Annotated in this window: 95 protein-coding genes and 2 tRNA genes (2 of these 97 running past the window's edge); 58 read left to right on the top strand and 39 right to left on the bottom strand. The window is 38.8% G+C overall.

Annotation, left to right across the window (positions count from 1 at the left end):
• On the bottom strand, positions 1 to 24 hold the beginning of the coding sequence (locus QL995_RS08810; protein WP_007581042.1) for a M48 family metalloprotease. It extends 1,434 nt beyond the left edge of the window; only the first 24 of its 1,458 coding nucleotides appear in the window; the start codon lies at positions 22 to 24; its stop codon lies off the left edge, out of view.
• A gap of 1 nt (position 25) precedes the next feature.
• Positions 26 to 691: a hypothetical protein gene (locus QL995_RS08805; RefSeq protein WP_007581045.1), complete on the bottom strand. Its 666-nt coding sequence runs from the start codon at positions 689 to 691 to the stop codon at positions 26 to 28.
• Positions 692 to 836: 145 nt separating this feature from the next.
• Between QL995_RS08805 and QL995_RS08800 the strand changes: the two genes are divergently transcribed.
• The 11 genes from QL995_RS08800 (at position 837) to QL995_RS08750 (ending at position 16,302) form a co-directional block, all read left to right on the top strand.
• Positions 837 to 1,055, top strand: a complete 219-nt coding sequence (locus QL995_RS08800) for a sulfurtransferase TusA family protein (protein ID WP_290294002.1) — start codon at positions 837 to 839, stop codon at positions 1,053 to 1,055.
• Positions 1,048 to 2,124, top strand: a complete 1,077-nt coding sequence (locus QL995_RS08795) for an AI-2E family transporter (RefSeq protein ID WP_169060373.1) — start codon at positions 1,048 to 1,050, stop codon at positions 2,122 to 2,124. Before QL995_RS08800 ends, QL995_RS08795 begins: the two co-directional genes overlap by 8 nt.
• Positions 2,125 to 2,259: 135 nt before the next feature.
• Positions 2,260 to 4,515 (top strand): aminotransferase class V-fold PLP-dependent enzyme, encoded by a 2,256-nt coding sequence (locus QL995_RS08790; protein ID WP_290294001.1) that lies wholly within the window; start codon positions 2,260 to 2,262, stop codon positions 4,513 to 4,515.
• Between the two features lie 401 nt (positions 4,516 to 4,916).
• The gene (gene pgi, locus QL995_RS08785) at positions 4,917 to 6,563 is read left to right on the top strand and encodes a glucose-6-phosphate isomerase (RefSeq protein ID WP_024591002.1); all 1,647 of its coding nucleotides are present in this window, start codon (positions 4,917 to 4,919) and stop codon (positions 6,561 to 6,563) included.
• A 268-nt stretch (positions 6,564 to 6,831) separates the two neighbouring features.
• Entirely contained in the window at positions 6,832 to 8,304 is a 1,473-nt protein-coding gene (zwf, locus tag QL995_RS08780) for a glucose-6-phosphate dehydrogenase (RefSeq protein ID WP_007581057.1), read from the top strand.
• A gap of 2 nt (positions 8,305 to 8,306) precedes the next feature.
• Entirely contained in the window at positions 8,307 to 9,017 is a 711-nt protein-coding gene (gene pgl / locus QL995_RS08775) for a 6-phosphogluconolactonase (RefSeq protein ID WP_007581060.1), read from the top strand.
• Positions 9,018 to 9,353: 336 nt separating this feature from the next.
• On the top strand, positions 9,354 to 10,058 hold the full coding sequence (locus QL995_RS08770; RefSeq protein ID WP_002961447.1) for a SapC family protein: 705 nt from the start codon (positions 9,354 to 9,356) through the stop codon (positions 10,056 to 10,058).
• Between the two features lie 290 nt (positions 10,059 to 10,348).
• Entirely contained in the window at positions 10,349 to 11,380 is a 1,032-nt protein-coding gene (locus QL995_RS08765) for an isoaspartyl peptidase/L-asparaginase (RefSeq protein WP_101217415.1), read from the top strand.
• Between the two features lie 272 nt (positions 11,381 to 11,652).
• Positions 11,653 to 15,540 (top strand): ATP-dependent RNA helicase HrpA, encoded by a 3,888-nt coding sequence (gene hrpA / locus QL995_RS08760; RefSeq protein WP_290294000.1) that lies wholly within the window; start codon positions 11,653 to 11,655, stop codon positions 15,538 to 15,540.
• 75 nt (positions 15,541 to 15,615) lie between these two features.
• Complete coding sequence (locus QL995_RS08755; RefSeq protein ID WP_007581064.1) at positions 15,616 to 15,996, top strand: response regulator; 381 nt, start codon at positions 15,616 to 15,618, stop codon at positions 15,994 to 15,996.
• A 9-nt stretch (positions 15,997 to 16,005) separates the two neighbouring features.
• Positions 16,006 to 16,302, top strand: a complete 297-nt coding sequence (locus QL995_RS08750) for a PilZ domain-containing protein (RefSeq protein WP_007581065.1) — start codon at positions 16,006 to 16,008, stop codon at positions 16,300 to 16,302.
• 30 nt (positions 16,303 to 16,332) lie between these two features.
• Here QL995_RS08750 and QL995_RS08745 read toward each other — a convergent pair whose 3' ends face one another.
• Entirely contained in the window at positions 16,333 to 17,523 is a 1,191-nt protein-coding gene (locus QL995_RS08745) for a class I SAM-dependent methyltransferase (RefSeq protein WP_007581068.1), read from the bottom strand.
• Between the two features lie 139 nt (positions 17,524 to 17,662).
• Here QL995_RS08745 and QL995_RS08740 point away from each other — a divergent pair, with 139 nt between their 5' ends.
• Together QL995_RS08740 and QL995_RS08735 are read left to right on the top strand one after the other, a co-directional pair.
• Positions 17,663 to 18,319 carry an HD domain-containing protein gene (locus tag QL995_RS08740; protein ID WP_010555081.1) on the top strand — a complete coding sequence of 219 codons (657 nt, stop codon included), beginning with the start codon at positions 17,663 to 17,665 and terminating at the stop codon, positions 18,317 to 18,319.
• Position 18,320: 1 nt separating this feature from the next.
• The gene (locus QL995_RS08735) at positions 18,321 to 18,761 is read left to right on the top strand and encodes a VOC family protein (RefSeq protein ID WP_290293998.1); all 441 of its coding nucleotides are present in this window, start codon (positions 18,321 to 18,323) and stop codon (positions 18,759 to 18,761) included.
• Here QL995_RS08735 and QL995_RS08730 read toward each other — a convergent pair.
• The gene (locus tag QL995_RS08730) at positions 18,758 to 19,750 is read right to left on the bottom strand and encodes a two-component system response regulator (protein ID WP_007581075.1); all 993 of its coding nucleotides are present in this window, start codon (positions 19,748 to 19,750) and stop codon (positions 18,758 to 18,760) included. The two genes, QL995_RS08735 and QL995_RS08730, sit on opposite strands and share 4 nt — an antisense overlap.
• 3 nt (positions 19,751 to 19,753) lie before the next feature.
• Complete coding sequence (locus QL995_RS08725; protein WP_290293997.1) at positions 19,754 to 23,086, bottom strand: MHYT domain-containing protein; 3,333 nt, start codon at positions 23,084 to 23,086, stop codon at positions 19,754 to 19,756.
• A gap of 290 nt (positions 23,087 to 23,376) precedes the next feature.
• On the opposite strand from QL995_RS08725, the gene QL995_RS08720 reads away from it, so the two are divergent.
• The gene (locus tag QL995_RS08720) at positions 23,377 to 24,063 is read left to right on the top strand and encodes a SprT family zinc-dependent metalloprotease (RefSeq protein WP_290293996.1); all 687 of its coding nucleotides are present in this window, start codon (positions 23,377 to 23,379) and stop codon (positions 24,061 to 24,063) included.
• Positions 24,064 to 24,204: 141 nt separating this feature from the next.
• Here QL995_RS08720 and QL995_RS08715 read toward each other — a convergent pair.
• Both QL995_RS08715 and QL995_RS08710 read right to left on the bottom strand, forming a co-directional pair.
• A tRNA-Tyr gene (locus QL995_RS08715) sits at positions 24,205 to 24,289 on the bottom strand.
• A gap of 49 nt (positions 24,290 to 24,338) precedes the next feature.
• Positions 24,339 to 24,423 (bottom strand) — tRNA-Tyr (locus tag QL995_RS08710).
• A 112-nt stretch (positions 24,424 to 24,535) separates the two neighbouring features.
• On the opposite strand from QL995_RS08710, the gene QL995_RS08705 reads away from it, so the two are divergent.
• From QL995_RS08705 to QL995_RS08695, 3 genes are all read left to right on the top strand, one after another.
• Positions 24,536 to 25,063 (top strand): VC2046/SO_2500 family protein, encoded by a 528-nt coding sequence (locus QL995_RS08705; protein WP_290293995.1) that lies wholly within the window; start codon positions 24,536 to 24,538, stop codon positions 25,061 to 25,063.
• Positions 25,064 to 25,242: 179 nt separating this feature from the next.
• A complete protein-coding gene (locus tag QL995_RS08700) occupies positions 25,243 to 25,545 on the top strand; it encodes a DUF6172 family protein (protein WP_002961433.1) in 303 nt (100 codons plus the stop codon).
• A gap of 193 nt (positions 25,546 to 25,738) precedes the next feature.
• Entirely contained in the window at positions 25,739 to 26,656 is a 918-nt protein-coding gene (locus QL995_RS08695; protein ID WP_290293994.1) for a diguanylate cyclase, read from the top strand.
• A 74-nt stretch (positions 26,657 to 26,730) separates the two neighbouring features.
• Here QL995_RS08695 and QL995_RS08690 read toward each other — a convergent pair whose 3' ends face one another.
• The 3 genes from QL995_RS08690 to QL995_RS08680 form a co-directional block, all read right to left on the bottom strand.
• Positions 26,731 to 27,210 (bottom strand): YchJ family protein, encoded by a 480-nt coding sequence (locus QL995_RS08690; RefSeq protein ID WP_290293993.1) that lies wholly within the window; start codon positions 27,208 to 27,210, stop codon positions 26,731 to 26,733.
• Between the two features lie 38 nt (positions 27,211 to 27,248).
• Complete coding sequence (locus tag QL995_RS08685) at positions 27,249 to 27,683, bottom strand: SulA-like leucine-rich domain-containing protein (protein ID WP_007583705.1); 435 nt, start codon at positions 27,681 to 27,683, stop codon at positions 27,249 to 27,251.
• 297 nt (positions 27,684 to 27,980) lie between these two features.
• Positions 27,981 to 28,445, bottom strand: coding sequence for an SEL1-like repeat protein (locus tag QL995_RS08680; protein WP_007583707.1), 465 nt, complete (start codon positions 28,443 to 28,445; stop codon positions 27,981 to 27,983).
• Positions 28,446 to 28,563: 118 nt separating this feature from the next.
• On the opposite strand from QL995_RS08680, the gene QL995_RS08675 reads away from it, so the two are divergent.
• Positions 28,564 to 29,856, top strand: a complete 1,293-nt coding sequence (locus QL995_RS08675) for an NCS2 family permease (RefSeq protein WP_007583709.1) — start codon at positions 28,564 to 28,566, stop codon at positions 29,854 to 29,856.
• A 40-nt stretch (positions 29,857 to 29,896) separates the two neighbouring features.
• Here the strand turns inward: QL995_RS08675 and QL995_RS08670 are convergent.
• Positions 29,897 to 31,137, bottom strand: a protein-coding gene (locus tag QL995_RS08670) for an IS3 family transposase (RefSeq protein WP_139016255.1) whose coding sequence is annotated in 2 segments (ribosomal slippage) — positions 29,897 to 30,774 and positions 30,774 to 31,137 — 1,242 coding nt in all. Because the reading frame shifts where the segments join, the coding sequence is not laid out codon by codon here.
• 106 nt (positions 31,138 to 31,243) lie between these two features.
• Entirely contained in the window at positions 31,244 to 32,002 is a 759-nt protein-coding gene (locus tag QL995_RS08665; protein ID WP_024590993.1) for a hypothetical protein, read from the bottom strand.
• Positions 32,003 to 32,326: 324 nt separating this feature from the next.
• Between QL995_RS08665 and cysB the strand changes: the two genes are divergently transcribed.
• The gene (gene cysB, locus QL995_RS08660) at positions 32,327 to 33,304 is read left to right on the top strand and encodes an HTH-type transcriptional regulator CysB (RefSeq protein WP_002961670.1); all 978 of its coding nucleotides are present in this window, start codon (positions 32,327 to 32,329) and stop codon (positions 33,302 to 33,304) included.
• Between the two features lie 77 nt (positions 33,305 to 33,381).
• Here the strand turns inward: cysB and QL995_RS08655 are convergent, their stop codons facing one another.
• The 3 genes from QL995_RS08655 to pabB all read right to left on the bottom strand — a co-directional run bounded on the left by QL995_RS08655 (position 33,382) and on the right by pabB (position 36,802).
• Positions 33,382 to 34,758 (bottom strand): L-serine ammonia-lyase, encoded by a 1,377-nt coding sequence (locus QL995_RS08655; protein ID WP_010555091.1) that lies wholly within the window; start codon positions 34,756 to 34,758, stop codon positions 33,382 to 33,384.
• Between the two features lie 103 nt (positions 34,759 to 34,861).
• Positions 34,862 to 35,437 carry a CoA pyrophosphatase gene (locus QL995_RS08650; RefSeq protein WP_033026841.1) on the bottom strand — a complete coding sequence of 192 codons (576 nt, stop codon included), beginning with the start codon at positions 35,435 to 35,437 and terminating at the stop codon, positions 34,862 to 34,864.
• Positions 35,438 to 35,443: 6 nt separating this feature from the next.
• Positions 35,444 to 36,802 carry an aminodeoxychorismate synthase component I gene (gene pabB / locus QL995_RS08645; RefSeq protein WP_290293992.1) on the bottom strand — a complete coding sequence of 453 codons (1,359 nt, stop codon included), beginning with the start codon at positions 36,800 to 36,802 and terminating at the stop codon, positions 35,444 to 35,446.
• Between the two features lie 155 nt (positions 36,803 to 36,957).
• Here pabB and QL995_RS08640 point away from each other — a divergent pair, with 155 nt between their 5' ends.
• The 5 genes from QL995_RS08640 to QL995_RS08620 all read left to right on the top strand — a co-directional run bounded on the left by QL995_RS08640 (position 36,958) and on the right by QL995_RS08620 (position 45,061).
• Positions 36,958 to 38,484: a fumarate hydratase gene (locus tag QL995_RS08640; RefSeq protein ID WP_007583843.1), complete on the top strand. Its 1,527-nt coding sequence runs from the start codon at positions 36,958 to 36,960 to the stop codon at positions 38,482 to 38,484.
• Between the two features lie 427 nt (positions 38,485 to 38,911).
• The gene (locus QL995_RS08635) at positions 38,912 to 39,952 is read left to right on the top strand and encodes a Glu/Leu/Phe/Val dehydrogenase (RefSeq protein ID WP_222714745.1); all 1,041 of its coding nucleotides are present in this window, start codon (positions 38,912 to 38,914) and stop codon (positions 39,950 to 39,952) included.
• Positions 39,953 to 40,137: 185 nt separating this feature from the next.
• Entirely contained in the window at positions 40,138 to 40,776 is a 639-nt protein-coding gene (locus QL995_RS08630; RefSeq protein WP_290294024.1) for a chloramphenicol acetyltransferase, read from the top strand.
• Between the two features lie 175 nt (positions 40,777 to 40,951).
• Complete coding sequence (locus QL995_RS08625; protein WP_002961680.1) at positions 40,952 to 41,776, top strand: M90 family metallopeptidase; 825 nt, start codon at positions 40,952 to 40,954, stop codon at positions 41,774 to 41,776.
• A gap of 105 nt (positions 41,777 to 41,881) precedes the next feature.
• On the top strand, positions 41,882 to 45,061 hold the full coding sequence (locus QL995_RS08620) for an amidohydrolase family protein (RefSeq protein WP_290293991.1): 3,180 nt from the start codon (positions 41,882 to 41,884) through the stop codon (positions 45,059 to 45,061).
• A 198-nt stretch (positions 45,062 to 45,259) separates the two neighbouring features.
• On the opposite strand, the gene QL995_RS08615 is transcribed toward QL995_RS08620, so the two are convergent.
• Positions 45,260 to 45,601: a hypothetical protein gene (locus tag QL995_RS08615; protein ID WP_002961684.1), complete on the bottom strand. Its 342-nt coding sequence runs from the start codon at positions 45,599 to 45,601 to the stop codon at positions 45,260 to 45,262.
• Positions 45,602 to 45,751: 150 nt separating this feature from the next.
• Here QL995_RS08615 and QL995_RS08610 point away from each other — a divergent pair, with 150 nt between their 5' ends.
• Positions 45,752 to 46,504, top strand: a complete 753-nt coding sequence (locus QL995_RS08610; RefSeq protein ID WP_282114920.1) for a Nif3-like dinuclear metal center hexameric protein — start codon at positions 45,752 to 45,754, stop codon at positions 46,502 to 46,504.
• Between the two features lie 80 nt (positions 46,505 to 46,584).
• Here QL995_RS08610 and QL995_RS08605 read toward each other — a convergent pair whose 3' ends face one another.
• The 3 genes from QL995_RS08605 to QL995_RS08595 form a co-directional block, all read right to left on the bottom strand.
• Positions 46,585 to 47,349 carry an ElyC/SanA/YdcF family protein gene (locus QL995_RS08605; protein WP_290293990.1) on the bottom strand — a complete coding sequence of 255 codons (765 nt, stop codon included), beginning with the start codon at positions 47,347 to 47,349 and terminating at the stop codon, positions 46,585 to 46,587.
• Positions 47,350 to 47,403: 54 nt separating this feature from the next.
• Entirely contained in the window at positions 47,404 to 48,291 is an 888-nt protein-coding gene (locus QL995_RS08600) for a LysR family transcriptional regulator (RefSeq protein WP_002961689.1), read from the bottom strand.
• A 408-nt stretch (positions 48,292 to 48,699) separates the two neighbouring features.
• Positions 48,700 to 51,069 (bottom strand): GGDEF domain-containing protein, encoded by a 2,370-nt coding sequence (locus QL995_RS08595; protein WP_282114921.1) that lies wholly within the window; start codon positions 51,067 to 51,069, stop codon positions 48,700 to 48,702.
• Between the two features lie 290 nt (positions 51,070 to 51,359).
• On the opposite strand from QL995_RS08595, the gene pyrC reads away from it, so the two are divergent.
• The 9 genes from pyrC (at position 51,360) to QL995_RS08550 (ending at position 60,225) form a co-directional block, all read left to right on the top strand.
• A complete protein-coding gene (gene pyrC / locus QL995_RS08590) occupies positions 51,360 to 52,412 on the top strand; it encodes a dihydroorotase (RefSeq protein ID WP_165740288.1) in 1,053 nt (350 codons plus the stop codon).
• Between the two features lie 440 nt (positions 52,413 to 52,852).
• Positions 52,853 to 53,056: a cold-shock protein gene (locus tag QL995_RS08585; RefSeq protein ID WP_002961702.1), complete on the top strand. Its 204-nt coding sequence runs from the start codon at positions 52,853 to 52,855 to the stop codon at positions 53,054 to 53,056.
• Between the two features lie 1,091 nt (positions 53,057 to 54,147).
• Entirely contained in the window at positions 54,148 to 54,918 is a 771-nt protein-coding gene (locus QL995_RS08580; RefSeq protein ID WP_010553386.1) for a DUF3450 domain-containing protein, read from the top strand.
• A 6-nt stretch (positions 54,919 to 54,924) separates the two neighbouring features.
• A complete protein-coding gene (locus QL995_RS08575; protein WP_007583865.1) occupies positions 54,925 to 56,289 on the top strand; it encodes a MotA/TolQ/ExbB proton channel family protein in 1,365 nt (454 codons plus the stop codon).
• Positions 56,289 to 56,813, top strand: a complete 525-nt coding sequence (locus tag QL995_RS08570) for a MotA/TolQ/ExbB proton channel family protein (protein ID WP_002961709.1) — start codon at positions 56,289 to 56,291, stop codon at positions 56,811 to 56,813. The genes QL995_RS08575 and QL995_RS08570 overlap by 1 nt, the downstream gene beginning before the upstream one ends.
• A 14-nt stretch (positions 56,814 to 56,827) precedes the next feature.
• Positions 56,828 to 57,232, top strand: coding sequence for a biopolymer transporter ExbD (locus QL995_RS08565; RefSeq protein WP_007583867.1), 405 nt, complete (start codon positions 56,828 to 56,830; stop codon positions 57,230 to 57,232).
• The gene (locus tag QL995_RS08560; protein ID WP_197111512.1) at positions 57,232 to 57,849 is read left to right on the top strand and encodes an energy transducer TonB; all 618 of its coding nucleotides are present in this window, start codon (positions 57,232 to 57,234) and stop codon (positions 57,847 to 57,849) included. Before QL995_RS08565 ends, QL995_RS08560 begins: the two co-directional genes overlap by 1 nt.
• A gap of 11 nt (positions 57,850 to 57,860) precedes the next feature.
• Positions 57,861 to 59,120, top strand: coding sequence for a tetratricopeptide repeat protein (locus QL995_RS08555; protein WP_165725919.1), 1,260 nt, complete (start codon positions 57,861 to 57,863; stop codon positions 59,118 to 59,120).
• A 61-nt stretch (positions 59,121 to 59,181) separates the two neighbouring features.
• Positions 59,182 to 60,225, top strand: coding sequence for a hypothetical protein (locus QL995_RS08550; RefSeq protein WP_290293988.1), 1,044 nt, complete (start codon positions 59,182 to 59,184; stop codon positions 60,223 to 60,225).
• A 16-nt stretch (positions 60,226 to 60,241) separates the two neighbouring features.
• On the opposite strand, the gene QL995_RS08545 is transcribed toward QL995_RS08550, so the two are convergent.
• Entirely contained in the window at positions 60,242 to 60,568 is a 327-nt protein-coding gene (locus tag QL995_RS08545; RefSeq protein ID WP_024590816.1) for a TraR/DksA C4-type zinc finger protein, read from the bottom strand.
• Positions 60,569 to 60,629: 61 nt separating this feature from the next.
• On the bottom strand, positions 60,630 to 61,610 hold the full coding sequence (locus QL995_RS08540; protein WP_007583877.1) for a tRNA-dihydrouridine synthase: 981 nt from the start codon (positions 61,608 to 61,610) through the stop codon (positions 60,630 to 60,632).
• Between the two features lie 225 nt (positions 61,611 to 61,835).
• On the opposite strand from QL995_RS08540, the gene QL995_RS08535 reads away from it, so the two are divergent.
• The 12 genes from QL995_RS08535 (at position 61,836) to adk (ending at position 74,320) form a co-directional block, all read left to right on the top strand.
• Entirely contained in the window at positions 61,836 to 62,369 is a 534-nt protein-coding gene (locus QL995_RS08535) for a hypothetical protein (RefSeq protein ID WP_010553389.1), read from the top strand.
• 67 nt (positions 62,370 to 62,436) lie between these two features.
• Entirely contained in the window at positions 62,437 to 63,294 is an 858-nt protein-coding gene (locus QL995_RS08530) for a DUF692 domain-containing protein (protein WP_290293987.1), read from the top strand.
• 36 nt (positions 63,295 to 63,330) lie between these two features.
• Positions 63,331 to 64,083 carry a putative DNA-binding domain-containing protein gene (locus QL995_RS08525; protein WP_290293986.1) on the top strand — a complete coding sequence of 251 codons (753 nt, stop codon included), beginning with the start codon at positions 63,331 to 63,333 and terminating at the stop codon, positions 64,081 to 64,083.
• A gap of 72 nt (positions 64,084 to 64,155) precedes the next feature.
• Positions 64,156 to 64,278: a hypothetical protein gene (locus QL995_RS08520; RefSeq protein WP_002962301.1), complete on the top strand. Its 123-nt coding sequence runs from the start codon at positions 64,156 to 64,158 to the stop codon at positions 64,276 to 64,278.
• A gap of 171 nt (positions 64,279 to 64,449) precedes the next feature.
• Entirely contained in the window at positions 64,450 to 64,995 is a 546-nt protein-coding gene (apt, locus tag QL995_RS08515; protein WP_007584093.1) for an adenine phosphoribosyltransferase, read from the top strand.
• Positions 64,996 to 64,998: 3 nt separating this feature from the next.
• On the top strand, positions 64,999 to 67,524 hold the full coding sequence (gene dnaX, locus QL995_RS08510) for a DNA polymerase III subunit gamma/tau (protein WP_290293985.1): 2,526 nt from the start codon (positions 64,999 to 65,001) through the stop codon (positions 67,522 to 67,524).
• A gap of 60 nt (positions 67,525 to 67,584) precedes the next feature.
• Positions 67,585 to 67,911 carry a YbaB/EbfC family nucleoid-associated protein gene (locus QL995_RS08505; protein WP_002962306.1) on the top strand — a complete coding sequence of 109 codons (327 nt, stop codon included), beginning with the start codon at positions 67,585 to 67,587 and terminating at the stop codon, positions 67,909 to 67,911.
• 7 nt (positions 67,912 to 67,918) lie between these two features.
• The gene (gene recR, locus QL995_RS08500; protein WP_008165968.1) at positions 67,919 to 68,527 is read left to right on the top strand and encodes a recombination mediator RecR; all 609 of its coding nucleotides are present in this window, start codon (positions 67,919 to 67,921) and stop codon (positions 68,525 to 68,527) included.
• Positions 68,528 to 68,823: 296 nt separating this feature from the next.
• On the top strand, positions 68,824 to 70,725 hold the full coding sequence (locus tag QL995_RS08495; protein ID WP_290293984.1) for an MFS transporter: 1,902 nt from the start codon (positions 68,824 to 68,826) through the stop codon (positions 70,723 to 70,725).
• Between the two features lie 4 nt (positions 70,726 to 70,729).
• A complete protein-coding gene (locus QL995_RS08490; RefSeq protein WP_290293983.1) occupies positions 70,730 to 71,455 on the top strand; it encodes an RluA family pseudouridine synthase in 726 nt (241 codons plus the stop codon).
• Positions 71,456 to 71,573: 118 nt separating this feature from the next.
• Positions 71,574 to 73,487: a molecular chaperone HtpG gene (gene htpG, locus QL995_RS08485; RefSeq protein WP_007584077.1), complete on the top strand. Its 1,914-nt coding sequence runs from the start codon at positions 71,574 to 71,576 to the stop codon at positions 73,485 to 73,487.
• 188 nt (positions 73,488 to 73,675) lie between these two features.
• On the top strand, positions 73,676 to 74,320 hold the full coding sequence (gene adk, locus QL995_RS08480) for an adenylate kinase (RefSeq protein WP_010553395.1): 645 nt from the start codon (positions 73,676 to 73,678) through the stop codon (positions 74,318 to 74,320).
• An 88-nt stretch (positions 74,321 to 74,408) separates the two neighbouring features.
• Here the strand turns inward: adk and tpx are convergent, their stop codons facing one another.
• A complete protein-coding gene (tpx, locus tag QL995_RS08475; RefSeq protein WP_007584075.1) occupies positions 74,409 to 74,990 on the bottom strand; it encodes a thiol peroxidase in 582 nt (193 codons plus the stop codon).
• Between the two features lie 233 nt (positions 74,991 to 75,223).
• Here tpx and QL995_RS08470 point away from each other — a divergent pair, with 233 nt between their 5' ends.
• Positions 75,224 to 76,228 (top strand): response regulator, encoded by a 1,005-nt coding sequence (locus QL995_RS08470; RefSeq protein ID WP_007584074.1) that lies wholly within the window; start codon positions 75,224 to 75,226, stop codon positions 76,226 to 76,228.
• Between the two features lie 3 nt (positions 76,229 to 76,231).
• Positions 76,232 to 77,203, top strand: a complete 972-nt coding sequence (locus QL995_RS08465; protein WP_024592692.1) for a diguanylate cyclase — start codon at positions 76,232 to 76,234, stop codon at positions 77,201 to 77,203.
• A 98-nt stretch (positions 77,204 to 77,301) separates the two neighbouring features.
• Here QL995_RS08465 and QL995_RS08460 read toward each other — a convergent pair whose 3' ends face one another.
• From QL995_RS08460 to QL995_RS08445, 4 genes are all read right to left on the bottom strand, one after another.
• Positions 77,302 to 78,816, bottom strand: a complete 1,515-nt coding sequence (locus tag QL995_RS08460) for a SpoVR family protein (RefSeq protein WP_290293981.1) — start codon at positions 78,814 to 78,816, stop codon at positions 77,302 to 77,304.
• A gap of 19 nt (positions 78,817 to 78,835) precedes the next feature.
• Positions 78,836 to 80,119, bottom strand: a complete 1,284-nt coding sequence (locus QL995_RS08455) for a YeaH/YhbH family protein (protein ID WP_290293980.1) — start codon at positions 80,117 to 80,119, stop codon at positions 78,836 to 78,838.
• Between the two features lie 31 nt (positions 80,120 to 80,150).
• Positions 80,151 to 82,073: a PrkA family serine protein kinase gene (locus QL995_RS08450; protein WP_290293979.1), complete on the bottom strand. Its 1,923-nt coding sequence runs from the start codon at positions 82,071 to 82,073 to the stop codon at positions 80,151 to 80,153.
• 210 nt (positions 82,074 to 82,283) lie between these two features.
• Positions 82,284 to 82,865 carry a Fe-Mn family superoxide dismutase gene (locus QL995_RS08445; protein ID WP_002960323.1) on the bottom strand — a complete coding sequence of 194 codons (582 nt, stop codon included), beginning with the start codon at positions 82,863 to 82,865 and terminating at the stop codon, positions 82,284 to 82,286.
• 266 nt (positions 82,866 to 83,131) lie between these two features.
• Between QL995_RS08445 and QL995_RS08440 the strand changes: the two genes are divergently transcribed.
• Positions 83,132 to 83,470 (top strand): Grx4 family monothiol glutaredoxin, encoded by a 339-nt coding sequence (locus QL995_RS08440; RefSeq protein ID WP_004335359.1) that lies wholly within the window; start codon positions 83,132 to 83,134, stop codon positions 83,468 to 83,470.
• A gap of 89 nt (positions 83,471 to 83,559) precedes the next feature.
• On the opposite strand, the gene QL995_RS08435 is transcribed toward QL995_RS08440, so the two are convergent.
• The 6 genes from QL995_RS08435 to QL995_RS08410 all read right to left on the bottom strand — a co-directional run bounded on the left by QL995_RS08435 (position 83,560) and on the right by QL995_RS08410 (position 90,869).
• A complete protein-coding gene (locus QL995_RS08435; RefSeq protein WP_007584583.1) occupies positions 83,560 to 84,873 on the bottom strand; it encodes an ATP-binding protein in 1,314 nt (437 codons plus the stop codon).
• Positions 84,873 to 86,204 (bottom strand): sigma-54 dependent transcriptional regulator, encoded by a 1,332-nt coding sequence (locus QL995_RS08430; protein ID WP_290293977.1) that lies wholly within the window; start codon positions 86,202 to 86,204, stop codon positions 84,873 to 84,875. Before QL995_RS08430 ends, QL995_RS08435 begins: the two co-directional genes overlap by 1 nt.
• Before the next feature lie 121 nt (positions 86,205 to 86,325).
• A complete protein-coding gene (locus QL995_RS08425) occupies positions 86,326 to 87,534 on the bottom strand; it encodes an FtsX-like permease family protein (RefSeq protein WP_165740305.1) in 1,209 nt (402 codons plus the stop codon).
• An 11-nt stretch (positions 87,535 to 87,545) separates the two neighbouring features.
• Entirely contained in the window at positions 87,546 to 88,859 is a 1,314-nt protein-coding gene (locus QL995_RS08420) for an ABC transporter permease (RefSeq protein WP_290293974.1), read from the bottom strand.
• A gap of 3 nt (positions 88,860 to 88,862) precedes the next feature.
• The gene (locus QL995_RS08415) at positions 88,863 to 89,573 is read right to left on the bottom strand and encodes an ABC transporter ATP-binding protein (protein ID WP_004335374.1); all 711 of its coding nucleotides are present in this window, start codon (positions 89,571 to 89,573) and stop codon (positions 88,863 to 88,865) included.
• 42 nt (positions 89,574 to 89,615) lie between these two features.
• The gene (locus QL995_RS08410) at positions 89,616 to 90,869 is read right to left on the bottom strand and encodes an efflux RND transporter periplasmic adaptor subunit (protein WP_290293973.1); all 1,254 of its coding nucleotides are present in this window, start codon (positions 90,867 to 90,869) and stop codon (positions 89,616 to 89,618) included.
• Between the two features lie 698 nt (positions 90,870 to 91,567).
• On the opposite strand from QL995_RS08410, the gene gltB reads away from it, so the two are divergent.
• From gltB to QL995_RS08395, 3 genes are all read left to right on the top strand, one after another.
• A complete protein-coding gene (gene gltB, locus QL995_RS08405) occupies positions 91,568 to 96,025 on the top strand; it encodes a glutamate synthase large subunit (RefSeq protein WP_010553406.1) in 4,458 nt (1,485 codons plus the stop codon).
• 9 nt (positions 96,026 to 96,034) lie between these two features.
• Positions 96,035 to 97,450, top strand: a complete 1,416-nt coding sequence (locus QL995_RS08400; protein ID WP_007375839.1) for an FAD-dependent oxidoreductase — start codon at positions 96,035 to 96,037, stop codon at positions 97,448 to 97,450.
• Positions 97,451 to 98,373: 923 nt separating this feature from the next.
• Positions 98,374 to 99,396, top strand: a complete 1,023-nt coding sequence (locus QL995_RS08395; RefSeq protein ID WP_356947983.1) for a GGDEF domain-containing protein — start codon at positions 98,374 to 98,376, stop codon at positions 99,394 to 99,396.
• Between the two features lie 371 nt (positions 99,397 to 99,767).
• On the opposite strand, the gene recN is transcribed toward QL995_RS08395, so the two are convergent.
• From recN to nadK, 3 genes are all read right to left on the bottom strand, one after another.
• Positions 99,768 to 101,441, bottom strand: a complete 1,674-nt coding sequence (gene recN / locus QL995_RS08390; RefSeq protein WP_007584560.1) for a DNA repair protein RecN — start codon at positions 101,439 to 101,441, stop codon at positions 99,768 to 99,770.
• 75 nt (positions 101,442 to 101,516) lie between these two features.
• Positions 101,517 to 102,074, bottom strand: coding sequence for a hypothetical protein (locus QL995_RS08385; RefSeq protein ID WP_290293971.1), 558 nt, complete (start codon positions 102,072 to 102,074; stop codon positions 101,517 to 101,519).
• A 77-nt stretch (positions 102,075 to 102,151) separates the two neighbouring features.
• Positions 102,152 to 103,036 carry an NAD(+) kinase gene (nadK, locus tag QL995_RS08380; RefSeq protein WP_004335384.1) on the bottom strand — a complete coding sequence of 295 codons (885 nt, stop codon included), beginning with the start codon at positions 103,034 to 103,036 and terminating at the stop codon, positions 102,152 to 102,154.
• Between the two features lie 154 nt (positions 103,037 to 103,190).
• Between nadK and QL995_RS08375 the strand changes: the two genes are divergently transcribed.
• On the top strand, positions 103,191 to 104,156 hold the full coding sequence (locus QL995_RS08375) for an HrcA family transcriptional regulator (protein WP_024590838.1): 966 nt from the start codon (positions 103,191 to 103,193) through the stop codon (positions 104,154 to 104,156).
• A 58-nt stretch (positions 104,157 to 104,214) separates the two neighbouring features.
• Positions 104,215 to 104,826 (top strand): nucleotide exchange factor GrpE, encoded by a 612-nt coding sequence (gene grpE / locus QL995_RS08370; protein WP_197118867.1) that lies wholly within the window; start codon positions 104,215 to 104,217, stop codon positions 104,824 to 104,826.
• 34 nt (positions 104,827 to 104,860) lie between these two features.
• Here the strand turns inward: grpE and QL995_RS08365 are convergent, their stop codons facing one another.
• The gene (locus QL995_RS08365) at positions 104,861 to 106,063 is read right to left on the bottom strand and encodes a Bcr/CflA family efflux MFS transporter (protein ID WP_010553412.1); all 1,203 of its coding nucleotides are present in this window, start codon (positions 106,061 to 106,063) and stop codon (positions 104,861 to 104,863) included.
• 197 nt (positions 106,064 to 106,260) lie between these two features.
• Between QL995_RS08365 and QL995_RS08360 the strand changes: the two genes are divergently transcribed.
• Complete coding sequence (locus QL995_RS08360) at positions 106,261 to 107,058, top strand: M48 family metallopeptidase (RefSeq protein WP_010553413.1); 798 nt, start codon at positions 106,261 to 106,263, stop codon at positions 107,056 to 107,058.
• A gap of 72 nt (positions 107,059 to 107,130) precedes the next feature.
• Here QL995_RS08360 and QL995_RS08355 read toward each other — a convergent pair whose 3' ends face one another.
• From QL995_RS08355 to QL995_RS08345, 3 genes are all read right to left on the bottom strand, one after another.
• Entirely contained in the window at positions 107,131 to 108,147 is a 1,017-nt protein-coding gene (locus tag QL995_RS08355; protein ID WP_290293970.1) for an alpha/beta hydrolase, read from the bottom strand.
• 161 nt (positions 108,148 to 108,308) lie between these two features.
• Positions 108,309 to 109,097 (bottom strand): nucleoside-binding protein, encoded by a 789-nt coding sequence (locus tag QL995_RS08350; RefSeq protein ID WP_290293969.1) that lies wholly within the window; start codon positions 109,095 to 109,097, stop codon positions 108,309 to 108,311.
• Between the two features lie 132 nt (positions 109,098 to 109,229).
• On the bottom strand, positions 109,230 to 110,543 hold the full coding sequence (locus QL995_RS08345) for a Na+/H+ antiporter NhaC family protein (protein WP_024590843.1): 1,314 nt from the start codon (positions 110,541 to 110,543) through the stop codon (positions 109,230 to 109,232).
• Between the two features lie 372 nt (positions 110,544 to 110,915).
• Here QL995_RS08345 and dapB point away from each other — a divergent pair, with 372 nt between their 5' ends.
• The 3 genes from dapB to carB all read left to right on the top strand — a co-directional run.
• On the top strand, positions 110,916 to 111,719 hold the full coding sequence (gene dapB, locus QL995_RS08340; protein ID WP_024592675.1) for a 4-hydroxy-tetrahydrodipicolinate reductase: 804 nt from the start codon (positions 110,916 to 110,918) through the stop codon (positions 111,717 to 111,719).
• 362 nt (positions 111,720 to 112,081) lie between these two features.
• Complete coding sequence (gene carA / locus QL995_RS08335) at positions 112,082 to 113,218, top strand: glutamine-hydrolyzing carbamoyl-phosphate synthase small subunit (protein ID WP_007375827.1); 1,137 nt, start codon at positions 112,082 to 112,084, stop codon at positions 113,216 to 113,218.
• Positions 113,219 to 113,234: 16 nt separating this feature from the next.
• Positions 113,235 to 115,343: the 5' portion of a carbamoyl-phosphate synthase large subunit gene (gene carB, locus QL995_RS08330; protein ID WP_121955296.1), read on the top strand. 1,110 nt of this gene lie beyond the right edge of the window; the window shows 2,109 of its 3,219 coding nt (coding positions 1-2,109); the start codon lies at positions 113,235 to 113,237; its stop codon lies off the right edge, out of view.

Here is a 115,343-nt window from a genome sequence, read left to right as displayed (position 1 = left end):
GATAAATGCTGATTTTAGCTGCATTTTATTCCTTGTTAATTTGTTCGCCAATTGCAATTTTGGCTATGTCTATTTCGTCACTGCTTGCACGGCTGTCTTTTTCGCACAATTGGTATAGTTCTTTTATTGTGACTCCATCAAGCTTTACAACGTTCAATTCTCGCTGCAAAAAAGTAATAATTTTATGTACTACTTTATGTGCATGTAAAATAATGGCTTTATCTGCTTTGTCGCCCCGTTCAAAATAAAAGCCAATAAACTTATGTAACTGACTTATTCTGATCAGGTTTTTCATTGAATGTGGATCCCACACTCTAAACTCCATAAAGCGATTATTTTTTATGTATTGGTCAACAATAACATCTTTAGCATAAGGCTGTGCCCATAGCTCAAAGCCTCTGTCGGTAAAAACTTGGTGCAGCGCAATACGTGGCTTATGTTTAGTGTGTATTACACCAAGGCTGTCTTCATGGCCTTCTAATAAATCTAAGTTCCAATTGCGTTTATCTATAAGTTGTTTAACTGCATTATCGAATCCATGATCTAAAATCCCTTCTGATTCGCTTATTGATGAGGCAACAAGGTGATAAAAAGGAGGTAGTTCGCCCCAGTTAATTTGCTTTTTAAACCAATTAATCTCTTTGAGTGTTGGATTACTTGGTAGTTGCGCTTTATTATGCGTGCCAGGCATTAACTTATCCTTACTGCTAGTTATGTTATAAGGATAAACTATTGCAGGTATTGTTTTAACAAAAAGTTACAACGGTTTGGGTATATAAGTATATTGACCGTAAATATGCGACTTATTATTCATTTACTATACGGATAAAGTAGTTATGGTAGAGCGCGATTTAAAAGAGTTTAAATGCCCTCAGCAATTTGTGCAGTTTAAACTTGCGCTACGAAGTGCGCAATCTTCAAAACAACGTATCACTTTTAGTCTTGATAAAGGTGAAAGTGCGAACGATATTGAACGTTTTTTGCAAAAAAATGCTTATAGTTACAATTTTGATAAACAACGTGGGTTGTTATTAGTGGAGCCATTACATGTTTGAATACGTAAAAACATGGTACGAAAGGAAGTTCTCGGATCCTCATTCGTCTACCTTATTATTTTTATTATTAGCCTCAGTGGCCTTACTTTACTTTTTTGGCTCGTTAATTGTTCCTGTGCTTGTAGCATTGGTTATTGCTTATTTACTTGATTGGCCGGTTGTTCATTTAGAGCGCGTTGGCTTAAAACGTTTTACTGCAACGATTATTGTAATGTTGATATTTATTAGCATTATGCTCACCCTTATTTTGGTTATTGGCCCAGTGCTTTGGAAGCAAACCAGTAACTTAGTGCAAGAAACTCCGCATATGTTAGAGCAAGGGAAGTCTTATTTAATGGCTTTACCTGAACAATACCCAAGTTTAATTAACATAGAACAAGTACAAGCTATTGTTGCAACGGTAGAAGCTAAAATCATTGAGTTTGGTCAAACTGTATTGTCGTTTTCACTTACGTCATTAAAAGATGTTGTTGCGTGGCTTATATATTTAGTACTTGTGCCGTTACTGGTGTTTTTTATGCTTAAAGATAAGCTGGAGCTAACGGGGAGTATTGCTAAACTGATCCCGCAGCAACGACGCTTAATTTTGCAAGTGTGGCACGAAATGAATCAACAAATTATGAATTACATTCGCGGTAAAGTGTTTGAAATTTTAATTGTTGGTGGTGTGTCTTTTATTGCATTTACTGTTTTAGATTTACGCTACGCCGCATTACTTGGTGTGCTTGTTGGCTTGTCGGTATTAATTCCATTTATTGGCGCGGCACTCGTCACTATTCCGGTAGCGGCAGTTGCGCTGTTTCAGTTTGGATTAGAAACACAGTTTTGGACCATTTTAATTATTTACGGAATTATTCAGGCGCTTGATGGCAACGTGCTTGTGCCACTATTATTTTCTGAGGCGGTTGATTTAAATCCGGTATTTATAATTGTCGCGGTATTATTTTTTGGTGGCTTGTGGGGATTTTGGGGCGTATTTTTTGCCATCCCGTTGGCTTCATTAGTAAAAGCGCTAATAACAGCTTGGTCGTCAACGCATGAAGAGATAAGTAAAGAGGTCAGTGAATAATTAAGTAAACAGACTTTTAGTCTAAAAAAGAATAGTAAACGCACCTCTAGTGCTAATTGATTATTACTCATTACCTGTAAATTTATGTACTATTGGTAATAAGATATATTTTTTAGTAATAAGGTGCGTTTTTTAATGTCTGAGTTTTTATTGCACGATGAGCCAGTAAAACAAGTTTACCTTGATGCAAACGCAACGACCCCTGTGTTGCCTTGTATTGCTGATGTTGTTTCTCATACCATGCAAATATGTTTTGGTAATCCTTCAAGCCCGCACATTACAGGTATTCAAGCCAAGCATTTATTAGAACAAACACGTCAAAAAGCACACACAGTTATTGGCGCAAGTAATGGCGATATTTTATTTACCTCTGGCGCAACAGAAGGCATTCAAACTGCGGTGGTTTCTACGTTAATTGATGCTAAAAAACACCCGATTAAAAACCCCGTATTGTTATATGGCGCTACTGAGCACAAAGCGGTGCCAAATACACTTAAGCACTGGAATAGCGTACTTGACGTTAATGCTGAAGTGCTTGCTATTCCGGTTGATAGTAACGGTATTTTAGATTTAGATTTTATAGCAGAGCATATTAATAATGCTTTGATGATTTGCACCATGGCCGTTAATAACGAAACCGGTGTATATCAAGATTTACCCGCTATTGAGCAGGTAATTCGTAGCCGTAATAAAAGTGTATCGTGGATGGTGGATTGCGTGCAGGCGCTCGGTAAACAAGCGCTCGCACTAAGTGACACTACAATAGATTACGCACCTTTTTCGGGGCATAAGCTTTATGCACCTAAAGGTATTGGCTTTTTATATATTCGTAGTGGCAGTGCGTACACACCTTTTATAGCGGGTGGCGGTCAAGAAAGTGGGATGCGCTCAGGCACCGAAAATCTACCCGGTATTGCAGGGTTAAATAAGCTATTTAGTATGTTGCTTGATAAATCAGACAACACGTTTAAGTCTGTTAGCGTACTTAATTCTTATCGAAGCCAGTTACAAAGCGCGATAAAAGACACCTTTGGCGATATTACATTCAATCATGATTTTGCTTATAGCGTGCCTACCACACTTAACTTTGCTGTTAACGATTTAACGAGCAAAGAAGTGATTGATTTATTTGACGCTGCGGGCATTCGCGTAAGTGGAGGCTCGGCTTGTAGTACAGGCGCATCAACAAGTTTTGTTTTAGATGCAATGGGTGCAAGTAAGTGGCAAAGCGAAAACGCGATTAGGCTATCGTTTGGACCTGCTGCAACACAACACGATATTGATGATGCTTGTGTGCGTATTCGCGCTCTTAAAGCAATACTACAGGCAAACTGTTTAATCGTATCTGACAGCACCACACCACAACAAGAAGTATGCGCACTGGGCCTTACTCAATTTAGGCACCAAGGTGCATGTAGTTGGCTTTATGTGAGCGATGATAAACACGCTGTAATTATCGATCCTATTATTGAGCTTATTCCGCGCTTTGAAAAAATAGCTAATACACAAAACTTAACTATATCGGCGGTGCTTAATACTCATCTGCATCAAGAGCGAGAGTCAGCGACTAATTTACTAACCAGCGTTCTTGACTCAAGAGTTATAAAAGGTGAGGTTGATTTGCTAGGTTGGCCACTAAATACAGCAAGTATTAACTTGGCAAACGACGTACTTGAAAAAGTAGCTACACCTGGGCACAGCAAAGATAGCGTAAGTTATTTATTAAAAAACAGTAATGGCGAAACGCGTTACTGTTTTTGTGGTGACTTAATACTGCCTGCAGGGCTTGGCAATACATCGCTTATAGGTGGGGATGCAAAAGCAATGGCACGCTCTATTTTAGCAATGAGCGAGCAACTTAATAGCACCAGCATTATTTGCTCAGGGCACGACTACCAACAATGTTTTGCCATGAACTGGGCTGTACAGCAAAACCAAACGCCATTACTTGATGCGTTAGTGAGCGGCAGTATTTCAGTTGATGAATTTGCAATACAAAAACAGCAGTACGACGCTTCAAAACAAGTAGATAACACGCAATTGTGTGGTTATGTAAATGCGTTACCTGAGGTTGATACACAGCAATTAAATTTTGATGACGCTAAAGTAATGTTAAACACCAGCGATACATATTTAATAGATACTCGGGAGCCGTATGAGCATGGAGCAAATAATGTTGCTCAGTTATTTAATACGCTAGATGAAAAAACATTAAATATACCACTTAGCAGAATGGCAAATGCGGTATTTGAAGGGCAATTAAACAAAAATAACAAGTACATTTTATTATGCCGTAGTGGTAACCGCTCAAAAATTGCTGCAACTAATTTAATGCAACTAGGATACAAAACGGTTTATAACCTAAGTGGCGGGTTAGCGCTTAGTAATTAAACAAAGATTGTAACTTATACAAAATCGGCTTTAGGGCCGATTTTTTTGTTTTTAAGGTTTATTTGCTCGCAAGGTAAACAAGCCCTAGTAATTAGTGAATAACTATAAAAAGTAATTATTGTGCTGATAAAAATTCATTAATATTTCATTTTGATTGATTAAGCTATCCCGTTGCCTTTAAAATTGCGGGTAAATTAATTTATAAAATTTTTATGATACCGGTGTCAAAAGCTAAAAATTGCGTTATCATCGGCATCTAAAATTATAAAAACAGCACTTTTTTTGCATTTTTAGTTATACTATCGGCGCTTTATTTTAGTGTAAATAAGCAGTGTTAAGAGTTTTGCTTTTATAAAAAACATTTTTAAATCAATTGATTGAAAAAACTAGAGGATATTTCCATGTCTAACCGAACGCAACTAGCAAGTTGGCAAGCACTAGAACTAAGTGCAGCTAAGATGAAACAAACACATCTAAAAACGTTATTTGCACAAGATGACACGCGCTTTTCTCAGTTTTCGACTCAAGTACCTGGCGTATTATTCGACTATTCTAAGCAACTTATTGATAACGATGTTTTTGCAAACTTAATGTCGCTTGCTAAAGAATGCGATATTGCATCGTGGCGCGATAAAATGTTTAGCGGTGAAAAAATCAATATCACCGAGGATCGCTCAGTACTACATACGGCACTTCGTAATCGTGCTCACACTCCATTAATAGTGGATGGCGAAAACGTAACACAAGCCGTAGACAACGAATTAGCTAAAATTAAAGTGTTTGTAGAAAAAGTTCGTAGCGGTAAATGGTTAGGCTATACCGGTAAAGCGGTAAAAGATGTTGTAAGTATTGGTGTAGGTGGTTCTAACCTTGGCCCACAAATGGCAACCGAGGCATTAAAAGCACTTGCTGATGATACGTTAAATGTTCATTACGTATCTAATGCTGACGGTGTACAAATTTCGTCTATATTAAAAGCCATTGACCCTGAAACAACATTATTTGTTATTTCGTCAAAAACATTTACTACGTCAGAAACTATGACAAACGCTAAAACAGCGGTTGACTGGTTTTTACAAACAACAAAAGATGAAAGTACAATTGCAAAACACTTTGTTGCAGTAAGTACAAATTTAGAAAAAACGGCAGCCTTTGGTATCAGCGACGAAAACGTATTCACTATGTGGGATTGGGTTGGCGGTCGCTTTTCACTTTGGAGTGCGATAGGCTTACCAATTGCTTTATATTTAGGCTACGACGCCTTTGAGGCAATTTTAGAAGGCGCGTTTGAAATAGACGAGCACTTTAAATCTGCGCCGTTTGAGCAAAATATACCATTAATTATGGCATTGCTTAGTGTGTGGAATACGAGCTTTTTGGGCTACACAGCGCAAGCTATATTACCGTACGACCAAGCACTGCATATGTTGCCTGCGTATTTACAGCAAGGCGAAATGGAAAGTAATGGTAAACACGTTAACTTTGCAGGCGAAACGGTACCTTATACTACAGTTCCAATTATTTGGGGCATGACGGGTATTAATGGTCAGCACGCATTTTATCAGTGTTTACACCAAGGTAATGTAATTGTACCTGCAGATTTTATTGCATCAGTTAAACCACAAGTGAATGTTGATAAGCATCACGATATTTTATTATCAAACTTCTTTGCACAAACAGAAGCGATGATGAGTGGTGTAGATGCAGCGCAAGTTACTGCTGATTTAACCGCTAAGGGTAAATCGCAAGCAGAGATTGATGAGTTATTAAATCATAAAATTCATCAAGGCAATCGTCCTACAACGTCTATGCTATTAGATACAGTAGATGCTAAAACAGTGGGCCGTTTAATTGCACTGTATGAGCATAAGATATTTTGCCAAGGCATTATTTTAGAAATATGTTCGTTTGACCAATGGGGTGTAGAACTGGGTAAAGGTTTAGCATCTAAAATTGAGAGTGAACTCACTGATGAAAGCGTTAAACATGCTCATGATAGTTCTACAAACGGCTTAATGGCGTACTACAAACAAAACCGTACGCAGTAAAAAATTCGCTTACGCAAGTAAGTAAACCGAGTACCTTTGAACGGGTAGCGCTGGAGTGCTTAGGGTCTGTATTTTTGTGAGAGGAGATACAGGGCCCCTAAGGCTCATTTAATAAGCGCAATGATAAAAATAATAATAAATCATCGATACAGAACAATTCAGCAGGCTTTTATTTAAATACAGCTATAAAAGCCATCTAATCTAGCAATAAATAGGCATACCCGCGCATTTATAAAGTGTACTGGGTATCACAACGTAGAGAGTAACTATGCTTAATCCTTTTGATATTATAATTTTTGGGGGCGGTGGTGATCTTGCGTTACGCAAATTGCTACCTGCAATGTACAGAGCATATCAAGAAGGTAACTTACCTGAAGGCTCACGTATCCTACCAACAGTACGCGAAGAATCGAAACGTGCTGAATACATAGAAACAGCGCATAAAGCATTACAAGAATTTTTAAGCAAAGGCGAGTTTAACGCTAAAGATTGGAAAGCGTTTTCTACTTTTTTAGTGCCAGTGGTAAGTAATGTTACAGAAGCAGACGACAACTGGGATGTGCTAAAAGGCATTTTAGATGAGCACGAAAGTACTAAGTCTCGTGTGTTTTATTTATCGCTTCCGCCTGCTGTTTACGGCACATGTTGTGAAATATTATCGACTAAAGGTTTAATTACACCTACATCACGCGTTGTTGTTGAAAAGCCTATTGGTTATTGCGGTGATTCTGCTGAAGCAATTAATGGAAAAATTGCAGAATTTTTTAATGAAGAGCAAATTTTCCGTATTGACCATTACTTAGGTAAAGAAACAGTACAAAACTTGATGGCGCTACGTTTTTCAAACTCATTGTTTGAAAATATGTGGGATGCTAAATCTATTGATAACATCCAAATTAGCTTATCAGAAACTGTTGGTCTTGAAAGCCGTGCTGGTTTTTACGATAAAGCCGGTGCACTTCGTGACATGGTTCAAAACCATTTATTACAACTACTTTGTTTAGTTGCAATGGAGTCGCCTAATAAGCTTAACGCTAACAGCATTCGTAACGAAAAACTAAAAGTATTAGAAGCACTTCGCCCGCTTGTAGATGGCGATGTTGATGAAAATATTGTTCGTGGTCAATACGTACCAGGTGACTTAAACGGTAAAATTGTACCGGGTTACTTAGAAGAGCTAAATGAAGGTTCTAGTAAAACAGAAACGTTTGTAGCTATTCGCGCGCATATTGATAACTGGCGCTGGGCGGGTGTTCCATTTTACCTTCGTACGGGTAAACGTATGGCTAAGCGCTGTGCAGAAATTGTGGTTGAATACAAAAAAGTATCCCACAATATTTACGAAGATAACGTGGGTAATATCGAGCCAAATCGTCTTGTTATTCGTTTGCAACCAGAGGAAACAATTCAACTAACGCTTATGTCTAAGCGTCTTGATAACCTTCAAATGCAACTTGAACCAGTAACAATGAATATTGAGCTTTCACAAGCTTACAGCAATGGCTTCCATTCAGATGCGTACAAGCGTTTAATGCTTGATGCCGCTGCAAATAACCCATCATTATTTATTCACCGTGATGAAGTTCGTCAAGCGTGGAAATGGATTGATCCAATCATTGACCGTTGGCAAGACAAAGGCAAGCCTGCACTTTACCGTGCTGGTAGCTGGGGTCCTGAGGATGCTGATGAACTATTGGCAGAAAAAAGCCACGTGTGGTTTAACACAGGCGATAAGGTATAAGCATGGCAACACTAGTTGAAAAGTTTTTTGACGATAAAGATGCGTTAACAGCTGAGCTTTCTGCAACGCTTGAGCAATCATTACGTGATGGCATTAAAAACGATGGCCGTGCTGTATTAATGGTGTCGGGTGGCTCGTCTCCTGCGCCCGCTTATAAGCATTTATCAACACTTGATTTAGATTGGCAACATGTTGATGTTGCTATGGTTGATGAACGCTGGGTAGACCCAAGCCATGAAAAAAGTAACGAAGCATTTATTAAAAGCACGTTATTACAAAATTTTGGCAGTGCTGCAAACTTTATAACCATGAAAAACGATGCTGCAACCGCGCAGCAAGGCAGTGAAGTGTGTGAAGCCGCTTACAGTGCTTTAAAAGCGCCATACGATGTAACTATTCTAGGCATGGGCCCAGATGGCCATACAGCGTCGTTATTCCCAAATGCAGAAGGTTTAGAGCACGGTTTAACAACTGAGCAAACAGTATGTGCAATTAATGCGATACAAAGTGATGTGACGGGTAGTATTACTGAGCGAATGACGCTTACGTTAAATGCCATTGCGCAATCTAAAGTGGTTAAGCTTTTAATTAGCGGTGAAGAAAAACTCGCTGTTTATAAGCAAGCAAAAGCGGGCGGCGATGTTAATGACATGCCACTTCGCGCTGTGCTTAATCACCCAAGTATAAATATTGAAGTATATTGGGCGCCTTAATTTGGGGGCTAATTTAACTTTTAAAGGCCGCTTATATAAGCGGCCTTTTTTATTTGCTCAAATTTAAGCCTAAACACTGCAAAAAAACAGTCCTGAACTGTTAACCAATGTTAATGAATAACTTTGGTTTGTATTAAAATCAACCATGAAGTGTGTTGTTTTTGAACAAAATTTATGAGTTTGAGCTGTATGTTTTTTAGCAACGTTCAGATTTAGTTAAATTTTATTTTTTCATGGTCGTTGTCATAAAAGTTTCCCTTCCTTTTTTAGCTCAAAAGCATTAGCCTAAAGGTATTAACAATGAAACATATAAATTAAAATAAACGGAGCAGTAACATGGCGGAGCAACAAGTACAGCCTTTACACAACGAAAAACATGCCAACACTAAAATTCAAAACGGCATCAATGTAGAATTCATGAAAACTCAACATTTAGTGCCAGTAGTTGCACATGAGTTTGCACGCGTAGCAAACGAGTTTCCAATGTCATTCGTTAAAAACAACGAAAGCGGCACTTTTCAAGCTGTTGCTATGTTTGGCTTAGAGCCAGGCGAAAACCTTTTTGTAGAAGATGGTAAATGGACTGCAGCATTTGCACCTATGGCATCTACTCGTTACCCACTGGGCTTAGTTAAACACCCAGATCAAGATCAATACGGTATCGTAATTGACGAAGCAAGTGCGCTTGTTGGTGAAGACGAAGGTAATGCATTATTTGAAAACGGCGAAGAAACAGATTACCTAAAACGTCGTAAAGAAGCGCTTGTATCTTTTATTGAGTTTTCTCAAGTAACTGAAGCGTTCACTAAATTCCTTGCTGATAAAGAGCTACTAATTGCGCAAACGCTTACAGTAGACATTAAAGGCGAGAAAAAAGACATCAACGGTATTTACCTTATCGATGAGAAAAAGCTAAACGAGTTAAGCGATGCTGATTTCTTAGAGCTTCGTAAACGTGGTTACTTAGCACCAATTTATTCTTTCTTAACGTCTACTCATCAAGTAGCACGTTTAGCGCGTTTAAAAGCTAAACAAGCTTAATTATACCAATTGCATTAAATTAGTGATCTATTATAGCGATAAGAAAATGGCTCAATAACAAGGCTAAAATTATGATACATAGTTGTTCTATATAAATAATTTTCAACGTAGTTAGTGAGCTATTTAATACGCTAGAATGACCATGTTTTTAATAAAATTGGTATTACAAACACGTAAAATTTTAAAAAGCGCCTTAAGGCGCTTTTTTTATGCCATTAAACTCACTTTAGTTGAAATTAAGCCCGCAACCATTCACATTAGTTTATAACTTTCCCATAAAAGAGCTCATTATGAAAACACCCTTATTAGCAATTCTTGCGAGCAGCCTTTTTGCTTTAAGTAATAGCGTATTCGCTGCAGAGACTCCTTTTGCCATTGCGATTCATGGTGGGGCAGGGACAATAGAAAAAGCACGATTTACACCCGCTCAAGAAAAGCAGTACCGCGCTAAATTAACAGAGGCCGTAGAGACAGGTTATAAAGTATTGCACCAAGGCGGTGAAAGTTTAGATGCGGTAACTGCGGCAATTACAGTATTAGAGCAATCGCCTTATTTTAATGCAGGGCGTGGAGCGGTATACACTTACGATGGCGGGCATGAGCTTGATGCATCCATAATGGATGGTCGAAACCGTGAAGCAGGCGCAGTTGCGGGTGTAAAGCATATTGAGAGCCCGATTAAATTAGCGCGTTTGGTCATGGATAACTCTGTACACGTAATGCTTAGTGGGCAAGGCGCTGAGGAGTTTGCTAAAGAGCAAGGTGTTGAACTTGTCGAAAATAACTTATTTGATACCGAGCCTCGTTACAAAGCGCTTTTAAAAGCAAAACAAAAATTAGATAAAGCCAAAGCAACCAGTAAAGAGTACCAAGCTGCACACAAAGCATTGCCTAACTCTTACAAAATGGGCACGGTTGGCGCAGTGGCGCTTGATAAAAACGGTAATTTAGCGGCAGGTACATCTACAGGTGGTATGACGGCAAAACGTTATGGCCGTGTAGGTGACGCGCCGGTAATTGGTGCTGGGACATTTGCTGAAAACGAATCGTGCGCAGTATCGGCAACAGGGCACGGTGAATACTTTATTCGCTATAACGTAGCGAGCGATATATGTGCGCGCGTTAAGTATCAAGGTAAAACCATAGCTGAAGCTGGAGATGAAGTTATAAACGGTGTGCTTAAGCCAATTGGTGGCACTGGCGGCGTTATTATTATTGATACTAAGGGGAATATTAGCTTGCCGTTTAATACCTCTGGCATGTATCGGGCAAGTAAATCGAATACGCAAGCGACCTACGTGGGCATTTTTAACGACGAATAAGCCAAAGCAATTTAATTAACCTCAACTCTGGTTAAGAGATTTACTAACATATTGAACCACAATGATATTTTAATTCATTTATTGCTAGCCAGTTATTTTCAGTGCAGTTAGCGCTGAAAATAACTGCTTGAGATAGATTTATTATTCGCAGTTTAGGTGAATCGCAGCGTTTATATAACAAACAACCCCGTGTTATGCATTTTGTAGGATTAACCCCGGCCGTTTAATTTGATACAATTATGGCTCTTTAACTAATTTTATAAGGTATGCGGGTGGTAAACCTAGGTCAGTTGTTTGGCGAGCTAAAAACGTGCTTGAAAAAAGATCAATTCATTTTCAAAAAACGCTTACATGGTGTAAAAAAAATAACGGATGAAAACAAGCATGCCAACGCGCTTGAAAAAATAGCGGCTGATATAACCCGTAGCCAAGAATTACGTGATAAACGCTTAGCGGGCCTTCCTAAAGTGACTTACCCTGAGCAATTGCCAGTAAGTCAAAAAAAGGAAACAATTAAAGACGCCATTGCAAATAACCAAGTGGTTATTATTGCAGGTGAGACGGGCTCAGGTAAAACAACTCAAATACCTAAAATGTGTTTAGAGCTTGGCCGTGGTGTTGATGGCTTAATAGGCCATACTCAACCACGCCGATTAGCAGCGCGAACGGTGGCTAACCGTATTGCTGAAGAAATGAAGTGCGAACTTGGTCAGCAAGTCGGTTTTAAAATTCGTTTTAGCGATCAGGTTTCTAATAATACGTACGTTAAATTAATGACTGACGGTATTTTACTGGCAGAAATTCAGCAAGATCGATTTTTAAACCAATACGACACCATAATTATAGATGAAGCGCACGAGCGTAGTTTAAACATCGACTTTATTTTAGGTTACTTAAAAAACCTACTTCCAAAACGTCCCGATCTAAAAATAATAATTACGTCTGCAACCATCGATCCTGAGCGCTTTTCAAAGCATTTTGATGATGCGCCCATTATAGAAGTATCGGGTCGTACTTTCCCTGTTGATGTACGTTACAACCCAACGGCCGATATTAATAAAGAAGATATGGAAGCCGAGGGCGATCAGCTACAAGGTATTTTTGATGCTGTTGACGAGCTGTGCGCGGAAGGTCCTGGCGACATACTGATATTTTTAAACGGTGAGCGTGAAATACGCGATACCGCTGATGCACTTAGCAAGCGTAATTTAAAACACACTGATGTATTACCACTTTACTCGCGCTTATCTAACGCAGAGCAAAACCGTATATTTGCGCCACATTCTCGTCGTCATATTATTTTATCGACCAACGTAGCCGAAACGTCACTAACCGTGCCGGGTATTCGTTATGTCATAGATCCAGGTACTGCGCGTATAAGCCGCTACAGTTATCGTACAAAAGTTCAGCGCCTGCCAATAGAACCTATATCGCAAGCAAGTGCTAATCAGCGTATGGGTCGTTGTGGACGTGTTGAAGCGGGTATTTGTATTCGCTTGTACTCTGAGGATGATTTTTTATCGCGCCCAGAGTTTACCGACCCTGAAATACTGCGTACTAATCTTGCCTCAGTTATTTTACAAATGTTGGCACTCGGGCTTGGTGATATGGCGCAATTTCCGTTTGTGCAAGCACCAGATAGCCGTAATATAAGTGATGGTTTATCGTTATTAGAAGAACTACAAGCAGTAAAACCAGACAAACGTGATAGTAAAACGAGTTTAACCGCTTCAGGTAGAGAACTCAGCCGATTACCCGTTGACCCACGTTTAGCCAAAATGGTGCTCACCGCTCACAAACTTGGCGCATTGCGAGAAGTGATTGTTATTGTGGCAGCACTGTCGATTCAAGATCCACGCGAACGCCCGCAAGAAAAACGTGCTGCAGCCAATGAAAAACACAGTCGCTTTGACGACCCAGATTCAGACTTTATCGCTTTTTTGAACTTATGGAATTACCTAGAAGAGCAGCAAAGCGAGCTGACTAATGGCCAGTTTAGAAAGCTGTGTCAAAAAGATTTCCTAGCCTATATGCGCCTGCGTGAGTGGCAAGATATTGTTTATCAAATAAGTACTGTGTGTAACGAAATGGGTATGAAGGCAACCAGCCAAGCGGCTGATGGCGAACTCGTTCACAAAGCGTTATTAAGCGGAATGCTGAGCCATATTGGCTTTAAAGATGAGAAGCAAATATACAAAGGCGCACGTAATAGTCAGTTTCATATTTTTCCGGGTTCAGGTTTATTTAAAAAGAGCCCTAAATGGATCATGTCAGCGGAGCTGGTAGAAACCAGTAAATTATATGCCCGCACAAATGCAAAAATAGACATTAACTGGGTAGAACCATTAGCACAGCATTTAGTGAAACGCAGCTATACAGAGCCACACTGGGAGAAAAAGCCAGGTGCGGTAATCGCGTTTGAGCAGCAAACTTTGTATGGCTTACTTGTTGTAAATAAACGCCGCTGTGTTTATAGCAATATTGACCCTAAAGTGAGCCGAGAGCTTTTTGTGCGCACTGCATTAGTTGAGCAAGAGCTGGGCTTAAACGAGGGCTTTTTAGCATTTAACAGTGAGCTTATTGAAGATATTCAAGTACTGGAAAATAAGTCTCGTCGTCGTGATATTTTAGTTGATGAGCAAACGTTATTTGAGTTTTACGATAAAAAAATACCCAAAGAAATTAATAACCGCGCTGCATTTTTAAAATGGTATAAAACACAAAAACAACAAAATAAACATTACTTACACATGACCCGTGAAGAGCTAATGCAGCATGGTGCAAGTAATATCACTGAGTTTGACTACCCTGACACATGGCAGCAAGACAATATTATATTACCGCTTGCTTATCATTTTGACCCAGGACAAGCGGTTGATGGTGTTGCGGTGCAAATACCGGTAGCACTGTTGAATCAAGTACAAGAGAGTGGTTTTGACTGGCATATACCTGCATTTAGACATGAGCTAATAAGTGGGCTTATAAAGTCATTGCCTAAATCGCTTCGCCGTAATTTTGTGCCAGCACCAAATTACGCAGATGCAGTACTTGCAGCTATTGAGCCAATGCAAGGTAGCTTAATTGATGCTTTAGCTACGCGTTTATTAAGAATGACAGGTGTGAGAGTTGATATGGAGGCGTGGGATTTAACCGCGCTTGCACCGCATTTACGATTGCAGTTTGAAGTACGTGATGAACACGATAAGTTACTTGCTCGTGGACTTGATTTAGCCAAACTTAAAGCAGAGCTGCAAGGTGAAGTAACCGAAACACTGTCTAAAGTAGCCGATAAAGGCATTGAAAAATCAGACCTAACACAATGGGATTTTGGTGAGCTGCCAGCGTCATATGTTAAAAAACAAGGTCAATACGAAATAAAAGCATACCCTGCGCTGGTGGATAAAAAATCAGCCGCTGCAGTGGAGCTTTTTGATAGTGAAGCAAAAGCGCAGCAAGCGCATCAACAAGGTTTGCGCCGTTTAGTATTGTTAAATGTGCCGTCGCCAATTAAGTACTTACAACAAAACTTACCGAATAAGGCAAAGCTGGGTTTGTACTTTAACCCATTTGGTAAAATAGCTGATTTAATTGATGACTGTATCGCCGCAGGTGTTGATAGCTTATTAGTTAAACACGGCGATATACGCGATGAAAAAGCATTTGAAACAGTAAAAGAGCAAATACGAGGTGAGCTCGGTGATGCCGTTGTATCTATTGCAACGCAAGTTGAGCAAGTATTAAGTATTGCGCACGCACTGCATAAAAAAATGAAAGGGCGCGTTGATTTAACCATGATAACCGCGCATGGCGATATAAAATCACAGCTTGAGTCACTTATATTTAAAGGTTTTGTGAGCGCGCATGGCGCAGATAAAATAACGGATTTAATTCGTTATTTAAAAGCGATTCAAAAACGTTTAGAGAAGCTGCCTGTGGATCCAAATCGTGATAGGTTATGCGTACTAGAGCTGGATAAAGTTGCTCAAGAGTACAAAAAAGTAGTTAATAAAACGCCTAAAGGCTTGCCTATTCCACAAGAAGTAACCGCTATTTTTTGGATGCAACAAGAGCTTAGAGTGTCGCTATTTGCTCAAACGCTTGGAACTCCTTACCCAATTTCGGCTAAGCGAGTACTTAATGCGATAAAAGAGATAGAATAAAACTTGCATTTTCTATTAAGCTTAGTACCTTAATAGGAGGATTTATTTTTGTTTTGAAAAGGAAGTGACATAGTTATGTCCTCATCGATTGAACATAAAACAAAGCGACTTTTAGTGGTAGACGACGAGTATTTTAATTTTGAAATGCTCAAAGCAGCACTCGCGTCGAAATTTGATGTTAGTTATGCAGATTCAGGACAAAGCTGTCTTGCATCGGCAATTGCGAGTCCGCCAGATATAATTTTGCTTGATGTTTGTATGCCTGGTCTTGATGGTTATGATACATGCCGAATGCTAAAACACACACCTGAAACAAAAAATATTCCTGTTGTTATGGTATCGGGCCTAGAGTCTCCATCTGAAAAACAAGCGGGGTTTGACGCTGGTTGTAACGCATATGTTGTAAAGCCATTTTCAGTGGGTGCTTTGTTGGAAGAAATTAACACGGTTTTTTAGAGGTAACGTATGTTTACTGATGATAAGCGAAATTTTAGACGCATGCAGATCAATACACCTGCAAATTTAACAACGATAGAACCAATAGCGGGTTTAAGTTTTGCCGCAGAGTGCGTGGATTTAAGTGCAACAGGTTTATCAATTCATTTAGATGAATTACTTGAACCTAATACATTACTGACGGTGAACATTGATTCGACTCACCCAAGTATTGCGCCTTTAAATGCAACAGCAAAAGTAATACGTGCCAGCAAAGAAGATGATGGCACGGTAACAGCAGGTCTTGAAATCATTCAGTTTAACTAACTTGAATCCAGTTAAACTCAATAGTAGATATTAAAAAACCTTACAGATTAAGCCTTTTAAATAAAAGCCTTCAGGGTAGCTGCCAGCAATTGGGTGATCAGCTGCCTGGTTTAATCGCTCCATTATAAGTAGGTCTTTACCTGCATCAAGTGCTGCATCGGCTACTACTTTTTGAAATAAGTTTTGTTCCATTAAACCAGAGCATGAGAACGTTAGTAATGTTCCACCTGGTTTTAGTATTTGCATGGCAATCATGTTGATATCTTTGTAACCACGACACGCGCCGGTTAGCTGCGCTTTATTATCAGCAAACTTTGGTGGGTCCATTACGATGGTATCAAACTGTCTACCTTCGTCGCGGTATTGGCGTAGTAACTTAAATACATCCTGCTTAACAAAACTTACTTTATTTAAATCTAAGTTATTATGCTCAACATTACGTTTTGCTGTATCTAAAGCGGGTTGAGATACATCTACGTTAGTTACATGCTCACATCCACCACGCAGGGCGTACAACGAAAATGTACCTGTATAACTAAAACAGTTAAGTACCGTTTTACCCTTTGAAAAACGCTCAAGTGCGGCGCGGCTATCGCGCTGGTCTAAATAAAAGCCCGTTTTATGTCCATCAATTATATCGACTTCAATTTTAAAACCGTTTTCCTCAATAAGTACCGGCTGTGTTGGTTCGTTACCCCAAAGAGCGCCTTTTATTGGCTCTAAGCCTTCTTTAGTGCGTACTTCTACGTCTGAGCGCTCGTATATGCTAGAGCCTGGGAAAATAGACATCAACGCGCCAACAATCTCGCCTTTATGACGCTCAGCACCGGCACTTAATAGCTGACACACTAACACGTTATCAAACTTATCGATTGTAACGCCTGGTAAGTAATCAGACTCCGCAGCACATAATCGAAACCCTGTTAATCCGCCTTCTTCTATTACTTGGCTACGTGCTTCTAATGAGCGGCGTAAACGGCGTTCAAAAAAGTTTTGATCGATTACTTCTTTTTCGTCAAAGCTCCAAACACGTGCGCGAATTTGTGAGTGAGGGCTGTAAGCAGCAGTTGCTAAAAACTTACCTTCGCTATCGTGAATCGTTACTGTGTCGCCTAATCCAGGTTTACCTTTAATTTTTTTGATGGCTTTTGAAAATAACCAAGGGTGTTTTCTTTTTAATGATTTATCGCGACCAGCTTGTAGGTAAACGGCAGATGACATAAGGCTTCTCAGTAGTAATAAATAAGCGCTGTATTTTAGTCAAGCAAGGAGCAACATACAATGAATGTTTTGCAAGGTGGGCATAAAGCACGGTAAAGTACGGATAATTTATCGATTCATTAGCTTTTGGAACCTAATAGTGCCTGACGCCGTTTTAAGCCCCGATTTAAAAATACTTAATTCACAATGTAGAGAATTTATAACCTCTTTAGTGCATGCCGATGTTGCTCACGATATTACCCATATAGAACGCGTGGTGCGCGTTGCAATACAGTTATGTAATGCGGAGCAGGCAAACATGTCAGTTGTATTACCTGCTGCGTGGATGCACGACTGTGTGGCGGTGGCTAAAAACCACCCTGATCGTGCAAAAGCCTCTACTATGGCAGCCGATAAGGCATTGGAATTTTTAAAATCTATTAATTATGACGAGTCACTTTTTGATGAGATTCATCATGCAATTGCCGCTCATAGTTTCAGCGCAAATATAAAAATTAAAACAGTTGAAGCGCAAATAGTACAAGATGCTGACAGAATGGATGCATTGGGCGCTATTGGAGTGAGTCGATGCATGAAAGTAGGCGGATCAATTTCTCGGTTATTGTATAACCCAGAAGACCCTTTTTGTATTGAACGCGAGGCTGATGATAAAACATACACGCTTGATCACTTTTTTATAAAGTTATTACATATTGCCGATAGTATGAATACGCCATCTGCTAAAGCAGAAGCGAATAGACGTACAAGGTATATGCATGACTTTTTAGAGCAATTAAAGTCAGAAATAGGTGAGTAACGTGAATAATACAAGCATACCTAAATTATCTGGGATTGATCATTGCCATTTAAATGTTGATAACTTGGTTGATGCCGTTAAGTGGTATGAGCGTGTTTTAGGTTTTAGTGTAGTACCCGAGCTTGCCTTTTGGGATGAGGACGGACGCGGCCCTTTAACACTTGAAGATACTAGTTCAACAACTCGTTTAGCACTTTTTGAAGGTGAGGGGCGTAGTAAAGGGATTGCATTTTTGGCCTCAGGGGATCAATTTATTCAATGGCGTAATCATCTTGAGGGTTTAAATATAAAAGTAGTTTTAGCAGATCATGGTGTAATGTTTTCTATGTACTTTAAAGATGAAAGCGGTAATAGCCATGAAATTACGTCACATGACTATCGTTATATAAAGTCTTACTATCCAAATGTTGAGCTTGGCTCTCACAGCGCTAAAAAGAATTAGCTTTCTTGATTTGAATTTTTTATAGCAAGAATATCGTCTAATTTTTTCACGAATAGTTCGATTAGAGCGGGATCAAAATGAGCTCCTGCTTGCTCTTGCATATGCAAAACTGTTTTCTCTACACTCCATGCCTCTTTATAAGGGCGTTTTGAAGTCAGAGCATCAAAAACGTCAGCAACGGCAACAATTCTACCTTCAATTGATATTTCTTCGCCTTTGATCCCGTTAGGATAGCCTGAACCATCCCATTTTTCGTGGTGTTCAATAGCAAGTTTATGAGCGAGTTGTAATAATGGCGATGAAGAATTTGCTAATATTTGTGCACCAATTATGGCGTGTTTCTTCATATGTTCAAACTCTTCAGAAGTTAACTTTCCTGGCTTGAGTAAGATAGCATCAGGGATACCTATTTTCCCAACATCGTGCATTGGGGCGGCTTGGCGTAAAAGCTCTGCACTTTGCTCATCCATACCTAGCGCTAATGCTAATACTTTGCTGTATTGGCTCATACGCACTATATGTTCGCCAGTGTCAGTATCTTTATATTCAGCAGCACGGCCTAGACGTTGTACTAAATCTACATGTGCTTGTTTTAATTGCTCAGCTTGCACTAGCGATAAGTGAGTTTTAACTCTAGCTCTTACAATAGCAGGGCTTATTGGCTTAGTAATATAATCTACGGCACCAAGTTCAAAACCTTTAAATTCATCATTTTCGTCCCCCAAAGCTGTCACAAAAATAATGGGGATATGAGACGTTTTAGGATTGTTTTTTACCCGCTGGCAGACTTCAAACCCATTCATATCTGGCATCATTATGTCGAGCAAAATTAGCTTTGGTAGTTCTTTTTCAAGTAGTGCCAATGCGGCATCACCCGATTTAGCAAACGACATACGATATTGATTACCTAACACTTCGCGCATTACTTTTAGATTTGCAGGCTCATCGTCAACAATTAATACTCGTGGCCTATCTGTTGTAAAATCCATTAATTAATACTCATTGTTTGTTAGTTTTTCAAGTAAGGTTTCTAGTATTACGTGTGCTTTATCAAAATCAAATTCATCAAAGGCCTCGGCTATATCATCAACTTCATTTTTATAGATTGAAGGTATGCCGCGTTGCAGTTTTGCTAGTAGCTCATCATTTAATTCTGCATTTTGTGCATCTTGATTAAGCGTCTTACACAGTGACTTAATTTCATCAATTGATAGCGTGTCAGAACTATTATCTTCAGGCTTACTACTTGGCTTATCGCAAGTATTAGATGACAGCAGTTGTGAGATGACAAGTAGCTCGTTTTTTATATCGTCTAAAGTACTAATAACTTTAGCGTCACTTTGTTTTTGCTCTAAATCGGTTAATAACTTCATTAATGTTATTAGGCCTAAGTTACCAGCAACACCTTTAAGTGTGTGAATGGTGCTATCGACATCTTTTATGTTTGATAATTTATCACTGAATAATGTTTCGAACCGTTTATTACTGTCACTAATAAATTTAGTAATCTCTGTAAGTTGCTTACATTTAGAACCCCAAAGGGCTAACCCTTTTTCAAAATCTATATGCTGCGCTTTAGGATCGCTTTGCGATATAACCATTTCTTTTGCAATACCAAGACCAAGCACTTGTGCTATTTCTTGGTTTAGCTGATTTATATCGACGGGTTTATTTGCAAAGCCATTCATGCCTGCTTTTTTAGCCGTAAGCTTATCTTGTTGTAATACACTGGCTGTGAGCGCGATAATTGGCGTGTATTTAATTTGTCTTTGATTTTCTATTGCTCTTATTTTTTGTGTTGCCTCTATGCCATCACACAATGGCATATGTATATCCATTAAAATGACATCAAAGTCTTGTTCTTCAAATACTTTAATCGCTTCAAGTCCGTTAGATGCCTTGGTAACTGCATGTTGATCGCGTGACAGGAGTAAAGAAAGTAGCTCTGTATTTTGCTCGATATCGTCAACTACTAACACCCTAAGTGCAGGCAGTTGTGTGTGTAGACCATCAAAATGATCTATTTTAGTTTCGTCACCTAAAGTAAGCGGCAATGAAAAGTAAAAGCAGGTACCTTTACCTAGTTCACTTACTAAGTTTATTGTTCCGCCCATAAGCTCTACAAGTTGTTTGCTTATGGTAGTACCAAGACCTGTACCACCAAAACGGCGAGTAGTAGTACCATCGGCTTGTTCGAAAGGTTGAAACACTGCTTGAATACGATCTTTTGCAATACCAATACCGGTATCTTGCACTTCAAAAAACAGATGCTGATTTTGTGTTATAGCAACAGTTACTGTAACAGAGCCTTTTTCGGTAAACTTAATAGCATTACCAATTAAATTAGTAAGTACTTGCCTGAGTCGATCTGGGTCGCCGTAGTACGTCGTACTTACTGATTCTTTAATATGAAGTTTAAGTTCTAAATCTTTCTTTTTAGCTTCTAACCAAAAAGTAGAAATAATACTGTCTATTACTGGCTTTAAACTAAAGTGTATTGGCTCAATAGTGAGCTTACCGCGCTCTAGTTTTGCGGAATCGAGAATTTCATTTAACAATCTAAGCAATGAACGCGCTGCATTATTTACGGTAACCAAATGCTTTTGTTGTTCTTGATCAAGTGGGGTATCCATTAACAAGTCACTAAAACCTATTATAGAATTCATTGGGGTGCGTATTTCATGGCTCATATTAGCCATAAAAGATTGCTTTGCATAAGCAGCTTCTTCAGCTTTAAATTTAGCTTGCTCTAGTTTTTCTTCATATTCTTTGCGTTCTGTAATATCAACTAAAACACCATCAATCCACTTTGCTTGGCCTTGGGTATCAAAGTCGATGCTGCCTTTATCTAAAAGCCATAAGATTTTACCGCTTCTGTGGCGAATTCTGTATTCGATTGAATACTGACGTTTTTCTTCTACGGCTTTTGTGACGGCATCTACAATAGGTTGCTGGTCTGATTTTAAAACTAGATCATTAAATTCAATGCAATGTTCAGTAAATTCATTAGGGTTATAACCCGTTAACTCGTTGATGCTCGGGCTGATAAAAAGCATGGTCCAGTTATCATCAAATTTACACCTAAAAGCCACACCTGGCATGTTATCCATTAAAGAGCGATACTTTTGCTCTTTTTCTTCAAGGCTTTTTTGTAAAGCTCGTTGCTCTGATAAGTCTGTTATGAAGCCTACGTATAGAGGATTTTGCCCTGGCTGATTAACTTCTCCAATCCCCAAACGAATCGGGAATAAGTGGCCATTTTTATGCTTTGCAAAAATTTCACGGTTAACACCGATTACTTTACCTAAATCAATATTTTTAGCTTTAGAAAGGTAGCTATCGTGATGCATCGCGATAGCATCATCCATTAGCATTTTAATATTATGATTTTGTACTTCATTTTCGTGCCAGCCAAAAATTTTACTGGCTGATTCGTTAAAGCTCAAAATAATGCCGGTGTGATCAATCGTTACGATTCCATCAATGGCTGTGCCTAAAATTGCGTTTAAGCGAGACTCGTCGGCTGACTTTTCTTCAAGTAACATTTTATATCTGACCATGCCATTAAGTACCGCTACTACGCTTGTAATGGCAATCGTTGCAGTTGCAACCGCGATGGCTACAAAAGTGAGCCCAGCAGAAGCATTTGCGTCGTCATATAAAAGAGGGGATGTTGCAACAAAGCGTGTAGATGCCATGCCCATATAATGCATAGCAGCAACAGCAAAGCCTAATATAATAGCGCTGATGGCTCTATTTTGTAGGTATGATAATTTTGGAAAAAATTTTTCAAGATTAAAGCGGCTATATAACGCTATAAACGAAAGAGCGACGGCAACTAAAATTGAAAGGCCAAAGGTCAGTGGGTCATAGCGCAACATTGGGGAAAGCTCCATTGCAGCCATACCGCTGTAATGCATTGTACCAATACCAGCCCCAAGTAAGATGGAGCAAATGCTGAGCACTCTAAAGTTTCCATCACTATTTACAAGTATTGATACCGCATACTGACATGCTAATAAAGCAGGAAGAAAAGAGAGTAGTGTGATTGTTGGATCGTAGCTTATATTAGTACATAGCGAAAAAGCTAACATACCTATAAAGTGCATACTCCAAATACCAGAAGAAAATACAGTTGCTGCAGTTATATTTGCTAAACGTTGATAACGAGGGAATTTAGTCTCTTTTGCTAAATCAATGAGCTTAGTAGTAAAAAAAGCAGCAAAAATGGCTATTAATACAGACATTGAGACTAGAAGAGGGTCGTAAACCCCATTAAGTATTAGGCTTGGATCTTGGTCTGTAATGAAGAAAGCTGATAGCATAACGGCTCGAAATATAATCTTTATTTTACAAGTTTAATCTAATTTACTAATAAATGAACCGTTATTTCTAATCGCGCTATAAAGTGACGAATTTTAAGCAAATTTATTTATTGTTTTGTTATTGAAGTAAATAAAGTGATTTAACTTTCAATTCAAAGAAAACAGACGGCTCAATCTCTAGCTTATTATAATAAAGCGGATTAGGAGTTAAGTGCGACTTTATGCTTAAGAGTTTAAAATTGATGGTAATATGGATTATATAAACGGATGCTATATTTAGAGTTTAAGTCGTGTTTGAATATCAACTAAAAAAGAGTACTAGACGCAAAACAGTCGCAATAAAAGTGCATAGTCAAAAGGTAACTGTGTATGCGCCACATTTTGTCGCAAAAAAACACATTGATACTTGGTTAGTTGACAAACAAGAGTGGGTTGCAGAACAATTAAAAAAACAATTGTCAATTGATGACACTAAGCAGTACCCTTTTGAATCTAAAAAAATAAGTGTTTTTTCAGAAACTATTTATTTGAAATTGGACTCAGGCCAAGATTCCAAAGTAACCCCGTATGATGACCACTTACTTATTACAATATCTCCTCGAGTTAAAAACACTAATCAAAAGTATCGACAGCTATTAGAGACTTATTTAAAAGAGCAGCTTATTGCTTACATAGAAATGCGTTTAGCGTATTTCTGTACTCAAATGGGTGAAGAGTTGCCAAATGATTTAAAAATAGGTGTTTATAAACGAAAGTGGGGGAGTTGTAATAGCAAGCGAGAACTCACTTTTAATTTACATCTTATAGGTGCTCCTTACCACGCTATAGATTATGTGATTGTTCATGAGCTTGCCCATTTAAAGTATTTAAATCATAGCAAAGCTTTTTGGCAGCGAGTAGAGGCGTTTTTCCCCGATTACAAAACATCATCTAATTGGTTAAAACAAAATGGTATGAGTTTACAGTGGGTGTTTTGATGTTACTGAATATAGGAATATAGGAATATAGGAATATAGGAATATAGGAATATAGGAATATAGGAATATAGGAATATAGGAATATAGGAATATAGGAATATAGGAATATAGGAATATAGGAATATAGGAATAGTAGAGAAGTGGTGGAGGGAGCTGGATTCGAACCAGCGAAGGCTGAGCCGTCAGATTTACAGTCTGATCCCTTTGGCCGCTCGGGAACCCCTCCACACTAATTTTATTGCATTTGGCCCCACTTAACTTAGCGGTAAGAAAAGTGGTGGAGGGAGCTGGATTCGAACCAGCGAAGGCTGAGCCGTCAGATTTACAGTCTGATCCCTTTGGCCGCTCGGGAACCCCTCCAATGCAACGGCGCTGATAATAGCAAATTGCGTATTTAAGTAAAGAAAAAAGCTAAAGAAAATTGAAATAAAGCCGATAAATATCTATCAGTTACCACAATCGGCTAAAGACTATGCAAATAGATGATTTGTTAATCACAGAGAGTCAGTTAAACAGTAGACTCAATAATAGTGTGCATGAAAATCGCCGTGGCGAATTTGCACTATTATTAGCGATGCTGTCACATGACGCACTCGACTTTAGTCAATTTCATTTACCAAAAACTGAAATAGATAATTTAGTTATAGAAGAAGAGGCGTTAAGAAAGCAATTTGGCGCAGGTCCAAAGCAACTTTTAGCCCCTGATGAATATAATATGTTGGTTGGACAATTTAATGCATCATTAATATCTCAAGAAGGAGCGCGCTGCGGTATGACAAGTATTAAGTTAAGACAATGCTTAAGCCCTGAACCACTTGCGATTAGAAATGATGATAAGCATATTCCACTTAATATAATAGATAACTGTGAGCTTGTTGTCAGAAGAAGAATTAAAAGCGAACAAACACAACTTGCTAATCCTCCTATAGATGCAGCAGCTTTTTACGACAGCCTTAATAATGATGCACTACATCAACCACTTCAGCTTATTGCAGTGTGATATATCATTGTAATAATCAACAGTTAATATATGCTTTATAACGGGTATGCTTTATATATTTGCTAATAATTGATTTAATGAAAAAAAAGCATCCAAAAATTAAATGCAGTTGCTATAATGGCGTCAAATGGTATGACATGAAATGCCATTATCATTAAACCAAGGTAATTAGGAACGTAATGAAGAAAACATTCACGCTAAATCACGAGAAAATCAAATACCCTCGTATGGTTGATGCTGCAAAGCACGAAGTGAAAAAATATTTGAAAAGAGAGCGTAATAAAACGCTACCTGAAGATGCTGACTATTGGGCATTTGACTGTAAGTTTGGTAACACAGCTGAAGATGCGCAAGTTGTGCACGTTGCTGAATTAAGTAACCAAATTGGCGAAATTGAAAAGCAAGGTTTGACCTCTTTCTATGTAGAGATTTTAGCTCGACCTGCTCAACGTCAACAGTTAGATTTAGATGATGACGAATAACACTTAATTTAATTAAGTGTTCGAAGTTTTAAAATGAGCCCAAGTGGCTCATTTTTTGTTTTTATGCATTAAAGATTCACCATAAATCATTTTTATTAGTAACTAATAAGTATAATTTTAATTTATTAACATTTGCATAATAAAATATAGTGATATAGGGTGTGTTTAATTAAAAAAACAAAACAGTTGTACCATGCCTATAAATTACTCTGACCACCAATTGAAATTAAGCTTAAAGAGCTCTAAGGTACTTGTCGTTGACGATCAGCTATTAAGCTTAATTGTATTAAAAAAAATATTATCAGAGCATTTTAATGTGACAACTGCTGGAAGTGGTGAAGAGGCGATAGAAATTTGTAATGTTGATTTACCTGATATTATCCTACTCGATATTAATATGGGTGGGATGAGCGGAATTGAAACATGCTTAAAATTAAAAAATAATACTGAAACACAAGATATCCCCGTTATTTTTGTTACATCCTTTGAAAATCAAGAAGAAGAGTGCTGGGAAGCCGGAGCTGTCGATTTTATTAAAAAGCCGATTAAAAAAGAAACATTATTTAGAAGAGTTCGTGCGCATATAACGTTAAAATTACAACATGACTTACTCAATCAAAAAGTATTTCTAGATGATTTAACAAAGGTATTCAATCGTCGTTATTTTGATGCGCATTTTTCTAAAATGGAACGAAGTGCCTTACGAGAAAAAGTCGACTATGCACTATTACTCATCGATATAGATTACTTTAAGCAATACAACGATCTTTATGGTCATGTGCAAGGCGATACGGTTTTAAACCTTGTTGCACAAACTATTACTAATAGTTTGCAAAGGCCAACCGATTTTGTTGCGCGTTACGGCGGCGAAGAGTTTGTAGTTGTTCTACCGCATACAAGCACTGAAGGTGCGATTTGTGTTGCTGATAAAATTAAACAAAATGTGGTCGATTTAGGAATATTACACAGATATTCAGAATATGACTTTGTGACTATTAGTATTGGCGGTGCAACCCTAAAACCGTATGTAAATAACAAAAACACCTTGCAGATCGCAGATGAAAAAATGTATGAGTCCAAAATGCAAGGTCGTAACCAAGTGTGTTTTTAAGTTTAGCTAGCTAATAAATCACTTTGCCACTTAAAAACACCTTGTAGGTGATAAATATTAAATAAGATTATTTATTACACGCTATGACATTTTTTGTACTTTTTATTGCTACCACATGGGCAGTCATCATTTCTGCCCACTTTAATATCTTCAACAGGATATATAGTGCCATCTAAATAACGCCATTGAGTGTTTTCTTTAATAAACTGCGATTTTTCGTGAAGCTCACAAAATAAGTTTTGATAAAAATATTGGGCTTTAAATTCTACAGTACCGGTATCGCCATCATGGCTTGACCCAATTACATCAAGATTTATAAATCGACAGCTGTTAGCAAAATCATTGATTTCTTTAACCGGATTTTCAGCTTGTTTTTCTTTTGCGTAGGTTTGATAAATATATTCTGCATTTTTAATAACATAAGCACTGAATCGTGAGCGCATAAGTTGTTCAGGAGAGTCAGCTTGCTTAACAGATAAGTGAAGCGGCTCGCAGCAATCGGCATAATTGTGCCCACTGCTGCAAAAACATAATGTGGTATTGAGTGAAGTCATAATAATAATACAAAGTCTAAAACATTAGTTTAACAAGCTTATTGGGCGAGTGATATCTCTGTTGTTTGAGACTTTTTAGTAAAACAGTATAGTTTTGTATTCGTTTTACTTAAATCGAACGATAGATTCGTAAGTAGTTGGTTATTAACTATATCGGTCCAGGTAATTACCGCTGCAAAGTTTCCGTTATGTAATGCAGAATTTAATACATACTCTAAATTTACTAGGTGCTTCTGTCTAATAACAAGTAATTTACTTGTATCAATAGAGCATGAGTCAAGTAAAGCTTTGCTAGGTACGTGATCTGGAGCAATTAGTAACGTCCATGCATTAGAGCTATTGTATTGGTGTAATACTTTTAAAAGCTCAAAGGTCGCTGAAATTTCATCTTCAATTTGAATCAAATTCACGCAATCGCTTTGCTCATCTTGTTGGTAACTTTTAACTGTTCTTACGGTAATAGGCTGTAACATAATTTCACTCACTGGGTTTTTATACAGTATTCATATACAGTAGTTTATACAGTGCTTTCGTGCAAGCCTTTTATGCTATTTATTTGTACAGTTATTCAGCTTTTGATCATTGTTTTTATTTTTTTAATTTATAATTCTTTATTAATCAGATTGTTATGGAATTATTTTTGAGAAGGTATTCTAAAAATAAATTTTTGAGCAGTGTCTTCATTTTGGGGTTTTATACTGTATAGGATTATCTTTGTAACCATATACAGTATTTTTAACACTGCATACAGTACTTCTGCCATAGCTAGCTTATGTGTTTTCACTCGTGCGAGGGATCATATGAGAAAACTGGAGTTGGTGAATTTGTTCGTACAAACTTGCCGCATAACATTGAGCATCTTTAAATCGCTTAGTTTCGATATGTTTGCGTATATCTGTAACCGCTGCAGTGGCAGGGGCGTACCCTTGGCTACTTGCTAAGCTTAACCAAGCTACAGCATGAAATACACTTTGTGGCACGCCTTCACCTTTCACAAAAAATAAACCTAAATAAAACTGTGCTCTATGGTTTCCCGCCATTGCAGCAAGTCGCATCCATTTTGCAGCCAATGGAGCTTGATTATTTTTTAAATAATATAGGGCTTTATTTAACGTACTTTGCTCATCTTTTTTATTATCAACGGGCACAGAGGTATTTTCGGGTTGAGTAACAAAACCTAAAATATTATCTAGCTGTTGCTCTAAGTCTTGCTCACAAGGTGTTGTTTTAAGCATATCGGTTCATTTATTATTTTAACTACTTTAACAGTTTAGTATATAGCAAGGTAAAATGTCCTGTAAAAGATAATTTTTATGTTAAAATCTCGCCACTTTTTACTATCACAAGTTTATTATGTTCGAAGCCTTATTTAAACTGAGCGAAAATAATTCAACAGTTAAACGCGAATGCGTTGCTGGCCTAACTACCTTTATAACTATGGTATACATTGTATTTGTAAACCCGGCTATGCTCGCAGAGGCTGGGATGGATCAAGGGGCTGCATTTGTAGCGACATGTATAGCAGCTGCGATAGGCTGTTTTATAATGGGTTTATGGGCTAATTATCCATTAGCATTAGCGCCTGGTATGGGACTAAATGCCTTTTTTACGTATGGTGTCGTATTAGGAATGGGTTATACCTGGCAAGCCGCGTTAGGGGCTGTATTTATGTCGGGTTGTATATTTTTGTTTTTAAGCTTATTTAAAGTCAGAGAGTGGATTATTAATGCCATACCTCTGGTGCTCAAGCGAGCAATCGCAACGGGTATAGGTGCTTTTTTAGCATTAATTGCCCTTAAAAATGCAGGCATTATTGTCTCAAGCCCGGCAACATTAGTACAGTTGGGCGACATTACTTCTCCGGGTCCGTTATTGGCTATATTAAGCTTTTTTGTAATTGCAGCGCTTTTATATCGCGACTTTAAAAGTGGCGTGCTTATTAGTATTTTATTAGTGACTGGCATTGCTCTAAGTTTTGGGCTTGTTGAATATCACGGTGTTATGGCTATGCCACCATCAATAATGCCTACTTTTATGCAGCTAGATTTTGCAGCCGCTTTTGATATATCAATGATGAGTGTTATTTTTGCTTTCTTGTTTGTCGATCTTTTTGATACTTCGGGTACATTAGTTGCGGTAACTCAAAAAGCAGGTTTAGCTGATGAAAAAGGTAACATGCCTCGTTTAGGGCGCGCATTAAGTGCTGACAGCTCAGCAACAATTGCAGGTGCGATGCTAGGTACGTCTACGACTACATCGTATATAGAATCGGTTGCTGGTGTATCTGTTGGCGGACGTACTGGCTTAACAGCTGTAGTTGTAGGCATTTGCTTTTTACTAATGATGTTTTTTGCACCGCTTGCACAAATGGTACCGGCTTATGCTACGGCAGGCGCTATTTTATATGTCGCTGTTCTGATGCTGCAAAATTTAAAGTTTGTAAACTGGGATGATATGACCGATGCAATTCCTGTTACTGTGGTATTACTAATGACACCATTAACGTTTTCGATTGCGCACGGTATTGCACTTGGTTTTATATCTTATACGGCGGTTAAAGTCTTGTGCGGTAAGCAAGATCAAGTCAGTATTAGTGTTTGGATATTAACAGCCTTGTTTGTTTTCAAGTTTGCATTTTTGTCTTAATAGCTAACAAAATGTCCCGTCCTAAAATACGTTGACGGTTTTAATTGAAGGCCAGTAGCTTTTGCTCCTGGCTTTTTTTGTGCACTTGGTTTGGTGTTTTCATTCCTAAACTCAAATGCGGCCTCATTTCATTGTATATTAATATTGATTCTTCGACGAGTTCACGTAGCTCTTTTAGATTTTGGCATTTATAGAGTAAGAACTCCTGTTTCAATATGCCGTTAATACGCTCCGCCAGTGCATTTTGATAGCAGTCATAGCCATCGGTCATTGATGGAATAATGCCATTTTCATTAAGCTTTACTTGATATACCTGCGAGCAATACTGCAACCCTCTATCTGAATGATGAATCGTACTACATTGATACTGACGATTATTGATTGTCATATCTAATGCCTTAACAACATCTGTCGCCTTCATTTCATCACTGAGTTCATAACCCATAATTTTGCGACTATACGCATCAGTTACTAGCGATAGATAGTGAACACCTTGCTCTGATTGAACATAGGTTATATCGCTTACAAAAACCTCTTCTGGCCGCGATGGCTGCACATCTTTTAGCAAGTTAGGATGCTTTTTCATCCAATGTTTACTAAACGTAGTTTTAGTGTAACTACGCTTAGGTTTAACCAATAAACGTTCATTTTTCAAATAACTAAAAAAAGCGTCTCGACCTAAACTTATGCCTCGCTCTATGAATTTTGGTTTAAGTAAAAAATACAACTTTCTTCCACCTAAGCGCGGCATAAAACGTCGTATTTCCAATACCATCGCTTTAACTGGTGCTAGTTCAATAGCACGCAGTTTAGCTCTGCTCTCTCGTTGATATATCGCTTGTCTCGTTATACCAAGCAGCATGCAAGCACGTTCTAAGCTAACTATTTTTTGCTTTTGAAGGCTTCTTGCTCCTTGGCAATATACTTTTTTCGAAGGCTTGTTCCATGCTCAGCGTCAAGAATATTAACCACTTCATTGAGTAACAGGTTACGTAAGTGCTCATCTTCAAGCTCTCGCTCGAGGCGTTTTATTTTTTGAGCGGGACTTTCTTTGGCTTTAGGTGATGTAGGCATAGTTATCTTAGGTGATTGAGTCCAATCCATCTTACCGTGTTTTCTTAACCAAGTAAGCACGGTAGAACGACCTTGTATGCCATAAATTTTTTGGGCTTGTTTATAAGTCATATCGCCTTTTTCTACAGCGTCCACAACTTGTAATTTAAAGCCTAATGAATAATCTCGTTGTGTTCGTTTGATCGGTGTATTATTTGACTTGGTCATAATAAATCCTAAATGTGTAAACACATTTCAGGACGAGACAAAAAATACAAAAAAGCCTGCACAAATTTTAATTTGTGCAGGCTTTTTTAATGCTTTTATAAAAGCACTACCATTTCTTTTTAGGAGCAAACAGTATATCTAAGTCGTCTTGCTCTTCTTCTGTTTTCTTTTTAAGTGCGCTTGCATTAGAAGCTCTAAGTTCAACACTAATTGCCTCTAAGTAACCCTCAACTTCTAGCCGTTTTGTTGTTACATATTCATCAGAGTAGGTAACTGCGCTGAGTGTTGCCTGCGCTTTTTCAAAGTACTGTCTTGCAGAGCCAACCATACTGGCTGAGCGGGCAGACAAGCCACGTTTTATTTGGCTTTCAATATTAATACGCAGTTGTAGTTTTTCGAGACGTTTATCTTCTAAAACAAAAACTTGGCTATCAATACGACCTTTGCTGTGTTCAGAGCGTAAAATTGAGCGTAATTTTTTAATGCCCTGAATTAGGCCTACAAGTTGTTTGTCATTACTCGGTAGCGTTAAAGCTTCATTGCTATTATCTTGAACTGGATTAGATAAGTGCGTTTTTGCTTCACTTAAGCGGCTTTTAAGTGCTTTAGATGTTTGCGAGTTAGTAACCATTGTATTTAAGGCTTCGTAAATACGGCGCTGTAATGTACGAATTAGATTTTCAGAAAGGGGGATGTTAGCACTATTCATTAGTGCCTCTTCTGTTTCTTCTATTATAGCTTTTTGTTTTGTAAGCTCTTTACGGCGTTCTGCCTCTTGTTTTTCTTTGTGTTGTTGTACAGCACTTACCCAAAGTGCAATCACAATCAATGCAACTATAAGCACTATTATAATAGAAACGATCATGGTGTAATTCTCGGATATATAACCTAATTATTTAATCTTACATTAAATATACGTTAACAGGGTAGCTTTGCGCCGATTAACTTAAAAAATATACCAAAAAATTGATAGGTTGAGCTCTTTATAAACTGCAGTAAGCCTAAGGGCTTATAAACTAAAGCTGAATAATCATCGCTACCTGAAGCATATTTATTATGCTAGCCTTGAGCTCTAATCAGATAATTGCACACCTAAAGACCTAAAGTGCTATTTTACGTAAATAACACTTGGTTTTAAGCGGTATTGCCTTTATAAATAATATGAATAATAACGTTAAAATTTGCAGCCATGAAATTACAACAACTCAGATACATCGTAGAAGTACAAAATCATAAATTAAATGTTTCAGCGACTGCTGAGAGTTTATTTACCTCGCAGCCAGGAATTTCTAAACAAGTACGCATGTTAGAAGATGAGTTGGGTGTGCAAATTTTTGGTCGCAGTGGTAAGCATTTAACGCATGTAACCGGTGCCGGCGAAGATATTATTAATATTTCTCGTGAAATACTCTCTAAAGTAGAAGGTATTAAAGCCGTTGCTAATGAGCATACGCTACCTGATCAAGGTAAGTTAAATATTGCTACAACACATACCCAAGCTCGTTATGCTTTGCCTAACGTAATTCAAGGGTTTATGAAAAAATACCCTGCGGTATCGCTTCATATGCACCAAGGTACTCCACAGCAAATATCGGATGCTGCAGCACGCGGTGATGCCGATTTTGCTATTGCAACAGAAGCACTGCATTTGTATTCAGATTTAGTTATGCTGCCTTGCTACCATTGGAATCGCAGTATTGTTGTCGCTAAAGACCATCCGTTGGCTAAAAAGGCAAATAGTTTAACCGTTGCTGATATTGCTCAATATCCACTCATTACATATGTATTTGGTTTTACGGGCCGCTCAGAGTTAGATAAAGCGTTTAGCGCACACGGGCTTGAACCACACATTGTATTTACCGCAACCGATGCTGATGTTATAAAAACATACGTACGACTGGGTTTAGGAGTTGGTGTTGTTGCTTCAATGGCGATAGATCAAGTAAGCGATACCGATTTAGTGTGTATTGATGCAAGCCACTTATTTGAAGCTAGTACGACCAAGATTGGTTTTAGAAAGGGCAGCTTTTTACGTACTTATATGTATGATTTTATCGAACGTTTTGCACCGCACTTAACTAAAGAGCGAGTAGAGCGAGCAAGCTTATTACGTAACCAAGATGACGTAGATAAGTTATTTGCAGATATAGAGTTACCCGTTAAATAATGTCACTACATTAAATGAATAATAAAAAAGCCGCCTATTTTAAAAATAGGCGGCTTTTTCTTTTTATAGCGAGCTGATTAACATTCGATAATATTAACAGCCAATCCACCGCGAGCGGTTTCTTTATATTTAGTTTTCATATCGTTACCAGTTTCAAGCATGGTTTTAATCACTTTATCAAGTGATACCTTTTGCTCGCCACTGCCACGTATAGCTAAACGTGAAGCGTTAATTGCTTTAATAGCGCCCATTGCATTACGTTCAATACACGGTACTTGTACTAAGCCACCAACAGGGTCGCACGTTAGGCCTAAATTATGTTCCATACCAATTTCTGCCGCGTTTTCTACTTGCACAACATTGCCACCAACAATTTCTGTTAATGCGCCTGCAGCCATAGAGCACGCAACGCCGACTTCACCTTGGCAACCTACTTCGGCACCCGATATAGAGGCATTCTTTTTATATAAAATACCAATAGCAGCAGCGGTTAATAAATAACGCGTGGCTATATCGCGGTCTACTTCTTTCACAAATGTGTGATAGTACATAAGCACAGCCGGTAAAATACCCGCAGCACCATTAGTTGGTGCGGTAACTACACGGCCACCTGCAGCGTTTTCTTCGTTTACGGCAAGGGCAAATAAATCAACCCAGTCCATTGCACGAAGCGGGTCGTTACTGACCTCTATATTTAGTTTTAAGTATAAGCTGGGCGCACGGCGTTTTACTTTTAAGCCGCCAGGTAAAATACCTTCGGTGCGCATACCACGGTCAATACAAGCCATCATTACTTTCCAAATATGGAACAATGTGTCTTTTACTTCGTCTTCAGTGCGCAGTGTTTTTTCGTTTTTCATCATCAAGGTAGAAACACTAAACCCAGACTCTTTACACATCTCTAGTAGTTCTTTTGCGCTACCAAATGGGAAGGGGGCTGGATTTTCTTCTCTAATATCGAGGGCTGCCTGTTTTTCGTTTTCAAACTCTTCGTCGGTAACAATGAAGCCACCGCCAATAGAGTAATATACTTTGCTGTAAACTTTTTCGCCGTTGTTTGAAGCGATAATTTCCATTGCATTAGAATGCTTAGGCAGTGTTTTACGACGATGAAAAACAATAGCACCTTGTTTTGGAAACTTAGCTTTGTGTGTTTTGTTTAGATAAATAACCTGATCTTTTTCGATGGTTGCTAAAATGTCGTCGACTAAATCGGCATCAATTGTTTCAGGATCGTAACCGGCTAAACCAAGAATTACGGCTTTACCCGAGCCATGGCCAACACCTGTTTGACCAAGAGAGCCATAAAGCTCTACTTTAATATCGGTAACATTTGCTAATAATTGTTGTTCTTGTAGGTCATTAACAAATAAGCGTGATGCGCGCATTGGGCCAACGGTGTGTGATGACGAAGGGCCAATACCAATGCTAAACATATCAAATGCACTGATCATAATGTGTGTGTCTCTACTTTGTTTTATCAGCACGAAGCTGCTCTTTGAACGGTCGAGCATGATAACGTGGAATTGTGATTGTGTAACTACTAATAACGAAGATTTAAACTGGTAAGGCGAGTTGTTTTGTAAAGTTTTTTATAATGCTTGCAGTCGCACCCCAAAGTAAACCATGCGGCGTTTTAAAACCTTGCAAAATAACCGTTTTCCCAAATCGTTGAAAAGGTAAGGGTTGCCAGTTAGCTTCGTTATTTAACTCAGTGACAGAGAGCAAAAAGCTCGCTTGTACTTCATTATAGTCATTTTCCCAGGTGGTGTCTTTTTTGAGTAAACCTACATAGGGGCTAATACTAAAACCCGTTAAGGTTGAATACTCAGGTAAGTGACCTAATACATTAACGTTGCTTTGGGCAATATTTAGCTCTTCTTTTAGTTCGCGAAGGGCTGTGGTGCGAAGGGTAATGTCGCTTACTTCAAACTTACCTCCGGGCAAACAAATCTCCCCAGGGTGATGGTGTAAATAAGTAGGGCGTTTACACAGTAAAATATGTGCATGGTTATCTATATCAATAATTGGCAGCATAACAGCGCTAGCGCGTTTTTTACGTGTGTCTTTTAATTGATTTGGCGCAGCTGTAGGACTTAACAGAAAACGCGCCATAATGTGCTCACTATTCAAAGCGACCTACTGTTTTAGTAAAGGAAGAATTTTATTTACTTTATCGTATGTTTCTTGATATTCCAATTCGACTTTAGAATCAGCGACTATTCCGCCACCTGCCCAGCAGTAAATTTGCGCTTTGTGGCACACCAAGGTGCGAATAGTGATACTCGTATCCATATTTCCACATGCACTTAAATAACCAATTGAACCACAATAAATGCTGCGGCGATGCGGTTCTAATTCTTCAATTATTTCCATCGCTCTAATTTTGGGCGCACCGGTGATTGAGCCACCCGGGAAAGCCGCTTTTAGCTGATCGACCGCTGTTTTACCTTCATCAAGTTCTGAGGTTACCGTGCTTACTAAATGATGCACTGCCGGAAAGCTTTCAATAGCAAAAAGGGAAGGGACGTGAACGCTGCCTGGTTTTGCTACTTTGCCTAAGTCGTTACGCAGTAAATCGACAATCATTACATTTTCAGCGCGATCTTTAGCTGATGCTGCGAGTATTTGCGCTTGGCGTTGATCCTCTAGTGCATCTGCTTTTCGCGGCAGTGTGCCTTTAATTGGCTTGGTTTCTACAACGTTATTGTTTACAGATATAAAGCGCTCAGGAGAAATTGATAAAATAGCCCCTTGAGGGTGATTTATAAAGCTCGAAAATGGCGCTTTATTTGCTTCACGCAGTTTAATGTAAGCTGCCCAAGGAGAGCCTTCAAACTGAGCGTTAAAGCGCTGCGCTAAATTGATTTGGTAACAATCGCCACTTTTTAAATACTCCTCAATTTGGGCAAACTTTGCAGCGTACTCCGTTTCGCTCATATTTGATTGCCAGTCGCTGTTTAGGGCATAGGACTGCGTATTAACTTGGGAGTTAGCGTGTGTATTTAAGTATTGCTCATAAAGCGCTAATCGATTGGTGTTTGGCTGCGATACATAAAACCAGCTTTGTTGCTGCTTGTCGTAAATAAGGGCATCTAAGTAAAGGCCAATAGCCATTTGGGGAAGATTAATATCTTCAATAGCACGAGTGGGGATATTTTCAATTGTACGGCCTAGGTCGTAGCCAAAGTAGCCAAGCCAGCCGCCGTTAAAGGGTAAATCGTAACCGGCTTTTGTTTTATCAAGATGCGAAAGCTCATTATTCATAATTTCAAAGCAGTTATCACTACTTTCTATATTATTTAAAAAGCTTTTATTATTTTTTACTTCAAGGGTACTTTGCGGCTCAATGGCAATAATATCAAAACGGCTGTTTATATGATTACTATTTGCAGAATCTAATAGAATTGCATAAGGCAAATGTGAAAAATGCGCAAAAACGTCAATGCAGTTTTGTGTTATGCCTAATTTAATACAATTTTTTTTATTGTTTAGCATTTACTGCCCCTTTAAGAACTGGCTCGAAACGGGCTGGGAGGGTATCATAAGTCAAATTTTTTGGCAGCACTAAGCTGTAAAAAACAGTGCAAACCACCGTCACCGGTTTGATTTAGATTACGCGACAACGCGTAACGGTAACTTAAGGAACCACTATGAGTACAATTTGTCAGCAAGACTTTATTGATAGCATTGAAGATGCATTGCAATATATTTCGTTCTATCACCCACTTGATTTTGTTCAAGCTCTCGAAAAAGCTTACAACAAAGAACAAAGTAAAGCGGCTAAAGACGCCATTGCACAAATTTTAATTAACTCACGCATGTCGGCTGAAGGCAAGCGTCCACTTTGCCAAGATACCGGTATTATTACCTGTTTTGTTAAAGTAGGTATGGATGTTAAGTGGGATAAAACAGATTTAACCGTTCAACAAATGGTTGATGAAGGTACTCGTCGTGCATATTTGAATCCAGATAACCCTTTACGTGCATCTATTGTTGCAGACCCTGCTGGCACGCGTAAAAACACGAAAGATAATACGCCTTCGGTTGTGCATATTGATTTAGTAGCGGGTGGTAAAGTAGAAGTAATGGTTGCGGCTAAAGGCGGCGGCTCTGAAAACAAAAGTAAAATGGTTATGTTAAACCCGTCAGATGATGTTGCTGAATGGGTAGAAAAAACACTACCAACAATGGGTGCTGGTTGGTGTCCGCCAGGCATGCTAGGAATAGGTATTGGTGGTACGGCTGAAAAAGCGGCAGTAATGGCTAAAGAGTCGTTAATGGACCCGGTTGATATCCATGAACTAATGGAACGCGGTGCAGAAACAACAGAAGAAAAACTACGTTTAGAAATTTTTGACCGTGCTAATAAATTAGGTATTGGTGCACAAGGGTTAGGCGGTTTAACAACGGTTGTTGATGTTAAAATTAAAACAGCACCAACGCATGCGGCTTCAAAACCTGTAGTAATGATCCCTAACTGTGCGGCAACTCGCCATGTACATTTTACACTTGACGGTTCTGGCCCTGCTAATTTAAAAGCACCTAAGCTAGAAGATTGGCCACAAGTAACATTTGAAGTGGGCGAAGGCACACGTCGCGTTGACTTAAATACACTGACTAAAAAAGATGTTCAAGAATGGAAAATGGGCGAAACTGTTTTACTTTCGGGCACTATTTTAACAGGTCGTGATGCAGCGCATAAACGTCTGCAAGATATGATCAATTCAGGTGAAGGTTTACCAAAAGGCGTAGACTTTGATAATAAATTTATTTATTACGTAGGCCCTGTGGATGCGGTACGTGATGAAGCAGTAGGTCCTGCAGGCCCTACAACGGCAACTCGCATGGATAAATTTACCGATATGATGCTAGAAAAAACAGGCATTGTAGGCATGATTGGTAAAGCTGAACGTGGACCTGCAACTGTTGAGTCTATTAAAGAGCATAAATCTGTTTATTTAATGGCTGTAGGCGGCGCAGCTTACTTAGTATCTAAAGCGATTAAAAAAGCACGCGTAGTTGCTTTTGAAGATTTAGGTATGGAAGCTATTTACGAATTTGAAGTAGAAGATATGCCAGTGACCGTTGCAGTAGACAGTGAAGGCGCTAATGCGCATACACAAGGTCCTGCAATCTGGAAAGCTAAAATAGAAGAGCTTGATAGTAAACTAAAATAACGTAAGTTATGCTTTTAAAAGCGAGCCTAGTGCTCGCTTTTTTGTTTTTTTAAATAGAGTCATTACCAAGTTTACAGCTCTGACCAGTTTGCGAAAAAGCTCACTTTTTACTGAAAACCTATAGGCAGCAGTACGTGGCGGGCAAGCAGCACTTGTATATTAAACTTTACACGCAATAGTTGTGTTACGTTCACGTAAACGTAAGTTGGTGTGGTTGTTCTATTTATAGTTTTTAAAACTTACAAATGACGATTTTGTGAATTTTTTATCTATACAATAGTTTTAATTCGGTTATTTAATTTAAGCTTGATGTTTTCATTGGTTTTATCTTCTGCGAGTATAGCGAACTCGAATATGAAGTGATAAAGTCTCGGCAATTTCCAGCGCGCATACCCTCTCACGGGTTAACTATTTCGGAGTATTTTAAGTGGCTGTGTTTAATCGAGTTGAATTTGATAACCATGAACAAGTGGTTTTTTGTTCTGATGAAGAGTCGGGTTTAAAAGCAATTATTGCTGTACATAATACCAACCTAGGTCCTGCTGTTGGCGGATGTAGAATGTGGGATTATGCGAACGACGAAGATGCTGTTTACGACGTGCTACGTTTATCAAAGGGCATGACTTATAAAAATGCAGTTGCGCGCTTACCATTTGGTGGTGGTAAATCTGTAATTATAGGTAACGCGAAAGAAATTAAATCTGAGCAATTATTCCGTGCATTTGGCCGCCAGTTAGAGCGATTAAATGGCAGCTATTACTCAGCAGAAGATGTAAACATTACATGTGCTGATGTAGCTATTATGAATAAAGAAACTAATTACGTACTGGGTCTTGAAGGTAAAAGTGGTAACCCATCGCCATTTACAGCATATGGTACGTTTTTAGGAATTAAAGCAGCGCTACAGCATCAACGTGGTCATCAAGATTTTGCAGGTGTGAAAGTGGCTGTTCAAGGTTTAGGTGCTGTTGCATATGGTTTATGTAAGCATTTAGCCGATGCGGGCGCTGAGTTGTTTGTAACTGACATTAACCAAGCTGCAATTGATCGCGTAGTTAATGATTTTGGCGCGACTGCGGTTGGCATTGATGAAATTTACGACTTAGATGTTGATGTTTATGCACCTTGTGCATTAGGTGCAACTATTAACGATTTAACGATACCGCGTTTAAAAGCGACTATTATTGCAGGCTGTGCTAATAATCAGCTGGCAGAGTCTCGCCACGGTGAAGTTATTCGTGAAAAAGGCATTTTATATGCACCAGATTACGTAATTAACGCTGGTGGTATTATTAATGTTTATTACGAAACAGCGCCAGAAGGTTACAGTGCAGCAGCGTCTAATAAACATGTTGAAGGTATTTTTAATACGTTAACTGAAATCTTTGCCCGTAGCGAAAAAGAGCAAAAATCAACGCATTTAATTGCTGACGAATTAGCGCAAGAGATCATTAAAAACGGTCTGTGATCTAAGTTCTAATTTATATAAGGGTGTGCAATTGCACACCTTTTGTTTATCTGTAAGTTAAGGGGTGTTGATCTTTGCGGATTTAACCTTGAAAGATCAACAGACCCTAATGCAATTATTACTGAACAGCGGTACACTTTGTTTTTAATTTTGTGCGGCAAATTATGACTCCCTCAACCTCTCTCATGCAGCCTATCGATTTAGATAATTGGCCTAGAAAGCAACACTTTGAATTATTTAAACACTTTTCTCAGCCTTATTTTAATGTGTGTGTGCGTTTAGATGCTCAAGCACTTTACGACTATTGCAAAACCAATCAATTTTCTTTTTTTCAAGCGTATGTATATTGCACCTTAAAAGCGTGCCATGAGTACGATTCAATAATGCTACGTATAATAGATAATCAACCATGGTTACTTAATAGTGTTCGCGCAAGTGTGGTTGAGTTGTCTGAAAACGATACGTTTGTTTTTAGTTATTTTAACAGCACAGGCGAGTTTAAAGAGTTTGCAAATCATGCAAGTGACGTAAGCAAAAAAGCGAAACAACAGCCGTTATTTTCTGATGCATTTGCCCAAACAGAAGGGCAGGCCGACTTAATTCATATATCTGTTTTGCCGTGGCTGAATTTTAGTGCGTTTTCGCATGCATTTAGTGAAGGGGAGAGTTTAGGCATTCCTAAATTTGTATTTGGTCAGTTTGATAAACACACAGGTACAATGCCTTTAGCTATCGATGTACACCACTCATTAATGGATGGTTTGCACGTAGCGAAATTTATAAACACATTGCAGGGTACATTTGACTCCTTTTGCAAAGGTTAACTCTAAACACATCATCTACCGGCAGTGCAAAGTAGTAATTAACCTGAACTCTGGATAATAAATCTATAAGCAATACGATGTGAATTATTTTATATTCAAATACATAACCTTGTATGCTTGAAAAGCACGTGTGCTGGACATATTTATATACCATACCTTAGCTCAGGAAATCCCCATGATAAATGGACTGTTAATTGTTGTTTTAATTCTTTTTGTGGTGATTTTCTGGCGTTGGCCATCAATTCAAAACCGATTATGGCGCAGTAAATATAAAGACTTTGCTTTAAATTCGCAGCAAAAAGATATTTTACTGCGTTGCATGCCCATCTATAAAAAAATGACCGACGCCGACAGAGAAAAATTAGAGCGACATATTACGTGGTTTTTAAACGAAAAACGCTTTGTCGGTTGTGATGGCTTAAGACTAACGTCTGCAATGAAGTTAATTGTTGCCGCCGATGCGTGTGTATTAGTACTCAATAAACCGTGGCCGTTATATAGAAATGTAAAAGAAATTTTATTATACCCAAGTGCTTATTATGCTCCGCAATCAACTCGCGATAGTGCAGGACTTGTGAGTTACCATAATACGGTAAGACTAGGCGAGTCATGGCCTGGCGGCACACTCGTTTTAAGCTGGCATGATGTACTTGAGGGTAATCGTTTACCAAGTGATGGACATAACCTGGTATTTCATGAGTTTGCGCATCAACTCGATCAAGAAACAGGTAAAACAACGGGCACACCCATTTTAAAAAGCTCAGCAGATTACAAAGAGTGGGGCAGGGTATTTAGCCGCGCCTTCACTCAGTTAAAAAGCCATGTTGCCTATAGCATGCCGCATGTTATTCACAGTTATGGTGCGACTAACGAAGCTGAGTTTTTTGCTGTACTCACCGAAACCTTCCTCGAAAAACCCGCAGAGCTTCGCCGATACGATCCTGAAATTTATAGTATGCTAGTTAATTACTATCAATTTGACCCTATTGTTTGGCATTAAACCTACATAAACCGCGCTTTATCATATAACGCTGGCAAGTTGCGTTTGTTTTTGTTGCAATCATGTGAAATAGTTTTTACTGCAACAATAACAAGCGAGAAACGCATGAAAAAAATGCTTCATACAGTATTGGCGCTGTCGGTGTCATTAGCGATAGGGCAGGTAAATGCCGCTGAAAAAGACGAACAAAAATGGCAAGTAGATTCACCTAAGGGGCAATTTGTTGACGCTGCAATTAGCGTTGAGCAGGGCACATGGATGAATATAGATATTAGCCCTGATGGTAAAACCGTGGTGTTTGACTTACTTGGCGATATTTACACTATGCCAATGAGTGGTGGTACAGCTACAAAGCTCACCTCTGATATTGCATGGCAAATGCAACCACGTTTTAGTCCTAACGGCAAAAGTATTGCGTTTACCTCCGACCAAGGTGGTGGCGATAACATTTGGATAATGGACTTAAATGGTGAAAATCAACACGCTGTTACCGATGAAACCTTTAGATTACTAAATAGTCCTGCATGGAGTCCTGATGGCGACTACTTAGTTGCGCGTAAACACTTTACAGCTAGCCGCTCATTGGGAGCAGGTGAAGTGTGGTTGTATCACAAAGCGGGTGGCAAGGGCGTACAGCTTACAAAACGCGAGAACGATCAAAAAGATTTAGGTGAGCCAATGTTTTCACCTGATGGTCGTTATGTATACTTTTCGCATGATGCAACACCCGGTAAAACCTTTCATTATTCAAAGGATTCTGTAGCGGGCATTTATAAAATTAAGCGCTACGACCGTGAAACGGGTGAAATTGAAACTGTAATCGATACGATGGGCGGTGCTATTAGGCCTACACCATCACCAGATGGTAAAAAGCTTGCTTATATAAAGCGTGATGACTTTCAAACTAGCTTGTATTTATATGACTTAACTAGCGGTGAGCACACTAAGCTTTACGATAAGCTTGAGCGAGATATGCAAGAAACATGGGCTATTCATGGTGTATACCCAACCATTGCATGGACCCCCGATAACGAAGAGTTAGTATTTTGGGCTGGTGGTACAATTCACAAGCTAGATGTTGCAGACAAATCCGTTAAAACCATTCCTTTTAAAGTGCAAACTACTAAAAAAATTCAAAAAGCGGTGCGCTTTACACAAAACTTAGATACTGATGAGTTTGATGTAAAAATGCTGCGTAATGTGCAAGTAAGCCCAGATGGCGAAACGGCAATTTTTGAAGCGCTTGGGCATATTTATAAACGTAATTTAGAGTCGGGTAAAATTAAGCGTTTAACAAAGCAAACTGATCATTACGAATTATTTCCACAGTACTCTCGCGATGGTAAAAAAATAGTTTACACCACATGGGATGATAACAAACAAGGGTCTGTAAGAGTGGTTTCTGCGCGCAGTGGTCGTGGCGATACAATTACTAAAGAGCCCGGGAAATATGTAGAGCCTGCGTTTAGTCCAGATGGGAAAACGGTTGTTTATCGAAAAGCCACGGGGGGCAGTATTTTAAACCCTAAATGGTCACTTAACCCTGGTATATATAGCGTAAGCGCAAAAGGCGGTAAAAGTGAGCTTATTTCAAAAAGTGGTTATCAACCACAATTTGGAGATGCAAACGATCGCGTTTTTATAATGAGTCCTTGGCCAAAACCAACGCTAAGTGTAGTTGAGCTTGAAAGTAAAAAAGTTCGTAAACTGTACGAGTCAGAACATGCGACAGAATTTAGAGTATCACCAGATGGGCAATATCTCGCTTTTGCTGAGCGATTTAAAGTATTTGTAACACCGTTTGTTCAAAGTGGTAAAACAATTAATATTGGGCCTAAAGACAGTCAATTTCCAATAGAGCAGTTATCGGTACGTGCTGGTGAAAACATTAGCTGGAGTGCTAAGAGCAACAAACTTTATTGGACATTAGGGCCTGAGCTTTATCATGCAAGCCTTGTGGGGATGTTTGCTATTAACAAAGCCGAAGATGCCGACTTTAAAGTGAAAAGTGGCGATAATATCGGTTTCAGTAAAAAAATGGCAGAGCCTAAAGGTATGATTGCGCTCACTGGTGCAAAAATTATAACTATGGACGGCGAAAAGGTTATTGAAAATGGTGTAATTATCACTGATGGCAAGCATATTAAAGCAATTGGTACAGCCAGCGATATAAGCATTCCTAAAAGTGCTGAGGTTATTGATGTAACAGGTAAAACTATTATGCCTGGTATTGTTGATGCTCATGCACATGGCTCGCAAGCAAGTGACGAAATTATACCTGAGCAAAACTGGAAAAACTTTGCAGGTTTAGCGCTAGGTGTTACTACAATTCACGATCCATCAAACGATACCTCTGAAATATTTACCGCAAGCGAAATGCAAAAGGCAGGCATGATTGTTGGCCCGCGTATTTTCTCAACCGGTACTATTTTATATGGCGCAAATATGCCAGGTTATACGTCGCATATTGACTCGTTAGACGATGCTAAATTTCATTTAGAGCGCCTTAAAAAAGTAGGGGCGTTTAGTGTTAAATCGTATAACCAGCCACGCCGAGAGCAGCGCCAACAAGTTATTGAAGCAGGCCGGATGCTTGAAATGATGGTTGTCCCTGAAGGTGGCTCATTATTACAACATAACTTAAGTATGATTGTAGATGGACACACAGGTATTGAGCATTCAATCCCTGTAGAGCATATATACGACGATATAAAGCAGTTATGGTCGCAAAGTGATGTAGGTTACACACCTACGCTTGTAGTGGCTTATGGTGGCATTTGGGGTGAGAACTACTGGTACGATAAAACTGATGTGTGGAATCACCCGCGTTTAAGTAAATTTGTGCCAAAAAATCAATTATTACCACGCTCTATGCGCCGCATTAAAGCGCCCGATCATCACTATAATCACTTCAATAACGCACGCGTTGCTGCTGAGCTACAAGACCTAGGTGTATTAGTTAACTTAGGTGCTCACGGTCAGCGTGAAGGCTTAGGTGCACACTGGGAGATGTGGATGTTTGCACAAGGCGGAATGACATCACTTGAAGCTATACGTGCATCAACACTCGATCCGGCTAAGTATTTAGGGCTTGATAAAAACGTAGGCTCCCTTGAAGTGGGCAAACTGGCAGATTTAATGGTTATAGATGGCGATCCGCTTAAAAATATTCGAGATTCGGATAAAGTAGATTACACCATGATCAATGGTCGATTATTCAATGCCGAAACAATGAATGAAGTGGGTAAAAAAGAGCGCGAACCACTTTACTTCGAAAAGTTATAATTTATTTTGATCTTTTGAAAGCGGCTACATAGCCGCTTTTTTTAGTCTTACTCAACTTATAAGGCTCTATTTTTTTGATTAAATGGTGCAATTAAGGTTGGAAGACGATAATTAATATAATTTTTAGATATTTTTTAGCAAATAACGCACATAAAAAAACCGCTTAACGCGGTTTCTTTTAAAAATCATAAATGTTGATTAAACAACACCGCGCGGTAAGCGACAGTCATGATCTTTACGAGCTAAAATTACAATCCAAAGTTCTTCCGCTGTGTAACCTTCTTCGTTTTCGGTAACAACAGTGAATGGCGCTTTTTTCTGTGCTTTAACAGGCGCAGCTGCTTTTGGTTTTTTCGTTTTAGTTGTTTTACCAGAGTTTAACTTTTTAGTAAGCTCTGCTACGTCAGCTAGGCGTAAATTTTTACCGCCATCAATGCTGTACCAACCAGGTTTAGTTGTGATTTCAGGTTTTTTACCATTGGCAGTTTCGTACGCTGCTTCAAAGGCAGATAACACTTCTGTTTTGTCTAGTTTGCTCATCAGAGACCCTATACGTTGTGAACACAGATAAAGAAGAGGTATTTATACCTATTTTAAAACAGTTTTTCAATTTTTTGCGATTTTCCTTCCATTTTAGGGCTATAAACGCCAAAATTTGCACAAAATTCAGTGCTAAGTAAGGTAAGTTATATGCAACGTAGAGAATTTAACCAACTCCTAAATGACATTTTAAAACCTCATTTAATTAAAGATTTTTGCCCAAATGGCTTACAAGTTGAAGGTAAAAACGAAATTAAAAAAATTGTGACGGGTGTAACCGCAAGTCAAGCTTTAATAGATGCTGCCATTGAGCAACAAGCAGATGCTATTTTGGTTCACCATGGATTTTTTTGGAAAGGGGAATCCCAACCAATAACGGGAATGAAAAAGCGTCGTATAGGTGCGTTATTAGCACACGATATTAATTTATTTGGCTATCACTTACCACTCGATATTCATCCAGCAGTTGGCAATAACGCGCAACTTGCAAAGTTATTGGATATTGAAATTGAAACAGGGCTAGAGCCAACTTCAAATAGCGTAGCAATGAAAGGGCGTTTAAAAACACCATTAAGTGGTGAAGATTTTGCAGATAAAATTGCAAAAGTGCTAAATCGAACCCCACTCACAAGTTTAGTACGTTCAGCTAAAATTGAAACCATTGCACTGTGTACTGGTGGTGGGCAAGGGTATATTGATTTAGCTGCAGAGCAAGGTATTGATGCTTATTTAACGGGTGAGGCATCGGAGCAAACAATTCATAGTTCTCGTGAGCAAAACATTGATTTTTTTGCCGCAGGGCATCATGCAACAGAGCGCTATGGTGTAAAAGCTCTGGGTGAGTTACTTGCTCAAGAGCATGGTTTTGATGTGACATTTATAGACATAGATAACCCAGTTTAACTAGGCTATCTATTAGTTAACCTGAACGCTACTTGAGATAGATTTATTATCTAGAGTTCAGGTTAGTTAGACGAAATGAGCTACAGTGCCTCTGGATCTATCCAGCGGCGCAAACTTATCCATGTGTTTCCTACTACTTCGTGACTGTATTGCGTAACCACTAGTAAGGCATGAGCATTGGGAATAAACTGTTTGCTCCATGGAAGTGCAGCAAAATTATGATAATCAGTGGCTGCGGTTATGACTTCAATACCTTGAGCATTAAATAAGTCTTTTGCGCGTGGCATGTGCAGTACAGATGTTACTAGTGCAACTTTAAAGTCGACTAATTTTGATGCCAGTAACTTAGCTTCTTCACCTGTATCCATTGCTTTTGGGTTTTGGAATATACGACTCTTATTAACACCTAAACTAATTGCCGTTTGATACATAAGCCCGCTATTAGTGGTATTTTGATAACCCCCGCCTGACACTATAAGCTCTGCATTAGGGTAGTGCTTTGCTAGCTTTACACCTTCTACTAAGCGCGTTAGTGCACAATTACCTAATTGATTATTAGCACTGAGTGCAGGGTTTGGGTTTATATCGCAACCTAGTACAACTATTTTGTCTATTTTTGGATGCTTTAGGGTATTAAATGCAAGCGACGCAGGTTCATTATTTTGGATAATTAAATTGGCGACAAAGGGCGTGCTCAATGCAAGTAATACAATTAAGCTTAAAGTAGATAAGAAGAGAGCTGATTTGCGGCCTTTAAATGCGAGTAGGAGCATCAGGCACGCAAATAAACCAAATAGAGGCAGTGGCATAAGTAAGCCACCAATCATTTTTTTAATAACAAACATAAGAGTTAAACGCTGTAGAGTTAATTACAGCGATATTACTCATTATATTGATGATTATCGACCGTTATTTAGCTTACACGTATTTAAAAAGTGACGATAAACAGGATTATCTTTCATGTCTTTTTTCATCGCTAAATACATAGGACGAGTAAGGCCAAGAGCGCCCAAAGGAATTGATTTAATTAAGCCTTGGCTTTCATAAGGTGTAACTAGCCAATCAGGTAAAGCGGCAACACCCATGCCGGCACTTACTAGTTGAAAAATAAGTAATCCTTGGTCAACCGTTTTTAACGTACCGTCAAAACGAGCATTTTGAATGAAATGCTTAAATATATCTTGGCGTTCACGCGGGATAGGGTATGAAATAATAGTTTCGTTTTTTAAATCAAGCGCTGTTACATACGCTTTTTTAGCAAGTTCATGATCCGGTGCCACAATAAGCTTCAATTTAAAATCAAATAAGTGCGCGTATTCTAATGTGTCGGGTTCACGTATGTCAGATGTTAAAACTAAATCGAGCTCATCGCTTAGTAAGTCAGGAATAGCGTCGTAACTAAAGCCGCGCTCGTAATCAATTTTTATATCAGGCCAAAAGTTATTAAATTCTTTAATAGTAGGCAATAACCAATGAAAACATGCATGGCATTCCACACTTAAACGCAGTTGAGAAATAGGCTGATTTAGGCTTTCTTTCAAACGGCATTTAGTCGCTTCCATTTTTGGTAATATTTCGTGAGCCAACTCAAGTAATAGCATTCCCTGAGGGGTAAAGCGGACTGGTTGAGTTTTACGCTCAAATAATTGGCAATCTAATTTATTCTCTAAATCTTTGATTTGATGAGATAAAGCAGACTGTGTCAAAAATAACTCTCGTGCTGTATTAACCAAAGATCCTGTTTCTTTTAGGGTTGCTATGGTTTTTAAATGTTTAATACCAATCATCTTTAAAAATTCTCATGGGAAAAGTGAGTTCAGCTCAGATTAACCACATACTACGCCTATACAAAAAACGTTTCAACGTCTAGATGGCTAAAAGTTTGCGATTTATTGTGGTTTATTGCAGTTTGTTGCTATGAATCGCGAAAATATTAGAATTAGTAACGATAAAAGTCATTCGAAAACTGGTTTGATGAGTTTTAGATGAGTTTGCTTCATGTTGTATTTTAAGTATATCGATTGCGGTGTGCTTCACCTCAGTGTGAATTTTGACTATATAAATAACTGTGTGGGGTGGGGAATGGTTACTTTAGGTTGTGGTTTAAAAACTAAAGTCATTTTGCTTTTTAGCTTTAGTTTAATGGATGAGTATATACGTAATACCTAAGCCAGCGACCAACTCGCTGGCTCTTTTTATAAAGGCTTATTAATAAGTAATATGGCTTCTTTGGCTGTGACCGGTTTTGACTTTAAAAAACCTTGGCCATAGTCGCACGCGGTGGATTGTAAAATGGCTAATTGTTCAAGTGTTTCTATCCCTTCAGCAACAACCTCAAGTTTTAATGATTGCGCAAGTGATAAAATGGCTTCAACAAGTGGGTTGGTGGAATCTTGTAGGTGGTCAATAAAGCTTTTATCTATTTTTAAAATATGAATAGGCAGTTGGTGCAAGTAGCCCAGTGCTGAATAACCCGTTCCAAAATCGTCAAGGCACAATTTTACTTTTAAAGGTGAAAGACCTTCTATTATTTGAGTGGCGAGTTCTAGATTTTCTATTAAGCCTGATTCGGTAATTTCTAAACATAAAGAACCCAGAGGTAATTGGTATTTATTATAAATAGAATGTATTTGCGCTACAAAATCGAGGCTTGCAAAATGTCGTGACGATACATTAACCGTTACTTTCAAAAAGCGATGACCTTGCTGGTGCCAATTAGAAATCTGCTGAGCGGCTAAATCAAGTAAATGTAAATCAAGATTTATAATTTGCCCTGTAGTTTCAGCTATCGGTATAAAGTCATTAGGTGGTACAAATCCTTTTTTTGGATGATGCCAGCGCACAAGTGCTTCAAATCCGACAACTTCACTTGTGGTAATTGTAAAAATTGGCTGAAAATAGAGTTCAAATTCGTTGTGTTCTATACCGTGTTGCAAGTCGTTTTCGATATCGGCATGGGTTTTAAGTTTTTTACGCATCGTGTTATTAAAAAACTTAACTTGTCCACGCCCGGTGGATTTTGCTTCATACATAGCAGCATCAGCTTGTTGCAGTAATATATAAGCTTTATCGTTTATGTTGTCGGTATAGGCAATACCAATACTAGTAGAAGCTTGAAGTAAGTGGCTATCTACATTTAGAGGTTTTGATAATGCGCTTTTAATTCTGTTTAAAGCTTCATTAACTTGGTTTTTATGTGTGATATTTTCCATAAATATAGCAAATTCATCACCGCCTAAACGAGCAAATGTATCCGTGCTTCGTACTGTACTTTTAATTAAGTCGCATATTTTTATAAGAAAATGGTCTCCGACTTCATGCCCTAGCGAATCATTTATACTTTTAAAACGATCAAAATCTAGATACAGCAGGGCATGGCTAGTACTTTTTTTAGCGCGCGTTAAACGTAAAATAGCATGCTTTATTCTCTCAATGAGTAATGAGCGGTTAGCAAGGCCGGTAAGCTCGTCATGCAATGCTTTATGCTCGAGCTCTTGTCGGGCTAGTTGTCTATCAATTGCCATACTTATTTGACGACTTACGTAAGTTAGAAGAGCGCTGTCGTGTTCGTTGTATTGCAGTGTTTTATCGTAGCTTTGTACAACAATAACACCGCTTATACGATCACTTGTTTTAAATGGAACACCCAACCAAGACTCTGATTGTCTACCTACCATTTTAAAATCACCGTTATCAATATGACTTTGAAAGGCATCTTTATTGAGTAATAAGGTTTGCTCAGTTTGCAGTAGGTAATATGAAGCAGTGTCTTTTAGCTGTTCTTTAGATATTTTTTGATGTGTTTTAGTGTTTATGCCTTCTTCGACTATATAAACAAGGTCAAGTATATCTACTTTTTTGTCATATAAAGCGATAAAAAAGTTATCAGCACGAAGTAAGTTATTGATAATTGAATGCAAGGCTTCAAAGAAGGTATCTAAGTCGTTAGCTTTGTAGGTTAGGTTAGCTATTTGTAATAAGCTATTTTCTAATTTTTGTGCGTTGTTAAGTTGCTCAACTGTTTTTTGTAAGTTATTTACCGTATTTACCTGGTTAATTTTAGCACTGAGTAAGTGGGCAACTGTTGTAAGAATTTCAAGGTGTGCGTTTGTAAAGTAGCCTTTAATAGGGTGCTCACAATCAATAACACCTAAAACTTGTTCTTTATATATAAGAGGGACGCATAGTTCTGATTGGGCAGGGCGCTCATCTGCGATATAACGGCTATCTTTTGTTACATCATCGATAACTACTGCTTTACCAGTAGTTGCAACAGCCCCAGTAATTCCTTCACTAAAACGTATTACTTTACGTTCGGCTTGATATTTGTCTCGGGCGTGAGCAATACCCATCGATGCAACTTGATTTAATGTATAAGCATTGTTATCGGCAAGGTAAATAACGCAATCAACAAATCCTAAACGGTTAACAACGTGCGTTGTAACATACTCAAATAGCTCGTCTAGTGTGTCTAGTTGCAATAAGCTTGATGAAAATTGATTAATAATACTCAGTTGATCAGTTTTTATCTCAAGTGCTCTTGAGGCATTATTTTTGTAAGACATAGGCAATTTATATTATTCTTTTTATTTTTAAATACGTAGCTAAGTTAACCTAATCTTGGATTTTGTACAAAATAAAGCGATGAGTGGTTTTAATTGGCTGTAAATTATTATGACGAATGACTTTAATTAATTGTAAGTAATAACAATGGCTAATCTCAATTGAATTGGAGTATTAAGCTTTAATTACACAACTCGGTAATGTCATCAACATATGCATTATTTTTAATAAAATCTTTACTCGAAAACATCATATGCCTATGATCGGATAAATTCAGCCTTGGAACAAAGTAATGACAAGCAATAATACAAACTCTGTAACAACCCTTACTATCACTCGCCCAGATGACTGGCATGTACATTTACGTGATGGCGACCAGCTAAAGGATACTGTACGAGACATTAGCAGATACATGGGTCGCGCTATTATTATGCCAAACCTTGTTCCGCCGGCAACATGTACTGATACCGCTCTTTCTTATCGAGAACGTATTATGGCAGCAGGCCCACAAGGTGCCTTTGAGCCTTTAATGGTACTTTACCTTACTGATAAAACGACACCAGATGAAATAAAGAAAGCAAAAGCAACGGGTAAAATAGTAGCTGCAAAGCTGTATCCTGCTGGCGCTACAACCAATTCTGATTCGGGTGTTACATCAGTCAAAAATATTTACCCGGTTTTAAAAGCAATGCAAGAAGTAGGTATGTTGCTGTTAGTACACGGAGAAGTTACTGATTCATCAATTGATATTTTTGACCGTGAAAAAGTATTTTTAGAGACGATTTTAGGGGATGTGGTAAGTGACTTTCCTGAACTTAAAATTGTACTAGAGCATATTACAACTAAAGATGCAGTAGAGTTTGTAGTTAATGCACCTAGCAATGTAGCAGCAACAATTACAGCTCATCATTTACTTTATAATCGTAATCATATGTTAGCGGGTGGAATTCGCCCACATTATTACTGTTTGCCAATCCTCAAACGTAACATTCACCAGCAAGCATTAATGGCCGCAGCTATAAGTGGAAATAAAAAGTTTTTCTTAGGAACTGATTCTGCACCACATTATAAAGATAAAAAAGAAGCTGCTTGTGGTTGTGCTGGTGCATATACGGCTCATGCCGCTATTGAGTTATACGCTGAAGCATTCGAAGACGCAGGAGCTTTGGACATGCTTGAAGGATTTGCAAGCCACTTTGGTCCTGACTTTTATGAGTTGCCGCGTAATGCCGATACAATAACATTACAAAGAAAACCATGGGACGTACCTGCAAGTTATACCCTAGGCGACTCTGAAGTTGTTCCTATAAAAGCAGAAGATACTATTGATTGGTCTGTTAAATAGTTAATATTCTATATTTAAACCAAAAGCCGCTTAATTTTTAAAGCGGCTTTTTTGTTTGTATTTTTGATGTTATTGAAGCGTTGTTTGACAGTATTGCTGTTGTAGAGGGCTTTTATACGCGTTTATAGCAATATATATTACAATAATACTTTATAGTTTTTGCTTGGAAATTAGTCAGTTAAAGGCGATTTGAAACAAATTTATATTTTTAATAAATAATTCCCAATTAATAGAGCGAAAAAAAATATAATGTGTTAATCTTACCTTGCTTTGAGTTTTTATGTATTGAATTTACGGATATTGTGCTGCGTTTAAGGTTACCGGTTAGGTTATTACTTGTTCCTGTACTGTACCTCCATATTTTTGAGCATTGACTCAGGGAGGATATTGCCATAATAATATGGCTGAATTTTAATTATTGACTTACAGGAAAATTTAGTATGTCGGTTACTGGTAAAGTAAAGTTTTTCAACGAAGCTAAAGGCTTTGGTTTCATTGAACAAGAAAATGGTCCTGACGTGTTTGTACATTTCAGCGCAATCACTGGTTCTGGTTTTCGCACTCTTAGCGAAGGTCAAGCAGTGACATTCAGCATCAAACAAGGTCAAAAAGGCCCTGAAGCTGAGAACGTAGAAGCAGCATAATTTATTATGTGAACTCTAGTTCATCTTGGTGAAGCAGGTCTCTGTTTCACCATAATTCCTCTCTATGTACATAATTAATAAAATCCTTCTTTTTAAATCCTTGAACGCAAATTTCATATATTCTTAAATCTTCTATTTTAATACAAACCCAAAATTCAATTATCTGAAATACAATCGAACCACTTTCTATCGCATTTAAAACATCCCTTACAATTTATCCGACTGATCTGATACTTATATACATAAAAATGATGCCAAATAACAATCTGTGTAAATTTTAGTGTAAGTCTTGCTAGTGCAATCAGGTTGAAGTTTTGTACTTTAACTATAAATGGGCAAGGGAACCTCTATAGGCCTCTGATAGTTTATTACGGAAGCGTTAGGCATCATTTATAGTCCATTATTATTAAAGTTGAGCAGCTTTTTGTGATTAACTTTGTTACTAAATAAATTTAACTGTCAAATAGTATTAATGAGCACTCTAAAGCGGTAAATGTAACTCGTCTAATTATCGAAAGCTATTTGGCTATTTCAGGCCTTGCTAAAAGAAACTTATTATTACTATTTATGGGAAACACGTTTTATAAATGGCTTTAGGCATTGCGTGCATAAAGCAAGGTGGGCGGTATTGTAGATTACCCAGTGTTGTTTTTTTGTGCGACAAATGGTTTGTTTTTTCAGATGAAGTGTTATTGGGGAGATAAAATTTGCTGAAATCGTTTAAAAAATAACTTTTGTTATATCTATCTATATTTTTTTTTGTTTTTTTTCAGTGCGAATTCAGCTTTGGCTAAATGTTGCAATAATGTTGTTTTATGTCAGTACAATGCGAATAAATACACCCCTCAAAAGGCTTTAATCGAAATATTAAGCAAAAGCTTAGTTGCAATAATGTTAACAGTTGTGTGCTAGTACTTTTGTTTAAGCATTAACTTAGCTATTTATTTGCAGAGATTAGTAAACATCAAGTTGACAGCGCTAATTGCATTTAGCATTATTGGAAGGTTGATATCTATTAAAAGATATCAGGGTTGTTCTCTTCGGAGGATAATTAAATTATAAAAGTAACATTACTTAATTGGTTGGGAACTATGTCTGTTAAAATCAGAAAGAGTCTTGTAGCAACTGCGTTGGTTGGCGCATTTGCATTTGCAAGCAGCAATGTGATTGCAGATCCTTTGAATGACGTGCAAAAAGCAGGTCAACAAATTCAAAAGGCTGCGGTTAAGTCTCAAACTAAAATTGACAATGTATATGGTCAAACTCAGGAGCTAATCGCTGAGTACCGTAGCGTTGTTGATGAGACTGAACTTATGAAAGTGTATAACGATCACGTGTCGCGCTTGGTTGATAGCCAAAACGCGTCTATTGAATCGTTTGATCGTCAAATCGCTACGATTGATAACACGAAACAAAACGTTGTGCCTTTGATGTATCGCATGATCGATACGCTTGAGCAATTCATCAAAGCGGACGTTCCATTTAATCTAGAGACGCGTTTAGGACGTGTTGAAAGACTACGTGAAATCATGGTTTCTGCGTCTGTAACGACGTCTGAAAAATTCCGTCAAGTACTTGAAGCTTACACTATTGAAACAGCATACAGCTCACTTGTATCTGCTTCACAAGGTACACTAGAAGTTGATGGCAAAAGTATTAACGTTGATATCGGTCAGTTAGGTCGTATTACTTACGTTGCTCAGTCTTTTGACTTGAAACATGCTTGGGTGTGGGATAACAACACTAAACAGTGGAAAAAATTAGGTGAAGAATACCTAAAACCTGTTAAAGAAGTTATTCGTATGGCGCGTAAGCAAGCGACATTAGAACTTGTTAAACTACCTATCTTTGGCGCGGAGTAATCAATAATGAAGAAACTATTTAAAGGTTTTGCTGTTGCCGCAGTACTAACTGTTTCTGCAGGTACCGCGTTAAATGCACATGCAAATACTGGAGCTCTAGATAAAATACTTGAGCAAGTAAAGCAAGAGCGTATCTCTGAAGGTAAAATCGATAAGAAACGTGAACAAGAGTTCTTATCAGATCGTGCTGACAAGCAATCTTTACTTAATAAAGCTAAAAGCCAACTTGCTTCTGAGAAGTCTCGTGGTGAAAGCTTAACTAAGCAATATGCACAAAATGAAAACACGTTAGCTGAAAAAGAAGCAGCTCTTCAAAGTGCTCAAGGTACTTTGGGTGAGATGTTTGGTGTTGTACGTCGTGCAGCTCAAGACGCTATCGGTTCTATCGAAGCATCACTAGTTAGTGCTGAGAAACCTGGCCGTGCTGAAATCTTACGTTCATTAGCTGCTGCTAAAGAACTTCCTACAGTTCGCGAACTTGAAGAACTTTGGATTTCACTTCAAACAGAAATGACTGAATCAGCTAAAGTTTCAACTTTTGAAACTGAAGTTGCTGGTCTTGACGGTAACCCGTCAATGAAGAAAGTAACGCGTATCGGTAACTTTAACTTAGTTACAGACGATGGTTACTTAATTTATTCACCAGAAACTAAGTCTATTCAGCCTCTAGGTAAACAGCCTGATAGCTATATTTTAGACGGTATCACCGATCTTGAAAATACATCACCAGATAACTACGCTGGTGTTTATATCGATCCGACTCGTGGTGCTATCTTACGTATCAACACTCAAAAAGCGACACTTATGGAATACTTCCATCAAGGTGGCGTAGTTGGTTATATCATTACAGCTTTACTAGCTTTAGGTATGCTAATTACTTTAATTCGCTTTGTTGACCTTACACTTACTACTAGTAAGATTAAGAGCCAGCTTAAAAATGTTGCTACACCGAATACAAATAACCCACTGGGTCGTATTCTTAAAGTGTACCATGACAACAAGAACCAAGATGTTGAAAACCTTGAGCTTAAACTTGATGAAGCGATTCTACGTGAAACGCCACGCATCGAAGCTGGTATCAACATAATTAAGATTCTTGCTGCAATCGCACCGTTACTAGGTCTACTAGGTACAGTAATCGGTATGATCTTAACGTTCCAAACAATCACATTGTTCGGTACGGGTGATCCGAAGATCATGGCAGGTAACATCTCTCTAGCACTTGTAACTACAGCGCTAGGTCTAATTGCTGCATTACCACTAATTCTACTTCATGCTCTTGTAGCTGGTCGTAGTAAGTCGGTATTACACATCCTTGATGAGCAAAGCGCGGGTATCGTTGCTACTCACGCGGAGAAGGAGAAAGCCTAATGCTAGTCCTGATGGAGATATGGGAATCTATCAGGGATTTTGTTGGCACAGGCGGCCAGGTTTTATACGTGGTCGCGATAGCACTCTTTCTGATGTGGGTTTTAATGATTGAGCGCTATTGGTTCCTACTTGCAGAATTTCCTCGCACAGCGAAAGAAATTGTAGCAAAGTGGGATGCCCGCCAAGACACTACGTCTTGGTACGCACACAGAATCCGTGAAGCATGGATTTCTGAAGCGTCTGAAAAATTAGATCAGCGTATGTTGTTGATTAAGACATTAGTAGCTGTTTGTCCTTTAATAGGCTTACTTGGTACTGTTACTGGTATGATCTCGGTTTTTGAAACCATGGCCAACCAGGGTACGGGTAATGCACGCTTAATGGCATCAGGTATTTCAATGGCAACAATCCCAACAATGGCTGGAATGGTTGCGGCACTATCTGGAGTATTTTTTAGCTCACGTCTTGAGACAAAAGCTAAAATGGTGAAAGCCAAACTTATTGATAGTATGCCTCATCACTAGAGAGAGAATTAAATATGGCACGTAAACAACGTTTTCGTGAAGAAGAAGAAGCAGCGGTTGATATGACGCCAATGCTTGACATCGTATTTATCATGCTTATTTTCTTTATCGTAACTACATCGTTCGTTAAAGAGGCTGGTATCGAGGTCAATAAACCAAAAGCTGCCCAAGCTACTAAGCAAAAAAATGCTAACATTTTTATTGCTATTCGTAGTAACGGCGAAATCTGGGTTGATAAACAACAAATTGATGTTGAACGTATTTCAGCAAAAATCGAAAGTTTATTAGCAGAACAACCTACTGAAGTTGTGATTATACAAGCTGATAAAGAAGCTAAACACGGCACAGTGGTTAAAGTTATGGACCAGATTAAAGCGACGGGTGACAACCTTAGAATTTCAATAGCTGGAGATCAGTAATGATTCGTTTTCTGTTTTCACTGATTGCAGGTGGGGCAGTTACTTTCGGCTTGTTCTACTTCATGGCCTTCCTCATCTCTGGTGGGGCTGACCGTAATACGGAACAAAAAGAGCAGATCATAGTCGAAATAATGACGAATCCGCCTGAATCTAAGGTGCAGGAGAGGAAGCGTGTACCGCCTCCTCCTCCACCACCGCCAAAGCAGCCGCCTAAACCGCAGCCGCCACAGCCGGAAAATAATAACCCTAATCCTGGTGCTATGTCATTTAATATGGGTAGTATCGATATAGGTAGTTCAGCTGGTGGATTAAGTGGTCCTGGTGCATTTGGACGAGATGGTGATGCGACACCTATCGTTCGTATAGAACCAAAATATCCAACGCAAGCAGCACGTGATGGCAAAGAAGGTTGGGTACAACTTTCATTCACAATTGATGAGTTAGGTGGAGTGATTGACGTTGAAGTAATTGACGCAGATCCGAAACGTATCTTTGACCGTGAAGCTAAACGCGCATTGCGTAAATGGAAGTACCGTCCAAAGATCATTGACGGAAAACCACAGAAACAACCAGGTTTACAAGTTCAATTAGACTTTAAACTTAACCAAGGCAACTAAGGAGGCGAGTAATGAGAAATTTTTCTAAAGTAACTGCTCTTGCGATTCTTATGTCTGTGACTGGTGCTACTTTAAGTGCATCTGTTTTAGCAGCGCCAGATTACGCAAAAATTGAAGAGCGTAAAAAAGCAAAAACTAAAATCATGGGCGAGCGTACTGGTAAAAAGGTAATTAAAGCATTTGACTTGTACAATGAAGAAAAAGTTGATGAAGCAATTGTGTTGCTTAGAGAGATTGATGCTTCGAATGACTTTGATAAAGCGACTGTAAATCGTTACTTAGGTAGCATGTACGCGCAAAAAGAAAAGTATGACGAAGCGATTAAGTACTCTAAACAAGCAGTTGCCCCTGATGTTTTAAACTTTGCTGATCAAGAACAAACTCTAAAACTGTTAGGCGATTTATACGCCGGTACTGAAAAGTATCAAGAAGCCAAAAAAGCTTATGTAGCTTGGATGGACTTCACTGGCCAAGAAGACCCTACGGTTTACACACGTATTGCCCAAGCTAATTTCCAGTTAGAGCAGTTTCGTGATGTTTTTGAACCAGCAGATAAGGCAATTAAACTTCAAAAAGAGCCAAATAAAGGCCCTTTCCAACTAAAACTAGCTGCATACTTTGAACTTAAAGATTATGCAAGTATGGTTAAAGTTGGCGAAGAGATTGTTCGTGTATGGCCTGATGATAAAAAAGCTTGGATTGGTTTAGGTAAATATTACCTACAAACTGAGGATTATTCTAAAGGTTTAGCAACGATGGAAGTTGCTTACAAGAACGGTTACTTTGAAAATGAAGTTGATTATAAAGTCTTATCTAACTTTTACTCTCTAAACGAGATCCCTTTTAGAGCAGCTGTAACGCTAGAAAAGGCCATTAAGAGTGAAAAAGTAAAACGTACAAAGCAGAATATTAACGCGATTGCTAGTAATTATCATCGCTCTAAAGATCTAGAAAAAGCTGCTAAGTACTACGAAGAAGCTGCTAAATTTGATGACGACGCTGAACTTTATCGTAAAGCTGGTTCATTACTTTTACAATCTGAAAAATTCAGTGCTGCTGTTGTTCGTTTGAACAAAGCATTAGAGCTTGGCTCTGATAAAAAAGGTACTATTTATTCAGATTTAGCTGAAGCGTATTACTATCAAGGTAAGTATAAGCAAGCATATGCTGCAATTACTAAAGCTATGGATGACCCTCGCACACGTAAGTTTGCAAAAGGTTGGTCTACATATATTAAAGATAAAGCCGCTCGCAACGGTGTTAAAATTTAATTTTAATTAGCTAAAGCAACTTATAAAAAGCCCCTCTGGGGCTTTTTTTATTGGAACTACTATGTATAAAAAGCTCTCTTTTTCATTACTACTGTGCTTATTTTTAGCTGCATGTTCAAAGCAGCCTCAACCTTATGAGTCATTTGAAGACGCACAAGTTGCTTTAAAAACTTTAAACATGGCACTTGTACAACCAGACGCTAAAAAAATCGATAGGATTACTAAAGAGCAATTGGTATTTTCTGATGCGTATTTAGTTAAACGTCATACTATTTATCAGAACCTAATGGGTATGGAGCTTAATCTCAATCAAATTGCACAAGTAAACTACTTGGTTATTGCAGAGCGCTTTCCTGAGCGCTATTTTAATTGGCCGGCTCAAGTAGACGTATTAAAAAACATGCTTGCTTTTGAGGGGTCAAAAAGTACGCCGGATAATATTATTACTTGGCTTAAGTTAACCCAAGATACGCTAGACAGTGCTAAACAAAGCAATTTAAAGCTGAATAAAATTGAGCTCACACTACTACAAAGCTATGTATTGAGTGCGATAGGTAGTAATGACGCTCAACCAGCGCTTAAGAGTCATATAAGAGCTTTTAGCGATTATTTAACTAGTTATAAGCCTAGAGGTAGTGTTGGTCTGAGAGGCCTACCAAATGGGTCACAGTGGTATCAGAGCAAACTTAATTACTTCAGTGGCGAAGTACATTCACCGCTAGAGTGGGTTACTATTTTAAATGAAAATATAAAAGTATTAGATCGTGTTGCATTCGACAGTAAATTGTCTATTTCTCATAAAAAATCGTTTTTAGTGCAGTATCTATCGGATGAAAAATTAATTGAAGGGCTTGATTGGCAGGCTGATTATCAAGACTTACCTGCAATGGCGAGCAATATGAACATGTCTGATAAAGATAAAACATTGATGCTTGTAATGATGGAATCAGATATTGGCATTCATTACCATGCGTGGACTTTGCCACAGGCGAAGGTAAACCTTATGAAACGCTTAGAAATCACCCAAGAAGAGGCTCAATATTTAGTTGAAGATATCATACTCTACCCAGGGCAATCATTTAGCTTTATACAACAAATTATATAATGATTTGAAAGTGCGCTTATTGTGCGCACTTTGTACACCGTTGAGTTGCGGGGTCTAGTTCAAGTGATTTGGCTGGTATTTTTTCTTCACAGTCGCAGCAGTAGCCATATTGCCCAATTTCTATTTGGCTGACCGCCGCTTCTAATTTAGTCATGCGACTGATCAAAAACGCATACTCAGGACCTAGCTTCTCTGCTGCACAGTCTAACCATTCATTGTTTGCTGTATTATCTAAAATTTGTATTAAATGCTGATGTGTAGGGTAGGCTGATTTAGAAAGCATAGTTAATATATTTAATTTAATTTGTGCTATTTCATCGTTTAGTCTTTTTTGATGATGCATTATCAGTACAACCTTATTAAATTGGCTTCACGTTATACTGATATTATCTAGAGGCTTTAGGTTAGCCGTTATGATTTGAATCAAGTTGCGGTGCTTTGGCGTATTTATTTAATACGCTTGCCACATCTTCTTTACTTTTTAAACGCCTGATTTCATCAAATAAATCGATCGCTTGCGGGTATTGGCGTTTAAGGTAACCTAGCCATTGCTTTGTACGAGAAGCAAAATACTTTTCATCTTTTGCAGGGTCTTGATGAATAGCAGAGTGGATTAAGTGATAAATAATATGCTCCCATTGAAGGCCATCATATTGTTCATTATTTACATGAGCTTTAATTTTTTTTGCTAAATCAGGGTGCGAAAGGGCGCCACGACCAAGCATCAAATCAGTACATCCACTTCGTTTTTGGCAAAGCATTGCGTCCTCAACTTGCCAAATTTCACCATTGGCAACAACGGCAATATTTTTATCTTTTATTATTGGTGGAATTTTTTCCCAATAAGCTGGCGGGTTATAACCATCACGTTTGGTTCTGGCGTGTATAGCTACACTATTTGCGCCTGCGCTTACCACAGCATCAACAATTTCTTGGCTGTTACTGTCATCATCAAAGCCTAAGCGAATTTTTGCACTTACTTCATGTTTGTCATCTACAGCATCTCGGACTGCTTTAATAATCGTATACATGTGGTCAGGATCTTTAAGCAGTACAGCACCCCCTCGACTACGATTAACGGTTTTTGCTGGGCAACCAAAGTTAAGGTCGACCCCATGAGATCCTAAAGCAATTGCTCTTACTGCATTTTCGGCTAACGGATTTGCTTCTTGGCCGAGTAATTGAACACGCACAGGAGTACCTGCTCGCGTAAATCCATTATTATGTAGTTCAGGGCAAAATCGATGAAAAACTTTATCAGGTAAGCATGTTTCAACCACTCTTACAAACTCGGTAACGCACAAATCGAACCCACCAATGTCTGTGAGTAATTGGCGCATTTTAAAATCAACGACACCTTCCATAGGTGCTAAAACAAGTTTCATAAAGTGATTAATTTTGATAAAAAACTGGACGCATAGTTTACCTGTAAATCACACATTGATAAATCTGTAATTACCAACCATATTTAATGTAGAAACCGCAAAAGTAAATATTATGAAAATAAATGAAAGTTTTTATTCTCGTACAGGTCTACTTAAGCATACAAGCAATTTAAAATACATTTTTATTGCTGAGATTTACAATACTTGATTAAAGAGAGTCACAAAATGAATACAGTTAAAAAAAATACAATCGCGTTAACTTTAGGTGCAGTAGTTGTTGGCTCTGCAAGCTTTGTATCTGCAGATGTACAAGCCAACCCATTTGAGTTTCAACAATTAGTGACAGGTTACCAACTAGACGCTAAAGAAGGTAAGTGTGGTGAAGGTAAATGTGGCGGCGATGCTAAAGATGCAAAAGCTAAAACAGAAGGTAAGTGCGGCGAAGGTAAATGTGGCGGCGATGCAAAAGATGCAAAAGCTAAAACAGAAGGTAAGTGCGGCGAAGGTAAATGTGGCGGCGATGCAAAAGATGCAAAAGCTAAAACAGAAGGCAAATGTGGTGAAGGTAAATGTGGCGGCGATGCAAAAGATGCAAAAGCTAAAACAGAAGGCAAGTGTGGTGAAGGTAAATGTGGCGGCGACGCAAAAGATGCAAAAGCTAAAACAGAAGGCAAATGTGGTGAAGGTAAATGCGGCGGCGATGCTAAAAAAACTAAAAAAGAAGGTAAGTGCGGCGAAGGTAAATGTGGCGGTCGTTAATATCTTATTCTAAATAAGTTATGCTAAAAGGGCCTTAAGGCCCTTTTTTGATAAGTTAGAGGTAGTTATGACACAAATCCAGAGTACAGATTTCGGGATGGTGGGCCTTGGCCTACGACGAGAAATGCTTGATGAACTGCTTGAACACGTACCTAATCAAGTAGATTTTTTGGAAGTTGCGCCAGAGAACTGGTTAAAACTAGGTGGACGCTTTAAAAAGCAATTTAGAACATTAACAGATGCAAATAATTTTGTGTGTCATGGATTATCACTGTCTATCGGTTCACCCGAACCACTGGATGTTGAATTTGTTAAATCTTTAAAAGTTTTTTTTGAAGAGCACAATATAAAAATTTTCAGTGAGCACTTAAGTTACTGCTCTGGTAAAGGCCATATGTATGACTTAATGCCTATTCCGTTTACACAAGATGCTATAGCACATGTTGTCCCTCGTATTAAACAAGTACAAGACATACTTGAGCAGCAAATTGCGATAGAAAATGTTTCCTATTATGGCGCTCCTGGACAGCAATTATCAGAGCTCGAATTTACAAATACCATTTTAGAGCAGGCAGACTGCAAGCTTTTACTGGATGTGAATAACATTTATGTGAATTCGATTAATCATGGCTATAACGCACAATCGTTTTTAACTGGGCTGCCTTCTAATCGTATTGCCTATGGGCACGTTGCAGGCCATTATAATGAGGCTGATGACTTAATAGTTGATACACATGGTGCTGATGTCATTGATCCTGTGTGGGAGCTACTGGATAAAGCATATGAAGTGCATGGCGTATTTCCAACCTTGCTTGAGCGCGATTTTAATATCCCTACCATGAATATTTTAACCAAAGAGTTAGATATAATTCATGAGCTACAAGCTAAACACATTACTTCAACGGTTTCAAAACAACGAGCTTAATATAAGCCTTTATAAATATTAAAAGAGTGCCTGGTTATGAGCTTTATTGAAATACAAAACGAATTTATGGCGCATATTCGCGAGCCTAAAAAAAATAAAAAGCCCAGCGGTATCGAAGACAGGCGTATGGCCATTTATCGCGACCTATTTTTTAATAACATTGAAGGTTTTATATCATCAGGCTTTCCGGTATTAAAAACCTTATATACAGACAAGCAATGGCTGGTTCTTGTACGCCAGTTTTTTAGCGAATATGATTGTCATTCGCCGTACTTTTTAGATATAGCAGGGGAGTTTATTAATTACTTATCAAGTGATTATAAAATGAAAAGATACGATCCCGTGTTTATGCTAGAACTAGCGCATTATGAATGGGTAGAGCTAGATGTATCAATTGCACACGAAGACGAGCAAGAGCAAAAATTACAAGCAACGGCGCTTACTAGCTCAGCTTTGTACTTGTCAAAAGTAGCGAGAAATTTAAGTTATCAGTTCCCAGTGCAAAATATAAGCAAGCGGTTTAAGCCAACAGAGCCATCACCTCAACTTAATTATTTTGTTGTGTATAGAGATGAAGACGATGACGTCCAATTTTTGGCAACAAATGCGATGACTGCTTTGTTATTGTCAATTGTTGAGGCGAGTGAGGGCGCGACGTTTGACGACGTTTGCCAACAAGTACTCGCTCATGCACCACAATTTAATGCACAGCAAATTGCTCAAGGCGCATTGGTTACCCTTAATGCAATGGTTGAGCGCGGTGTTATTGTGACAAAAAATCAAGATTAAGGTCTTTATTGATGATTTTACATCGTCTATTATGGCAGCCTTATTTGTCGTGCTTAATAAAAGGTTGTACCAATGTCAGATGATAAAGACTTTAAAGATCCGTTCAACGCTACTTATTTTCTTGCTTTTTTAGCTGTATTTGCAGGAATTGGGTGTTTAAATGCAATATTAGGCTGGATCACTAGCTTAACTTAAAATGCATAGCGTTTATTAAGGCTGTTGCTTACTTCAGCCTTGAATATCTTTATTTTTAATTACACTCCCACACTTAATACTTCTTTTATAATAACGCCAAACTCGCAATTAAAGGTTAGTTAAGGTTATAATCACCTGCTTTGTAATATAAACAATTGAGCAGTTAAAATTATGACTCAAGTAACACCAGCAATTATCAAAAACAGCATAACTACAATTGCTGATTATCCAAAGCCGGGCATCATGTTTCGCGATGTAACCACTTTAATGGCAAATCCAGAAGCCTTTAAAGCAACTATTGACGCGTTTATCGCAGAATATAAAGATCAGGGTTTTACTAAAATAATTGGCACAGAATCACGTGGCTTTATTTTTGGTGCGCCACTGTCTTACGCATTAGGCATTCCGTTTATTCCAGTTCGTAAACCAGGTAAGTTACCACGCGAAGTTATTCGTCAAGATTACTTACTTGAGTACGGTGAAGACACGCTAGAGCTGCATGTTGATGCAATTGTACCTGGCGATAAAGTATTATTAGTTGATGACTTATTAGCAACTGGCGGCACAATTGAAGCCACAGCTAAATTAGTTCATAAACTAGGTGGCGAAGCCACAGATGCTGCATTTGTTGTATCACTACCAGAACTTGGTGGCGAGCAGCGCATCAAAAAAATGGGTATTAAAATCCTAAAATTGGTTGAATTCGAAGGCGAGTAATCGATGAGTTATCAGGTTCTAGCGAGAAAATGGCGTCCTCAAACCTTTCATGAATTGGTTGGGCAGTCTCATGTTAAGCAAGCGCTTGTAAATGCGCTTACACAAAATAGACTGCATCACGCTTATTTATTCACTGGAACCCGCGGTGTAGGTAAAACTACTATTGCGCGTATTTTTGCTAAAAGCTTAAATTGCGACGAAGGTATATCTGCAAATCCGTGTGGCCAATGTAGCAGCTGTTTAGATATAGAAGCAGGGCGCTACATTGACTTACTCGAAATAGATGCGGCTTCTCGTACAAAAGTAGAAGACACCCGCGAAATACTCGATAACGTTCAATATGCACCAACACGTGGACGTTATAAAGTATACCTAATCGATGAAGTTCACATGCTTTCTAAGCACAGCTTTAATGCGCTTTTGAAAACGCTTGAAGAGCCACCAGAGCATGTGAAATTTTTATTGGCGACGACCGATCCTCAAAAACTACCAGTTACTATTTTATCTCGCTGTTTGCAATTTAACTTAAATGCGTTATCGCAAAGTGAAATTAAAACACAGCTTGAACACGTACTTACTCAAGAGCAGCTTAGCTTTGATACCGATGCACTTAGCATTATTTCAAAAGCCGCTGATGGCAGTATGCGTGATGCGCTTAGCTTAACCGACCAAGCTATCGCACAAACAAATGGTGATATTAATAATCAAGCAGTACAAACTATGCTTGGTTTAATGGATACTCATTATAGCCAAAGCTTGCTTGCAGCATTACTTGCACAAGATGGCGCTGCGCTAATGGATGAGATTGCGCAGGTGGCAAGTCGTAATCCTAATTATGTGGCATTACTTGATGATTTAATTGCACTTACGCATTTGACTCAACTAACCCAGTTAGTGCCAGAAGCGGCAGGGCTAGATGAAAAAAATGTAGATTATATTGCTCATGTTGCACAGCATACGAGCCCACAACAAATTCAAGTTTATTATCAGTTACTGTTAAATGGTAAAAAAGATTTACAATGGGCACCAGAACCTCGCTTAGGTTTTGAAATGATAATGCTAAGATTATTAGCATTTAAGCCTACAGACACTCAACAAACTGTACACACAGTAAACGAAGAGCCGGCCCCAAATAAACAAGGCCGCGCAAATGCACTGCGAGATATATTAAATAAAAATAAAACATCGCAAAACACTGTAGCTAGCCAAAGTAGTGTCCCTGTAAATAATACTAAGCCAGTTAGCAATACAGAGCAGCCTAAATCCCTTGAGATAGAGCCTTTACCAAATGTTGCCGCTCAGACATTGAATAATGATGTCGTACAAAGTAATAATGAGCCTGCCCAAGTTGCAGTAGAGCAACCGGTTCAACAAAGTGAAAACGCTATTGAACAACAGGCTTCAGCTAATGAGCAACCACAAACCAATGTTGTTTCGGATGCTCAAGCCCAGCGCCAAAGTGAAGATGAAGCTTACATGCAACATAGTGATGCTGAGCAAACGTTAGCTTCGCAGTTTGACGATATAATGAGTAGCGCTGTAGATCAGGGTTTTAAACCTGCACCTACTGCAAACTCAGAGTCTTCACCAGAGCCCTTAACAAATCACAATGCAAGTACGCCAATAGCTGAACAAGAAGCGCAGGCGCAATCTGCCATTGCTCGTATTTTACGTGACAGAAACATATCGGGTGCGGGTAGGTTATCAGGCAAGAGTACAAGTACATCTGCAAATAATGTAGCAGTGCAGCCAAGCCAAGCGCCTGCTAAAAAGCCAGAACAGCATCCAAGAATGCCTAAAGCCCAAAGTGTTCATCAAGGTAGTGCAGATACAAGTTCAAGTGAGCTTAATAGCCCTTCAAGTACAGGGTCTGGCGATATCCCTCCTTGGGCAACTGATAGCGAAGGTGAGAGTGAAAAAAAGCATGAGCTCCCAGTAACAGGGGGCCAAACCCAGGCACATAATCACTCCCACATAAAGCCAGCTAGTAAGATTGATTTTAAAGCAAAGCACCAAACAATTACTGAAAATCTTGCGCCAGAATTACTTGAGCAAATAAACCCTCAAAAAGCGCCTGAAATAGTGCCAGAGGAAGTAAGTATTCCTGCCCCTGATGATTTTCAAAGCCCAATTAGTGAAATTAGATTTGCACATCAACAAGATGAATGGGCTTATTTAATTAAACGTATGGGACTGGGTGGTCGTATGCGCCAATTTGCATTGCATTCAATATTTACCAAGCAAGGCAACAGTTTACATATAGACGTTGATGAATCACAAAAGCATTTAGATACACCGATGCTTCGCCAAAGATTAGATGCCGCATTGTCGAGTATTTATGAGCATAACGTGTCGTTAAGTATTAATTTTGCTAAGGGAGTTATTGACTCTCCTTATCTTATTCAGCAAAAAATTGATGCAGGTCGTCATCAACAAGCAATCGATGTGATCACATCTGATGAAAACATAGTACAATTTCAGCAAGTATTTAGCGCCGAAATTGACGAAAACAGTATTCAGGCATTGTAATTACTTACAATCGCCCTTATGTTCATGTTAATTAATGTATTAAAAGAAAGAGAGAAAGTTATGTTTAAAGGTGGAATGGGCAACATGATGAAGCAAGCGCAGCAAATGCAAGATCGCATGCAAAAAGCCCAAGACGAAATCGCAACATTAGAAGTTGTTGGCGAAGCCGGTGCCGGTTTAGTTAAAGTAACCATGCTTGGTAACCACAATGTACGTCGTGTTCAGCTTGATGAAAGCCTTATGGAAGACGACAAAGACATGATTGAAGATTTACTTGCAGCAGCATGTAACGATGCTGTACGCCGTGTTGCAGAAGAAACACAAGAGCGCATGGGTAAAGTAACTGGCGGTATGCAATTACCACCAGGTATGAAAATGCCGTTTTAAGTAAATAATGCAACTTTCAGATAGTTTAAATCAGCTTATAGAAGCACTGCGCTGTCAACCGGGCATTGGTCCAAAGTCAGCGCAACGTATTGCTTTTCACTTGCTTGAGCGCGACCGAAAAGGAGGCACTCAGCTTGGCAATGCATTGACTAAAGCAATGACAGCCATAGGGCATTGTCAGTCTTGTCGTACTTTTTGCGAACAAGCTCAGTGCGATATTTGTTTAAGTACAAAACGCCAAGACAGCGGCATATTATGTGTTGTTGAATCGCCTACTGATGTGCTTGCCATTGAGCAAACAGGTCAGTATTTAGGGCTATACTTTGTTTTAATGGGTCATTTATCGCCAATTGACGGTATCGGCCCTAAAGAAATTGGCTTAGACGTTTTAGAGCAAAAACTTGCTCAAGGCGGTATTAATGAGGTTATTTTAGCGACTAACCCTACCGTTGAAGGCGATACTACAGCTCATTATATTGCTCAGCTTTGTCATAAATATAAAGTAGGTGCTTCGCGTATCGCTCACGGTATTCCTGTGGGGGGCGAGCTTGATTTAGTAGATGGTAGAACGCTTATGCATGCTTTTAGCGGCAGGCGTTTAGTTACACAAGACTAACTCTAAGTTACTATTTGAAAAGATATTATAAAAGCCTACATGATTAAATTATGTAGGCTTTTTTGTTTTTAAGGTAAGCTTAGAAGCAATCTAATACCAATCCGCAATAATACTTAATCATTTTGCGGGGCTAAACGTGTCGCTACCTGCGTTAAAAAATTCTCATTTAGAACAACTAAATAGCGAGTTTTTTGCCTAACTATCAACACGTTTTCCCGCCCTCAAAATAGATCATTTAATTAAACGAATTGGTATAATATATTTTTGGGCTATGTCTCTAATTAGTAAGGAATACAATGAAAGATAATCACCCCTACCAAGGTACATTACTGGGTAGTAAGCGTTTTTTACCGCTTTTTATTACGCAGTTTTTCTCAGCGATAAACGATAACGTGTATAAGCAATCAGTGCTTATTTTATTGATATTCCAGGCTGCAACGCTTGCTGATGGCGCACTTTATTCAAATATTGCTGCTGGGTTATTTATCCTACCTTTCTTTTTATTTTCAGGGATGGCGGGGCAGCTAGCTGAAAAAACAGAAAAATCCAAACTAATCAGAATCGTAAAGCTATGTGAAATCCCTATTATGGTTGTAGGGGCAGTCTCTATTTTAACGCAGTATCTTTGGCTGATGTTAGCCACCGTATTTTTAATGGGCGTACAAAGTACGTTTTTTGGTCCATTAAAATACTCTATTTTACCGCAGCACGTAGCCCCTAACGAATTAACAAAAGCGAATGGCTTGGTTGAATCAGGCACGTTTGTAGCAATATTAATTGGTACAATTTTTGGCACCTATTATATTACTCAATCAGTAGGGCCTACGCTTATAAGTATTGCCGTATTAGTACTGGCTGTTATGGGTTATGTGAGCAGTCGCTTTATACCCATTAGTGAGGCAAACGAGCCTAACTTAAAATTTACCTATAATATATTTTCATCCACGAAAAACGTATTTTCAGCACTTAATTCGCAAACAGAATCGGTTGGTAAGTCAGTGCTTGGGATTAGTTGGTTTTGGTTAATTGGCGCAATTATTTTAACGTCCCTACCAAATTATGTAAAACACACAATGGGCGGCGATGAACTGGTTGTAACTAGCGCGCTTGTTGTGTTTTCACTAAGTATTGCTATTGGTTCATTACTGTGTGAAAAGCTTTCTCGCTCTCGAATAGAATTAGGAATTGTGCCTTTTGGCGCTATTTTAATTACCTTGTTTTTATACTTACTGAGCCAAGAGAGCGCTATTAGCTCTTATTTACCTCAAAACCTTGAATTATTGACGCTTGATCAGTTATTAAAAACAGGCGACATGTTGTGGCATTTTGTATGGATGGCAGGCATTGGTATTGGCTCTGGTTTTTATACTGTACCTCTGTATGCGCTTATTCAACAGCGTACTGAAGAGTCGAGTCGCTCACGAGTTATAGCGGCTAACAATGTATTAAATGCACTGTTTATGGTGGGCAGTGCTGTTTTAAGTATTGTAACGCTGTCTGTTTTTCAGTGGAGTATTTCAGAGTTGCTACTGTTACTTGCTGGGCTAAACTTGCTTATATCTGTTTATATTTATACCAAAGTACCAGAGTTCTTTTTACGATTTATTATATATATTTTAGCTATTTGTATGTACAGAGTGCGTACAAAAGGTGAAAGTAATATTCCAGATGAAGGCGCTGCCGTTATAGTGTGTAATCACGTGAGCTTTGTCGATTGGATGTTTATTTTAGCAGCATCACCAAGGCCTATCCGATTTATGGTATTTGCCCCTATTTATTATTCGCCAGCCCTACATTGGTTATTTAAAATGGCCAAAGCTATTCCCATTAACAGTGAAAAAACCAATCCGGAAGCGTTTAAAAAAGCGTTTGGCGAAGTGGCTGCTGCGCTTAATAAAGGCGAACTTGTTGGTATTTTCCCTGAAGGAAAACTAACCAGTGACGGCTCTATCGATATTTTTCGCCGTGGAATCGAGCGCATTATTGAGCGCTCACCTGTGCCCGTTATCCCTGTGCATTTAGGGGGCCTGTGGGGAAGTATGTTTAGCCGAAAAGCTAAGTGGCAACTACCACGATTAAAATGGTCTTTGGTGTCGGTTGCAGTAGGTACCCCGATTGCCGCTGACAAAGTAGTAGCAGACGATTTACGTGAGCAAGTATTGGCTTTAAAAGCGCTTCATTCAAAAGATATTGACTAATTTAATGGCTAACTCAACATCGCAAACACCTTCAGCACCACACATGATTGTTGATGACTTTGTAGCGCCTAAGTGCGACGGGTTTATTGAAATATTATATCAAGATGACGATATTTTACTGATCAATAAACCCAGTGGGTTATTAAGTTTGTCTGGTAAGAATCCGCTTAACTGGGACTCAGTACATTACCGTTTAGTACATGGTCAAAAAGGGTTAACAGCCGCATTTGCTGAGGCTAAGTTACCGCATCGGTTAGATTTGGGTACATCGGGCATTATGATTGTTGGATTAAACGCCAAAGCATCAAAGCATCTTAATAAACAGTTTCAGGCGCGTACTATCCAAAAGCGTTATGTAGCCATGTTAGAGGGTAGCTTAGCTGTTGATGAGGGGGAAATTACTGCACCAATAGCAAAAGATAAACTGCTTTTTCCGCGAGTTAAAATTTGCCAAACGACGGGCAAAGTAGCGGTGAGTGAATACAGTGTGCTTGAGCGGCTTAAACAACCGTGCAGAACCTCAGTGCAATTTACGCCCGTTACCGGACGTACCCATCAATTACGAATACACAGCCAGTTTATAGGGCACCCAATTTTAGGCTGTGATTTATATAAAAGTGCGCAAAGTGAGTACATGGCAGGACGCTTACAATTACATGCCAGCGATTTATATTTTGAACATCCAACAACAGGTGAAAAGATTCATATTAATTGTCCGCACCCATTTTAGATAAACGAGATATTCTATTTTTTCGTTTCACCTTTTTTTGATTTTTCCCTTGAAGTTCTAACACCTCACCCCATATTAAGTGCATAACGCAGACACTTTGCAAATTGGAGATATATAAATGACTGCAGCACAAAAAGAAACATTAGGCTTTCAAACAGAAGTAAAACAATTATTAAACTTAATGATTCATTCTCTTTATTCTAATAAAGAAATATTTTTACGCGAACTTGTGTCAAACGCATCAGATGCGGCAGACAAGTTACGCTTTTTAGCGCTATCTCAAGGCGACCTTTACCAAGGTGATGCCGATTTACGTGTTCGTATTAGCGCAGATAAAGAAGCAAATACAATTACCATTTCTGATAATGGTATTGGTATGACACGTGATGAAGTAATAAGCTCATTGGGTACTATTGCAAAGTCGGGTACTGCTGAGTTTTTTAAAAACTTAACGGGTGATCAAAGTAAAGATTCACAATTAATTGGTCAATTTGGTGTTGGTTTTTACTCAGCATTTATTGTTGCCGATTTAGTAACTGTTCGTACACGTAAAGCCGGTGAAACAACCGCTTACGAGTGGGAATCTCAAGGTGAAGGCGAATACACGCTTCAAGAAATTGAAAAAGAAGGCCGTGGTACCGACATTATTTTACATCTTCGTGATGAAGAAAAAGAATTTGCTGACGATTACCGCCTGCGCGGCATTGTTACTAAATACTCAGACCATATTTCAACACCGGTACAAATGTTTAAAGCAGAAGTACCAGAGTCTGAAGGCGAAGACGGCGAAAAAATTCCAGCAGTACCAGGTGAGTGGGAAAGTATTAACCGCGCAACTGCATTGTGGACGCGTGATAAGTCAGAGCTTTCTGATGAAGAATACAAAGAGTTTTATAAGCACGTAAGCCACGACTGGGAAGATCCACTTAGCTGGGCACATAATAAGGTTGAAGGTAAAACTGAATACACGAGCCTTTTATACATCCCTAAAAAAGCACCTTTCGATTTATGGAACCGTGAACGTCAAAGTGGCTTAAAGCTTTACGTACAACGTGTATTTGTAATGGATGATGCTGAGCAGTTCATGCCAAGCTACCTTCGTTTTGTGAAAGGTTTACTAGATTCAAACGATTTACCTCTAAACGTATCTCGCGAAATTCTACAAGACAACAAAGTAACGCAAGCTATTCGTAAAGGGTGTACATCGCGCATTATTAAAATGCTTGAGCGTATGGCTAAAAACAAAGCTGACGATTACCAAGTATTTTGGAATGAGTTTGGCCAAGTAATGAAAGAAGGCCCAGCTGAAGATGCGGCAAATAAAGAAGCCGTATGTAAGCTACTACGTTTTTCGTCTACTCATACTGATTCAGAAACGCAAGATGTGTCGCTTGAGCAATATGTTGAGCGTATGAACGAAGGCCAAGACAAAATTTACTATGTAGTAGCTGATACATTTACTTCTGCGAAAAATTCCCCTCATTTAGAGATTTTCCGCAAAAAAGGGATTGAAGTATTGTTACTAAGTGACCGTGTTGACGAATGGATGATGAGCCACTTAACTGAATTTGCTGATAAGCAACTACAGTCAATCACACGTGGTGATTTAGATTTAGGTAAGCTGGACGACGAAGAGACTAAAAAAGCGCAAGAAGAGTCTGAAAAAGAGATGGCTGGCCTTGTTGAGCGTATTAAAACAGCACTAGGTGATGACGTTAAAGAAGTACGCTTTACGCACCGCTTAACAGATTCTCCAGCATGTGTTGTAAGTGACGACAACGACATGAGCTCACAAATGCAAAAGCTAATGGAATCTGTTGGTCAAGCAGCACCAGAAGCAAAACCTGTGTTTGAGCTAAACCCAGAGCATCAACTTGTTAAGCATTTGAATGACGAACAAGATGAAGATAAATTTTCACAGTGGTCACATGTTTTATTAGACCAAGCATTACTTGCAGAGCGCGGTACACTTAAAGATCCAACAGGATTTGTTACTCGCCTAAACAAACTAATGCTTGAACTAAGCAAGTAGTCAGTTAACTATTTAGTTAATAAAAGTATAAATTATATACTTTAAATAAAAGGGAACGTATGTTCCCTTTTTTAATGCGCTGTAAATACATCAACAACTCATCAATTAGTATAAGTTGCTTGAGTATCGGCGGCGCTTGTGGAAGAATTCAGGCTTTAAAATAAATATCCATACTAGGGGACAATAATATGCGCATTATTCTTTTGGGCGCGCCGGGTGCAGGTAAAGGTACTCAAGCTCAGTTTTTAATGGACAAATACGGTATTCCACAAATTTCTACTGGCGACATGTTACGTGCAGCAATTAAAGAGGGCACGCCATTAGGCTTAGAAGCAAAAAAAGTAATGGATGCTGGTCAACTAATTTCTGACGATATTATTATTGGTTTAGTAAAAGAGCGTATTACTAAAGCTGATTGTGAGAAAGGTTTTTTACTTGATGGCTTCCCACGCACAATTCCTCAAGCTGATGCGATGAAAGAAAATGGCGTAGTGGTTGATCACGTTATTGAATTTGACGTGGCTGACGAAGTGATTGTTGAACGTATGGGCGGACGTCGCGTTCATCCTGGTTCTGGTCGTGTTTACCATATTGTATATAATCCACCAAAAGTGGAAGGTAAAGACAACGAAACTGGGGAAGACTTAATTGTTCGCGCTGATGATACTGAAGAAACAGTACGTAAACGTTTAGGTATTTATCACGAGCAAACTATGCCATTAGTTGATTACTACCAAGCAGAAGCTGCTGCTGGTAATACTCAATACCACAAACTAGATGGTACACAAGCTGTTGAAGCTGTAAGTTCACAACTTGGTGAGCTTTTAGGTTAATTATAAAAGCACATTAAAAAACCGCCAATTGGCGGTTTTTTGTTTTAAGGTTGTTTAGCATTGCTTAATCAGTGCTATTTAATCGGCTTTAAAGCGTTTTAAGTTTCTCAATTACGCTGTTGTATTCTGGTTCAGTTGAAAGGCTACTAACTAATTGTTTATAAATGACGTTATGTCTTTCATCTAAAATAAATACCGTTCGCGTTAATAAGCCCATATCTTTAATAATCAATCCGTATTTTTGGCCAAAATCGCGCCAAACAGAATCTGATAACGTAGTGATTTTATCGATATTTTCAGCTTTGCAAAAACGCTTTTGAGCAAATGGTAAATCAGCACTAATTGTTAGCATTACAACACTTGGAAATTGCGAGGCTACTTTTTCATTGAAATGCTTAGTTTGCAGGCTACAAATACCTGTATCAAGACTTGGCACTACACTTATCAATACAGCTTGGCCTTTGTAATCCTCAAGCGTTACAGGGATGAAGTTGTCATCAACTACTTTGAAATTTGGCGCGCTATCTCCAACAGAGATCCCTTTGCCTAATAAAGTGACTGGTTTGCCTTGTGCAGATACTTTTCCTATGTCTAGCGTGTTTTCTGGGTAATCGGCTGCAATAGCCACAGAGCAAAATGCGCTCAAAGCAAAGGTAAGTGAACGTAACATAAGGTATTTCCTTTTAAATTAACGCAATGGGCGTCAGTGTATTATACTGCGCTATAGTAACCAAGAGATTATACCGCCCTAATGAAGTTGGGATTAGTTCTGCAATATAAAAATTGTAACTATGCTAAACTTTGATTAACATGAAGTTACAAAATATATCTTCAATAATAAAAATAAAAACCATCATAAAATGATTTTAATGCTCATTACTGGTTTAGAAACAGAGAGATAATATGTCAACATCGGTACTAATATGTGATGACTCAAAATTAGCTAGGCGTCAGCTAGCTCGTTCATTACCTGAAGATTGGGATATTAAAGTTGAATTTGCACTCGACGGCGTTGATTGCATAAAGCAAATAAAGTTAATTGAACCAGAAATACTTTTTCTCGATTTAAATATGCCTGAAATGGATGGGTATGAAGTATTAATCGCTATGAAAGAACAGGGGCTAAACATACTCACTGTTGTTGTCTCTGGTGATATACAGCCAAGTGCACATCAAAGAGTGCTTGAACTGGGTGCTATCGATTTCATTCAAAAACCATGTTCCCCCGAAAAACTAGCCAGCATAATTGAACACCATGGGATTAAAGATAAAGCCATGCGTGAGCGTCTCTCTCATTCGCTTGGAGAGCAGGTCGACCCTGATGTTCGGGATATATACCAAGAACTCACTAACGTTGCTATGGGACAGGCTGGGGATTTACTTGCACGTCTTCTTAATGTGTTTGTAGAGCTACCAATTCCTAATGTGAATATTTTGGAAGTTAATGAACTCGATATGGCGCTGCAGTCTATAGATAATAATGCAGCTACATCGGGTGTGTGCCAGGGCTTTATTGGCGGTGGCATTTCGGGCGAGGCGCTATTACTTTTAAATGATTCAAGCTTTAAAGAAATAGCTTCTTTAATGAATTATGACGGCGAGTTAAACGATAAAATTGAACTTGAGCTGCTTATGGATATTAGTAATATTTTGATAGGCGCTATTTTAACGGGTCTTTCAAAACAGCTCGATATGTCATTTAGCCAAGGGCACCCAATAGTACTTGGCCAACACCGAGATGTGTCTGAGCTGGTTAAATCAAACAAGTCACGTTGGCAACGCACCCTTGCTATAGAGATTAGTTACGGTATTGAAAACCATGATATAAATTGCGACCTCATGCTGTTATTTACTGAAGATTCACTTAAAACTTTGAAGTATAAAGTTGCTTACCTATTAGAAGATTAAGTTATGGCTGCAGATTTAGAAATGAATGAGATCCATTGGCTTATGGATATGTTTAATACCGTTGATGTAGGCCTTGTAGTACTTGATAGAGATTATAAGGTGTGTGTATGGAATGGTTTTATGGAAAACCATTCAGGGCTTCTACCAAGCGCAGTAAAAGATAAAGACCTATTTGATTTATTTCCAGCAATAGACGAAAAATGGTTTAGAAGTAAATCAGAATCGGTTTTTGTTTTAAAAAACCGCTCTTTTACGATTTGGGAGCAGCAGCCATACATTTTTAGGTTTAAAAATTATCGACCTATTACTGGTAAAGCTGATTATATGTATCAAAATGCGACATTTATCCCTCTTACAAATACGATGGGCGAAGTTAGCCATATTTGTATTATTTTGTATGATGTAACAGATGTCGCGGTAAATAAAAAAGAGCTTGAAGAGTTAAACAAAAAATTAGAACAAGTAAGTCAAACAGATAGCTTAACGCAGCTTGCAAACCGTGGACACTGGGAAGGTACGCTACGCCAAGAGTTTTTGAGAGTTAAGCGAAGTGGTGGCTGTAGTACATTATTAATGTTTGATATTGACCACTTTAAAAAAATAAATGATGAATATGGCCATAGCTGTGGTGATGAATCGCTTCGTCATTTATCTAACTTACTACGTACGACGCTGCGCGAAACTGATGTTGCAGGGCGCTATGGCGGTGAAGAGTTTGCAGTAACATTACTTGATACAGATAAAGAAGGCGCTTTTGTATTTGCTGAGCGTTTAAGGGTATTGATTGAAACTAACCCTGTTAAGTATAAACACTTTGAAATAACAATGACGGTAAGTATAGGGCTGGCTGGTAGCAGTAATGATTTTAAAAATCATGAGCGCTGGATAGAGGCTGCAGATAAAGCACTGTACCAATCTAAAAATACAGGGCGAAATAAAGTAATAGCCTACGAAGATATAAAAAATGACGCTTAAGCGTCATTTTTTATATCCAGAATTTAGGGTTAATAATAGGGTGTTTTTTACAATCTGCTGAGCAAACCCAATCAGTATGAAAATTTTATTGCCCTTCATTATTGTGTTGTGTGTCGAGAGTCATCTATTGGGCATTGACCAATCATTGAAACCTCACCAGAATTTGACTCTTGCTCTAGTTTTACTTTAAAGCCCCATAATCTGTAAAGATGCTTAAGTACTTCCTCGTGCGAGTTTGCTAAAGGAATGTTGTTATGAGGTACATAGCGTAGGGTTAGTGAACGGTCACCTCTAATATCAACGTCATATACTTGAATGTTGGGCTCATGATTACTCAAGTTGTACTGCGCTGAGAGCGCTTCTCTTACAGCTTTATAACCATTGTCGTTATGTATTGCGCCAATTTCTAAATGGGGATTATTAGTATGATCAATAATAGTAAATAATTTAAAATCACGAATTAACTTAGGCGATAAAAACTGGCTAATAAAACTCTCATCTTTAAAGTTTTCCATTGCAAAATGCAGTGTATCTAGCCAATTACTGCCTGCATATTCAGGAAACCAGCGTTTATCTTCTTCAGTTGGGTGCTCACATATTCTGCGAATATCAACCATCATATTAAAGCCTAAAGCATATGGGTTAATGCCTGAATAATACTTACTGTTATAAGGTGGCTGATAAACTACGTTGGTGTGGCTTTGTAAAAATTCTAACATAAACGAGTCGGTGATTTTTCCCTCATCATATAAGTGATTAAGGATGGTGTAATGCCAAAAAGTTGCCCAACCTTCATTCATTACTTGAGTTTGTTTTTGTGGGTAAAAGTATTGCGAAATTTTACGAACAATACGTATCACTTCACGTTGCCAAGAGTCGAGTAATGGGGCATTTTTTTCAATAAAATACAAAATATTTTCTTGTGGTTCAGAAGGAAAGTGACGTACTTTCTTTTTGGTTTCTTGCTGTTGCTCAGGAATAGTTCGCCATAATTCGTTTACTTGCGATTGAAGGTAGTCTTCACGCTCTTGTTGGCGTTTTTGCTCTTCAAATAGCGATATTTGTTGTGGACGTTTGTAGCGATCGACTCCGTAATTCATTAATGCATGACATGAGTCGAGTAGGGCTTCTACTTGTGTAATACCGTGCTTTTCTTCACAGCGACTTATGTAGTTTTTAGCAAATACCAAGTAATCAATAATTGAGCCAGCATCGGTCCAGGTTTTAAATAAGTAGTTACCTTTAAAAAATGAGTTATGTCCGTAACATGCATGTGCCATAACAAGCGCTTGCATAGGTAGGGTATTTTCTTCCATTAAGTACGCAATACAAGGGTCTGAATTTATCACTATTTCGTAAGCGAGACCCATTTGTCCGCGCTTATAATTTTGCTCTGTTTGAATGAACTTTTTACCGTACGACCAATGACTGTAGCCAATAGGCATACCAACGCTTGAATAAGCATCCATCATTTGCTCTGCGGTTATCACTTCAATTTGATTAGGGTAGGTGTCTAACCTGTAGTGAGCTGCAACACGGGCAATTTCACCTTGATACTCATCTAATAAATCAAAGGTCCAATCTGGGCCATCACTCAATCGTTTATCATTCATAATGCTACCTCGCTTTTGGCTATGCAGAGTTTTGCTGTTGACGACCTTTTTTAAATAGCTCCCTAAAAATTGGGTAAATATCTTCAACGCTTTGAATATGCTGTATGGCGAAATTATTATGGCTGTGTGTTATAGATTCATATTCGCGCCATAGGCTTTGATGAGCACGAGTGGTTATTTCAATATAAGCAAAATAGCGTACTGCGCTTAAGAGCTTATTACGTAAAATTTCACCACACTGCGGGGTGTCGTCCGCCCAGTTATCGCCATCAGAGGCTTGTGCGGCGTATACATTCCACTCGTTTGCGTGATAACGCTCTTTTATTATTTCGTTCATTAATTTAAGTGCGCTTGAAACAATAGTGCCGCCAGTTTCTTGGGAATAAAAAAACTCTTGCTCGTCTACTTCTTTTGCTTGTGTGTGGTGGCGAATATAAACAACGTCTATGTCTTTATAGCTGCGTGTTAAAAATTGATAGAGCAAAATATAAAAGCGCTTTGCCATGTCTTTTGTTGGCTGATCCATTGAGCCTGACACATCCATAATACAAAACATTACCGCTTTGCTGGTGGGGTGAGGGCGCTTTTCGTAATTACGAAAACGTAAATCGTAGTTATCAATAAACGGGACCGATTTAATTTGTAGTTTTAATGCTGCAATTTCTTTTTGTAATAAAGCAATTGCCGCTTTATCGTTATGTGGACCAGCAAGCAGCAGAGCAAGTTGTTCTTCGAGCTCTTTTAAACGGCGTTTTTTACCTGCACTCATGGCAACACGCCGTGCAAGCGAGCCTTGTAATGAGCGGACAATATCAATATTACTTGGCATGCCGTCGCTACAAAAACCTGCGCGATGGGTTTTCATTTGCACTAACTTATCAAGCTGGTTCTCTTGTAAGTTAGGAAGTTCTAAATCTTCAAACAGTAAATCAAGGTATTCATCTTTTGATATCGAAAATACAAACTCATCTTGCCCTTCGCCCGAATCGCTGGCGTCACCTTCACCGGCACCGCCGCTTTGTCCGCCTTTAGGGCGTTCAATTTTATCACCAGTAGAAAACTGATCGTTGCCTGGGTGAATTTGTTCTCTATTCCCGCCTTGCCCTTGATGAAATGTAGGTTCGCTGATATCGCGTTGTGGAATAGAAATACTCTCACCAGAGCTTGAATCTGTAACGCTGCGTTTGTTAATCGCATCTGAAACCGCTTCTTTAATTTGTTTTTTATAGCGCCTAATAAAGCGCTGGCGATTAAGCGTACTTTTATTTTTTCCGTTTAAACGCCTATCTATAAAATGCGCCATATTGACCTCCTATATACTACGACTATGAAGGTTATTGCGATTTTCTAACCCGTAAATACCACTCAGAAAGCAAGCGAACTTGTTTTTGTGTATAGCCTTTTTCGACCATACGGTTCACAAAGTCTTCGTGCTTTTGCTGATCCTCTGCAGACGTTTTAGTATTAAACGAAATAACAGGGAGCAAATCTTCGGTATTAGAGAACATTTTTTTCTCAATCACCGTGCGTAGTTTTTCGTAGCTTGTCCATAGTGGGTTTTTACCGTTGTTATGCGCACGGGCACGCAATACAAAGTTCACTATTTCATTACGGAAATCTTTAGGGTTAGAAATACCTGCTGGCTTTTCTATTTTTTCAAGTTCGGCGTTAAGCGCGGCTCGGTCAAATAGTTGTCCCGTATCAGGGTCGCGATATTCTTGGTCTTGTATCCAAAAGTCTGCATAAATAACATAACGGTCAAAAATGTTTTGTCCGTATTCTGAATACGATTCTAAATAGGCGGTTTGCAGTTCTTTACCTATAAACTCTACATATTGCGGAATTAAATAGCCTTTTAAAAAGCTTAAATAACGCTCTTCTATTTCGCTTGAAAATTGTTCGCGCTCTATTTGTTGCTCAAGTACATAAAATAAGTGCACCGGATTTGCAGCAACCTCAGTGGTATCAAAGTTAAACACGCGGGATAAAATTTTAAACGCAAAGCGAGTAGAGAGCCCCGTCATGCCTTCATCAACACCTGCGTAATCACGATACTCTTGATACGATTTTGCTTTAGGGTCGGTGTCTTTTAGAGTCTCGCCATCGTATACCCGCATTTTTGAATAGATACTTGAATTTTCTGGATCTTTTAAACGTGATAGCGTCGTAAATTGCGCCAATGTTTTAAGTGTACCTGGTGCGCATGGTGCGTTGTATAGCTCGCTGTGCTCAAGTAATTTGTCGTAAATTTTAATTTCTTCGGTTACACGTAAGCAATAAGGTACTTTTACAATATAAACACGGTCTAAAAATGCTTCGTTGTTTTTATTGTTTTTAAAAGTTTGCCACTCAGATTCATTAGAGTGAGCGAGGATCATGCCATTAAAAGGCAGGGCACTAATGCCTTCTGTGCCGTTGTAGTTACCTTCTTGGGTTGCGGTAAGTAAAGGGTGCAGCACTTTAATAGGCGCTTTAAACATTTCTACAAATTCCATCAGCCCTTGGTTAGCTAAACATAAAGAGCCCGAGTAGGCGTATGCATCAGGATCGTTTTGGGCAAAGTGCTCAAGCTGGCGAATATCGACCTTACCCACTAGCGCCGAAATATCTTGGTTGTTTTCATCTCCTGGTTCGGTTTTGGCAATGCCTATTTGGTTTAAAATAGAAGGGTAGCGTTTAACCACTCTAAACTGGCTAATATCACCATTGAACTCTTTTAAGCGTTTGCCAGCCCAAGGCGACATAATGGTTTTTAAGTAGCGCGGTTTAATACCGTATTCTTGCTTAAGTACGTCGGCGTCCTCTATTGGGTCAAATAATGCAAGAGGATGGTCGTTTACCGGAGAACCTTTAATTGAATAAATAGGCACTTGTTGCATTAAATATTTTAGTTTTTCAGCAATGGATGATTTACCCCCACCAACAGGTCCAAGTAAATAAAGCACTTGTTTGCATTCTTCAAGCCCTTGGGCTGCGTGTTTTAAATAAGAGACTATTTGCTCAATGGCGTCTTCCATACCATAAAAATCAGCAAAGGCAGGGTAGCGTGCAACTACTCTATTAGAAAATAACCGGCTTAGTCGTGCATCCGTTGCGGTATCTACCATGTTTGGTTCGCCAATTGCCATGAGTAGGCGTTCTGGTGCGCTGGCGTAGGCAGACTTATCGGTTTTACAAATCTCAAGAAATTCAGCGATACTGTATTCTTCTTCCTGTGCCGCTTCGTATCGTGCTTGGTAATGCTCAAAAATCGTCATAATAACCTCCGAAACCCGCTGTAAAAAGGTGCTTACCTTTTAAAGTCTAGTCACGAATCTGTATTTTTGTGCAATAAAATTAAAAATTTAAGTGAAAAAAGATCATGTTACTAAAAGTGTTTTATTAAATGATGAGGCGCTTGGGTGTGATAAACAAGAAACAAAAAAAGACGCCTAAGCGTCTTTTTTACATTAGCGTTTAAAGGCTAATTAAGCGAAGTTAGCGTTCGCGAATTCCCAGTTAACAAGCGACCAAAAACCTTTAAGGTAATCTGGACGAACGTTACGGTAATCAATGTAGTAAGCGTGTTCCCATAAATCCACTGTAAGGATTGGAGTAACGCCATCATCAGTTAATGGTGTAGCAGCGTTAGATGTATTAACGATGTCTAGTGAACCATCAGCAAGCTTAACTAACCACGTCCAGCTTGAACCAAAGTTATTTACTGCTTTGTCATTTAATGCATCTTTAAACGCATCAAAAGAACCCCATTTAGCGTTGATTGCATCAGCAACTGCGCCAGTAGGCTCGCCGCCGCCGTTTGGAGATAAGCTGTTCCAGTAAAAAGTATGGTTCCAGATTTGTGCTGCGTTGTTAAATACGCCGCCTTCTGATGAACATACGATCTCTTCTAGAGATTTGTTTTCAAACTCAGTACCAGGGATTAAACCATTAAGCTTAACCACGTAAGTGTTGTGGTGTTTGCCATGGTGAAACTCTAGTGTTTCTTTTGAAATATGTGGCTCAAGTGCGTCGATTGCATATGGTAGTGACGGTAGTTCAAATGCCATTTTTTTATCTCCATCTTCTTTGGTTGATAGTCCATTTGGTAATACGTAATGCCTGTTGAAACAGACCAGTTACCTATACCAAGCGGTAATATAGTGTTACTATAATTGTTGAGTATTTTACTCAAGTTTAAGCAAACAGCAATGCTATTGCGAAAGACTATTTCAATTGCGGCTTTATTTGCCCATTTTAAGTTATATATTTGTGGTCACGATGAGTTATTTTCAAGACCTAAATATATTTAGCTATCGTTACTTTGAGGTTGTAGATGGAAACCATTGATAAAATTAAACAGCAAATTTCAGAAAACCCAATAATCCTTTTTATGAAAGGGTCACCAAAATTACCAAATTGTGGTTTTTCTTCACAAGCATCGCAAGCGTTAATGTCATGTGGTGAACCATTTGCATACGTTGATATTTTACTTAATCCAGACATTCGTGCTGAGCTTCCAGCATACGCAAATTGGCCAACATTCCCGCAATTATGGGTAGATGGCGAATTAGTTGGTGGTTGTGACATTATTATCGAAATGTTTCAACGCGGTGAATTACAGCCGTTAATTACAGAAACTGCTGCTAAATATAAAGAAGCTGACGCAGAGTAATTTATTACTCAACCTGCTATCAGGTTATTAAGCTCTTTAAACACAAAGCCACTTTTTAAGTGGCTTTGTTGTTTTTAATTTTTGTGAATTTACGAATAAGGAAGGCTCACTTGTACGTTTAAGCCGCCCTCTATTTTGTTATGTAAACTTATATGCCCCTGGTGCGCTTCTGCTATTTCTCTGCATAAGGCTAGCCCTAAACCACTCCCCGTACTTTTTGTAGAATAAAAGGGCACTAAAGCATTTGCCATTACTTGCTCGCTCATTCCTTTGCCGCAGTCGCTCACATTTATAACACAAGCTTGGGGTACAAATTCGACCTGAATATGTATTTCATTGGCGTTGGAGCCTGACTCGTGTGAATTTTTTAATAGGTTTATGAGCAGCTGCTCGAGTTGGGCTTGATCAGCTTGTAATTCATTGTGTGAATTTTTTATTTCGTAGCTAAATTGCCAGTGATTTTTTAAATTATTGAGTGTGTTTTGCCAGTTAATCCGTGTTTTTTGTGGCTGAGGTAATTTAGCAAACTTGCCATAGCCTTGTACAAATTCAGTTAAATGACTAATTCGCTCATCAATAGTTGCAAATACACGGGCAAGGCGGGGCTCATCAACTTTATTTGCGAGCAATTGTGCGCTGTGTAACATGGACGACATAGGGCCGAGTGAATTATTCAATTCGTGGCTGATAATGCGTATTACCTTTTTCCACACGGCAACTTCTTGGCGACTAAGCTCACGGGTTAACTGTTTAAATATATATAAATGATGCTTTTGGTTATTGAGTAAAAACTCCCCGGTGGCTAAATGCCAAGTTTGCGAGTCTTGATTCTCTATTTCTATATTAAAGAGGCCATCAACACCGTGCTCTATAGCTGCTATTAATTGCAGGGGCGAATTTTCGAGTAATTTACTTAGCTGCATACCTTCAAGGCGGGTTGCGCTATTAAATAAACTACGGCTAATTAAATTACTAAATACCACCGTATTATTATCATTGACCAGTAATAACGCTTGCGGCGAGCTTTGCAATACTTTATCAAGCATTAACTCGCGCTGGTAAATCCATTGTTTTTCTTGGCGAAGCTGTTTAGCGGTTTGATTATAAAGTCGGCATAGTTTTCCAAGTTCATCATTACTTTTATACGCTAGTAAGCTGGAGAGCTCACCATCTTTAAAATTAAGCAACCCGGTTTCAAGCGATTGCATGCCAAGCTTTATTGGTTTGGTGAGAGCTCTTGAAAGCAAGGTGCTAAATGCAAGCGTTAGTAATATTAAAAACAGAGTGTAGTACATATCAAAACCACTAAGTGCGGCAATAATAAAAACAGGCAGCGCGCTACAAAGTGCGCAAATTAACACAACCTTTTGGCTTAGGGTAAAGTGGCTAATAATGTTTGGCATTAATAATCAATACCCATTTTTTGTAATCGACGATAAAGAGCTTGTCGGCTTAAACCAAATTCACGGGCCACTTTGGCTATAACACCTTGATGAGCGCGCATTGCGTGTTCTATTTCCTGTTTGGTCGGTTCTGCTTTTGCTTCTTGTTGAGCAGTAACCGATGACGAAAGTGCAAAGTCATCGACTGTAAGCGCACCTGTTGGTTTTAGTACCGCTACACGTTTACAAGCATTTTCTAGCTCTCGAACGTTACCTGGCCATTTATAATGTTGAAGTGCTTGCTCTGTGTTTATAGTCAGCTCTCGGTGAGGTAAGAAGTGGCTAATGAGTGCTAAAACATCATCTTGCCTTTCGCTAAGGGCAGGCACATTGAGTTCAATTACATTAAGGCGATAATATAAGTCTTCCCTAAATCGACCTTGTTCAATTGCTTGTAGTAAGTTTTCGTTAGTAGCCGATATTACTCGCACATTTACTTTTTGTGTTTGTGTTGAGCCTAAACGTTCAAACTCGCCGGTTTGTACTACGCGTAGTAATTTTATTTGTCCTGAAAGTGGTAAATTACCAATTTCATCTAAAAATAACGTACCGCCATCAGCTGCTTCAAATCGACCAATACGTTGTTTAGTTATCCCCGTGTATGCGCCAGCTTCAGCGCCAAAAAGTTCGGCTTCTATAAGTTCTTGTGGTAGTGCGCCTGCGTTTACCTTAATAAAAGGTTGCGATACAAGTGGGGAGTTTTTTTGAATAATATGCGCAATACACTCTTTGCCACTTCCATTAGGGCCTGTAATTAATGCAGATATATCAGATTTAGCTACTTGTAGCGCCATAGTGACCAGTCGTTCCATAGCCGTGCTTTTAAATATTAGCCCAGCAAGGTCTGCATTTTTAAATGTACCTTCACGTTCTTGTTGATGGCGATTAAGTGTCGCCATTATTTTTTTAGCACTGCCTAGCTCTATTAAATTACTGATACAAACTAGTAGTTTTGCATCATCCCAGGGTTTTGGTAAGTAATCAGCAGCACCGGCTTTTACAAGCTCAATGGCGGTGGCAAGTTCGGTCCAGGCTGTAATAAGTATAATAGGGAGGTGTGGGTTTATTTCTCGTACTTCATAAAACAAGGCTTTACCTTCTTCGCCAGAGGTCGTGTCACTGGTAAAGTTCATGTCTTGAATTACAAGCTCAATTCGCTGATAGCGAACTATTTGCATAGCATCAAACGGATTTGTTGCAGTGACTACCGAAAAGTCGTGGATCTCGAGCAACAATGAAAGTGCATCGAGTACTGCTTGGTTATCATCAACAATGAGTATTTTATGAGTCATAGGTTATTTTTATAATTTTTTAATGGCTACACTGCCTTACTAATCAGTGTAGCATAGTGATTTTTACATGATTTAGTAACCTAAACTCTGGATAATAAATCTACCTCAAGCGGATTCTAGGTTAAATTGTGCGAGTTGCGATACTGGGCGAAATATTAGCAGCGCGTTTAGCCGGCCCTAATACCGCAAGTAAGCTCATTAATAATACGACAATGGCGGTAACGGCTATATAGCTTGGCGGTAGTGCGGCTACAGAAAAATACTGCATTAACATTTTCCCAAGTAGTATTGCTGTTACCACACCTAAGGCTAAACCTAGGCTACAAATTAATGCATTTTCTACTAAAAAGTAGCTAACAATAGCTGACTTTCTTGCACCAAGTGCTCTGCGTGTGCCAATTTGCTTAGTACGTTTGCTAATATTAAATAAGGTTAAGCCAAAAATACCGAGAGCGGTTATAAGCACTAAAATAGTGATTAATACTATGAGCATGCGCATCATGAGGCGGTCTTTAGCGGTATACTCATTTTTTAATTCATCAAGTCCTTTAATGTTATTAATAACGCGTTTGCTGTAATTTTCGAGCATGGCATTTTCTATTTCTTTCATTACAGCTGCTCGCTGACCAGGCTCTGTACGAACGGCAACTTGTGCATAACTTGCTGCTTTAATATAAGGAATAAACGCAAGATTATCGGGTTTACTGTCTTTGAGCCACGGGCCTTTCATGTTTCCGATCACGCCAATAACTTTAAGTGGTAGGTCACCAAAATAAACTATTTTTCCTAAACCATCTCCATCAGGGTAGAGCTCATCAAGTAAGGCTTTAGTGACTATAGTGACGTTGGTGCGCTTTTGTGTAATTTCGTTTGTAACTAGCACTTCATCTTCGGTAAAGTTTCGCCCTGCAATTAAGTTAACGCCGTAGGTATTAATTGCGTGGTCATCTATAAAAAAATAAGCAGTTCTTACACTTAGGCCTTCTTGTGGAGCGGGTTGTAAATTAAAGCTCGAAGCGCTGCCACTGCCTGATAGCGGGATACTACTGCTTAATGCGGCATCAACTACGCCTGGCATTTTTCTAAGCATGCTTTCATCAAGCTCAAACTGCTGGCTTAAGTTAATATCAGTACCAAAGGTCATTACATTAAACTTAAATATATCTTGCTCAGGGTAGCCCGTTTCTTGGTTTAAATAGCTAATTCTGTCTTGAATGATAAATGCAGCATTACTGACTATAGCTGTGGTAATTGCAATTTGAATTAGCAGTAATACAGCGCCCACCTTTGAGCGGCATAAGGCGTTAAATATAGGTTTTATTTCTAACATTGTTAAATTCCTTATTGGCTCTTAAGATAAATAGCAGGATTGGTTTTACACACTAACCAAGCTGGGTACAAACCAGCCAAAATGCAGGTTGTAATTGCAATCAATGGGGCGCTCAATAGCATGGTCAAATCCATTGTCGCTAAGTTTTCATAGTAGTCGTAGCTTTGCACTACGCCCATTAAGCCAAGTTGTGCTAGTACAATTCCTAGCATGCCACCTACAAAGCCAAGCATGGCGACCTCAACTAAGTGCTGTAAAAATATTTGCCTTTTACTAGCACCTAATGCGCGCCTTACACCTACTTCTGGCGCTCTGCGTAAAAACTTAGCTAAAAGTAAACCTAAAATATTGGCTAAGCAGACACCTAAGAACATAAAGCTCAGGCCCACTAAAATTTTATTGTCTTCGGTGACGACGTTGTTGTATTGCATCCATTGGTTTACATCGCGAAGTTTATACTCAAGTTCTTTACGATTAAATCGACCACGTTTTTGTTGTTCTTGCATATAGGCTAATAAGTAATTTTGATAGGCTTGTTTTTGTTCAAGCGTATTTAGCTCTGCCCAAAACTGGATCCATACTTGCTCAGATTGCAGTTTATCTGCAAAGGTTGGTGTGTTTTCGTGTTTCCATCCATTGCTATTGCCCCAACTTACGAGCTCTTTTGCCTTTATTAAGCTAAAGGGCATAAATAACTCTTCTACTTGATTAAATGCACCGTTATTTAAATCATAATATTTAATATTGAGAGGCCAATGGTTAATAACACCAACTACTTGATAGCTTGCATCATCTAAGTAAATCAGTTCTCCGACGGAGTTTTGTCCTGCAAATAGTTTATCGTTTATCTCTTGGGTAATAACAACCACAGGTGCGGCTGAGTTTTCTTGCTCTTTGCTCCAAGCCCCTCCGTATAGAAATGACAAATTAAACATGCTAAAAAAGTCAGGCGTTGTCATGCGAGCATTACCTATAAAAGGTTTTATTTTGTCGGAGTCTAAATAAACTGAAAAGCCGGTACGCATCATAGCCACTTTTTTCTCTGACGTGGGTGCGTTTAATAAGTTCTCAGCATCTTGATAGGTCAGTTGCAGTGGCATGTTATCTTCTGTCCACCACGTACTACCATCGTCCATTGTTTGTAATTGCACACTGTAAAGTTGGCTGCTTTTTTCTGGGATAGGATCGGCCGACATCATGTGATAAACACTAAGGCTGGTCATTGTTATGCCTATACCTATCGCAATGGCAAGTACCATTAAAAAGCTAACCAGTGGGGTGCGCTTGAAGCTGCGCCAACTTAAATCTAAATAATGAATAAACATTAGTTAAACCCCCGATGCTGTTTTTATAGTTTGCGCGCCCTGATAAAGCGTAAAGTCGGCAAGTTGTCCATCAACTACTTGAATATTACGCGGAGCACGGCGGGCTAATTCGCTATCATGCGTTACCATTACAATAGTGGCACCGTCGCGATTGATTTGTTCAAGTAACTCCATAACTTGGCGAGCCATTAAGCTGTCAAGGTTACCTGTTGGCTCATCGGCAAGTAAAAAACGAGGTTCACCAGCAAGCGCACGGGCTATTGCCACACGTTGTTGCTGGCCACCAGAGAGTTGTTGAGGTAAGTGTTTAGCGCGAGATGCTAAACCAACTTGTTCAAGGCATTGCTCAATTCGACGTTTTCGCTCATTTGCTTTAATCCCTCTGTAGCGAAGAGGAACTTCTATGTTTTCATATAAATTTAAATCGGGGATCAAATTAAAGCCTTGAAATATAAAGCCAATTTTTTGATTACGTAAATCAGCACGTTGGTTATCGTTTAGGCTGCCAACATTAACGCCATCCAACAGGTATTCACCTTCGTTAAAAGGCTCGAGCATACCTGCAATATTTAAAAAGGTTGTTTTTCCTGAGCCGCTAGGACCGGTAACAGCAATAAATTCGCCTTCGTTTACTTGCAGATTAAAATCTCGAAGCGCATGGGTTTGTACCATTTCTGTTTGGTATACTTTACTTACATTGTTCATTTGTAACATGGTTGTTCCTAATTATTTTTAGCGTTGGTTGAGAACGTCTGTTTAATTTAATAAAATCGTGTTGGCTTGCTTAAAGTCGCTGTAGCTTGAAATAATAATTTCATCGTTTTCTTTTAGTCCGCTTAAAAGCTCAACCGCATTAATGCTGGTGGCGCCTATTGTAATAGGTATACGCTTTGCGATATTGCCATCGACTTTATAAGCTATAATTCCGCCTTGCTGCATAAATGCACCACGCTTTACTTGCATTACACCTTCTCGGTTGTCGAGTAAAATACGTGCAGTTAAGCGTTGGTTCTGACGAATGTTGTTAGTAACACCTTTAAACCGGACGCGTGCTGTTACTTCACGATTATTAACTTCTGGTGATATGGCGGATAAATTCCCCATCACTGTTTCATTGCCTAACTTAAGCTCTACTTCCATACCGAGCCCTAATTCGTTTGCGTAACTTTCAGGAACTTGGAGTTCGGCTTCAAAATTACTTAAGTCGACGAGAGTCATAAGAGGTTGGCTTTGCGTCACTGCGGCTTTTTGTTGCACTAATAGGTTACCCACGATCCCTGTAACGGTAGCTTTAATAGATAGGTTGCTTACTTTTCGGATTAAGTCATCAACAATAAGTTGTTGGCGGGTCACATCACTTTTAGCAGCTTGTAGTTCAAAAGTGAGCGTGTCTTTGGCAAGCAATACCTCTTGCTGCGCATGCTTATAGGAGAGCTTAGCTCGGGATAAATCATCAACTGCTTTTTCTAGATCAATTTGGCTAATTAAGTGCTTTTGTATTGATAACTGTGCGCGACGATTTTCGCGCTCAGCGGCGTTAAGCTCGACTTGTGCCATATCGAGTGTTTTATTTAAGGTGAGTGTTTGGCGTCTTGCTTGCAAATGCTGCCTTTGCTGTTCGCCTTCAAGTCTTTTAAGTACAGACTCCTGTTGCTTTAATTCATTAGTTAACTCAGGGCTTTGCAGCAGGGCAAGTGTGTTGCCTTGCTTTACTGTATCGCCGGCCTTTACTTTTAAATCTATAAATCCCCGTTCTGGACTGTAGATTTTAGGGGCATTAGCAGCAACAATTTTACCACTGGCGGCAATGTCTCGAATGAGCGCTTTAACATGTACTTTTGCAATCTGTACTTTTGAGCGGCTAATAGAGCTTTTAGCGCTATGGTTAGTTAAAAAAATATAAGCAATTGCAGAGACCACAATGAAAACAATCGCAGTGATCATCGCGTATTTTTTATAGCTTATAGGTGCCTTTACCTGTACGTCTTGTGCGCTGGTATCTTTAATCATTTAATTTCCCCTAAATTGCTTTTATGTATTTTTCGCACAGCAGTAATAAAGCTGCTGTGCAAATAGCGGCAATAGGAGAGAGTAAAAATAAGCTTAGAGTAAACATAGTAATTCCAATTAGCGATTATATATAAAGCTATACGATTAATATGCCAACTATTATCTTATTGATATTTAAGTAATTTTATTTTTTTGTTATTGAAATTTATGTCCGCGGACAGTTTATGTGTCCGCATCGGACATAGTTTTAAATAAAAATTCACTATTAACGTACAAAAAATGACATGAACTTTCATAACTATACTAATGAGCAGCAATAATCGGGGATGTTAAGCCATTAAAGTAATGAAATAGCATAAAACTATCTAAATGTTAACTGAATAGCCCCTCTAGCGCTGAATACTTATTCACTTTCGGTTGCCTTTACGTTTACGTAAGCTGTCACGATGAAGGCTCGTGTTTTTTACAATATGTTAAACTTGACACCAGTGTCATGAAAAAATAGTGGTTAAAATAACGCTAAATGTTAAAAATAATGATAAAAAGAAATCTTGCTATGAAGTGAGAAATATTCAAGAATGTGAATATGTATTCAAAGTGCTATTGACTCTATTTAAGATAGAGGCTAGTTTTGTCCGTCTGTTAGCAAATCGTCGAGCAGTTCATCCACGCTAACAGTGCAGCAAGGGGAGGGGTCTATGTTATACGACTCAAAGTTAGAAAAAGAAAATTGTGGCTTTGGCTTAATAGCCCAAGTTAATGGTCAAGCTAGTCATAGGCTTATTCGTACTGCTATTACGGGGCTTGATCGCATGCAGCACCGTGGTGGTATATCTGCCGATGGTAAAACAGGTGATGGCTGTGGTTTATTATTACAAAAACCAGATAGCTTTTTCCGTGCTATTGCTAGTGAACATAACTGGCACTTAGGCAAAAACTACGCAGTGGGTATGATATTTTTAAATTCAGACCCTGTTTTAGCGCAAGCTGCAAAACAAATACTTAGCGAAGAATTAGAAAAAGAAACGTTAAATATTTTAGGTTGGCGCGTTGTGCCAACTGACCCATCTATGTTGGGTCCTATTGCTGTACAGCAATTACCAGGTTTTGAACAAATTTTTGTTAGCGCGCCAGAAGGTTGGCGTTCTAAAGACTTAGAGCGTCGCTTATATGTAGCACGCCGCCGCGCTGAGAAGCGCATTGTTGATGACGAAGCTTTCTATATCGCAAGTCTATCTGGTTTGGTAACTATCTATAAAGGCTTAATGATGCCTGCAGATTTACCAAATTTTTACCTAGATTTAGCTGATATTCGTATGACGAGTGCGATTTGTGTTTTCCATCAGCGCTTCTCTACTAATACTCAGCCGCGTTGGCCTTTAGCTCAACCTTTCCGCTATTTAGCACACAATGGTGAAATTAATACTATTGAAGGTAACCGCCAGTGGGCACGCGCACGTTCATATAAGTTTGCGTCACCGCTTATTCCTGATTTACAAAGCGCAGCGCCGTTTGTAAACGAAACCGGCTCTGATTCATCAAGCCTAGATAATATGCTTGAGCTATTTTTAGCTGGTGGCATGGATTTATTCCGCGCTATGCGTATGCTCGTACCACCTGCATGGCAGAAAAACCGTGCAATGGACGACGATTTACGTGCATTTTACGACTTTAACTCTATGCATATGGAACCATGGGATGGCCCGGCAGGTATTGTTATGTCGGATGGTCGTTTTGCGGCTTGTAACCTTGACCGTAATGGACTTCGCCCAGCGCGCTATGTAATTACACAAGATGGCTTTATTACGCTTGCATCAGAAGTGGGTATTTGGGATTACACTGCCGATGAAGTAGTTGAAAAAGGCCGTGTTGGTCCAGGTGAATTATTAGTTATTGATACTAAGCTTGGCAAAATTTGGCACTCAGATGAAATCGATCAAGATTTAAAGTCTCGCCATCCTTACAAGTCATGGCTTGAAGAGAACGTTAAACGTTTAGTTCCATTTGAAGAGCTTACTGAACAAGACGCGGGTAATCGCTCATTTGATGACGAAACGCTAGCTAAATATCAAAAAATGTTTGGTTATACCAACGAAGAACTTGATAGTGTTATTCGTGTAATGGGTGAAAACGGCCAAGAAGCAACCGGCTCAATGGGTGATGACACGCCATTTGCAGTGCTTAGTGAAGGGCATCGTTCGCTTTATGATTACTTCCGCCAAAAATTTGCGCAAGTAACAAATCCACCTATCGATCCACTGCGTGAAAATCATGTAATGTCACTTGCGACATGTATTGGTAGTGAGCAAAACGTATTTAACGAAACAACAGGCCATGCTAAGCGCCTACAGTTTGATACGCCAATTTTAATGTACGCAGACATGCAGCAGCTATTAAATGCTGATGAAGCGCATTACAGCTACTGTAAAATTGATATTACCTACACAGTTGAAGAAGGTTTAGAAAATGCGGTAACGCGTATTTGTGACCAAGCACAAGAAAAAGCAGCCGCTGGTTGTATCATGCTTATTTTAACTGACCGTAACTTTGATGAAATAAATTTACCAATTCCAGCAGCTATGGCTGTAGGTGCGGTACAAAAACGATTAGTTGATAACAATCTTCGCTGTGAATCAAACATTATCATTGAAACCGGTAGCGTGCGTGATGCGCATCAGTTTGCTGTGTTATTAGGCTTTGGTGCTACGGCAATTTATCCATACCTTGCGTATGAATCGTTAGTTGCGATGAGCGACAGCAAAATTATTAATAAGTCGTATTGCGAAGTAACTCTTGCTTACCGTAAAGCCATTAACAAGGGCTTATACAAAATCATGTCTAAAATGGGCATAAGTACGGTTGCGTCATATCGCTGCTCAATGTTGTTTGAAGCGGTTGGTTTATCTGACGCTATTGTACAAATGTGCTTTAAAGGTGTGGCAAGTCGCATACAGGGCGCATGCTTTACCGACTTTGATGACGATCAGCAAAGCTTACACAAACTCGCTCTAAGTAAGCGTAAATTATTAAGCCACGGCGGCTTGTTTAAGTACGTACATGGCGGCGAGTATCATGCTTATAATCCTGATGTAATCCAAACCCTGCAAAAAGCAGTTCGTTCTGGTGAATATAGTGATTACAGTGAATATGCAAAACTTGTTAATACGCGTCCTATTGCCACTTTACGTGACATGCTTGCGCTTAAAATTCCAGAGCAAGGCATTAGCATCGATGATGTAGAGCCTGCAGAAAACCTATACAAGCGTTTCGATTCAGCAGCAATGAGTATTGGTGCATTATCGCCAGAAGCGCATGAGGCTCTAGCAATTGCAATGAACCGCTTAGGTGGTTGTTCAAACTCTGGTGAAGGCGGTGAAGATAAGCTGCGTTATGGTACCGAGAAAAACTCGCGTATTAAGCAAGTTGCTTCAGGTCGATTTGGCGTAACGCCGCATTACTTACGCAGTGCTGACGTTATTCAAATTAAAGTAGCGCAAGGTGCAAAACCAGGCGAAGGCGGTCAATTACCGGGTGAAAAAGTAACCCCATATATTGCTAAGCTTCGTTATTCTGTTCCAGGTGTTACATTAATTTCGCCACCACCACATCACGATATTTACTCAATTGAAGATTTAGCACAGCTAATTTTCGATTTGAAACAAGTAAACCCTAAAGCACTTATTTCTGTAAAACTGGTTTCAGAACCAGGCGTAGGAACCATTGCGACAGGTGTTGCTAAAGCGTATGCCGATTTAATTACTATTTCTGGCTATGATGGCGGTACAGGCGCAAGCCCACTTACTTCAGTTAAATATGCAGGTAGCCCATGGGAGCTAGGACTTGCTGAAACGCAGCAAGCCCTTGTTGAAAATGGACTGCGTCATCGCATTCGTTTGCAAACAGATGGTGGCTTAAAAACAGGTTTAGATATAATTAAAGCGGCAATTTTAGGTGCAGAAAGCTTTGGCTTTGGTACCGGCCCAATGGTTGCGCTTGGTTGTAAATACTTACGAATTTGCCACTTAAACAACTGTGCAACCGGTGTTGCAACACAAGACGAAACACTTCGTCAAAAGCATTACCACGGCTTACCAGAAATGGCGATGAACTACTTTAAGTTTATAGCGCAAGAAGCACGTGAAATCATGGCAAGCTTGGGGGTTGTAAACTTAACTGATTTAATCGGTCGTTTAGATTTGCTTGAAGCCATTGAAGGCAAAACAGCAAAACAGAAGAAAATTGATTTATCTTCCGTAATTGCTCAGCCTAATAACCCAACTGGCGAAACACTTTATTGTAGTGCGCCTAATAGCTCACATTATTTAGGAAAACTTAATGAGAGCCTACTTGCTAAGGCGCAAGAAGCAATTGATGCTTCAAGCGGTATCTCACTAGTAAGTCGTATTTGTAATACCGACAGATCGGTGGGTGCAATGCTTTCTGGCTATATTGCCGATAAATATGGCAACCAAGGAATGGCGGCAGATCCTGTAGCAATTGAGCTACACGGTACTGCGGGTCAATCATTTGGTGTGTGGAATGCCGGCGGCCTTGAAATGACACTGGTTGGCGATGCAAACGATTACGTAGGTAAAGGCATGGCGGGTGGCAAGTTAGTTATTCGTCCACCACTTGGCTCGTCGTTCGAAAGTCACAAAGCCACAATTGCAGGCAACACATGTTTATACGGTGCAACAGGCGGCAAACTGTTTGCTGCAGGTTGTGCAGGCGAGCGCTTTGCAGTTCGTAACTCAGGTGTGCAAGCGGTTGTTGAAGGTGTAGGTGACAACTGTTGTGAATACATGACGGGCGGCGTTGTATGTGTACTGGGCAATGTAGGCGTTAACTTTGGTGCGGGTATGACAGGTGGTTTTGCTTATATTTTAGATGAGCGAAATGATTTTGAAAAACGCATTAATCCAGAGCTTGTCGAAATAGTAACACTAGACGAATTAACGTCGCATCAAGAACATTTACGCGGCTTAATTGCTGAGCATTTAGAGCTTACGGGTTCGTGCAGAGCAGAAAGTATTTTGGCTAACTTTGAATTGTACTTACCTATGTTCAAATTAGTAAAACCAATATCAAGTGACGTAAAAAGTTTACTCGGGCATCGCGCTCGCAGTAGTGCCGAACTACGTGTTCAGGCGCAATAAGGGGGCAGTATGAGCGAAAATGTATATCAATTTATAGACGTGCAGCGTGTAGACCCACGCAAAAAACCAATCTCGTCACGTAAAAAATCTTTCGTAGAAATTTACGAACCCTTTTCAGAGAATCAGGTTAACTCACAAGCTGACCGTTGTTTAGATTGTGGTAACCCATACTGTGAGTGGAAATGTCCAGTACATAACTACATTCCACAATGGTTAAAGTTAATACGCACGGGCCGTATTATAGAGGCGGCTGAGCTTTCTCATCGTACAAATAGTTTACCAGAGGTTTGTGGGCGTGTTTGCCCACAAGACCGCTTGTGTGAAGGCTCGTGTACGCTCGATGAAGAGTTTGGTGCGGTTACAATTGGTAATATTGAAAAATACATTACTGATGAGGCATTTAAAATGGGCTGGAAGCCTGATATGTCTTATGTAACATGGACTGACAAAAAAGTAGCCATTATTGGTGCGGGCCCTGCAGGTTTAGGGTGTGCTGATATTTTAGTGCGTAACGGCGTTAAACCAGTGGTGTTTGATCGTCACCCAGAAATAGGTGGACTACTCACATTTGGTATTCCTTCTTTTAAACTTGAAAAATCAGTAATGCAAAAGCGCCGTGAAATTTTCACTGAAATGGGCGTAGAATTTAAGTTAAATGTTGAAGTAGGTGTTGATATTACACTTGATCAAATTTTAGCTGATTACGACGCTGTGTTTTTAGGGGTTGGTACGTATCAGAGTATGCGTGCAGGTCTTGAAAATGAAGATGCACCGGGTGTTCACGATGCATTGCCGTTTTTGATTGGTAACACGAACCGTGTAATGGGCTACGACGAGACAAAACAACCGTGTATTGATATGGCTAATCAAAAAGTAGTTGTACTTGGCGGTGGTGATACAGCGATGGACTGTGTGCGTACGTCTATTCGACAAAATGCTGCAAAAGTAACGTGTGCTTATCGTCGTGATAAAGAAAATATGCCAGGCTCTAAACGTGAAGTTAAAAATGCGAAAGAAGAAGGCGTTATATTTACGTATAACGTTCAGCCTAAAGGCATTGTACTGAACGATAAAGGTAAAGTGACCGGCGTTAAAATGGTTAAAACTAAATTAGGTGAACCTGACGCAAAAGGCAGAAGCCGTGCTGAAGAAGTACCTGGTTCAGAACATGTTATTGAAGCAGATCAAGTTATTATGGCGTTTGGTTTCCAGCCTCACAAAATGGATTGGTTAGAAAAATACGATGTAGAAATAAACAACTGGGGCGGTATTAACGCACCAGAGCAAGGTGAGTTTACACATCAAACTACTAACCCTAAAATATTTGCTGGTGGCGACATTGTACGTGGTTCAGATTTAGTGGTAACTGCTATTTTTGAAGGACGTAACGCTGCAGAAGGTATTATGGATTACTTAAAAGTTTAATTTTTCGTTTTAAAATAACGATATTTAAAGCAAGCCAAGTGGCTTGCTTTTTTATTTGTTTTATCCAAATGTAATGTCAACGTAATTAGTGACAAATGGTGCTATATTTATACCATCTCTTGTATGGCTTTCTTGAGCAACACCTTTTGTTAGTAACTTCATGTAGTAACCTTATATAGTAACTTTCAAAGAAACTGCTTTGTTATTATGGGTTGTTCTTTATAAGCCAAATGCGATTTCTTTGGGTATCTACTAAGCGGCTTTCAGGGCTCGTTTCATATATATAAACGTTATCGACACTTCTTTCTTCTATGTCGTTTATATACTCTAATACCAATTCGGTTAATTAAGTGATCTATTTTGAGATAACAAAATTATGTCGATAATGGGGCTAAAGTTTTGCTACTTAGGTGTTCTCGGCAATTACCTCTACATTGCTTTGTATTCATGCAGTCGTATTTCGAAAGTTTTAACGCAGTTAGCGCCAAGTTCAATCCTTGAAATTGATTGAGTAATATCGCGGATTGGTATAATGCGTGTATTTTTTTTGTAACGGCACTTTTATTGATTAATGTGTTGTTTACTCGGTCCAGGCACAATTCATAGAATAGTTACTACCATCTTTAACTATGCAGGTTTAAATTATTTTTTGACTACCAGTCAGTTCGATTATTGCAGGAATAAAAGGGCGTACTTATATAATTTAGCAAATGGTATTAGTGCCAAGCAATTTAATATCGTAAAAATGTACTTACCTGAGATAAATGCAAGAGGCTAAAAATATGTGCACAATTGTCAGTGCTAATTACTAACCTTAATAGTTGATTTAAATATAAAGTAGGTTCATTATTGCACGCTGTTTACGGTTTGCTTACTTTATATCTATAAGTTTGCTTTTATACATTAATAAATAAATAGAAATTATGTACGAATATTCAAACAATTTAGAAAGGAAGCTCATTGTTCGGTTCTTTTCCTCAATAGGCTTTATAGCAACGTTTTCGATGGCTAGCTTAGCATTTATTAACAGCAGCTATTTATTAGCATTTACTTTGGTTGTTTCTTCGTTTGTTTACTTATCTGCGTTTAATATAGGTAGAGGTGTAGAGAAGTCTGCAACTGTAATTTTATATAACCTGTATGCACTGATGTTTTATCTTGTACTTACAGGAGGAGCACAAGGTACAGGGCCTATATGGATATTTATAGTGTCTCCTGTTACTTATTCAATTCGAGGGCTTAAACGAGGGACGTTTGATATTGTTTTATTTTTATCGGCGATTGTTCTCGGTTTTTATTGCGCTGAAACATTTAATATATATGACTACAATCCTGAGCAGTTTCCAGTCAGAATCATACTCGCTTTTATAATTGTTGCATCGCTGAGTGGTTATTACGAATTTTCAAGAGAAAAATACAGCAGTAAATTAATTGCTTTAAGCAAAAAAAATGAATTTTTAGCAACTATAGATCCACTCACTAATCTGCCAAACCGCCGTTTCACTATGAATAAGCTTATAGCTTTTAAAAATGAGCTTAAAAATAATAATATCCCGTTTGTAATATTATTAGCTGATGTAGATAATTTTAAAAAAATTAATGATCAATTCGGCCATGATTTTGGCGATGAAGCTCTTATCCATTTAGCAAAAACGTTTGAAAATAATATTCCGCAAAATGCGATTGCTTCACGTTGGGGCGGTGAGGAATTTTTAATTGTGATTCCAAATGTAACCGTTGATGAGGGCGAGCTCGTTGCAGAAAAAATCCATAATGCCCTTAAAGCTTCAGCTGTAAGCTTATTTTCAGATAGTGTAAATATAACGCTAAGTATTGGCATCACAGCTGCAAACGCTGAGCGCTCAATTGACCTAGATATTAAGCATGCTGATGAACTACTTTATAAAGCAAAAGAGCAAGGTAAAAACAGAACGTGCTCTTTTTAAATGTTTATTTACTTTAGTCCATTGAAAACGAATCAAGGGATGGCCTTATTTTAGCCTTTCTGCGTTTTAAGCTCATGTAGCATATTACAATACACGCAATCTGCATTGTAATTAAAACCCAATAACTAACACCTAAATCACTTAGTCCATTTATTTTTTCGCTAGTAAAGTAATAGGCCACAACGATTAGTTGAAAAACTAAAAAGCTATTTAAAAACTTAAATAAACGTTGTTTAAAACAAGTATGTTTATATTTACTAAATATAATTAAACAGGTGCTTAGTACTAATAACAACCAACTTAAAATTATACAAAAATCAACTAAAGTACTGTGCATTATTTAATCCTTGAAGACGTTATTTACTAACACATTAGGCGTGAGCCATTATTAGTTCTTTAGCATTTGCTTTAGCTGTTTTGCTTATGTTATCGCCGCCAAGTAAACGGGCTATTTCATTAATACGGCCATCTTTATTTAAAGGCAGCATATGAGTAAACGTTTCGCCTTGTGCTATTTCTTTAGCTACAAAAAATTGCTGATGTGCACTACTGGCAACTTGCGGTAAATGAGTAACACAAATTACTTGAGTTGATTTACCTAATTGGCGTAATAACTTACCTACAGCAGATGCCGTTGGGCCAGAAATACCTACATCAACTTCATCAAAAATAAGCGTTGGGGTTGTTACTTTTTGGGCAATAATTACCTGTATAGCAAGACTTATACGAGAAAGCTCACCACCTGATGCTACTTTAGCTAATGGCTGAAGTGGTTGCCCCGGATTAGTTGATACTAAAAACGAGACATTATCAAAGCCTAGGCTGTTTGGTGTACGATTACTCTCTTGAGTTAAGGCTATTTCAAAAACACCGTTTTCCATTGATAAATTAGCCATGCTTTCACTTATTAGTGTGTTAAGTGTATTAGCATACTCGCAGCGGCTTTTACTTAATTCATCAGCAGTTTGCTTGTAACTAAGTAACGCGCTTTCTATTTCTGACTCAAGCTGCTCCAGACGATTACTATTATTACTTATTGACTCAAGTTCTTGAGCAATCGATTGATGAAACTCAACTAACTGCTGTGGTTTTATATGATGCTTACGCGCTAAATCCATCGCTCCACTTAGCCTATTTTCTACTTCAACTAAGCGTGCCGGGTCTAAATCTGCTTGCTCAGTGTAATTGCGCACTTCGCGGCTTGCTTCTTCAACTTGTACAGCGGCTTCGCTAAGCATAGCAGCTACGCTTGCTAAACTTTCGTCATATTGAGCCAGTTCGGTAAATTGTTGAGCGCTGTGCTGTAGTAATGAGCAAGCGTTTTGCTCATCACTTTCATATAAGTGTTGTAACTCACGTTGGCACGATTCTAATATTGTTTGGCTATTGCTTAGTTTGTAATGCTCAGCCTCAATTAAATCAAACTCATTTTCTTGTAATGCAAATTCATCAAGCTCAGCAACTTGATACTCTAACAATTGTTTTTGCGCTGCTTGTTGCTGCTGTTGTTGTTCTAAGTGTTTAAATTCTTTTTGTAAGTTAGCAAACTGTTTATAGTTTTTATTTACTGAGTTTACTAAGTGGTGATGCCCTGCATAGGCATCTAAAAGCTGTAACTGATGCTCAGCTTTTAATAAATATTGGTGGGCATGTTGTCCATGAATAGATATTAAATATTGACCAAGTTCTTTTAATTGTGAAGCGGTAACTGCACTACCATTAATATAGCTTTTACTACGGCCATTTTTACAAACAACACGACGTAATAAGCACTCGTTGTCAGAAGTGCTTAGCATATGTTGCTCTAAAAATGCTTGAGCAAGCGGTAGATCTGTTAAGTCAAATTGTGCACATACTTCTGCTTTATCAGAGCTTGGGCGAACTGCTGATGCTTCAGCGCGCTCACCTAAGCATAGCGATAGGGCATCAATAGCAATAGATTTACCAGCACCTGTCTCACCTGTGATCGCAGTCATACCGCTGCGCCATTCGGTGCTTAAATTACTTACGATTGCAAAATTTTTAACTTCTAAACCAATTAACATACTGTTTATCCATCCAGTCAATTAACTGTTAATTTATACAGTGTTTTGTTTTTTTGCAAATTAATTTTTTATTATTTAAGCAACACTTACATCTTGAGTAAACTGTGTATCGGAAGTTTGGGAAGATGTATCAATTTGATCATCAACAATATCAGTAGGTTGTATACTCTCTTCGGTTTTAAGCAGAGCAATGAGGGGAGGTAATGTATTAATATAAAAACTCTTATTGTACAAAATTCCTTGCTGGGGCAACTCAGATACAAAGTACTGTATATTATCAATCAATGGTTGAATTATATTTGTTTGATTGGTTTTAATTAACTCGTTGGACAACGTATTAATTAGTAGGTCGGCGGTATCTTCAAGCTGTTGCAAGTTCTCGTCTGTATGTGATTGAACAACAAAAAAATTATTTACAATAGCTTGAATGCGAGGAACGTATTTTGGGCGAATTATTTTAGCATCAAGTAGATCATTAAGCTTTGCTTTAAGGCGCGTATTTACATGCGAAACACGTTCATTAAATAGCTTTTTTCTAGCTTCTATCGCTTTTTTACGGTTACTCTCAATTTTGAGGTAACTGTATAAAAGTGTAATTAATAGCAGTAAAGCAAAGAATACTACATAAGTCATTGCTACTCGTTCCTAAATTAGTTGATTATTATTTTAAGTCGCCATTTTGCTTTATAGTACTAAATTTGGCAATAAAATTAGTACAAACGACTACCCCAATTCAGTTTTGTACGTAAAACGTTGTAGTAAGAGTAATTTTTTGGATGAATTAAGCGCAATTGTTTATCGGCTTTTTTAATTACTACCTCATCGCCGGGCAATACGGCTAGCACTACGTGGCTGTCGCAGCTTACCTGTAGGCTATCTGTATTTTCTAGGCTTAGCTTTAAACGAACTTCATTATCGGCATCTACCACTAAAGGTCTGCTAGATAAGGTATGAGGAAACATAGGTACTAACGATATAGCATTTAGTTCTGGCGTTAATATTGGACCGCCACCTGAAAGTGAATACGCCGTAGAGCCTGTCGGGGTTGATACTATTAAACCATCGGAGCGCTGAGAAAACACAAAGTCATTATTTATAAAAGCTTCAAATTCAATCATGTGCGCTACTTTATCGGCATGAAGTACCGCTTCGTTAACGGCTGAGTTTGCACTTTTTAATTCGTTGTGGCGATATACTTCTACTTCTAATAAAAAACGTTTTTCTTCAAGATACTCACCACTGAGTACTTGCTCTAAGCTCGCTTCAAACCCTTCGGGGTTTAAATCAGTTAAAAAGCCAAGGTTGCCTCTATTTACACCAATTACAGCAATGTTAAAGCGCGCAAGTACGCGAGCTGCGCCAAGCATGTTACCGTCACCGCCTACAACAATGGCTAAATCGGCTTGTTCACCTAAGTCGACTAACTTAACAAGTTTGTCATGCGGAATATCGTCTAACTGACTCCCTGTGCGTTTTTCTACTATTACCTCAAAGCCAAGCGCAAGTAAAAAGGTATGTAAACGCTGAAGGGTAGCAGCGGCTCCCGGGTGATTAGGTTTGCCAATTAGGCCTATGGTGTTAAAAGGAGAGTCCATAATGTACGCACAAAGAGATTTAATAATAGTAGAGTAACTCAAAACAGAAGTGTTTGAAAATACAGATTATAGCAATATTATAAACCTTCAATTTTATTCGCAGTGAGTTAGCTGCACGACTTGAAAAAGAACTAAACGCCCCGATATCTCTTTCATGCAACAAGATGTAGATACCATGAAACTAAACCCACGAGATCAGCAAATTTTTTCAGCTGTTATGAACATGTACTGTAATGGTGAAGGCTTGCCTGTTCCATCAACAAAAATTGCCAAGCTCAAAGGCATGGCAGTGTGTTCGGCTACGGTTCGTAATGCTATGGCTCGCTTAGAAAAAGTGGGCTTATTGTATTCACCTCATACATCCGCAGGGCGAGTGCCGACAAATGAAGGGTTTGATTATTGGTTTGACGAATTTTTTGTGCTTGCTGATATTGCTAATTATTGGCAACCACAGCAGTCACAACTCGTTGAGCTAGCGCATGGTTTGAGCCAAAAATACCAAGTATGTTGTTGTGTTGGTTTACCTCAAGCCAGTTCACAGCAAGTGTTTAGAGTAGAAGTGCTTGATTTTGATTCTACCGACTGGCTTATTTTATTAATAGATAGGGCAGGGCAGAGTCACAATATTTGTATTGATAAACCTCATGATTCGTCAGACTCTGTTCGTTATCAATTTGCCACTTGGTTGAACACTGTATTTAGCCAACAAACCTTAATGGAAGGTTTGTACCGTATGCAAGCTATGGCAAATACAGCGCCTCGAAATTGCCATGATTCGCTTAATCAATGGACGCGACAACTAAGCCAAAAATTAGGCTCAGATAATAGTATTGTTGTTGGTGAAAATTACCTCTACAAACAAATAGACTGCGAACAAAGTTTAAATATTGGTGTTTCGTTTTTAAATTATGTAGAAGATAAACTCGCTTTTAAAAATGGTGTATCGGTACTTAATAGCGAAAAATTACCTTTTACTGAGTGCGATGAATTAATTGTAATAAGCGTGCCGTACTTTAAAAATCAAGAATATCAAAGCCGTTTTTGTATAATTTGTCCTAAATCAGCGCAGATTGAAGAAATAATTCAAGAATTTAAATTAATTGAGGCATCTAACTCTTGAATCTTTTTATTCAATCCCCATAATTACCGCAGTTGTAAAGAATTGGAGCACGTATTTTATGTCTGAGCAGACACAAAACCCTGAGCAAGAAGTAGAATTAAACGAAGAAATTTCTAAAATGCAGGCTGATGTAGAAGCAGCAGTAGAAGCCGCTGATCAGCATGCAGAACAAGAACAAAGCCCTGAAGCAGAAATTGCGATGTTATATGCAGAGCTTGAAGCTGCAAAGCAAACAATTGCTGATCAAAAAGACGGTGTTGTTCGTGCCGCAGCAGATGTAGATAATATTCGTCGTCGTGCAGCACAAGATGTAGAAAAAGCGCATAAATTTGCACTAGAAAAATTTGCTAACGAATTACTACCTGTAATTGATAACCTTGAACGTGCTATTGAATTTTCTGATAAAGAAAATGAGACACTAAAGCCGTTGCTTGAAGGTATCGATATGACGGTTAAGAGCTTTAATGACGCTGTTTCTAAATTTGGTGTTGAAATTGTAAACCCACAAGGTGAGCAGTTTAATCCAGATTTTCATCAAGCAATGTCAATTCAACCAAGTAACGATGTAACACCTAATACAGTACTTGCTGTTATGCAAAAAGGTTACACATTGAATGGTCGTTTATTACGCCCTGCAATGGTTATGGTTTCTAAAGCTGTTGACGCTTAATTAATTTAAGATTATTAGCTTTGATAAAAATGCCTCATATTGAGGCATTTTTTTTGTCTTTTTTATAGTGAATTAGCTGTACGAGCATAGTGAGTAACACAGCACTAAACATTAAACTTGAAAATGGCACTGCGCTTTTTGCATGCATAATGGCGAGTAGCGGGCCAACTAATGCACCACTACCAAAACGAAGTGTGCCAATTACGGCCGTTGCCGTACCTGTGTTTCTTTCAAACTTCATTAATATTAGCGAATCAGCATTACTTGCAGTGACACCTAAACTCATCATTAATGGCGCAATAGCAGCCACAATATAATAAAGTGATAAGTGCAATAAGCTAAATGTTAACAGCGCAAGCCCCGATACAAACCCACATACAAGCCCAATATAGAGCATTTTTCGAGAACCCAGCCTTGGTACAATTCGCGTATTTAAAAAGTTACCAAACATAAGCGCCATTACATTAAACGCAAATAACACACCAAATAACTGTTCTGACACTTCATATAAATCTAAATAAATAAATGGTACTGAGGTCAAAAAGCAAAAAAATCCAAACGATACAAACATAGAACTGAGTATATCCGCACGTGCGTCTTTATTACTAAGTACTGTTTTATAGCTATCAAAAAATAGAGCGAGGCCTTTTTTCTCATTTTTATGAATAGGTATATCTATTAAATACACTTGTACAAACGCTAATATTAAAAAGCTATATCCAGCAAGAACCAAAAATATGGTTGACCAAACAGAAAATCCTAAAATAAACGAACCAACAGAGGGGGCTACTAACGGTGCTACCATCATGATCATCGACACATACGACATTCCCTTAGCTGTATTTTGCTGATAAATATGGCGAATAATACCCGGTACGACTACGGTAGCTGCCGCTCCCGTAAATGCTTGCACTGCTCTAAGAGTCCAAAACGCATGGATTTCGGTTGTAAATGCGAGTGCAAGTGAGCTTGCGCCAAATAGGGTTAAGCCAATACGTGCGAGCTTACGGCGGCCAATTTGATCGGCAATAGGGCCAAAAAATAACATCCCCAATGAATAACCCGCTAAGTAAATACTCAACGATATTTGTACATTTGGCATATTAGTTTGTAAATCGCTTGCAATTACTAGCATGGCAGGCAAATACATATCAATAGCCAAAGGAGTAATCGCCACGATACTGGCTAATAAAGGCAATAAAATACGGGTATTAAAAGACGAGGCTGAGGCGTCCATGTGTAAACTCAACAATCACTAAAAACAAGGGCTATAGTGTAACAGGGCATTGTATTTGGATAAACTTAGTTTGCCTGCTAAGTTTATCGTCTTATCGCATCCTTTTAATATAAAGGTATATAAAGCAAATATTTTAAATTGGTACTGTGTTTGCTATTCTACAAGCAATAAAAAATTCATTACTAAAGAGAATTATCATGAAAAAACTAGTACTTGCAGTATTAGCGACAGCCGTTTTAGTCGGTTGTAAAACGTCACCAACAGGACGCACTCAAATAGCGCTTTACTCAGATCAACAAATGAGTGAAATGGGCACTGCTAGTTTTGCAGATATGAAAAAAAGCCAACCAATTAATAAAGATGCAAAAACAAATGCATATGTAAATTGCATTGCTGAAAAAGTAGTGGCTGTATTACCAAAAGAATACGCGTCGCAAAATTGGGAAGTAGTTGTATTTGAAGATGAATCTGCTAACGCTTTTGCACTACCTGGTGGTTACATTGGGGTTCATACGGGCTTATTAAAAATAGCCACCAATCAAGACCAACTAGCAACAGTGCTAGGGCACGAAGTAGGGCACGTAATTGCTGAGCATTCTAATGAGCGTGTTTCACAAAGCTCTATTTTAGATACCGGTATGCAACTTGGTAGTGCAGCACTTGAAATGGGTAACATTCAATACCGTAATGAAATTATGCAGGGTCTAGGCTTAGGCGCACAGTATGGTGTTGTTTTGCCATTTAGCCGTTCGCACGAGTCAGAAGCTGATGAAATTGGCTTGGATTTAATGGCTGAAGCAGGCTTTAATCCACAAGAATCAGTAACCCTTTGGCAAAATATGAGTGCAGCAGGTAGTGGTACAACACCTGAGTTTTTATCAACTCACCCAGCGCCAAGCAGTCGTATTAAAGACTTACAAGCACAAATGAGTAAAGCACTTAGTGAGCAAAGTACAGCTAAAGCACAGGGTAAAAACCCACAATGTAAGCTGTAATCTAGTTTAATTACTAAATAAAAACCCCTGTGAGTAATTACTTACAGGGGTTTTTGTATTCAGTACTCACCTTTATTTAGTTGTAAGCGCTTTTTGTAATACATTTTTAAAGCGTTCAAAATCTTCAATGTGCGGCAGGTGCCCTAAGTTATCTAGTTCGAATAATTGTGCGTCAGGAATAAGTGTTGCAGCGTGTTTGCCTAATTTATCGTATCGACCAAGCTCGTAATCAACATCCTCTTTTTTCCAGTTACGGCCTGGACCGGTTCTATCGCGTGTACCAATAATTAATTTAACTGGCACAGTTAAATCTTTAAATTCGGTTATTACAGGTTGAGTGAAAATCATATCGTATGTTTTTGCATTCACCCATGCCATTTGTTCTTTATCTGGGCCTTGTATTTGCCCTGTTATAAAGTCAGTTAAAGCTGAATATGTTGTATTCCACTTACCATCGTAGTAATTTTTTTGCTGATAACGTTTAACGCCTTCCGGTGTTTTTGAAAGCTCGTTTTTATAGAAAAAATTAGTATCTTTGTAATCAACATACTGCAAGTAGTTTTCAAGCCCAATAGGGTTTAATAAAATTAGCTTTTTAGTGGCGTTTGGGTACATTAATGCAAAACGACTCGCTAGCATCCCACCCATAGAGTGCCCAAGTACAATCGACTCTTTAATATTAAGTGAATCTATTAACGCGTGAGTATGATGAGCAAGCGTCGCAAACGAATACTGGTAATCCGTTGGTTTAGATGACTTGCCAAAACCAATTTGATCAGGGATTAATACCCCATAACCTAAAGATTGCAGATACTGAGCGGTTGTAGTCCAGTAGTCGGCGTTAAAATTTTTGCCATGCATAAGTGTAACTGTAGGCATATCGGCTTTAGTTGGCTTTAAGTAAATATAAGCCATTTTTAATGATTGTTTTTGCGACTCAAGTGCAAAGTAATTTACCTTAAAATCGTATTCGTAATTGCTTAATAGTGCATCATAAGAAAGGGCGGATGTATCTTGAGAAGGGCCAGCTAAGGCATTGTTTGTTAGTACTAATAAAGTAGAGAAACAAATAACTTTAATCGACGACATTCAGTTACTCCTATTAAAGGCGAGCGCTTGGCTTAAAAAGAAGTACAACAATAACTAAGTATTTAAACCTGTTCAATTAAATGTTTTACGTGGACGAAAAAAAGCGAAGCTAAAATAGTGCTTCGCTTATTATTACTGAGTAAAGAGCTGATTGTTGAAGCTTAAAATGTCCACTCAATATGGATTTGTGGTACCGATTCAGTGACTTCAGTACCTAATTTGTTGTGCCAGTATTGTAATTCCATTCCCAGCAGTAGTGTGTTTTCTTTCATTTGAAGGGCGTGACCCATATCCCACACTAAAATAGGCTGTGCGAGTATCCACGCCTCTACATCGTTACCAAATTCATCTTCACGCTCTGCAATGTATTCAGCGTGGCCTTTAAAGCTAAATTTTTGTGAGCCAATATTAAAAGGGTATTCAAAGGCAACATCAAGCATCCAACTATTAGTTTCAATAGGTGCGCCGCCTTTTGCTACACCTTCACTATCGTCAATGTAGGCTGTGAACAGCGTTTGAAAAAAGTTAAACCCAGGTACATCCCAGCTTAATTTAACACCTGGTAGATACTTCATTACTTTTGCATCACCAGCAACGTTAATACCGCCCGTTAGGCCAACATCTAATAATGCGCCAGAGCCAATTTGCTTACCAGTGATGGCAGATAAGCTAACCGTTGAGTACCACTCACCATAAAAATCAGCATCTTGGTAACCGTCATCTATATCGTCTTTACTGTAATCAATAAAAAAGAAATTATCGCCGTAGTCATAGCCCGATGCATGTTGAAGCGAGTAAACAGTGGTGTCTGACTCTTGCTTAGAAAATGGATTTTTTTGGCTGCCATTATTTATATGTACTGCTGTACTGCTCCAATTGGCAGCGAAAGCCGACGATGATAAAGCGAGAGAAGTAAGGGTAATAAAAGGGAGTAATTTTTTAAATTTCATAACTGTTTATAACTATAATTTTAGTGACACGCGGAAGCGGCAATTATAGCAGAAGAGATTGATTTGTTGATCGCTAATTTAACACATGTTGCAGCCTACTTAATAAGCTGCAACATGTAATGACTCAATTTATTACGCTTTATTACGGCGCAAACAAATAATAGTAATCGCCGTAAATGCTAAAATAAAACAGTAATAAGAAGACGTTGATACTTCCCACGGGCTAATTTTAAACGTAGCACCTAACAGTAGCGCTTGTGCGCCATAAGGAAGTGAGCCTTGCGTTACACAAGCAAATATATCAAGCAAACTTGCAGAGCGTTTACCGCTTATTTCACCATCATCTGCCAGCTTTTTAGCAATAGGGCCAGCAACAATAATTGATACGGTATTATTAGCAATACACATGTTGCTAGTCATAACTAATGCAGCAATACCTAATTGGTCAGCCACTTTACGGTGCCATTTTGCGATGATTTTAGTTATGGCTTGAATTTTTTGAGCAATGAAATCAAGGCCACCGTTAATACGAATAAATTCAGATAAGCCACCAATAAACATTGATAGTAAAAATATTTCCTGCATATCGGTAAAGCCTTTGTAAATGTCTTTTACAAAGCTTGCGCCTTCATAACTTCCTGTAAAGCCCATTAATGCAGCAAAAATAATACCGCTAAATAACACAACAAATACGTTCAAGCCAGCAACTGCTAACACTAAAATAAAGGCATAAGGAAGTACTAACCAAATATCGTAATCTTTGGTTTCAACAACTTGCGCCGCAGGTGTTAAATAAAACAACAAGCCAATAGTTAGTATTGCAGCAGGGACTGCAATTTTAAGATTCTCTTTAAACTTGTCTTTCATTTCACAGCCCTGCGTTCGCGTAGCTGCAATAGTGGTGTCGGAAATAATTGATAGGTTATCGCCAAACATAGCACCAGATACAATCGTACCTGCCATTAATGCTGGATCTATACCTGTTTTAATTGATACCGCATAAGCAATAGGACCAATCGCACCAATCGTTCCCATCGACGTACCCATTGCAGTAGATACAACCGCTGCAATTAAAAATAAGCCAGGGAGCAATAACGCAGGTGGAATAAGTGATAAGCCAGCATTTACTACCGCATCTACACCACCGGTTGCACTGGCAACGGCAGAAAACGCACCTGCAAGTAAGTAGATTAAACACATGGTAATAATATTGTTGTGGCCGGCACCTTTTATAAAGGTTTCTACACACTCGTTTACTGTGCCTTTATTTAATATAAACGCAAGCATAATGGCGGGTAATATAGCAACTGGAGCAGGAAGTTGATAAAAAGCGTAGTCAACCCCTTGCGATTGTAAATATAAACCAGAGCCCAAAAATAGTGCTACAAAGGTTAAAAGGGGTAGTAAAGAAAGTATTGCTTTATTTTTGTTAAATGATGGCTGCATCATAATCCTCGAAACCAGTTAATTTACAACAGCCAAAAATTCCTCTTTTAGCTGAATTTAGCAAATCTACCTACTATGTTAATCATTAACAAAATTAGGAGAGTGCAGCGCCCGCAAGCCAAAGACCAAATCGACGCGAAAGAGAAGTTTAAATGTATAGATGGCTAAAGTAAACTGGTATTGTTATTATTATTAAATTAAAAGGTCACCTGACTATTGCATGACTTTTAGATAATATCTACAAAGTAACGCTATTTTCAGCGATTAATATTTGTCCAACTGCATAAAAATGCCCAAGCGCGTATTTGTAATGCACCGGATATATACTCAGATTAGTAAAAAACGGATCCAAATTTAAATTAGGTAAAAACAATGACTACAAATCGAATAGGCGTTTTTGGTGCTAATGGCAGAATGGGCTTAGCTCTATTAGAAGCAGCGACAATTAAAGAGCAAACACAACTTACAGGTGCATACGTTCGTAGCAGTTCATCGTTATTAGGTATTAATGTAAATCAAGTAAATAGCGCAGCCGATAACAGTGTTAGCTTTAGCGAAGAAACCACAATAGATAATGTAGATGTTTTAATCGACTTTACGCTTCCCGCTGGTATGAAAAACCATTTAAAAACCGCTGTAGCACAAAAAATTCCTATGGTTATTGGTACAACGGGCTTAACAAGCGACGATATGGCACTTTTACACGATGCCGCTAAGCATATTCCTATTGTATTTGCGCGAAACTACAGTGTAGGAGTCAATGTATTACTGAACCTTGTGCAAACCGCAGCGACCAAATTTGGTGACGATTTAGATATTGAAATATTTGAAGCGCATCATCGTCATAAAATCGATGCGCCATCGGGCACAGCATTAGCCATTGGCGAATCAATTGCACAGGCTAAAGGCTGGGACCACGACGAGGTTGCTGTATATGACCGCAGCCAAGTGGAGACCGCTAAATCGCAAAATGAAATTGGTTATTCGGTACTAAGAGGGGGCGATATAGTAGGTGAACACACCGCATACTTCGCCACAATGGGCGAAAGACTCGAATTAACCCATAAAGCAAGTTCAAGAATGACATTCGCTCTAGGTGCTGTAAGGGCTGCAAGCTGGTTGAAAAATAAACCTGTAGGACTTTATGATATGCAAGATGTACTAGATCTGAAGTAGTTTAGTTACTTTTTTAACTGTTTGGGTCTAATTTTGCCTACAGTGACTTGTTTGTAACAATTTACTAAATAATATTAGACCTAAAAGCTAACTTAATGTAATATGCAGCCAATTTGCCAAAAATTACTAAATGCGTGTTTCCAATTATACCCAAGTGGCTAGTAAATCCGGGGTTTCAGTGGGAATAAAAATAGTTTTAGGCAAGAAAAAATGATTGAAGGTTGAATGCTTTACATCTGCATCATTTAAGACTGCGTAAAACAATTTAAGCTCACAGAAATCTGGTTTTGACGATCCCTCTGGGTATTGGCGGGGTGTTAAGCAATTGCTTACTCCCGTTTTTTACTGTTAGGAGGTTTAACTTGACTAAATCCGCTCTGTTAGTCCTAGAAGACGGCACAGTGTTTCGCGGTACTGCAATCGGCGCTGACGGCATGTCAGTCGGTGAAGTAGTATTCAATACGTCTATGACTGGTTATCAAGAAATTTTGACTGATCCATCATACGCGGAACAAATCGTAACTTTGACGTACCCACATATCGGTAATACGGGTACCAACAGCGAAGACGAAGAAGCGAATCAAATTTGGGCTAAAGGCCTAGTGATCCGTGATTTGCCACTGCTAGCAAGTAATTTTCGTAACGAGCAATCGTTAGATGATTACTTAAAAGAACGTAATATTTTAGGTATTGCGGACATCGACACCAGAAAGTTAACTCGAATTTTGCGTGATAAAGGCGCACAAAACGGGTGTATTATTGCTGGCGACGAGCTAGACGAAAATAAAGCGTTACAAGCCGCGCAAGCCTTCCCAGGTTTAAAAGGTATGGATTTAGCAAAAGTTGTCTCAACCAAGGAAAATTTTGAGTGGCGCGAATCAAGCTGGACATTAGGCGAAGGATTTAAAACCCTTGATGCTGCTGATGAAAAGTTTCATGTTGTTGCCTACGACTTCGGTGTAAAGCGTAATATTTTACGTATGCTTGTAGACCGTGGTTGTAAACTTACAGTAGTACCAGCGCAAACCTCTGCCGCTGACGTACTGGCTTTAAACCCTGATGGTATCTTCCTATCTAATGGCCCTGGCGATCCTGAGCCATGTACTTACGCTATTGATGCAATTAAAACCTTTTTAGAAACCGACACACCAATTTTTGGTATCTGTTTAGGTCATCAGTTATTAGCCCTTGCCTCAGGCGCTAAAACAGAAAAAATGAAATTTGGCCACCACGGCGCTAACCACCCAGTTAAAGACCTAGACCGCGATGTAGTTATGATCACAGCTCAAAACCATGGTTTTGCTGCGCAAGAGTCAAGCCTGCCAAGTACGCTTCGTGCCACGCACAAATCGTTATTTGACGGAACGCTTCAAGGTATTCATCGTACAGATAAACCTGCGTTTAGCTTTCAGGGTCACCCTGAAGCAAGCCCTGGTCCGCACGATGCAGCCCCATTATTTGACCACTTCATCGATTTGATGCAAGCGCGTAAACACTAATTTAACTGGAGTAATAATGCCAAAACGTACCGACATAAAAAGCATTCTTATCTTAGGCGCAGGCCCAATTGTAATTGGTCAAGCTTGTGAATTTGACTACTCTGGTGCTCAAGCGTGTAAAGCACTTAGAGAAGAAGGCTACAGAGTTATATTAGTTAACTCAAACCCTGCAACTATCATGACCGACCCTGATATGGCTGATGCAACATACATCGAACCAATTCACTGGGAAGTGGTAGAAAAAATTATTGAAAAAGAAAAGCCAGATGCAGTACTGCCTACAATGGGTGGTCAAACGGCATTAAACTGTGCGCTTGAACTAGACAAGCACGGTGTATTGGCTAAACATGGTGTTGAACTAATTGGTGCAACGGCTGATGCAATCGACAAAGCAGAAAACCGTGAACGCTTTGACGTAGCAATGAAAAATATTGGTCTTGAATGTCCTCGTGCTGAGATTGCTCACTCTATGGATGAAGCCAAAGACATCATAACGCGCATTGGTTTACCATGTATTATCAGGCCTTCTTTTACTATGGGCGGCACCGGCGGCGGTGTGGCGTATAACTTAGAAGAGTTTGAAGAAATTTGTGAACGAGGCTTAGATTTATCGCCAACGAACGAATTACTAATTGATGAATCACTGATTGGTTGGAAAGAGTACGAAACAGAAGTTGTACGTGATAAAAACGACAACTGTATTATTGTTTGTACCATTGAAAACTTTGACCCTATGGGTGTTCACACTGGCGATTCAATCACCGTTGCACCAGCGCAAACGCTAACCGACAAAGAATACCAAATTATGCGTAACGCCTCTATGGCAGTATTACGTGAAATTGGTGTAGAAACTGGCGGATCTAACGTGCAGTTTGGTATTAATCCTGAAGATGGCCGTATGGTTATCATTGAGATGAACCCACGTGTATCACGTTCATCTGCATTAGCATCAAAAGCAACGGGTTTCCCAATTGCTAAAATTGCAGCAAAACTAGCCGTAGGTTATACGCTTGACGAGCTTCAAAACGACATTACTGGTGGCAAAACTCCCGCGTCTTTTGAGCCTTCAATCGATTACGTTGTTACAAAAATTCCTCGCTTTAACTTTGAAAAATTTGCCGGTGCAAACGACCGTTTAACTACGCAAATGAAATCAGTTGGCGAAGTAATGGCAATTGGTCGTAACCAACAAGAATCATTACACAAAGCATTACGTGGTCTTGAAGTGGGTGCAACGGGATTTAACCCGATAGTTGCGCTTGATGATCCTAAAGCAAAAGAAAAAATAATTCGTGAACTACGCGAGCCAGGCGCTGAGCGTATTTGGTACATTGCCGATGCAATGCGCCATGGTATGAGCGTTGATGATGTTTACGAACTGACTAAAGTTAACCGCTGGTTCTTAGTACAAATAGAAGACATTTTAAAAGACGAAGCAAAAATAGCGAAAGTAGGCATGGCGGGTTTAAATGCTGACTTCCTACGTAAACTTAAACGCAAAGGCTTTGCAGATCCGCGTATAGCAGAAATTGCAGGTGTATCTGAAGCTGAAATTCGTAAAAAACGTCATTTATTAAACATCGTGCCAGTATACAAACGTGTTGATACGTGCGCTGCAGAATTTAGCTCAGACACTGCTTACATGTACTCAACTTACGATGAAGAGTGTGAAGCTAACCCAACAGATCGTGATAAAATCATGGTTATTGGTGGTGGTCCAAACCGTATCGGTCAAGGTATTGAGTTTGATTACTGTTGTGTACATGCCTCGCTTGCGCTTCGCGAAGACGGTTACGAAACAATTATGGTTAACTGTAACCCTGAAACGGTATCTACCGATTACGATACATCTGACAGGTTATACTTTGAACCAATTACGCTTGAAGACGTACTCGAAATCGTACGTGTTGAAAAGCCAAAAGGCGTTATCGTACAGTACGGTGGTCAAACACCACTTAAACTAGCGCGTGAGCTTGAAGCGAATGGTGTACCAGTGATTGGTACTTCACCTGATGCGATTGACCGTGCAGAAGACCGCGAACGCTTCCAACAACTTGTTGAGCGTTTAAACTTACTTCAGCCAGAAAATGCAACAGTAACTTCAACCGAAGAAGCCTTACTTAAA

This window comes from Pseudoalteromonas sp. APC 3358 (genome assembly GCF_030408075.1).
GTDB lineage: Bacteria > Pseudomonadota > Gammaproteobacteria > Enterobacterales > Alteromonadaceae > Pseudoalteromonas > Pseudoalteromonas arctica.
The sequence above is the reverse complement of the archived record's forward strand: the minus strand, read 5'-3'. Positions and strand labels throughout refer to the sequence as shown.

Excerpts from the sequence above, each read along its gene's own strand:
- QL995_RS08805 (WP_007581045.1), bottom strand. The coding sequence starts at position 691 with ATGCCTGGCACGCATAATAAAGCGCAACTACCAAGTAATCCAACACTC.
- QL995_RS08800 (WP_290294002.1), top strand. The coding sequence starts at position 837 with ATGGTAGAGCGCGATTTAAAAGAGTTTAAATGCCCTCAGCAATTTGTG.
- QL995_RS08795 (WP_169060373.1), top strand. The coding sequence starts at position 1,048 with ATGTTTGAATACGTAAAAACATGGTACGAAAGGAAGTTCTCGGATCCT.
- QL995_RS08790 (WP_290294001.1), top strand. The coding sequence starts at position 2,260 with ATGTCTGAGTTTTTATTGCACGATGAGCCAGTAAAACAAGTTTACCTT.
- pgi (WP_024591002.1), top strand. The coding sequence starts at position 4,917 with ATGTCTAACCGAACGCAACTAGCAAGTTGGCAAGCACTAGAACTAAGT.
- zwf (WP_007581057.1), top strand. The coding sequence starts at position 6,832 with ATGCTTAATCCTTTTGATATTATAATTTTTGGGGGCGGTGGTGATCTT.
- pgl (WP_007581060.1), top strand. The coding sequence starts at position 8,307 with ATGGCAACACTAGTTGAAAAGTTTTTTGACGATAAAGATGCGTTAACA.
- QL995_RS08770 (WP_002961447.1), top strand. The coding sequence starts at position 9,354 with ATGGCGGAGCAACAAGTACAGCCTTTACACAACGAAAAACATGCCAAC.
- QL995_RS08765 (WP_101217415.1), top strand. The coding sequence starts at position 10,349 with ATGAAAACACCCTTATTAGCAATTCTTGCGAGCAGCCTTTTTGCTTTA.
- QL995_RS08755 (WP_007581064.1), top strand. The coding sequence starts at position 15,616 with ATGTCCTCATCGATTGAACATAAAACAAAGCGACTTTTAGTGGTAGAC.
- QL995_RS08750 (WP_007581065.1), top strand. The coding sequence starts at position 16,006 with ATGTTTACTGATGATAAGCGAAATTTTAGACGCATGCAGATCAATACA.
- QL995_RS08745 (WP_007581068.1), bottom strand. The coding sequence starts at position 17,523 with ATGTCATCTGCCGTTTACCTACAAGCTGGTCGCGATAAATCATTAAAA.
- QL995_RS08730 (WP_007581075.1), bottom strand. The coding sequence starts at position 19,750 with ATGGATTTTACAACAGATAGGCCACGAGTATTAATTGTTGACGATGAG.
- QL995_RS08725 (WP_290293997.1), bottom strand. The coding sequence starts at position 23,086 with ATGCTATCAGCTTTCTTCATTACAGACCAAGATCCAAGCCTAATACTT.
- QL995_RS08705 (WP_290293995.1), top strand. The coding sequence starts at position 24,536 with ATGCAAATAGATGATTTGTTAATCACAGAGAGTCAGTTAAACAGTAGA.
- QL995_RS08700 (WP_002961433.1), top strand. The coding sequence starts at position 25,243 with ATGAAGAAAACATTCACGCTAAATCACGAGAAAATCAAATACCCTCGT.
- QL995_RS08695 (WP_290293994.1), top strand. The coding sequence starts at position 25,739 with ATGCCTATAAATTACTCTGACCACCAATTGAAATTAAGCTTAAAGAGC.
- QL995_RS08690 (WP_290293993.1), bottom strand. The coding sequence starts at position 27,210 with ATGACTTCACTCAATACCACATTATGTTTTTGCAGCAGTGGGCACAAT.
- QL995_RS08685 (WP_007583705.1), bottom strand. The coding sequence starts at position 27,683 with ATGTTACAGCCTATTACCGTAAGAACAGTTAAAAGTTACCAACAAGAT.
- QL995_RS08680 (WP_007583707.1), bottom strand. The coding sequence starts at position 28,445 with ATGCTTAAAACAACACCTTGTGAGCAAGACTTAGAGCAACAGCTAGAT.
- QL995_RS08675 (WP_007583709.1), top strand. The coding sequence starts at position 28,564 with ATGTTCGAAGCCTTATTTAAACTGAGCGAAAATAATTCAACAGTTAAA.
- QL995_RS08665 (WP_024590993.1), bottom strand. The coding sequence starts at position 32,002 with ATGATCGTTTCTATTATAATAGTGCTTATAGTTGCATTGATTGTGATT.
- cysB (WP_002961670.1), top strand. The coding sequence starts at position 32,327 with ATGAAATTACAACAACTCAGATACATCGTAGAAGTACAAAATCATAAA.
- QL995_RS08655 (WP_010555091.1), bottom strand. The coding sequence starts at position 34,758 with ATGATCAGTGCATTTGATATGTTTAGCATTGGTATTGGCCCTTCGTCA.
- pabB (WP_290293992.1), bottom strand. The coding sequence starts at position 36,802 with ATGCTAAACAATAAAAAAAATTGTATTAAATTAGGCATAACACAAAAC.
- QL995_RS08640 (WP_007583843.1), top strand. The coding sequence starts at position 36,958 with ATGAGTACAATTTGTCAGCAAGACTTTATTGATAGCATTGAAGATGCA.
- QL995_RS08630 (WP_290294024.1), top strand. The coding sequence starts at position 40,138 with ATGCAGCCTATCGATTTAGATAATTGGCCTAGAAAGCAACACTTTGAA.
- QL995_RS08625 (WP_002961680.1), top strand. The coding sequence starts at position 40,952 with ATGATAAATGGACTGTTAATTGTTGTTTTAATTCTTTTTGTGGTGATT.
- QL995_RS08620 (WP_290293991.1), top strand. The coding sequence starts at position 41,882 with ATGAAAAAAATGCTTCATACAGTATTGGCGCTGTCGGTGTCATTAGCG.
- QL995_RS08615 (WP_002961684.1), bottom strand. The coding sequence starts at position 45,601 with ATGAGCAAACTAGACAAAACAGAAGTGTTATCTGCCTTTGAAGCAGCG.
- QL995_RS08610 (WP_282114920.1), top strand. The coding sequence starts at position 45,752 with ATGCAACGTAGAGAATTTAACCAACTCCTAAATGACATTTTAAAACCT.
- QL995_RS08605 (WP_290293990.1), bottom strand. The coding sequence starts at position 47,349 with ATGTTTGTTATTAAAAAAATGATTGGTGGCTTACTTATGCCACTGCCT.
- QL995_RS08600 (WP_002961689.1), bottom strand. The coding sequence starts at position 48,291 with ATGATTGGTATTAAACATTTAAAAACCATAGCAACCCTAAAAGAAACA.
- QL995_RS08595 (WP_282114921.1), bottom strand. The coding sequence starts at position 51,069 with ATGTCTTACAAAAATAATGCCTCAAGAGCACTTGAGATAAAAACTGAT.
- pyrC (WP_165740288.1), top strand. The coding sequence starts at position 51,360 with ATGACAAGCAATAATACAAACTCTGTAACAACCCTTACTATCACTCGC.
- QL995_RS08585 (WP_002961702.1), top strand. The coding sequence starts at position 52,853 with ATGTCGGTTACTGGTAAAGTAAAGTTTTTCAACGAAGCTAAAGGCTTT.
- QL995_RS08580 (WP_010553386.1), top strand. The coding sequence starts at position 54,148 with ATGTCTGTTAAAATCAGAAAGAGTCTTGTAGCAACTGCGTTGGTTGGC.
- QL995_RS08575 (WP_007583865.1), top strand. The coding sequence starts at position 54,925 with ATGAAGAAACTATTTAAAGGTTTTGCTGTTGCCGCAGTACTAACTGTT.
- QL995_RS08570 (WP_002961709.1), top strand. The coding sequence starts at position 56,289 with ATGCTAGTCCTGATGGAGATATGGGAATCTATCAGGGATTTTGTTGGC.
- QL995_RS08565 (WP_007583867.1), top strand. The coding sequence starts at position 56,828 with ATGGCACGTAAACAACGTTTTCGTGAAGAAGAAGAAGCAGCGGTTGAT.
- QL995_RS08560 (WP_197111512.1), top strand. The coding sequence starts at position 57,232 with ATGATTCGTTTTCTGTTTTCACTGATTGCAGGTGGGGCAGTTACTTTC.
- QL995_RS08555 (WP_165725919.1), top strand. The coding sequence starts at position 57,861 with ATGAGAAATTTTTCTAAAGTAACTGCTCTTGCGATTCTTATGTCTGTG.
- QL995_RS08550 (WP_290293988.1), top strand. The coding sequence starts at position 59,182 with ATGTATAAAAAGCTCTCTTTTTCATTACTACTGTGCTTATTTTTAGCT.
- QL995_RS08545 (WP_024590816.1), bottom strand. The coding sequence starts at position 60,568 with ATGCATCATCAAAAAAGACTAAACGATGAAATAGCACAAATTAAATTA.
- QL995_RS08540 (WP_007583877.1), bottom strand. The coding sequence starts at position 61,610 with ATGAAACTTGTTTTAGCACCTATGGAAGGTGTCGTTGATTTTAAAATG.
- QL995_RS08535 (WP_010553389.1), top strand. The coding sequence starts at position 61,836 with ATGAATACAGTTAAAAAAAATACAATCGCGTTAACTTTAGGTGCAGTA.
- QL995_RS08530 (WP_290293987.1), top strand. The coding sequence starts at position 62,437 with ATGACACAAATCCAGAGTACAGATTTCGGGATGGTGGGCCTTGGCCTA.
- QL995_RS08525 (WP_290293986.1), top strand. The coding sequence starts at position 63,331 with ATGAGCTTTATTGAAATACAAAACGAATTTATGGCGCATATTCGCGAG.
- QL995_RS08520 (WP_002962301.1), top strand. The coding sequence starts at position 64,156 with ATGTCAGATGATAAAGACTTTAAAGATCCGTTCAACGCTACTTATTTT.
- apt (WP_007584093.1), top strand. The coding sequence starts at position 64,450 with ATGACTCAAGTAACACCAGCAATTATCAAAAACAGCATAACTACAATT.
- dnaX (WP_290293985.1), top strand. The coding sequence starts at position 64,999 with ATGAGTTATCAGGTTCTAGCGAGAAAATGGCGTCCTCAAACCTTTCAT.
- QL995_RS08505 (WP_002962306.1), top strand. The coding sequence starts at position 67,585 with ATGTTTAAAGGTGGAATGGGCAACATGATGAAGCAAGCGCAGCAAATG.
- recR (WP_008165968.1), top strand. The coding sequence starts at position 67,919 with ATGCAACTTTCAGATAGTTTAAATCAGCTTATAGAAGCACTGCGCTGT.
- QL995_RS08495 (WP_290293984.1), top strand. The coding sequence starts at position 68,824 with ATGAAAGATAATCACCCCTACCAAGGTACATTACTGGGTAGTAAGCGT.
- QL995_RS08490 (WP_290293983.1), top strand. The coding sequence starts at position 70,730 with ATGGCTAACTCAACATCGCAAACACCTTCAGCACCACACATGATTGTT.
- htpG (WP_007584077.1), top strand. The coding sequence starts at position 71,574 with ATGACTGCAGCACAAAAAGAAACATTAGGCTTTCAAACAGAAGTAAAA.
- adk (WP_010553395.1), top strand. The coding sequence starts at position 73,676 with ATGCGCATTATTCTTTTGGGCGCGCCGGGTGCAGGTAAAGGTACTCAA.
- tpx (WP_007584075.1), bottom strand. The coding sequence starts at position 74,990 with ATGTTACGTTCACTTACCTTTGCTTTGAGCGCATTTTGCTCTGTGGCT.
- QL995_RS08470 (WP_007584074.1), top strand. The coding sequence starts at position 75,224 with ATGTCAACATCGGTACTAATATGTGATGACTCAAAATTAGCTAGGCGT.
- QL995_RS08465 (WP_024592692.1), top strand. The coding sequence starts at position 76,232 with ATGGCTGCAGATTTAGAAATGAATGAGATCCATTGGCTTATGGATATG.
- QL995_RS08460 (WP_290293981.1), bottom strand. The coding sequence starts at position 78,816 with ATGAATGATAAACGATTGAGTGATGGCCCAGATTGGACCTTTGATTTA.
- QL995_RS08455 (WP_290293980.1), bottom strand. The coding sequence starts at position 80,119 with ATGGCGCATTTTATAGATAGGCGTTTAAACGGAAAAAATAAAAGTACG.
- QL995_RS08450 (WP_290293979.1), bottom strand. The coding sequence starts at position 82,073 with ATGACGATTTTTGAGCATTACCAAGCACGATACGAAGCGGCACAGGAA.
- QL995_RS08445 (WP_002960323.1), bottom strand. The coding sequence starts at position 82,865 with ATGGCATTTGAACTACCGTCACTACCATATGCAATCGACGCACTTGAG.
- QL995_RS08440 (WP_004335359.1), top strand. The coding sequence starts at position 83,132 with ATGGAAACCATTGATAAAATTAAACAGCAAATTTCAGAAAACCCAATA.
- QL995_RS08435 (WP_007584583.1), bottom strand. The coding sequence starts at position 84,873 with ATGCCAAACATTATTAGCCACTTTACCCTAAGCCAAAAGGTTGTGTTA.
- QL995_RS08430 (WP_290293977.1), bottom strand. The coding sequence starts at position 86,204 with ATGACTCATAAAATACTCATTGTTGATGATAACCAAGCAGTACTCGAT.
- QL995_RS08425 (WP_165740305.1), bottom strand. The coding sequence starts at position 87,534 with ATGTTAGAAATAAAACCTATATTTAACGCCTTATGCCGCTCAAAGGTG.
- QL995_RS08420 (WP_290293974.1), bottom strand. The coding sequence starts at position 88,859 with ATGTTTATTCATTATTTAGATTTAAGTTGGCGCAGCTTCAAGCGCACC.
- QL995_RS08415 (WP_004335374.1), bottom strand. The coding sequence starts at position 89,573 with ATGTTACAAATGAACAATGTAAGTAAAGTATACCAAACAGAAATGGTA.
- QL995_RS08410 (WP_290293973.1), bottom strand. The coding sequence starts at position 90,869 with ATGATTAAAGATACCAGCGCACAAGACGTACAGGTAAAGGCACCTATA.
- gltB (WP_010553406.1), top strand. The coding sequence starts at position 91,568 with ATGTTATACGACTCAAAGTTAGAAAAAGAAAATTGTGGCTTTGGCTTA.
- QL995_RS08400 (WP_007375839.1), top strand. The coding sequence starts at position 96,035 with ATGAGCGAAAATGTATATCAATTTATAGACGTGCAGCGTGTAGACCCA.
- QL995_RS08395 (WP_356947983.1), top strand. The coding sequence starts at position 98,374 with ATGTACGAATATTCAAACAATTTAGAAAGGAAGCTCATTGTTCGGTTC.
- recN (WP_007584560.1), bottom strand. The coding sequence starts at position 101,441 with ATGTTAATTGGTTTAGAAGTTAAAAATTTTGCAATCGTAAGTAATTTA.
- QL995_RS08385 (WP_290293971.1), bottom strand. The coding sequence starts at position 102,074 with ATGACTTATGTAGTATTCTTTGCTTTACTGCTATTAATTACACTTTTA.
- nadK (WP_004335384.1), bottom strand. The coding sequence starts at position 103,036 with ATGGACTCTCCTTTTAACACCATAGGCCTAATTGGCAAACCTAATCAC.
- QL995_RS08375 (WP_024590838.1), top strand. The coding sequence starts at position 103,191 with ATGCAACAAGATGTAGATACCATGAAACTAAACCCACGAGATCAGCAA.
- grpE (WP_197118867.1), top strand. The coding sequence starts at position 104,215 with ATGTCTGAGCAGACACAAAACCCTGAGCAAGAAGTAGAATTAAACGAA.
- QL995_RS08365 (WP_010553412.1), bottom strand. The coding sequence starts at position 106,063 with ATGGACGCCTCAGCCTCGTCTTTTAATACCCGTATTTTATTGCCTTTA.
- QL995_RS08360 (WP_010553413.1), top strand. The coding sequence starts at position 106,261 with ATGAAAAAACTAGTACTTGCAGTATTAGCGACAGCCGTTTTAGTCGGT.
- QL995_RS08355 (WP_290293970.1), bottom strand. The coding sequence starts at position 108,147 with ATGTCGTCGATTAAAGTTATTTGTTTCTCTACTTTATTAGTACTAACA.
- QL995_RS08350 (WP_290293969.1), bottom strand. The coding sequence starts at position 109,097 with ATGAAATTTAAAAAATTACTCCCTTTTATTACCCTTACTTCTCTCGCT.
- QL995_RS08345 (WP_024590843.1), bottom strand. The coding sequence starts at position 110,543 with ATGCAGCCATCATTTAACAAAAATAAAGCAATACTTTCTTTACTACCC.
- dapB (WP_024592675.1), top strand. The coding sequence starts at position 110,916 with ATGACTACAAATCGAATAGGCGTTTTTGGTGCTAATGGCAGAATGGGC.